Source organism: Ewingella sp. C233 (genome assembly GCF_055407225.1).
This window is the reverse complement of record NZ_JBUZRI010000001.1, coordinates 2591149-2693515: the sequence shown is the minus strand read 5'-3', so window position 1 is coordinate 2693515 and position 102367 is coordinate 2591149. Positions and strand designations below refer to the sequence as shown.

At 54.8% G+C, this 102367-nt stretch carries 96 protein-coding genes, 3 tRNA genes, 1 rRNA gene and 3 pseudogenes (1 of these 103 cut by a window edge); 70 read left to right on the top strand and 33 right to left on the bottom strand.

Annotated elements, in window-relative coordinates:
• The 20 genes from rrf to dkgB all read left to right on the top strand — a co-directional run.
• A 5S ribosomal RNA gene (gene rrf / locus ACZRKO_RS12225) occupies positions 1-92 on the top strand; the annotation flags it as partial.
• An 89-nt stretch (positions 93-181) separates the two neighbouring features.
• A tRNA-Asp gene (locus tag ACZRKO_RS12220) sits at positions 182-258 on the top strand.
• A 396-nt stretch (positions 259-654) separates the two neighbouring features.
• Positions 655-1383, top strand: a complete 729-nt coding sequence (locus ACZRKO_RS12215) for a beta-ketoacyl synthase chain length factor (protein WP_463737423.1) — start codon at positions 655-657, stop codon at positions 1381-1383.
• Positions 1384-1423: 40 nt separating this feature from the next.
• On the top strand, positions 1424-2176 hold the full coding sequence (locus ACZRKO_RS12210) for a lysophospholipid acyltransferase family protein (protein ID WP_463737550.1): 753 nt from the start codon (positions 1424-1426) through the stop codon (positions 2174-2176).
• Between the two features lie 3 nt (positions 2177-2179).
• Complete coding sequence (locus ACZRKO_RS12205; protein WP_463737422.1) at positions 2180-2437, top strand: phosphopantetheine-binding protein; 258 nt, start codon at positions 2180-2182, stop codon at positions 2435-2437.
• An 8-nt stretch (positions 2438-2445) separates the two neighbouring features.
• The gene (locus tag ACZRKO_RS12200; protein WP_463737421.1) at positions 2446-2700 is read left to right on the top strand and encodes an acyl carrier protein; all 255 of its coding nucleotides are present in this window, start codon (positions 2446-2448) and stop codon (positions 2698-2700) included.
• Positions 2663-3298, top strand: a complete 636-nt coding sequence (locus ACZRKO_RS12195; RefSeq protein WP_463737420.1) for a COG4648 family protein — start codon at positions 2663-2665, stop codon at positions 3296-3298. Before ACZRKO_RS12200 ends, ACZRKO_RS12195 begins: the two co-directional genes overlap by 38 nt.
• A complete protein-coding gene (locus tag ACZRKO_RS12190; RefSeq protein ID WP_463737419.1) occupies positions 3265-4650 on the top strand; it encodes an AMP-binding protein in 1386 nt (461 codons plus the stop codon). Before ACZRKO_RS12195 ends, ACZRKO_RS12190 begins: the two co-directional genes overlap by 34 nt.
• Positions 4647-4991, top strand: coding sequence for a 3-hydroxyacyl-ACP dehydratase FabZ family protein (locus tag ACZRKO_RS12185; RefSeq protein ID WP_463737418.1), 345 nt, complete (start codon positions 4647-4649; stop codon positions 4989-4991). Before ACZRKO_RS12190 ends, ACZRKO_RS12185 begins: the two co-directional genes overlap by 4 nt.
• Complete coding sequence (locus ACZRKO_RS12180) at positions 4982-6703, top strand: glycosyltransferase family 2 protein (RefSeq protein ID WP_463737417.1); 1722 nt, start codon at positions 4982-4984, stop codon at positions 6701-6703. Before ACZRKO_RS12185 ends, ACZRKO_RS12180 begins: the two co-directional genes overlap by 10 nt.
• A gap of 1 nt (position 6704) precedes the next feature.
• Positions 6705-7133 carry an acyl-CoA thioesterase gene (locus tag ACZRKO_RS12175; protein WP_463737416.1) on the top strand — a complete coding sequence of 143 codons (429 nt, stop codon included), beginning with the start codon at positions 6705-6707 and terminating at the stop codon, positions 7131-7133.
• Positions 7130-7735: an outer membrane lipoprotein carrier protein LolA gene (locus ACZRKO_RS12170; RefSeq protein WP_463737415.1), complete on the top strand. Its 606-nt coding sequence runs from the start codon at positions 7130-7132 to the stop codon at positions 7733-7735. The genes ACZRKO_RS12175 and ACZRKO_RS12170 overlap by 4 nt, the downstream gene beginning before the upstream one ends.
• Positions 7707-10031, top strand: coding sequence for an MMPL family transporter (locus ACZRKO_RS12165; protein ID WP_463737414.1), 2325 nt, complete (start codon positions 7707-7709; stop codon positions 10029-10031). Before ACZRKO_RS12170 ends, ACZRKO_RS12165 begins: the two co-directional genes overlap by 29 nt.
• Complete coding sequence (locus ACZRKO_RS12160) at positions 10028-10612, top strand: DUF3261 domain-containing protein (protein ID WP_463737413.1); 585 nt, start codon at positions 10028-10030, stop codon at positions 10610-10612. Before ACZRKO_RS12165 ends, ACZRKO_RS12160 begins: the two co-directional genes overlap by 4 nt.
• A gap of 1 nt (position 10613) precedes the next feature.
• Positions 10614-11786 carry a beta-ketoacyl-[acyl-carrier-protein] synthase family protein gene (locus ACZRKO_RS12155; protein WP_463737549.1) on the top strand — a complete coding sequence of 391 codons (1173 nt, stop codon included), beginning with the start codon at positions 10614-10616 and terminating at the stop codon, positions 11784-11786.
• Positions 11783-12280, top strand: a complete 498-nt coding sequence (locus ACZRKO_RS12150; protein ID WP_463737412.1) for a hotdog family protein — start codon at positions 11783-11785, stop codon at positions 12278-12280. The genes ACZRKO_RS12155 and ACZRKO_RS12150 overlap by 4 nt, the downstream gene beginning before the upstream one ends.
• Entirely contained in the window at positions 12277-13008 is a 732-nt protein-coding gene (locus ACZRKO_RS12145) for a 3-ketoacyl-ACP reductase FabG2 (RefSeq protein WP_463737411.1), read from the top strand. Before ACZRKO_RS12150 ends, ACZRKO_RS12145 begins: the two co-directional genes overlap by 4 nt.
• Positions 13005-14234, top strand: coding sequence for a beta-ketoacyl-ACP synthase (locus ACZRKO_RS12140; RefSeq protein WP_463737410.1), 1230 nt, complete (start codon positions 13005-13007; stop codon positions 14232-14234). The genes ACZRKO_RS12145 and ACZRKO_RS12140 overlap by 4 nt, the downstream gene beginning before the upstream one ends.
• Positions 14235-14236: 2 nt before the next feature.
• Positions 14237-14896 (top strand): 4'-phosphopantetheinyl transferase superfamily protein, encoded by a 660-nt coding sequence (locus ACZRKO_RS12135; RefSeq protein WP_463737409.1) that lies wholly within the window; start codon positions 14237-14239, stop codon positions 14894-14896.
• Between the two features lie 118 nt (positions 14897-15014).
• Positions 15015-15818 carry a 2,5-didehydrogluconate reductase DkgB gene (dkgB, locus tag ACZRKO_RS12130; RefSeq protein ID WP_463737408.1) on the top strand — a complete coding sequence of 268 codons (804 nt, stop codon included), beginning with the start codon at positions 15015-15017 and terminating at the stop codon, positions 15816-15818.
• A 60-nt stretch (positions 15819-15878) separates the two neighbouring features.
• Here the strand turns inward: dkgB and yafC are convergent, their stop codons facing one another.
• Positions 15879-16778, bottom strand: a complete 900-nt coding sequence (gene yafC / locus ACZRKO_RS12125) for a DNA-binding transcriptional regulator YafC (protein ID WP_463737407.1) — start codon at positions 16776-16778, stop codon at positions 15879-15881.
• A 106-nt stretch (positions 16779-16884) separates the two neighbouring features.
• Here yafC and ACZRKO_RS12120 point away from each other — a divergent pair, with 106 nt between their 5' ends.
• Both ACZRKO_RS12120 and ACZRKO_RS12115 read left to right on the top strand, forming a co-directional pair.
• Complete coding sequence (locus ACZRKO_RS12120) at positions 16885-18063, top strand: MFS transporter (RefSeq protein ID WP_463737406.1); 1179 nt, start codon at positions 16885-16887, stop codon at positions 18061-18063.
• A 267-nt stretch (positions 18064-18330) separates the two neighbouring features.
• Positions 18331-19146, top strand: a complete 816-nt coding sequence (locus ACZRKO_RS12115; protein ID WP_463737405.1) for an endonuclease/exonuclease/phosphatase family protein — start codon at positions 18331-18333, stop codon at positions 19144-19146.
• A gap of 68 nt (positions 19147-19214) precedes the next feature.
• On the opposite strand, the gene mltD is transcribed toward ACZRKO_RS12115, so the two are convergent.
• Entirely contained in the window at positions 19215-20597 is a 1383-nt protein-coding gene (mltD, locus tag ACZRKO_RS12110; protein WP_463737404.1) for a murein transglycosylase D, read from the bottom strand.
• A gap of 70 nt (positions 20598-20667) precedes the next feature.
• Positions 20668-21423 carry a hydroxyacylglutathione hydrolase gene (gloB, locus tag ACZRKO_RS12105; RefSeq protein ID WP_463737403.1) on the bottom strand — a complete coding sequence of 252 codons (756 nt, stop codon included), beginning with the start codon at positions 21421-21423 and terminating at the stop codon, positions 20668-20670.
• Positions 21424-21464: 41 nt separating this feature from the next.
• Here gloB and ACZRKO_RS12100 point away from each other — a divergent pair, with 41 nt between their 5' ends.
• Positions 21465-22193, top strand: a complete 729-nt coding sequence (locus ACZRKO_RS12100) for a class I SAM-dependent methyltransferase (RefSeq protein ID WP_463737402.1) — start codon at positions 21465-21467, stop codon at positions 22191-22193.
• A gap of 78 nt (positions 22194-22271) precedes the next feature.
• Here ACZRKO_RS12100 and rnhA read toward each other — a convergent pair whose 3' ends face one another.
• Entirely contained in the window at positions 22272-22754 is a 483-nt protein-coding gene (gene rnhA / locus ACZRKO_RS12095; protein ID WP_463737548.1) for a ribonuclease HI, read from the bottom strand.
• A 54-nt stretch (positions 22755-22808) separates the two neighbouring features.
• On the opposite strand from rnhA, the gene dnaQ reads away from it, so the two are divergent.
• Positions 22809-23558, top strand: a complete 750-nt coding sequence (gene dnaQ, locus ACZRKO_RS12090; RefSeq protein ID WP_463737401.1) for a DNA polymerase III subunit epsilon — start codon at positions 22809-22811, stop codon at positions 23556-23558.
• Between the two features lie 126 nt (positions 23559-23684).
• A tRNA-Asp gene (locus tag ACZRKO_RS12085) sits at positions 23685-23761 on the top strand.
• Positions 23762-23807: 46 nt separating this feature from the next.
• On the opposite strand, the gene ACZRKO_RS12080 is transcribed toward ACZRKO_RS12085, so the two are convergent.
• The 4 genes from ACZRKO_RS12080 to ACZRKO_RS12065 all read right to left on the bottom strand — a co-directional run bounded on the left by ACZRKO_RS12080 (position 23808) and on the right by ACZRKO_RS12065 (position 29613).
• Positions 23808-25106, bottom strand: a complete 1299-nt coding sequence (locus tag ACZRKO_RS12080; RefSeq protein ID WP_463737400.1) for a c-type cytochrome — start codon at positions 25104-25106, stop codon at positions 23808-23810.
• 2 nt (positions 25107-25108) lie between these two features.
• Positions 25109-27400: a xanthine dehydrogenase family protein molybdopterin-binding subunit gene (locus ACZRKO_RS12075; protein WP_463737399.1), complete on the bottom strand. Its 2292-nt coding sequence runs from the start codon at positions 27398-27400 to the stop codon at positions 25109-25111.
• Positions 27397-27870 (bottom strand): (2Fe-2S)-binding protein, encoded by a 474-nt coding sequence (locus ACZRKO_RS12070; protein ID WP_463737398.1) that lies wholly within the window; start codon positions 27868-27870, stop codon positions 27397-27399. Before ACZRKO_RS12070 ends, ACZRKO_RS12075 begins: the two co-directional genes overlap by 4 nt.
• Positions 27871-28104: 234 nt before the next feature.
• Entirely contained in the window at positions 28105-29613 is a 1509-nt protein-coding gene (locus ACZRKO_RS12065; protein WP_463737397.1) for an NCS1 family nucleobase:cation symporter-1, read from the bottom strand.
• A 189-nt stretch (positions 29614-29802) separates the two neighbouring features.
• Here ACZRKO_RS12065 and ACZRKO_RS12060 point away from each other — a divergent pair, with 189 nt between their 5' ends.
• Genes ACZRKO_RS12060 through puuE form a run of 3 tightly spaced genes read left to right on the top strand, consistent with a single transcriptional unit; the run spans position 29803 to position 32235 of the window.
• On the top strand, positions 29803-30537 hold the full coding sequence (locus tag ACZRKO_RS12060; RefSeq protein WP_463737396.1) for a GntR family transcriptional regulator: 735 nt from the start codon (positions 29803-29805) through the stop codon (positions 30535-30537).
• Positions 30537-31304: an allantoin racemase gene (gene hpxA, locus ACZRKO_RS12055; protein WP_463737395.1), complete on the top strand. Its 768-nt coding sequence runs from the start codon at positions 30537-30539 to the stop codon at positions 31302-31304. Before ACZRKO_RS12060 ends, hpxA begins: the two co-directional genes overlap by 1 nt.
• Entirely contained in the window at positions 31297-32235 is a 939-nt protein-coding gene (gene puuE / locus ACZRKO_RS12050) for an allantoinase PuuE (protein WP_463737394.1), read from the top strand. Before hpxA ends, puuE begins: the two co-directional genes overlap by 8 nt.
• 716 nt (positions 32236-32951) lie before the next feature.
• Here the strand turns inward: puuE and hpxZ are convergent.
• From hpxZ to ACZRKO_RS12030, 4 genes are read right to left on the bottom strand one after another with little or no spacing between them, the layout of a single operon-like run.
• A complete protein-coding gene (hpxZ, locus tag ACZRKO_RS12045; RefSeq protein ID WP_463737393.1) occupies positions 32952-33335 on the bottom strand; it encodes an oxalurate catabolism protein HpxZ in 384 nt (127 codons plus the stop codon).
• Positions 33336-33354: 19 nt separating this feature from the next.
• The gene (locus ACZRKO_RS12040) at positions 33355-34755 is read right to left on the bottom strand and encodes an AtzE family amidohydrolase (RefSeq protein WP_463737392.1); all 1401 of its coding nucleotides are present in this window, start codon (positions 34753-34755) and stop codon (positions 33355-33357) included.
• Positions 34752-34946: an oxalurate catabolism protein HpxX gene (gene hpxX / locus ACZRKO_RS12035; RefSeq protein WP_463737391.1), complete on the bottom strand. Its 195-nt coding sequence runs from the start codon at positions 34944-34946 to the stop codon at positions 34752-34754. The genes ACZRKO_RS12040 and hpxX overlap by 4 nt, the downstream gene beginning before the upstream one ends.
• Before the next feature lie 16 nt (positions 34947-34962).
• Positions 34963-36549 carry a gamma-glutamyltransferase family protein gene (locus tag ACZRKO_RS12030; protein ID WP_463737390.1) on the bottom strand — a complete coding sequence of 529 codons (1587 nt, stop codon included), beginning with the start codon at positions 36547-36549 and terminating at the stop codon, positions 34963-34965.
• A 193-nt stretch (positions 36550-36742) separates the two neighbouring features.
• Here ACZRKO_RS12030 and ACZRKO_RS12025 point away from each other — a divergent pair, with 193 nt between their 5' ends.
• The 10 genes from ACZRKO_RS12025 to pucL all read left to right on the top strand — a co-directional run bounded on the left by ACZRKO_RS12025 (position 36743) and on the right by pucL (position 44975).
• Positions 36743-37582 carry a MurR/RpiR family transcriptional regulator gene (locus ACZRKO_RS12025; RefSeq protein ID WP_463737389.1) on the top strand — a complete coding sequence of 280 codons (840 nt, stop codon included), beginning with the start codon at positions 36743-36745 and terminating at the stop codon, positions 37580-37582.
• 232 nt (positions 37583-37814) lie between these two features.
• Positions 37815-38600 (top strand): transporter substrate-binding domain-containing protein, encoded by a 786-nt coding sequence (locus tag ACZRKO_RS12020; RefSeq protein ID WP_463737547.1) that lies wholly within the window; start codon positions 37815-37817, stop codon positions 38598-38600.
• A 24-nt stretch (positions 38601-38624) separates the two neighbouring features.
• Positions 38625-39290, top strand: a complete 666-nt coding sequence (locus ACZRKO_RS12015) for an amino acid ABC transporter permease (protein WP_463737388.1) — start codon at positions 38625-38627, stop codon at positions 39288-39290.
• Between the two features lie 2 nt (positions 39291-39292).
• Positions 39293-39943 (top strand): amino acid ABC transporter permease, encoded by a 651-nt coding sequence (locus ACZRKO_RS12010; protein ID WP_463737546.1) that lies wholly within the window; start codon positions 39293-39295, stop codon positions 39941-39943.
• Positions 39943-40692, top strand: a complete 750-nt coding sequence (locus tag ACZRKO_RS12005; protein ID WP_463737387.1) for an amino acid ABC transporter ATP-binding protein — start codon at positions 39943-39945, stop codon at positions 40690-40692. The genes ACZRKO_RS12010 and ACZRKO_RS12005 overlap by 1 nt, the downstream gene beginning before the upstream one ends.
• 36 nt (positions 40693-40728) lie before the next feature.
• Positions 40729-41967 (top strand): pyridoxal-phosphate-dependent aminotransferase family protein, encoded by a 1239-nt coding sequence (locus ACZRKO_RS12000; protein WP_463737386.1) that lies wholly within the window; start codon positions 40729-40731, stop codon positions 41965-41967.
• Positions 41967-43214, top strand: coding sequence for an allantoate amidohydrolase (gene hpxK / locus ACZRKO_RS11995; protein ID WP_463737385.1), 1248 nt, complete (start codon positions 41967-41969; stop codon positions 43212-43214). The genes ACZRKO_RS12000 and hpxK overlap by 1 nt, the downstream gene beginning before the upstream one ends.
• The gene (gene uraD / locus ACZRKO_RS11990; protein ID WP_463737384.1) at positions 43211-43711 is read left to right on the top strand and encodes a 2-oxo-4-hydroxy-4-carboxy-5-ureidoimidazoline decarboxylase; all 501 of its coding nucleotides are present in this window, start codon (positions 43211-43213) and stop codon (positions 43709-43711) included. The genes hpxK and uraD overlap by 4 nt, the downstream gene beginning before the upstream one ends.
• Complete coding sequence (uraH, locus tag ACZRKO_RS11985) at positions 43704-44054, top strand: hydroxyisourate hydrolase (protein ID WP_463737383.1); 351 nt, start codon at positions 43704-43706, stop codon at positions 44052-44054. Before uraD ends, uraH begins: the two co-directional genes overlap by 8 nt.
• The gene (gene pucL / locus ACZRKO_RS11980) at positions 44055-44975 is read left to right on the top strand and encodes a factor-independent urate hydroxylase (RefSeq protein WP_463737382.1); all 921 of its coding nucleotides are present in this window, start codon (positions 44055-44057) and stop codon (positions 44973-44975) included.
• Between the two features lie 4 nt (positions 44976-44979).
• On the opposite strand, the gene ACZRKO_RS11975 is transcribed toward pucL, so the two are convergent.
• Positions 44980-46251, bottom strand: a complete 1272-nt coding sequence (locus ACZRKO_RS11975) for a glutamine amidotransferase-related protein (protein ID WP_463737381.1) — start codon at positions 46249-46251, stop codon at positions 44980-44982.
• 208 nt (positions 46252-46459) lie between these two features.
• Between ACZRKO_RS11975 and ACZRKO_RS11970 the strand changes: the two genes are divergently transcribed.
• Complete coding sequence (locus tag ACZRKO_RS11970) at positions 46460-46969, top strand: DUF1993 domain-containing protein (RefSeq protein WP_463737380.1); 510 nt, start codon at positions 46460-46462, stop codon at positions 46967-46969.
• 42 nt (positions 46970-47011) lie between these two features.
• On the opposite strand, the gene ACZRKO_RS11965 is transcribed toward ACZRKO_RS11970, so the two are convergent.
• Both ACZRKO_RS11965 and ACZRKO_RS11960 read right to left on the bottom strand, forming a co-directional pair.
• Complete coding sequence (locus ACZRKO_RS11965) at positions 47012-47785, bottom strand: amidohydrolase (protein ID WP_463737379.1); 774 nt, start codon at positions 47783-47785, stop codon at positions 47012-47014.
• On the bottom strand, positions 47773-48933 hold the full coding sequence (locus ACZRKO_RS11960; protein ID WP_463737378.1) for a pyridoxal phosphate-dependent aminotransferase: 1161 nt from the start codon (positions 48931-48933) through the stop codon (positions 47773-47775). Before ACZRKO_RS11960 ends, ACZRKO_RS11965 begins: the two co-directional genes overlap by 13 nt.
• Positions 48934-49676: 743 nt before the next feature.
• Between ACZRKO_RS11960 and ACZRKO_RS11955 the strand changes: the two genes are divergently transcribed.
• Genes ACZRKO_RS11955 through ACZRKO_RS11945 form a run of 3 tightly spaced genes read left to right on the top strand, consistent with a single transcriptional unit; the run spans position 49677 to position 51532 of the window.
• Positions 49677-50291, top strand: a complete 615-nt coding sequence (locus ACZRKO_RS11955; protein WP_463737377.1) for a methylthioribulose 1-phosphate dehydratase — start codon at positions 49677-49679, stop codon at positions 50289-50291.
• Positions 50288-50974 carry an acireductone synthase gene (gene mtnC, locus ACZRKO_RS11950; RefSeq protein WP_463737376.1) on the top strand — a complete coding sequence of 229 codons (687 nt, stop codon included), beginning with the start codon at positions 50288-50290 and terminating at the stop codon, positions 50972-50974. The genes ACZRKO_RS11955 and mtnC overlap by 4 nt, the downstream gene beginning before the upstream one ends.
• A gap of 12 nt (positions 50975-50986) precedes the next feature.
• Positions 50987-51532 carry a 1,2-dihydroxy-3-keto-5-methylthiopentene dioxygenase gene (locus ACZRKO_RS11945; RefSeq protein WP_463737375.1) on the top strand — a complete coding sequence of 182 codons (546 nt, stop codon included), beginning with the start codon at positions 50987-50989 and terminating at the stop codon, positions 51530-51532.
• Between the two features lie 674 nt (positions 51533-52206).
• Here ACZRKO_RS11945 and ACZRKO_RS11940 read toward each other — a convergent pair.
• From ACZRKO_RS11940 to mtnA, 4 genes are all read right to left on the bottom strand, one after another.
• Entirely contained in the window at positions 52207-52866 is a 660-nt protein-coding gene (locus ACZRKO_RS11940; protein WP_463737374.1) for a DUF799 domain-containing protein, read from the bottom strand.
• The gene (locus ACZRKO_RS11935) at positions 52863-53240 is read right to left on the bottom strand and encodes a DUF4810 domain-containing protein (RefSeq protein WP_463737373.1); all 378 of its coding nucleotides are present in this window, start codon (positions 53238-53240) and stop codon (positions 52863-52865) included. Before ACZRKO_RS11935 ends, ACZRKO_RS11940 begins: the two co-directional genes overlap by 4 nt.
• 15 nt (positions 53241-53255) lie before the next feature.
• On the bottom strand, positions 53256-53921 hold the full coding sequence (locus ACZRKO_RS11930) for a CsgG/HfaB family protein (protein ID WP_463737372.1): 666 nt from the start codon (positions 53919-53921) through the stop codon (positions 53256-53258).
• Between the two features lie 328 nt (positions 53922-54249).
• Positions 54250-55278 carry an S-methyl-5-thioribose-1-phosphate isomerase gene (gene mtnA, locus ACZRKO_RS11925; RefSeq protein WP_463737371.1) on the bottom strand — a complete coding sequence of 343 codons (1029 nt, stop codon included), beginning with the start codon at positions 55276-55278 and terminating at the stop codon, positions 54250-54252.
• A 113-nt stretch (positions 55279-55391) separates the two neighbouring features.
• Between mtnA and mtnK the strand changes: the two genes are divergently transcribed.
• Together mtnK and ACZRKO_RS11915 are read left to right on the top strand one after the other, a co-directional pair.
• Complete coding sequence (gene mtnK / locus ACZRKO_RS11920) at positions 55392-56591, top strand: S-methyl-5-thioribose kinase (protein WP_463737370.1); 1200 nt, start codon at positions 55392-55394, stop codon at positions 56589-56591.
• Between the two features lie 106 nt (positions 56592-56697).
• Complete coding sequence (locus tag ACZRKO_RS11915; RefSeq protein WP_463737369.1) at positions 56698-57186, top strand: YehS family protein; 489 nt, start codon at positions 56698-56700, stop codon at positions 57184-57186.
• 106 nt (positions 57187-57292) lie between these two features.
• Here the strand turns inward: ACZRKO_RS11915 and fadE are convergent, their stop codons facing one another.
• Complete coding sequence (fadE, locus tag ACZRKO_RS11910; RefSeq protein ID WP_463737368.1) at positions 57293-59749, bottom strand: acyl-CoA dehydrogenase FadE; 2457 nt, start codon at positions 59747-59749, stop codon at positions 57293-57295.
• Positions 59750-59997: 248 nt separating this feature from the next.
• Between fadE and lpcA the strand changes: the two genes are divergently transcribed.
• Together lpcA and ACZRKO_RS11900 are read left to right on the top strand one after the other, a co-directional pair.
• Positions 59998-60579, top strand: coding sequence for a D-sedoheptulose 7-phosphate isomerase (gene lpcA, locus ACZRKO_RS11905; RefSeq protein ID WP_463737367.1), 582 nt, complete (start codon positions 59998-60000; stop codon positions 60577-60579).
• Positions 60580-60604: 25 nt separating this feature from the next.
• The gene (locus ACZRKO_RS11900; protein WP_463737366.1) at positions 60605-61372 is read left to right on the top strand and encodes a class II glutamine amidotransferase; all 768 of its coding nucleotides are present in this window, start codon (positions 60605-60607) and stop codon (positions 61370-61372) included.
• On the opposite strand, the gene dpaA is transcribed toward ACZRKO_RS11900, so the two are convergent.
• Positions 61343-62068 (bottom strand): peptidoglycan meso-diaminopimelic acid protein amidase, encoded by a 726-nt coding sequence (dpaA, locus tag ACZRKO_RS11895; RefSeq protein ID WP_463737365.1) that lies wholly within the window; start codon positions 62066-62068, stop codon positions 61343-61345. The genes ACZRKO_RS11900 and dpaA overlap by 30 nt on opposite strands.
• A 280-nt stretch (positions 62069-62348) precedes the next feature.
• Positions 62349-63239: a glycerophosphodiester phosphodiesterase family protein gene (locus ACZRKO_RS11890; RefSeq protein WP_463737545.1), complete on the bottom strand. Its 891-nt coding sequence runs from the start codon at positions 63237-63239 to the stop codon at positions 62349-62351.
• Between the two features lie 246 nt (positions 63240-63485).
• Between ACZRKO_RS11890 and dinB the strand changes: the two genes are divergently transcribed.
• Entirely contained in the window at positions 63486-64544 is a 1059-nt protein-coding gene (gene dinB / locus ACZRKO_RS11885; protein WP_463737364.1) for a DNA polymerase IV, read from the top strand.
• A 181-nt stretch (positions 64545-64725) separates the two neighbouring features.
• Here dinB and pepD read toward each other — a convergent pair whose 3' ends face one another.
• Positions 64726-66186, bottom strand: coding sequence for a beta-Ala-His dipeptidase (gene pepD, locus ACZRKO_RS11880; RefSeq protein ID WP_463737363.1), 1461 nt, complete (start codon positions 66184-66186; stop codon positions 64726-64728).
• Between the two features lie 299 nt (positions 66187-66485).
• Here pepD and gpt point away from each other — a divergent pair, with 299 nt between their 5' ends.
• The 6 genes from gpt (at position 66486) to ACZRKO_RS11850 (ending at position 71597) form a co-directional block, all read left to right on the top strand.
• Positions 66486-66944: a xanthine phosphoribosyltransferase gene (gpt, locus tag ACZRKO_RS11875; protein WP_463737362.1), complete on the top strand. Its 459-nt coding sequence runs from the start codon at positions 66486-66488 to the stop codon at positions 66942-66944.
• 184 nt (positions 66945-67128) lie between these two features.
• Complete coding sequence (gene frsA, locus ACZRKO_RS11870) at positions 67129-68373, top strand: esterase FrsA (protein ID WP_463737361.1); 1245 nt, start codon at positions 67129-67131, stop codon at positions 68371-68373.
• 63 nt (positions 68374-68436) lie between these two features.
• A complete protein-coding gene (crl, locus tag ACZRKO_RS11865; protein ID WP_463737360.1) occupies positions 68437-68838 on the top strand; it encodes a sigma factor-binding protein Crl in 402 nt (133 codons plus the stop codon).
• A gap of 141 nt (positions 68839-68979) precedes the next feature.
• Entirely contained in the window at positions 68980-70083 is a 1104-nt protein-coding gene (gene proB, locus ACZRKO_RS11860) for a glutamate 5-kinase (protein WP_463737359.1), read from the top strand.
• A 21-nt stretch (positions 70084-70104) separates the two neighbouring features.
• Positions 70105-71358 (top strand): glutamate-5-semialdehyde dehydrogenase, encoded by a 1254-nt coding sequence (gene proA / locus ACZRKO_RS11855; RefSeq protein ID WP_463737358.1) that lies wholly within the window; start codon positions 70105-70107, stop codon positions 71356-71358.
• 163 nt (positions 71359-71521) lie between these two features.
• A tRNA-Thr gene (locus ACZRKO_RS11850) sits at positions 71522-71597 on the top strand.
• 14 nt (positions 71598-71611) lie between these two features.
• Here the strand turns inward: ACZRKO_RS11850 and ACZRKO_RS11845 are convergent.
• Positions 71612-72486: pseudogene (locus tag ACZRKO_RS11845) on the bottom strand (tyrosine-type recombinase/integrase); the annotation flags it as partial.
• Positions 72487-72550: 64 nt separating this feature from the next.
• Here ACZRKO_RS11845 and ACZRKO_RS11840 point away from each other — a divergent pair.
• Positions 72551-72796 (top strand): annotated as a pseudogene (locus ACZRKO_RS11840) (transposase); the annotation flags it as partial.
• A 12-nt stretch (positions 72797-72808) separates the two neighbouring features.
• On the opposite strand, the gene ACZRKO_RS11835 reads toward ACZRKO_RS11840, so the two are convergent.
• A complete protein-coding gene (locus tag ACZRKO_RS11835) occupies positions 72809-73960 on the bottom strand; it encodes an IS30 family transposase (RefSeq protein WP_463737357.1) in 1152 nt (383 codons plus the stop codon).
• Positions 73961-74024: 64 nt separating this feature from the next.
• Here ACZRKO_RS11835 and ACZRKO_RS11830 point away from each other — a divergent pair.
• The 3 genes and pseudogenes from ACZRKO_RS11830 to ACZRKO_RS11820 all read left to right on the top strand — a co-directional run.
• Positions 74025-74924: pseudogene (locus tag ACZRKO_RS11830) on the top strand (IS3 family transposase); the annotation flags it as partial.
• A 178-nt stretch (positions 74925-75102) separates the two neighbouring features.
• Entirely contained in the window at positions 75103-75426 is a 324-nt protein-coding gene (locus ACZRKO_RS11825) for a glycine-rich domain-containing protein (protein WP_463737356.1), read from the top strand.
• Positions 75427-75757: 331 nt separating this feature from the next.
• Positions 75758-76171: a tail fiber assembly protein gene (locus ACZRKO_RS11820; protein ID WP_463737355.1), complete on the top strand. Its 414-nt coding sequence runs from the start codon at positions 75758-75760 to the stop codon at positions 76169-76171.
• 72 nt (positions 76172-76243) lie between these two features.
• Here the strand turns inward: ACZRKO_RS11820 and ACZRKO_RS11815 are convergent, their stop codons facing one another.
• Together ACZRKO_RS11815 and ACZRKO_RS11810 are read right to left on the bottom strand one after the other, a co-directional pair.
• Positions 76244-77329, bottom strand: coding sequence for an acyltransferase family protein (locus ACZRKO_RS11815; RefSeq protein WP_463737354.1), 1086 nt, complete (start codon positions 77327-77329; stop codon positions 76244-76246).
• Between the two features lie 195 nt (positions 77330-77524).
• A complete protein-coding gene (locus ACZRKO_RS11810) occupies positions 77525-78601 on the bottom strand; it encodes an acyltransferase family protein (RefSeq protein WP_463737353.1) in 1077 nt (358 codons plus the stop codon).
• 433 nt (positions 78602-79034) lie between these two features.
• Between ACZRKO_RS11810 and ACZRKO_RS11805 the strand changes: the two genes are divergently transcribed.
• Entirely contained in the window at positions 79035-79301 is a 267-nt protein-coding gene (locus ACZRKO_RS11805; RefSeq protein ID WP_463737352.1) for a hypothetical protein, read from the top strand.
• Between the two features lie 577 nt (positions 79302-79878).
• Here the strand turns inward: ACZRKO_RS11805 and ACZRKO_RS11800 are convergent.
• The gene (locus ACZRKO_RS11800; RefSeq protein ID WP_463737351.1) at positions 79879-80217 is read right to left on the bottom strand and encodes an NIPSNAP family protein; all 339 of its coding nucleotides are present in this window, start codon (positions 80215-80217) and stop codon (positions 79879-79881) included.
• Between the two features lie 577 nt (positions 80218-80794).
• Here ACZRKO_RS11800 and ACZRKO_RS11795 point away from each other — a divergent pair.
• The 3 genes from ACZRKO_RS11795 to yncE all read left to right on the top strand — a co-directional run bounded on the left by ACZRKO_RS11795 (position 80795) and on the right by yncE (position 83937).
• Positions 80795-81826: a methyltransferase gene (locus tag ACZRKO_RS11795; protein WP_463737350.1), complete on the top strand. Its 1032-nt coding sequence runs from the start codon at positions 80795-80797 to the stop codon at positions 81824-81826.
• A 176-nt stretch (positions 81827-82002) separates the two neighbouring features.
• Positions 82003-82650: a metal-binding protein ZinT gene (gene zinT / locus ACZRKO_RS11790; RefSeq protein WP_463737349.1), complete on the top strand. Its 648-nt coding sequence runs from the start codon at positions 82003-82005 to the stop codon at positions 82648-82650.
• A gap of 216 nt (positions 82651-82866) precedes the next feature.
• Positions 82867-83937, top strand: a complete 1071-nt coding sequence (yncE, locus tag ACZRKO_RS11785) for a 7-bladed beta-propeller protein YncE (protein ID WP_463737348.1) — start codon at positions 82867-82869, stop codon at positions 83935-83937.
• Between the two features lie 65 nt (positions 83938-84002).
• On the opposite strand, the gene ACZRKO_RS11780 is transcribed toward yncE, so the two are convergent.
• The gene (locus ACZRKO_RS11780) at positions 84003-86288 is read right to left on the bottom strand and encodes a TonB-dependent siderophore receptor (RefSeq protein WP_463737347.1); all 2286 of its coding nucleotides are present in this window, start codon (positions 86286-86288) and stop codon (positions 84003-84005) included.
• Positions 86289-86574: 286 nt separating this feature from the next.
• Here ACZRKO_RS11780 and fes point away from each other — a divergent pair, with 286 nt between their 5' ends.
• From fes to ACZRKO_RS11765, 3 genes are read left to right on the top strand one after another with little or no spacing between them, the layout of a single operon-like run.
• Complete coding sequence (gene fes, locus ACZRKO_RS11775) at positions 86575-87915, top strand: enterochelin esterase (RefSeq protein WP_463737544.1); 1341 nt, start codon at positions 86575-86577, stop codon at positions 87913-87915.
• Positions 87902-88144 (top strand): MbtH family protein, encoded by a 243-nt coding sequence (locus ACZRKO_RS11770; RefSeq protein ID WP_463737346.1) that lies wholly within the window; start codon positions 87902-87904, stop codon positions 88142-88144. Before fes ends, ACZRKO_RS11770 begins: the two co-directional genes overlap by 14 nt.
• 40 nt (positions 88145-88184) lie before the next feature.
• Positions 88185-92090: an amino acid adenylation domain-containing protein gene (locus ACZRKO_RS11765; RefSeq protein WP_463737543.1), complete on the top strand. Its 3906-nt coding sequence runs from the start codon at positions 88185-88187 to the stop codon at positions 92088-92090.
• A gap of 3 nt (positions 92091-92093) precedes the next feature.
• Here the strand turns inward: ACZRKO_RS11765 and ACZRKO_RS11760 are convergent, their stop codons facing one another.
• From ACZRKO_RS11760 to fepD, 3 genes are read right to left on the bottom strand one after another with little or no spacing between them, the layout of a single operon-like run.
• The gene (locus tag ACZRKO_RS11760; RefSeq protein WP_463737345.1) at positions 92094-92912 is read right to left on the bottom strand and encodes an ATP-binding cassette domain-containing protein; all 819 of its coding nucleotides are present in this window, start codon (positions 92910-92912) and stop codon (positions 92094-92096) included.
• On the bottom strand, positions 92909-93895 hold the full coding sequence (fepG, locus tag ACZRKO_RS11755; protein WP_463737542.1) for an iron-enterobactin ABC transporter permease: 987 nt from the start codon (positions 93893-93895) through the stop codon (positions 92909-92911). Before fepG ends, ACZRKO_RS11760 begins: the two co-directional genes overlap by 4 nt.
• A gap of 44 nt (positions 93896-93939) precedes the next feature.
• Positions 93940-95010 (bottom strand): Fe(3+)-siderophore ABC transporter permease, encoded by a 1071-nt coding sequence (gene fepD / locus ACZRKO_RS11750; protein ID WP_463737344.1) that lies wholly within the window; start codon positions 95008-95010, stop codon positions 93940-93942.
• Between the two features lie 135 nt (positions 95011-95145).
• On the opposite strand from fepD, the gene entS reads away from it, so the two are divergent.
• A complete protein-coding gene (entS, locus tag ACZRKO_RS11745; RefSeq protein WP_463737343.1) occupies positions 95146-96414 on the top strand; it encodes an enterobactin transporter EntS in 1269 nt (422 codons plus the stop codon).
• Here the strand turns inward: entS and fepB are convergent, their stop codons facing one another.
• Positions 96415-97383 (bottom strand): Fe2+-enterobactin ABC transporter substrate-binding protein, encoded by a 969-nt coding sequence (fepB, locus tag ACZRKO_RS11740; protein WP_463737342.1) that lies wholly within the window; start codon positions 97381-97383, stop codon positions 96415-96417.
• Between the two features lie 198 nt (positions 97384-97581).
• Between fepB and ACZRKO_RS11735 the strand changes: the two genes are divergently transcribed.
• The 5 genes from ACZRKO_RS11735 to ACZRKO_RS11715 all read left to right on the top strand — a co-directional run.
• A complete protein-coding gene (locus ACZRKO_RS11735) occupies positions 97582-98811 on the top strand; it encodes an isochorismate synthase (RefSeq protein WP_463737341.1) in 1230 nt (409 codons plus the stop codon).
• 125 nt (positions 98812-98936) lie between these two features.
• On the top strand, positions 98937-100583 hold the full coding sequence (locus ACZRKO_RS11730) for a (2,3-dihydroxybenzoyl)adenylate synthase (protein WP_463737340.1): 1647 nt from the start codon (positions 98937-98939) through the stop codon (positions 100581-100583).
• Between the two features lie 3 nt (positions 100584-100586).
• The gene (locus ACZRKO_RS11725; protein WP_463737339.1) at positions 100587-101456 is read left to right on the top strand and encodes an isochorismatase family protein; all 870 of its coding nucleotides are present in this window, start codon (positions 100587-100589) and stop codon (positions 101454-101456) included.
• A complete protein-coding gene (gene dhbA, locus ACZRKO_RS11720; RefSeq protein ID WP_463737338.1) occupies positions 101456-102214 on the top strand; it encodes a 2,3-dihydro-2,3-dihydroxybenzoate dehydrogenase in 759 nt (252 codons plus the stop codon). Before ACZRKO_RS11725 ends, dhbA begins: the two co-directional genes overlap by 1 nt.
• A 17-nt stretch (positions 102215-102231) precedes the next feature.
• On the top strand, positions 102232-102367 hold the 5' end (the start) of the coding sequence (locus ACZRKO_RS11715; RefSeq protein WP_463737337.1) for a 4'-phosphopantetheinyl transferase family protein. 581 nt of this gene lie beyond the right edge of the window; the window shows 136 of its 717 coding nt (coding positions 1-136); the start codon lies at positions 102232-102234; its stop codon lies beyond the right edge, outside the window.

The following is a 102367-nucleotide window of genomic DNA, read 5'->3' as shown; positions in this document are numbered from 1 at the left end:
CCACCTGACCCCATGCCGAACTCAGAAGTGAAACGCCGTAGCGCCGATGGTAGTGTGGGGTCTCCCCATGCGAGAGTAGGGAACTGCCAGGCATCAAATTAGTTCCTTTTTCCCCTGACAAGGAAAGATAACAGGAACGAACTTATATCAGACGATTGCTGATGTAGGTGAAAGAACCGGTGGAGCGGTAGTTCAGTTGGTTAGAATACCTGCCTGTCACGCAGGGGGTCGCGGGTTCGAGCCCCGTCCGTTCCGCCACTAATTGCACAGACCCTGAATCGAAAGATTCAGGGTTTTTTGCATTTAATTTCCCAAGTATCGGCTTCCCATTGCATACGATTGCAACATTCCTCGTTAGATTCACTTCAAAATCCTGCTTTAAATCGAAAACAATCCATGTTTTCTGCGGCATCTTATTATTTAAAGATGTTTTACTGATATTTAAAATATACAGATCTCATTCTTTTTTTTCTAAAATATATAGATATGAATGCCTGAATTATATTTGTATGAAAAGAACTAAAAGAATAAAAATGTTTATATGCATATTGCAGATGTGCGGTCTTTCATTAATTAGGAATGTTACGGATGCAACTTACCTTGAAATAGAATAAAGTATTTTTCTTTGATGATTGGGTTCGAGATGCATCGCGTATGAAATACTCACTGGATATTCTGGATTGGCGGGCGATTGCGCCGGGTATTAATGATGCATCTCAGTGGGTTACATGGGCTGCAAAGAGCACCACTTTGCCTGTTTCAGATGAACTGGTGAAAAGTCAGCGGATCCCTATGATGACGGCTCGCAGAATGAGTCTTGCAAGCCGTCTGGCCGTTGAAATCAGTCTGGATATTATGGACCATCACTGCGTAGATATGGCTATATTTACCAGCCGCCATGGGGAGCTGGAAAGAACCTATAAGATTCTGCAAAGCCTTGCAGAAGAGGACGATATTTCCCCTACCGATTTCTCAATGTCAGTACATAATACTGCCGCTGGTTGGGTGACGATCGCAGGCAAGAAAATATTTCCGGTGACGTCACTGGCGGCGGGAGAGGATAGTTTTCAGCAGGGTTTACTGGACGCTGTTGCAGCACTCAACACCGGCGCTCAACATGTTTTATTTGTTGATTTTGACGGCACAATCCCCGCTGCTTATGCGCAAAACAGGCCGCCATTACCTGCCCCTTATGCTGTCGCTTTTTTACTCGCGAGAGGGAATCAGTTCACTTTCGAGCGCTTATCTGGCCCTGATATCCCCCTCCCTTCCACGTTGCCTCAAAGTTTGCAATTCCTCCACGAATGGCTCTGTGAAAAGAACTTATTCAGGGTCGATGCCGTGACACATCACTGGCAGTGGACTGCCCAACGTGACGAATAATCCTGTTCAGGCAAGTCTGGTAAACCGGCTGTGGCGCTGGATGGCTACAGGGCTTTTTTTCGCACTTTTCGGAATTGGTGGTCTGGCGCTTTCTCTGGTCTGGTTTACTCTCTTACGTCTGGTCGTTCATCGGGAGGTACGCCTCCAGCAATTGACGCACAGCAGCATCCGCTACAGCTTCAGGTTTTTTCTAAAGGCGCTGCGCCTGGCAGGTGTGATGGACTACCAGATTATTGGTGCAGAGAAGTTTACGCAGGATAAGGGATGCCTGGTTGTCGCCAACCATCCCAGTCTGCTCGATTATGTCTTTCTGGCCTCCTGCATGCCGCGCTGTGACTGTATTGTTAAGCAGGCTTTGCTGGACAACCCTTTTGTTCGCGGCGTCATCAAAGCGGCGGGGTATCTGGTCAATTCAGGCTCAGAGGCATTGATGCAAGCATGTGATAATCGACTGAAGGCAGGAGGAACACTGCTTATCTTTCCGGAGGGCACGCGTTCGGTTGTCGGGCAGCCTATCAGCCTGCAACGTGGTGCGGCTAATATTGCCGTTAGAGCAGGATGCGATGTGCGGATCGTGCAGATCTCCTGTCAGCCGCCAATGCTGACGAAACAGGGCAAATGGTATAAGATCCCTGATACGAAACCTCAGTTTATAATCAGGGTTCAGGGCAAGATTGCCGCCGGGCAATTTTCCGATCAAAACGATCTTTCTCCTGCACTGGCGGCGAGACGTCTTACACGTTATCTCCGGTCCGAACTGATGCGTGTCGACTTTGAAAATAACGAGAAATAAGCAATGGATTCATTAAGTCACGATATTAAAATTCTTATCATCGAAACCCTTAATCTTGAAGGGATGACGCCAGAGGAAATTCTCACGGATGCCCCTCTGTTTGGTGATGGTTTAGGACTGGATTCCATAGACGCCCTGGAATTAGGTTTGGCATTAAAAAAACAATATGGCGTGGTACTTTCTGCCGAAAGCCAAACAATGCGGCAGCATTTTTATTCAGTGGAAACCCTCGCTCACTTTATTTCAGAACAGCGCGGTTGAGAGGGCGTATGCAAAAACAAGAAATTTACCAACAAATCAGCGAGCTGTTGGTCAAGCTGTTCGAGATTGATGAAAGTGATATTAAGCCGGAAGCCAGACTGTATGACGATCTGGACTTAGACAGCATCGATGCGGTTGATCTGGTCGTGCATTTGCAGCGTGTAACCGGAACGAAAATTAAGCCGGAGATGTTCAAATCTGTTCGCACTGTTCAGGATATTGTTGATGCAATTGACGAATTGCTCAACGCCGAACCGCAATAACCTGCTGATGCGCGATCCCCGACGCCCTTCAATTTCACGTACTTCTCTTCTTATTCAGGCAGTGATGGCGCTGTTCATCATTGCCTATCCCTTCGCCGTTTGGCTTGGCGTAACTCACTTTGGCATCAGCGTCCTGGCTCCGATTCTCTTCGCGGTATTTTTGCTACGATTGATGATCCTGCGGAAGAAATCGGGTCATCTGTTGTGGGTGACAAAATACAGTGCGCTGATTGGCCTCCTGCTGGCCGCGACCAGCACATTACTGAATCAGACTCATTTACTGCTCTATTATCCGGTCGTTGTTAACCTGCTTTTACTTATAGTCTTTATGGCATCATTGCGCAGCGCAGTTCCTGTCGTTGAGCGGCTGGCGCGGCTTCGTCATGATGAATTGCCACCTGCCGCCATCATCTACACACGGCGGGTGACCCAAATATGGTGCGTTTTCTTCCTCTTAAACGGAGGTATCGCGTTGTACACCTGCTTTAAAGGCGACATGGCGCTGTGGGCTTTTTATAACGGGGGACTGAGTTACGTGTTAATCGGCACATTGATGGGAGGAGAATGGATAGTCAGAAAATGCATTCTGCGGGTATGAGCTTGCCGATGAAAAACTGGCTGGATGAATCGCGTGATCCACAGCAACCGATCGCCTGGCGGGAGGGCACGGTATGGAATCAGGCCACAATGCGCCATCACGTGCTTATACTCATTCGCCAGATTCGCTCTGCGCCTCATCAGCGCTGGGCGCTTTGTTTTGCGGATAACTACCATTTTGCCGTGGCGATGCTGGCAGTTCTTTATTGCGGGTGTATTCCTGTTTTACCGGGACACTCCCGTCAGCTGCAACTGGAAGAGCAACGACATGAATTCGACGCGCTCCTCACCGATCTGCCGTTAACGATCTCTTGCCCGCTATTCACTTGTGATTCAGCGCAGTTCAGCGCCGCCGACATGAAGGACGACAGCTTGCCTGAATGGCGGGACGATCTGTTTCTGATTTTGTTTACCTCGGGCAGCACCGGATCCCCTCAAAAGGTGATTAAGCCGGTACGTTGCCTTGAGGCCGAAAGCCAGCAGCTTGCCATGTGTTACGGCGAATCCCTTAAGGCGGCCTGGTTTGTTGCCAGCGTGCCCCCTCATCATATGTACGGGCTGACGTTTGGCCTGATGCTGCCGATGTCGCTCGGCAGACCGTTCTCTACAGCGAATCTTGAATACCATGAGCAACTGGTGGAACTGGCTCAGGAACACGCTTTAGCATTGGTCAGCAGTCCTGCTTTTCTCCAGCGTACGGACAGTCACCTCGCGGCAGTTACCTGTTCCCTGGTATTTTCGGCGGGCGGGACACTGCTGGCGGAAGATGCTAACCGAGTCGTCAGGCACTGCGGCGTCTGGCCGGTTGAAATTTATGGCACGACAGAAACCGGTATTATCGCCAGCCGTCAGCAGCAAAAACCTGACTCTCTCTGGACGTTGTTTGAAAAAGTGCAGCTGACCGGGCATCCCGACGATCAGTTTTCCGTATTATCAGACTGGCTCCCACAGCCAGACGGGGTAGTTTTGGGGGATACTCTTCATCTGCTGCCCGACGGCAAACGCTTTGAGCTGGCCGGTCGTAAAGACCGCATTGTGAAAATTGCCGAACAACGGATATCGCTCGGCGAAATAGAGATGCGGTTGCTGGCGATGAAACAGATAACGGACGTCAGCGTACTGACGCTGCAAATTAAAGGCCGGCTCTATATCGCTGCCGCCGTCGTGCTCAGCGAACCTGAACTGCAGGATGAACCGATGACACAACGCGCCCGTATTGCATTCCTACGCGCTGCGCTGCGTGACTGGCTACCTGCCGTGGCAATTCCCCGCTTCTGGCGCTTTGTTCCAGCTATTCCGCTCAATGCGCAGGGTAAGCGCACTTACGCCGAACTACAGGATTTGTTTGTATGAAGATGCCGCAAATAGTGAGCCAGAAAACCGTGGGTGAAAACGCAATCGAACTTACCCTGCGGCTGCCTCCGGAACTGTTCTGGTTCGACGGTCACTTTCCGCATTACCCGATTCTTCCCGGCGTGACGCAGGTTCACTGGGTGATGACCTTTGCCTCGACGCTTCTGGCACTCGACCAGGCTTTTAGCGGGATGGATGTCGTCAAATTCCAGCGTCCCTTATTACCGGGAGATGAACTCCAGCTGAATATTGAATGGCTAAAAGAAAAATCACGCCTGCAATTCCAGTACAGCATAGCGGGAACCCTCGCCAGCAGTGGAAAAATCACGCTATGCGACTAAACGCCGGTGAAAATTTTTCGCCCTGTCTGATCATCCCCTGTTATAACCACGGGGCCACAATGGCCGACGTGGTGTCGCGGCTACAACCCTTCGGGTTGCCCTGCATTGTCGTGGATGACGGCAGCGAAAGTGCCACAGCGCAGGAGCTTGAACGACTCGCCGCCGCGACACCTTGGCTGACTTTGCACCGGCTGACACACAATCAGGGCAAAGGCGCTGCGGTGATGGCGGCGCTGACTCTGGCATTCACACAGGGCTTTAGCCATGCGCTACAGGTCGATGCCGACGGTCAGCACCATCTGGCGGATGTCCCGCGGCTGCTGGCTGAGGCGCAACAGCATTCTGACTGCCTGATCTCCGGCCGCCCGGTGTATGACGACTCAGTACCCAAAGCGCGGCTCTATGGCCGGTATATCACTCACGTCTGGGTATGGATAGAAACCCTGTCGCTGTCACTTAAAGACAGCATGTGTGGATTCCGCGTCTATCCGTTAGCGCCGACCCTGCGCCTGATGTCTGAACGCCCACTGGGCGAGCGGATGGATTTCGACATTGAAATTATGGTCCGCCTCTACTGGCAGGGGACGCGCAGTCGTTTTATCCCGACCCGGGTTATCTACCCGACGGACGGTCTTTCGCACTTCGATACCCTGAAAGATAACCTGCGTATCTCACTCATGCATTCGCGCTTATTCTTTGGCATGTTGCCACGTATTCCACAGCTGTTGCGCCAACGCAGTGTATCGCCTGAGCCGCACTGGTCCGCCACGCAGGAGCGCAAAGGATTGTGGGGCATCCGCCTGATGCTGCGGGTTTATCAGTTGCTGGGGCAAAGGGCCTTCGCATTGCTGCTCTACCCAGTGATTGGCTACTTCTGGCTGACGGGAAACGCACAACGCCGCGCATCACAGCATTATCTGCAACGTCTGGAAGATTTCGCCCGCAAGCAAAATGTCAGCCTGCCTTACCCGCTCAATACGTTTCGCCACTTCATACGTTTTGGCGGTGCGATGCTGAACAAACTCGCCAGTTGGCAGGGAAAACTGCAAAACGTGAGTCTCATCGATGAAGCGTTGTGTGAAGCGCAAATCGCCAGCGGCCGTGGCACGCTGATACTGGCCTCGCATCTGGGCGACATCGAATCCTGCCGCGCCATCGCGGCGCTCGATCAGCGGGTGGTTGTCAACGCGCTGGTATTCACGCAGCACGCCGAACGCTTTAATCAGGTGATGAAAGAGGTCAATCCGCAGGCCAACGTCAATCTGATTCAGGTCAGTGACATGGGGCCGGAAACGGCCATGATGCTGAAAGAGAAACTGGATGCCGGTGAATGGGTGGCAATGGTTGGCGACCGCACTTCTGCCGGGCAGCATCAGCGCGGTGAGTCGCAGGGGCGCGTGAGTTACAGCTCTTTTCTCGGCCACCCGGCCCCTTTCCCTCAGGGGCCGTTTATCCTTGCCGCCGCACTCGGCGCACCGGTCTTCCTGATGTGGGGTATTGAATATGCCGGGCGGCTGAATATCCATTTCGAACCCTTTGCTGACCCGCTGTTATTGCCGCGGGCCACTCGCCACGAAGCGCTACAGCAGGCGGTTGACCGCTACGCCGGGCGTCTGGAATATTACTGCCTGCGGGCGCCACATGACTGGTTCAACTTCTTCGATTTTTGGCAATCTCCGTCTGATACCAGCAATAACCGGAAAACTGACTAACATGAATCTGCAAGACGATCCCCGTTTTCGAACCTGCGTCACGATCACCGTACCCTTTCACGACGTCGATGCCATGGGCGTGGTCTGGCACGGCAACTATTTCCGTTATCTCGAAGTAGCGCGGGAACAACTGCTCAAACAATTTGATTACGGCTACCGGCAGATGCAGGCGTCCGGCTACGTCTGGCCGATTGTCGATACCCGGCTGAAATACATCTCGTCGGTGACCTTCGAACAAAAAATCGATGTCCATGCCTGGGTTGAAGAGGTGGAAAACCGCCTGCGTATTGGTTATCGCATTGTGGATGCCGAAACGGATAAACGCACTACCACCGGCTATACCCTGCAGGTGGCGGTCGATATGCAAACCAAAGAGATGTGTTTTGCGTCGCCACACATTCTGCTGGATAAAATGGGAGTCAGCCTGTGATCCGCACCGTTATTTTTCTGCTGAGCCTGCTCAGCCTGAGCGCACAGGCGGTGACGTTGCCGGAGTTGCAGCAGCGTTTCAGCCAGCAACCCGTTTTGCGCGCGGATTTCAGCCAGCAGCGCACAATCAGTGGCATGAGTCTGCCGCTCAACTCCAGCGGTAATCTTCTGATTGCCCAAAAAAAAGGGCTGTGGTGGCAGCAGGAAAAACCGTTCCTCCTGACTTTACTGCTGACCGAAAACCGCATGGTGCAAACCCTGTCCGGGCAGCCGCCGCAGGTGGTGACGGCGGACAGCAACCCGCAGATGTTCCAGTTCAATGCATTGCTGACGGCGCTGTTTCAGGCTGACCAGCAGGCGCTGGAGCACAATTTCGCACTCAATTTCAGCGACAAAGGTCAGGGCGCATGGCAGTTGATCCTCACGCCGACAACCGCGCCGCTGAACCGGCTGTTTCGCACAATTACGCTCAACGGTCAGGATTATCTCAACCTGATTGATATCAAAGATATGCAGGGTGATGAAACGCATATCCGTTTCTTTAACCAGCGCATTGAGCCTGCGGCGCTGACTGATGCCGAGCTGGCCCATTTTGACCGCTGAACGTCATCGCCAGCTGGCTTTCGGCTGGTTGTTCATATGCCTGATGCTGGTCGCCGCACTGATCTGGCTGCTGCCGCGCAGCCAGATCAACAGCAGCGTACTGGCGTTGTTGCCAAAACAGCAGCTACAGGGTGTACCGGACGATTTATCGCGTGGCTTCAGCCAACGGCTTGACCGTCAGCTGATGTGGCTCGTCAGCCCGCCAGCCGGGAAGGGAAGTGAGGCTGCGCTCGACTGGCTGACGACGCTGCGCCAGTTACCGGCGCTGCGCCAGGTTGTAGGGCTAATGGACGCGCAGCATCAGCAACAGTGGGGCGAGTTCTTTTTTCAGCACCGTAATGCTTTGCTGGATGACGCCACACGTCAGCGGCTGCAAAACAGTGCGCAGGCGCAAAGTCAGTGGATCCTCGGCCAGATGTATTCGGCTTTTGCCGGTGTCAGCGGTAAAGAACTCGCCAGCGATCCGTTGCTGCTGGTGCGTGGATCGCAGCTGGCGCAGCAGCAAAACAGCGGGGGGATGACGCTCGACAATGGCTGGCTCACCGCGCGGGATAAGCAGGGGCGCGACTGGTATCTGATCCACGCCGAACTGAACGCGTCCTCGTACGATATCACCAGCAGCAAGCAGATTGTTGCCCGCCTGAACGGGCTTGAGCAGTCGTTCCGGCAGCGCTTTCCGGGGGCTGAAGTGTTGCAGCGCGGGACGCTGTTTTACAGCAACTACGCCAGTCAGCAGGCGGAACATGATATTTCCACCTTAGGTCTGACGTCGGTCGCCGGGGTTTTTTTACTGATTTTACTGGTTTTCCGCTCAGTATTACCGCTGCTGCTCAGTCTGCTGTCGATAACCCTCGGCGCATTGACCGGCACGGTATTCACGCTGGCGGCATTCGGTGAGATCCACATTATGACGCTGGTGCTCAGCACCAGCATTATTGGCATCTCGGCCGACTACACCCTCTATTATCTGACTGAACGCCGCGTGCATGGCGGGCAGAATACTCCGCTTGAGAGCCTGAAAAAGCTGTTCCCGGCGCTCTCTGTTGCCCTGCTGACTACCGTTGCGGCCTACCTGATGTTGCTGGTTGCACCATTCCCCGGTTTACAGCAACTGGCGGTATTTGCCGCCTCCGGCCTCAGCGCTGCCTGCTTCACCGTAATGTGCTGGTATCCGCTGTTAGCCAAAAATTTGCCGGTCGGTCCCGCGCCGGGGCTGGCGCTGATCCGGAGCTGGCTTAATGCGTGGCAGCACCGCAGGGCGTTACGCATGGGATTACCGCTGATCGTGGTCGTGCTGATTCTGGCCGGATTCAGCCAGCTGAAGATCAACGATGACATCGGCGATCTGCAGGCGTTGCCGAAAGATCTTCAGCAGCAGGAAAGGCAGATTGCCGCGTTAACCGGGCAGACCAACGATCAAAAGTGGCTGGTGGTGTACGGGAAGAACGCCGAACAAACCCTGCAACGGCTGGAAGCTCTCAGTCCGAAATTGCAACAGGCTAAAGTGCGCGGGGTGCTTGATGGCTACCGGCTGATCAGTCTGCCTTCACAAAAGCAACAGCAGGAGGATCTTAACCTGCTGCGCCAGCGCGCACCCGAGGTGTTAAGCCAGCTTGCACAGGCCGGAGTCACGCTCAAACCGGCAGATCTCAGCCCGCAGTGGGTGACGCCATCCGCGTGGCTGGAAAGCGTGGTCAGTCAGGGCTGGCGCTTGCTGTGGCTTTCGCTGCCAGACGGACGCACCGCCACGCTCATCGCCGTCAGTGGCGTGCATGACAGCGCGGCGATGAGCGAGCTTGCCGCCAAGGCTGAGGGCGTAGGTTGGATTGATCGCAAAACCGAATTCAGCCAGCTCTTCTCGCAGTACCGTGTGATGCTCTCCCTGCTGCTGATGCTGGCCGTGGCGCTGATTGCGGGCATTTATCTGTGGCGTTTTCGCCTGCCTCATGGCCTGATTTGTCTTGTGCCGACGCTGCTGTCGCTGGGCATGGGCATGGCTGCGCTCGGTTTCAGCGGACACAGCCTGAATCTGTTTTCGCTGCTGGCGCTGATTCTGGTACTGGGGATCGGCATTAACTACACGCTGTTTTTCACCAATCCGCGCGGCACGCCAACCACCTCGATGCTGGCGATATTGATGGCAGTGGTGACCACCCAGCTGACCTTCGGCATGTTGGTGTTCAGTTCAACGCAGGCCATCAGCAGTTTTGGCATTGTGCTCAGCGCCGGTATTTTTACTGCCTTCCTGCTGTCACCGTTAACGTTGCCCGTTTCAACATCAGGACCTGCATCATGACCCGCCACCTCTTTCCTTTGCTGTTTAGCCTGACCCTGCTCAGCGGTTGCGTGCCTCATCAGGCGCTGAAAGCAGATCACATCACGCCAGCTCAGGCATGGCTGCGGCCCGGCGTTCGGGTTAATTTGCCGGCGCCCACACTGGAAACGCCGGTTAATCAGCAACAGTTGCTTAGCGCCACGGTGGACGGCAAAACCCAGTCGCTGCTGGTGTTGTTGAGTGCGGACGGGCAGTCGCTGCAACTGGCGGGGCTTTCGCCGCTGGGGATCCGACTGTTCAAACTGGTCTACGATCAACAGGGCATCCACACTCAACAGGCGATACATACTGATAAACTGCCGCCAGCCAGTCAGGTGCTGGCGGATATCATGCTGAGCTATTGGCCGGTCAGCCGCTGGCAGCCGTTGTTACCACCGGGCTGGAAGCTTGAGGATAAAGGAATGCGACGCGTGCTGTCGGATCAGAACGGGCGGGAAGTCTCGAGCATCGACTACCTGCCACACGGCAATCAGCGCCAGCCGGTGTCCATTACCCAGCGGGCGTTTCGCTACCAGATAAGCATTCAGAATGTCGGAAACTAACATGATCTTTCTCTCCGCCGTCGGCATGGTCAATGCACTGGGCAATAATCCTGATGAAGTGGCGGCCAGCCTTGAAGCTGGCTACGCGCCGGGATTCCAACACCAGTCGGGCTGGCTGACCGACCAAACGCCGGTCTGGGTTGGGCAGGTGACGGGCGATTTACCTGCTGTTCCCGCGCATTTTCCTGAACATAACAGCCGCAATAATCAGCTGCTGCTGGCGGCGCTGGCGCAGATTGAGCCCGACGTCAACGCGGCGATTGCCCGTTATGGCCGCCAGCGTGTTGCGGTGATCATGGGCACCAGCACCTCAGGGATTAGCGAGGGCGAAGCGGCGGTGCGCCATTACCAAACGCATGGCGACATGCCTGAACACTATTATTATCAGCAGCAAGAATTAGGCGATCCCGCGCAGTTCCTGCAACGTTTTTTGGGGCTGAGTGGCCCGGCTTACACCTTGTCTACCGCCTGCTCATCCAGCGCGCGGGCGATGATCAGCGGTCAAAGGCTGATTGCCGCCGGTCTGGTGGATGCCGCGCTGGTGGGCGGTGCCGACAGCCTGTGCCGCATGGCGATCAATGGTTTTCACAGTATCGACTCCCTCTCTGCCGGGCGCTGTACACCGTTTGCCAAAGACCGCGACGGGATCAACATCGGCGAAGCCTCAGCGCTGCTGCTGCTGACGCGGGAACCCGCCGACGTCGCGCTGCTGGGCTTTGGTGAATCCTCCGACGCCTGGCACATGTCCGCGCCGCATCCGCAGGGTGAAGGCGCTGAGCGGGCGATGCGCATGGCGCTGCAACAGGCGGGGCTTGTGCCGTCTGACGTGGGTTATATTAATTTGCATGGCACGGCAACGCCGCTCAATGACAGCGTTGAGGCCAACGTTATCGACCGGATCTTCGCGGACGGCGTGCCGTGCAGTTCCACCAAATATCTGACCGGCCACACGCTGGGCGCTGCTGGGGCAACCGAAGCGGCGCTGAGCTGGCTGATACTGACACGTAACCTGAACATTCCGTTGCAGGACTTTTCACAGGCTGAGCGAGATGACAGCCTGCCGGAAATCGGGCTGGCACAGACGCCGCAACGGCTTCGAAAACCGGTTATTCTGTCTAACTCGTTTGCCTTTGGCGGCAATAACGCCAGTATTTTGTTAGGACGCCGTTCATGAATGACTCTCATATCCAGGCTTATGCGCCGCCTGCGGCTTATCTGCCGCATACCGCGCCGATGGTACTGCTCGATGAAGTGATGTCGATAGAACCGGAGTGTGCGCACTGCCGTGCCGTGGTCTCAGCTGATGGCGCATTGGCCCCGTTTCTTACTGCGCAGGGGGCGCTGCCTGCCTGGTTCACCCTCGAACTGATGGCACAGACCATTGGCGTGTGGAATGGCTGGCACAATGCGCAGCAGGGCGAGTCGCCGCAACTGGGAATGCTGCTCGGCAGCCGGGGCATGCGCTGCGCCCTGCCTGAGTTTGCGCCGGGTGAGGTACTCGACATGCATATCCAGCAGATCCTGCGTGACAGCAAAATTGCCAGTTTCGAATGTACGCTTTTCATTCATCGTCTCAACCGTGATGAACCGGTGGCTCATGCGCGGCTCAATACCTATCAGCCCGATGCGCAGGATATGATTAAACTTACTCAGGAGAGGCAGCCATGACCCGTTGTGTACTAGTCACCGGTGCCAGCAAAGGCATCGGCCGGGCGATTGCCTGCCAGCTGGCGAAGGACGGTTTTGAGGTGGTGGTTCACTACCACAATGACCGCTCTGGTGCCGAACAGACACTGGCGTCCATCACCGGAGCCGGCGGTTCGGGTCGTATTCTCGGTTTTGACGTCAGCCACCGTGCAGAATGCCGCGAAGCACTCGAAGCCGATATCAGCGCCTTCGGCGCGTATTACGGTGTGGTCAACAATGCGGGTATCACCCGCGATGGTGCGTTTCCGGCGCTGAGTGATGATGACTGGGACAGCGTCATCCATACCAATCTCGACAGCTTTTATAACGTCCTCAAACCCTGTGTTATGCCGATGATTGGTCTGCGGCAGGGCGGGCGTATCATCGCCCTTTCTTCGGTTTCGGGCGTTAATGGAAATCGCGGGCAGGTCAACTACAGTGCAGCGAAGGCCGGTATTATTGGAGCCTGCAAGGCGCTGTCACTGGAACTGGCGAAGCGCAAAATCACCGTGAACTGCATTGCGCCGGGGCTGATTGACACCGGTATGGCGGACATGGAACCCGCAGCTATTGATGCTGCCATGAACATGATCCCACTCAAACGCATGGGCAGCGCTGACGAAGTGGCGGGCCTGGCGAGTTATCTGATGTCGGACATCGCCGGTTACGTGACCCGGCAGGTGATGTCCATCAACGGAGGGATGGTATGACCTGCCGCGTAGTGGTGACCGGCATGAAGGGCATTACCGCTTTCGGCCAGCATTGGAATGAGATCTCACCGCGCCTGCAACAGGGTGAAAATGCCGTGCGCCATATGGACGAGTGGTTGCAGTATCAGGGGCTGAGTACGCATCTTGCCGCGCCAATCGATGACTTTGTCCTGCCAGCTCACTACACTCGCAAGCGTATCCGCGCCATGGGGCGGGTGTCGTTGCTGTCTACGCGCGCGACCGAACTGGCGCTGGAGCAGGCCGGGCTGCTGGATCATCCGGTACTCACGCACGGTGAAACCGGCATTGCATACGGTTCTTCCACCGGCAGCACTCAGCCGCTGAGCGAATTCGCCTCGATGCTCAACGAAAAGCACACCAATAACATCACCGGTACGACTTACGTGCAGATGATGCCGCACACCACCGCGGTGAATACCGGCCTGTTCTTCGGGCTGAAAGGGCGTGTGATCCCGACTTCCAGCGCCTGCACCTCGGGCAGCCAGGCGATTGGCTACGCCTATGAAACGATCAAGCACGGCTACCAGACGGTGATGGTCGCCGGTGGCGCCGAGGAGCTCTGCCCGTCAGAGGCGGCGGTGTTTGACACCTTATTCGCCACCAGCCAGCAGAACGAGGCACCGAAAAAGACCCCGCGCCCTTTTGATGTGCAGCGTGACGGTCTGGTGATCGGCGAAGGTGCCGGTACGCTGATCCTTGAGTCCCTCGAGCATGCACTGGCGCGCGGTGCGAAGATTTACGCGGAAATCATTGGCTTTGCCACTAATTGCGACGCTTCACACATCACCCAGCCGCAGAAGGAGACCATGCAGGTGTGCATGGAAAAATCGCTGAAGCAGGCGGGGCTGACGGCGGCGGAGATCGGATATATCAGCGCTCACGGCACGGCCACCGAGCGCGGTGACATTGCCGAAAGTCAGGCAACGGCGGCAGTGTTTGGTAATAAAACGCCGATCTCATCGATGAAAAGCTACTTTGGACATACGCTCGGCGCCTGCGGTGCGCTGGAGGCCTGGATGGCGCTGGAAATGATGAACGAAGAGCGCTTCTCGCCGACCATCAACCTGAGCGCACCAGACCCGGCCTGCGGGGATCTGGATTACATCATGGGTGAACCGCGCGCCATTCAGACCGAATTTATTCAGTCCAACAACTTCGCATTCGGCGGCATAAATACGTCGCTGATTTTCAAACGCTGGGCATAACGATGTGCCAGTTGCTGAGCGCGACCACCGGTGATGATCTCTCCCTCGGGCGCTTACCTGATGACGTTCTGGCCAGTTCCGGTCAGTTCGCCGCACTTCGCCGTCGCCAGTTTCTGACCGGCAGGGCACTGCTGGCAGAGGCCATGTTCACGCAATACGGTCATCGGATGTTGCCTGCGGTCACGCTCTCTCCGTCAGGCAAACCGGTATTTTCGAACGCCACGCTCCCGCACTTTTCCCTCAGCCACAGCGCCGGCCTCGTGGTGTTGGCACTGTGTGAGAAGGGCGAGATTGGTTGTGACGTGGAGGCTATTCGCCCGCGACCATCGTGGCCCGCGCTGGCACAGGCACTTTTCAGCACCGATGAAAACCAATGGTTAAGCGAACATCATGCGCCGCTGGAAGCCTTCTGGACATTGTGGAGCCTGCGCGAAGCCTGGCTGAAACAGCAGGGGCGCAGCGTCTGGGAGATGGCGTCCGTCGCTATCAGCCCGCAACAACAGCGTTACTGCGCAACGCCAGCTTTCCCGGTGTCGTTGTGGTCGGCCAGTTGGCAAGGACATGCCGTGGCGCTGGCGCTGCCTGAGAATATCTTGCCGCCAACGGGGATGATCCCCCACGAACACTGGATCTGCTATCGGGCGACCGCTCCCCACGATTAATGCTCCAGCATCAAAAGTCTTGTGACGTACCTGTCGTTTTTATCCATGAAATCCCCGTTCATACTCTCTGCATCAGATTGACCGGTTCGCCGGACTTACCTTTAATAAGAGAGAAAATATGAGCATCCCTGCATTCGGTCTTGGTACGTTTCGCCTGAAAGATGAAGTGGTAAAAGCATCGGTTTCTACGGCATTGGAACTGGGCTACCGCGCCATCGATACCGCACAGATTTATGGTAATGAAGCGGCAGTCGGCGAGGCGCTGGCGGAAAGTGGTGTCGCACGTGAGTCGCTGTATATCACCACCAAAATCTGGACCGAGAACCTCGGCGCAGACAAGCTGATCACCAGCCTGAAAGAGAGCCTGAGCAAACTGAAAACCGACTACGTTGACCTGACGTTGATCCACTGGCCGTCACCGGGCAACGCGGTCAGCGTGGCAGAAACCATGCACGCGCTGGTGGAAGCTAAAAACCTTGGCCTGACCCGTGAAATCGGTATCTCCAACTTTACGGTTGCGCTGATGCAGGAAGCCATTGACGCCGTGGGCGCAGAGGCGATTGCTACCAACCAGATTGAGCTGTCGCCGTTCCTGCAAAACCAGACCGTGGTGGATTTTGCCCGTAAAAATGGTATTGCTGTGACGTCATATATGACGCTGGCTTACGGCGATGCGCTGAAAAATGACACTATCATCGACATCGCCGCGCGTCATAACGCTACCCCGGCGCAGGTGGTTCTGGCGTGGGCGTTGCAGTTGGATTATGCGGTGATCCCGTCTTCTACCAAGCGTGAAAACCTGGCAAGCAACCTGCTGGCACAGCAGTTGAAACTGACTGCAACCGATATGGCCGACATTGCCGCGCTGGAGCGCAACGGCCGTCTGGTCAGCCCGGATGGTCTGGCCCCAGAGTGGGATTAACCCTTTCCGTCATCAGCATGAACTGACATCAGACCCACGCTCCGGCGTGGGTTTTTTCGTTTATGGCGGGGATACCGGATGCAGTTTCTCGCTGAGGAAATCGATAAAGCAGCGGATGCGTGTGCTGACCGTCTGGTCGCTGTAATACACGGCGTGCAGCGGCATGGCGATGCGCATGATATCCGGCACCAGCAGTTCAACTAAGTCTCCGCGTTGAACATCCGGCTGGGTCATGAAATCCGACAGGCAGGCGATACCGTTGCCCCGCAGGCAGAGCTGACGCAGCGTCTCACCGCTGCCGGAACTGATATACGGCGTGATGGTCAACTGCTGACCATCGGCGCACAACAGCGGCCATTTATTCAGCGCGAGGACTTCATTAAAGCCGATGCAGCGATGATTTTTCAGGTCGTCGGCATTTTTCGGCACACCCCATTTTTCGAGATAGGCCGGAGAGGCCAGCACGCTGCGATAGCTCAGCATCAATTTGCGCGCCCGCAGACTGGAATCCTCCAGTTCGCCGACGCGGATCGCCACGTCAACCTTCTGGTCAATCAGATTGATGTTACTTTCCGAAGAGAACAGGGCCAGCGTCATTTTGGGGAAGCGCTCAGTGAACTCAGCCACCAGCGGGGAGATCACGTGCAGAATGACCGGCGTGGCGGCGTCAACGCGCAGTAAACCCTGCGGAACGTCGCGGTTCTCCAGCAGCTCATCTTCGGCGGTGGCCATATCCTGCAAAATTTTCTGTACGCGTACAAAGTACCGTTCACCTTCGTGTGTCAGGCTGATTTGCCGCGTGGTACGGTTGAGCAGGGTGATGCCGAGTTTTTGCTCCAGACGTTTAACGGTGCGGCTGACTACCGAGTTGTCCTGCTCCAGCTGCTCAGCGGCCCGGCTGAAACTGCCGGTTTCCACGACGGTGACAAAAGTGATTAACTCTTCCGAACTGGCTTTCATTGTTGTTACTCCAGCAGAAATCATTTGATACTTTGGCTGTTTATGTCATTTAAGCACAAGCAGATAATAGCCGCCATCAAATCGATATTCATTGTGGAGTAAGGCTATGCCGCTTGCATTATTAGCACTGACCATCAGTGCCTTTGCGATAGGGACCACCGAGTTCGTGATCGTCGGGCTTATCCCAACCATCGCACAACAACTTGGGGTTTCTGTTCCGTCTGCCGGTTTACTGGTGTCTATTTATGCCGTGGGTGTGGCCGTTGGCGCTCCGGTTCTGACTGCGCTGACCGGCCGCGTGCCACGAAAAGCGTTGCTGATTGGCCTGATGGTGTTATTCACCCTCGGTAACCTGCTGGCGTGGCAGTCACCGAACTATGGCACGCTGGTTGCGGCAAGGTTACTGACGGGGCTGGCGCATGGTGTGTTCTTCTCGATAGGCTCGACGATTGCCACCAGTCTGGTGTCGAAAGAGAAAGCTGCATCCGCCATTGCCCTGATGTTTGGCGGGCTGACCGTTGCGCTGGTCACCGGCGTACCGCTCGGGACCTTCATCGGGCAGCACTTCGGCTGGCGGGAGACGTTCCTCGCGGTGTCGCTGATTGGTGTGATTGCGATTATTGCCAGCGTTATTCTGGTGCCCAGTACCATTAAAAACAGCCCGGCTGCGCGGATTGCCGATCAGGTTAAGGTGCTGATGAATCCGCGTCTGTTGTTGATCTTCGCCATCACCGCTCTTGGCTACGGTGGCGTGTTCACTACCTTCACCTTCCTGGCTCCGATGATGCAGGAACAGGCAGGATTTTCCGCCGGAATGGTGAGCTGGATTTTGCTGGCCTACGGGATTTCAGTGGCCATTGGCAATATCTGGGGCGGCAAACTGGCCGACAAGCACGGTGCAGTCAAAACGCTGACCATTATCTTTGCAGCGCTGGCCGCACTGCTGATGGTGTTCCAGTTTACTTCAGGCTTTAGCATTCCGGCACTGCTCACGCTGCTGCTGATGGGCGTCTTCGCCTTCGGAAACGTCCCCGGCCTGCAGGTTTATGTAGTACAGAAAGCGGAGGAGGTGACACCGAATGCCGTAGACGTCGCTTCCGGCCTGAACATTGCCGCCTTCAACGTCGGTATCGCACTGGGCTCGGTGATTGGCGGGCAGGTGGTGTCAACTATCGGTCTGGCACAGACGCCGTGGATTGGCGCGGTGATTGTTCTGGGTGCGCTGCTGCTGACCCGTCTCAGCGGCCATCTGGATAAAAAGTCTCAGGCTGCGGTTATCGCTTAATCCATACCTTCTTTGCTTCACATGGCTCACCCTGCGGTGGGCCATGTTCAATCTGCGTATTTCTCCTATCCGATAGCCACTTGCGCCCCTAAAATCATTTCCCGCTAACCTATGCTACTTTGATAATAGAGCACGACCGTCAGATGTGATCAGGTTGTATACGATTGTAAACAGATTTGGCCTGAGCACTGACGGGCGTATACTGAAACGTCCGCTGTCGGGGCTATCCGAACAGCATGATTTTTAATGAGTGAATAGGCGATAAGCGTGCCGAAAAGAACATATGCAATGCGGTATGTTGCAGGTCAACCGGTCGAGCAGATATTTCCAGGTGCATTGGCGCATTTAGGATCTGGATTACCTCCCGGCGCCGCGCTGCCCGATTCAAACACTCTGCGCGTGATGGTGTGGAACATTTTCAAACAGCAACGGGCCGACTGGCTTTCAGTGCTGCAAGGTTTCGGCAAAGATGCCCAACTGGTGCTGCTGCAGGAAGCACAAACCACGCCGGAGCTGATCCGCTTTGCTACGTCGCATTATCTGGCCGCTGATCAAGTTCCGGCCTATATGTTGCCTCAGCACCCCTCTGGCGTCATGACGCTTTCTGCCGCGCATCCGGTTTATTGCTGCCCGCTACGTGAGCGAGAGCCGTTGCTGCGTTTGGCAAAATCCGCGCTGGTGACGGTTTATCCGCTGCTGGACGGGCGCTTACTGATGGTGGTGAACATTCATGCGGTGAATTTTAGTATCGGTGTGGATGTCTACAGCAAGCAACTGGAGACCATCGGAGAGCAGATTGCACATCATAAAGGACCGGTGGTAATGGCGGGGGACTTCAATGCCTGGAGCCGTCAGCGTATCAATGCCTTGTTTGGCTTTGCTAATAACATTCGCTTGCATGAAGTCAGGTTCCCTTCGGATTTGCGCCGTCGCGCGTTTGGGCGGCCGCTGGACTTTGTTTTTTACCGCGATTTGAGCGTCACCCATGCTACGGTGATGGAAACTCAGGCGTCCGATCATAACCCGCTGCTGGTGGAATTTCTGGCGCAGAAGAGTGAGAGCCCTGTCCCTGTCGCTTTGTGAGGGACGGATTCAAGGCACAAAAAAGCACCCGGGAAGGGTGCTTTTTTATGGGGGATGCGCATCGTGCATCAGGTATCTGGCGTTAACTTGTTGCTGACAAACAGCGTCAGTTTATTGCCGGGTTGAAGATTATCGGCACCCGCGTTCCAGCGCATCACATCTTTGATGTTAACGCCGTGTCGCTTGGCAATACTCGCCAATGAATCCCCTTTACGTACCTGATACGTAACACTGCCACCATTACTGCTTACGGAACTAACGCTGTTGTCCGCCACTTGCAGGGTTTGCCCAACTTTTAACGCGCTTGCTGAGCGCAAATTGTTCCAACGCTGTAAATCACGGGTCTTCACATTCAGTCGGGCTGCTATTCCAGACAAGCTATCGCCACTGCGAACCTTGTAGGCTTTTGCACCCGATGGTGTGTTGCTGGCCAGTCGAGTTTCCTGAACCGCAGCGATATCGCCATCAGCCAGAGAATCTTTTAACTGCGCAGCATGCGCCGTCGGTAACACAATGTAGTGAGGGCCATTAGGCGCCGTTACATTCTGCTTGTAACCAGTATTGTACGACTTCAACTTAGTCAGTGACATGCCCGCCATCTCAGCCGCCTGAGTTAACTGCATCTGCTGCCCCACTTCAACACGCGCTAAGGCGCGGTCTTTGCTCGGCGTCGGTAAGCTGATCCCGTATTTTTTACTATTTTTTAAAATATCGCTCAGGGCCAACATCTTCGGCACGTAAATTGACGTTTCACGAGGAAGCGACAATGACCAAAAATCAGTCGGTTTACCTTTCGCTTTATTGGCTTTAACCGCTTGCATTACACGGCCTTCACCACTGTTATACGCGGCAATGGTCAGTAACCAGTCACCACCGAACATTTTGTTCAGGTTTTGCATCATATCAAGGGCTGCCGTTGTCGAAGCCACTACATCGCGACGACCGTCATACCACTGGTTCTGTTTCAAACCATAATTGCGACCCGTTTGGGGCACAATCTGCCACAGCCCCGCAGCGTTAGCTGATGAGGTGGCCTTTGGATCAAAAGCGCTCTCCACTATGGGTAGCAGTACCAGTTCCATCGGCATATTACGTTTCTTAATCTGCTCGGTGATCCAGTACATGTACGGCTCTGCCCGTAATGTTACATCGTGGAGATAGCTCTTATGTTTTAAGTATTTTACTTTTTGTTCACGGATCCGGGAATTTTCCGGAACCTTCATCTTCAGCTCGTCGCCAATGAAGTTCCACAGATTTTTTTGCGCAATGGAGTCGTCACTGTTCAACCATCGCGCCGAGACCACTCGGCCATCATCTGTGTACTCTCCTGCTTCACTTTGACTTGCCGAAGACAAACTCTGTGCATGCTGTTCGGGTATCTTCACGTCCTGCCTGGACGCCTGACAACCCACCAGCAACACGGAGGCGAATATTATCGCTTTTGCCTTCATGTGTGTGTCAACAGTTGCTTAAAAGACAGACGATAATACTTTGCTTAGTCCAAAAAGGCAACCTTGGGCATCAGAAGCTGTCTTTGAGTTGCCTTAGATGAGCAAAAACCTGCCAAGCTTGTTTTAACGGATTGTTAAGCTTTAATTTGTTTTGTAAATCAATATCATCGCATCGTAAAAAAAGGTTAATTTTACGCTCTAAACCGAGGGTTGTGGGCAGGGAAGGTTGTCCATTTTTCCGCATTTCCTGCACATTCCGTTCATGAGAATCAATATCATCATCATCCGGTAGTATGGACCGGGCAAACTTAAGATTTGAGAGAGTATACTCATGCGCCGCGCAGACCAAAGTATCATCAGGAAGCTGGGCTAGCTGTTGAAACGACTGGTACATTTGTTCGGCTGTGCCTTCGAACAGACGTCCGCATCCGGCGGAAAACATCGTGTCTCCGCAGAACAGATAAGGCGCGCTGTAGTATGAAATGTGACCTAATGTGTGTCCGGGCGTAGCAAAAATGCGCCACTTTACCCCCCCAATTTCGACCTCATCGCCATTTTTAAGAATTATCCGACCAATTTGGTCGGGAATCTCCGTGGGGCCGTACACTTTTACAGCAGGAAAGTGCGTCAAAATCTCGTTTACACCGTCCACATGGTCATGATGATGATGGGTGAGCAGGATGGCTGTGGGGGTTATATTGCGCATTTTTAAAGCGCTCAGCACCGGGGCTGCTTCACCGGGATCGACAATCAAACAGTTGCCGTTCTGGTCATCCAATAACCAAATGTAATTGTCCTGCAACGCGGGAATACTGATAAGATTCATAGGTAGCTCTCTTTGGCAAACGCTTGAAAGACGGAATAAATATGCAACCAGCCCGCACACGTAAAAAAATCACCGCACCGGTTTCATGGGAAGATATCCCCTGTGGTGAGTATTACCGTGCCGCGCTTGAGCAACATCTGCAAGCCTGGTGGGGCAAGTTATACGGTTTTCACCTGTTAAAGATTGGCAATTTGAGTGCAGAGCTTGATACCAGCAGCTGCCCGATTTCGCATCAGGTTAATATTGACGAAACGGGACCCAATCTCCATGTACAGGGCGATCCCTATAAGTTGCCTTTCGCCCATAAATCTGTGGATGCCTGCCTGCTTGCTCATACTTTAGCCTATGCCGAAGATCCGCACCGGATATTGCGAGAAGTGGATCGCGTGCTGATTGACGATGGCTGGTTGGTGATGAGCAGTTTCAACCCGCTAAGTTTGCTGGGTATGGGAAAAATGATGCCGTTTTTCCGCAAGCGTCAACCTTATTCCAGCCGAATGTTTACCCAGATGCGGTTGCTCGACTGGCTGGGATTGCTTAATTACGAAGTGATGTTCAAAACGCGTTTTCAGGTACTCCCATGGTGTCAAAAAGGCGGGGAAATGCTCAGTACGCACCTACCGGCGCTGGGATGTATGACGGTGATCGTCGCCCGCAAACGCACGCTGCCACTAACGCCAACTGCCAAAAAAGTACCGGCGCGGCGTCAGGCCATTCAGCAGGCCGTCGGCGCGAGCAGCAAGAGCTATCGTAAAGATTATAAGGAGTGATTTTTATGTGGGATGCTCCTTCTCCCCGCAAGAGGAGAAGGTTGTAAAACGAGGGGAGTAAAGCATTACAGACATGGCTTAACTTTCGGGCTTGTAACCCACATCGTCCAGCGTCGGATTGCCCGCCGCCTCTTTCGCCAACACGTCGCACCGCTCGTTTTCCGGGTGTCCGGCATGGCCTTTAACCCACATCCAGTTCAGCGTATGTCCCTGAATGGCGGCATCGAGGCGCTGCCATAAATCGACATTTTTCACCGGTTTTTTGTCCGCTGTTTTCCAGCCGCGTTTTTTCCAGTTGTGGATCCAACTGGTGATGCCTTGGCGGACATACTGGCTGTCGGTACTGAGCGTCACTTCGCACGGTGAACTCAGGGCTTCCAGCGCCACAATCGCCGCCATCATCTCCATGCGGTTATTGGTGGTTAGACGAAAGCCGAGGCTGAACTCTTTTTCGTGTTGCTTGTAGCGCAAAATTGCGCCAAAACCACCGGGGCCCGGGTTGCCAAGGCAGGAGCCGTCGGTGAAAATTTCTACCTGTTTGGTCATCTCTGGTAGACTCATCCGCAGAATGTAAAAGCCAAGTCTGACATAAACGAGCGCTGCGAGCACTGCAATATGATTTCTTCCCCTACCAGACAAATCGTTCTCGATACCGAAACCACCGGTATGAACAAACTCGGCGTCCATTACGAGGGACACCGCATTATCGAAATCGGTGCCGTCGAGGTGATCAACCGTCGCCTGACCGGGCGGAATTTCCACGTTTATCTCAAACCTGACCGTTTGGTGGATCCCGAAGCCTTCGGTGTTCACGGCATCAGTGACGAATTCCTGGCCGATAAACCGACCTTCGCCGACATTGCTGATGATTTTCTTGAGTATATTCGCGGCGGTGAACTGGTCATCCATAATGCGTCGTTCGACATCGGCTTTATGGACCACGAATTCGGTATGCTCGGGCGCGGCATCCCGAAAACCGACACCTTCTGCAAAGTCACCGACACCTTGCAAATGGCGCGCAAGCTGTTCCCCGGCAAGCGCAACAGCCTCGACGCATTAAGCGATCGTTACCTGATAGACAACAGCAAACGTACCCTGCACGGCGCGTTGCTTGACTCCGAGATCCTCTCCGAAGTCTATCTGATGATGACCGGCGGTCAGACCATCATGAAATTCTCCCATGAAGGCGACCAGAAAACCGGCGCAGACGGGCAGGGTACGCAGCGCGTCACCCGACCTGAGGCCGGGCTGAAAGTGATCCGCGCAAGCGATCAGGAAATCATCTGGCATGAAGAGAGGCTGGATCTGGTCGTGAAGAAAGGCGGGAGTTGCCTGTGGCGTCCTCAGCCGGCGGCAGAAGAGTAAGCGGTTGTCTTGAAAGTGGGCGGCTTGTGGAAAAACTGCGCAGTCGGCACGAAATGTCAGGAAAAGCATTGACGTAATAAGAGCCATTCCTTAATATCCGCTCCGTTCTTAACCAGAACACAGCGCGGAGCGGTAGTTCAGTTGGTTAGAATACCTGCCTGTCACGCAGGGGGTCGCGGGTTCGAGCCCCGTCCGTTCCGCCAACATTCAGAAGCCCTGAGTTAGCAATAACTCAGGGCTTCGTTGTTTTTACTTCCCTTCAGTTTCCTCTCTCAACTCCGTTACCCGCTTTTGCAGATCGCTCCACGGCGTTTTCCCGGCGTACTCTTCACGTAAATAATTCAGCAATACTGCAATTTGTGCATCGCTCAGGTTATATCTGAAGGCTGGCATAAAACCGAGATCGGCTTTGGCCGGGTTCTGAATACCGTCCAGAATCACCCTGATGGCGTTATCCGGCGTCGCGGCATACAGATTGGTGTTGAGCGCAAGGGAAGGGCGGACACCCACCATCTGCGCCCCTTTTTCCTGTGAATGGCAGGCCATGCAAGCGCCAGAGAACAGGCGTGCGCCTTCGCTGGCCAGCGGCTCGACTTTCGCTTCGGCCTGCTGATTCAGACTCTCTGCTTTATCTGCCGGCGCTTTCTGGCTTTGGAACGACGTCAGATAGGTCGCGATCGCATCGAGATCTTCCTGCGGCAGTTGCGACAGACCTTCATTAATCACTGGCGCCATCGGCCCGGCGGCGACGCCATGATTGGCGGAGTAGCCGCTTTGCATAAAGGTCACCAGATCTTCATGGCTCCAGTTTAGTGGAGAGTCAGAACCGGCGACCAGTGATGGCGCGCTCCAGCCTTCTGCTACGCCACCGGTCAGATGATTTCCCGCCCCTTTTTCCCCAAACATCAGGTTGCGGGGAGAATGACACGCGCTGCAGTGACCAAGCCCTTCGGTCAGATAGGCACCGCGTTGCCATTCGGCACTTTGCTGCGCGTCGGTATCCATCGGGCCGGGTTGCAGGAACAACCCGTTCCAGGTCACGATCCCCTGACGGATATTGAACGGGAAGTTCAGCTCGGTTTCCGGTGGCTGATATTTCACTGCGGGTTGTGACATCAGGTAGGCATATAGCGCCTCGAGATCGGTATCGCTGGTACGGGTAAACGCCGTATAAGGGAAGGCCGGATAAAGATAATGTCCTTCGCGATCCACCCCCAGACGCATGGCCCGCTTAAACGCGTCGAAAGACCATTTACCGATGCCGGTTTCCACATCCGGCGTAATATTGGTGGTGTAGATCGTCCCGAAGGGGATCTCCATCGCCAGCCCGCCGGTATTGCGCTTGCCGCCCGCCCGCGTATGACACACCGCGCAGTCGCCCAGATCGGCCAGCTTGCGGCCCTGCTCAATTTTCGCCGCGCTGAAAGTCTGTGTCCCCGGTGCCTTCAACGCAGGAATTTCCGGCTGCCAGCTGGCAATTGCCCCCGCGACGACAACGGCCACCACGGCCGCGCCACCCCATCCTGCCACTTTCTTTAACTTGGTCATCGTTATGATCCCTTAACCTGTTCTGACGTTCCCTGTGAGGCCGCACTCAGCGCTTTCAGTATTCGCTCTGGCGTGAACGGGACTTCGCGCATCCGCACGCCGAGCGCGTCAAACAGCGCATTGGCGACGGCAGCGGCGCTCGGTACTGAGGCGGATTCCCCTGCGCCCATCGGGGGTTCGTCCGGATAGTCCAGCAGTTGAATATCCACCTGTGGCAGTTCATCGAAACGCAGGATCGGGTAACCGCCCCAATCCAGTGACGTGGTACCCGCGTCATCAAAGGTGGCGAACTCTTTCAGCACGCGGCTGGTGGACTGAATAATATTGCCATGCACCTGATGACGAACCCCGGCGGGATTCACCATCCGGCCGCAGTCGTGGGCGACGAAAATCTTCTCTATCCTGATCTGACCCGTACGGCGGTTAACGCTGAGATCACACACCCAGGCGGCCCAGGCGGCACCAAAACCGGGAAATTTGCTGTGGAAATAGCGGGCATAAGCGAAACCACGTCCGGTGACGATCTCCTGATCTGCCGGAGCCGGTTTCCTGTGCGCGGGCCCCTCCTGCCAGTTGCACTGTTTTTTCAGCGCAGCGATAAGCTTGAGGGCGCGTTCGTCTTTCAGATATTGCAGGCGGTAAGCGATGGGATCCTGACCGGCGAGAAATGCCATTTCATCGATCCACGACTCATGTGCGAACACGTTCGGCAGGGCAGATACGCCGCGCATCCACGAGGCGCGCACCACCGGCGCGGTATCCTGTGCGATCACCCGCATGTGCGGGTATTCGTACTGAGGAATGGCGGTGCGATCTCCCATCTGCTGCACGTCGGCGACGTTGGCAACCTTACCGGTCAGCACCAGAGGCAACGTGACGGCATTGTTTGACGGGTAGCTGGTTCTCAGCTCATAGGCGGCCACCTGATTTTGCGAGTCCAGCCCACCGCGTACGCGGATCAACTGCCCGGTGCCCTTCGGCTCCCAGCCCGCTTCCTGTTCGCGCATGAGCTGCACGCGCACGGGTTTGCCGGTGGCCTGTGACAGCAGCACGGCGTCGGCGGTGACATCGTCGGCACAGTTACGGCCATAGCAGCCCGAGGCTTCCATCCGGTTGATGTGCACCAGCTCTGGTGCACGGCCGAGCAGTTTAGCCAGATCCTTGCGCAGGTCATGCGGGTTCTGGGTTCCGGACCACACCTCCGCTTTTTCGCTGTTCACATCCGCGACGGCGCAGGACGGTCCGATGGACGCGTGCAGATGATAAGGCCAGACATAGTCCACGTCGGCGCGGATATGCAGCGCGGCCAGTGCGGCGTCAGTGCCTGCATCATCGCGCAGCATTCGGTCCGTTTTTGGTATCGCGGCGAGGGTGTCGTGCAGTTTATCCAGAGACAGGTCAGGTAAACCGGCCCACTTCTTCCATTCAACTTTCAACTGACGCATGGCGGCAATCGCCTGCTCTTCGCGTTCGGTCACAATGCCGATGAAATCTTTGATCACCACGATTTTCACGATGCCCGGCAGATGCGTAATGGACGACGTATCGACCGAAATCAGGCTGTCGCCGAGCGGTGCGCTGCTGTCTGCCCCGGCGTAGGGCGGGCGAACTGCGCGCCCATGCAACATGCCGGGCAGGCGCATATCATGCACGTAAGTCAGCTGGCCGGTGACTTTGGCCGGGATATCCACGCGGGGTACCGGCTTGCCGACGTACTGGCTCTCCTGCACGCTTTTCAGCGGCGCGGATTTATCCAGTGGCAGATTGAGATCCTGCTCTTGCGCCAGCTGGGCATAACTCAGACGGCGTGCGGGGTGCGTCTCAACAAATACGAAACTCTGTTCGGCGCGCAAATGGTTGGCGGGAACATTCATGGCTTTGGCGGCCAGCGTGGTCAGCTTCTCACGCACCTGCGCGGCGGCCTGTCGCAGCGGCACGGCCGATACCTGTAAGGTGCTGCTGGCAATGGTCGGGCCCTGATCTGGTGTGCGGTTGGTATCGCCTAAAATCATGGTCACATCTTCAAAGCGCACGCCAATTTCATCAGCGACGATTTGCGCCAGTGATGTGCGCACGCCGGTACCTAAATCCACATGGCCGTTAAACGCGGTGACTTTGCCATCGGCCGACAGTGCAATAAAACTGTCCACGCGATCCAGCGGCAGGTCAGCCACGCGGGTTGTGGGTGATGTCGCGGCGGCCAGTGCGGATAACGGCGAAGCCAGCAGGCTGCTGACCATCACTACGCCACCCGACTGCAACAGACGGCGGCGGGTTAATTCCAGCGTCTTCATGCCTGTCCCCTTTCTGCCAGCAGTTCGCGAGCCTTGTTCGCGGCGCGTAAAATCTCCACATGCGTGCCGCAGCGGCACAGGTTGTAGGCCAGTTCGTTTTTAATCACTTCTTCGCTGGCGTGCGGATTGCGTTCAAACAGGGCGACCAGCGTCATGATCATGCCGTTGGCGCAATAACCGCACTGCGCGGCCTGCTCGTCGATAAATCCCTGTTGCACCGGATGCAGTTTTCCCTCATCCGCTAACCCTTCCAGCGTGGTGATGGATTTACCCTGAACGGCGGAGAGCGGAATGGAGCAGGAGCGGGCAGCGACGCCGTCGATAAGCACGGTGCAGGCACCGCATTCGCCTAATCCGCAGCCATATTTAGGGCCATTGAAGCCAAGATCGTTGCGCAGAATATAAAGCAGGGGGGTGTCGGCGGTGACATCGCTTAACGGGAGCATACGTCCGTTAACATTGATTTCCATTGAAATAAAACTCCATTTTCGGGCAGGCAATCCGAAAGCACGCCTGCCGCAGGTGATGCGTTATATAATCATGTTTAGTACGCTAATAATTAGCTTGCGTGACATGTGAATGTTATGTGAATTCGTTGGGGGAGTGATTAACAAAAGAAGGCAAACAGCAGGCGGAAATGAAAATGCAGGCAAGAATACAGAAAAATACCGCCGGAAATTTTCCGGCGGCGGGTTATCAGAAAATCACTCTTTACTCATTTCGGCTTTCATAAAGCCCACTGACGGGCTGGCGGCACGGTCATGACGGGCGATGAAACGGTAGCTGCCACCGGCCAGAAACGCGCCGATAAACCAGCTGAAATTTGCCACCTGATGCAGCCCCGGCGTGAAGCTGATGAACAGGCCAATCAGTACCGCAGGCACCAGCGCCATGATGGCTTTCGGGTTGAAGCCATTTTTATACCAGTAACGGCCGGACGGTGTGGCGTTGAACAGGGCATCAACGTCCATATGGCCGCGCTTAATCAGATAATAATCCGCCAGCAAAATTCCAAACAACGGCCCGATAAAGGCACCCAGTACATCCAGCGTGTAATGGATGATTTCCGGTGACTGGAACAGATTCCACGGCGTCAGCAATACGGAACCGACGGCGGCGATCATACCACCGGTGCGGAAACTGATTTTCTGTGGTGAGCAGTTGGAGAAGTCAAAGGCCGGTGATACGAAGTTCGCCACGATATTTATGCCGATGGTGGCGATAATCATGGTCAGCAGGCCGAGCGCCACCGCAACGCTGTTACCCACGCGGCTGACGGTTTCGATAGGGTCAGTGATCATCTGGCCGAACAGCGACTGGGTACCGGACACAATCACCACGGTCACAATGGAGAACAGCAGGAAGTTAAATGGCAGACCCCAGCGGTTACCGCGGCGGATCTCGCTCATGCTCTTACCGTAGCGGGAGAAATCGCCAAAGTTGAGCAGCGGGCCGGAGAAGTAAGAGACCACCAGCGCGGTGGCGGTAAGCATTTCCCAGCCCTGCTGGCCAACGGTCAGCGTCTTGCTCGACAGGGTGAAAGAGATATTGCTCAGCCCGGTTTTATACAAAATCCATCCCGCCAGCATCAGCATCACCACGTAGACGGCAGGTCCGGCGATATCAATAAAGCGCTTAATCGCGCTCATGCCGTGCCAGAACACCATCGCCTGCAACACCCACATAATGCCGAAACAGATCCAGCCCATCGCCGACAGCCCGAGCCAGTGCGGCACGGTCAGTGGTGTCAGTGACGGGAAGAACTTCAGCAACACCAGCATCAGTGCGCTGGCCGCCAGATAGGTCTGAATACCGTACCAGGCGAAAGCGATGAGCCCGCGGATCACTGCCGGAATATTGGCCCCGAACACGCCAAAGGCCTGACGGCAAATCACCGCATAAGGCACGCCCGCTTGCTGGCTTGGTTTTGCCACCAGATTAGCACACACCTGCACGATGCAGATCCCGCACAACAGACACAGCAGCACCTGCCAGCTCGATAAACCCAACGCGAAGAAGCTGGCGGCAACCACATAACCGCCCATGCTGTGCACATCCGACATCCAGAAAGAAAATATGTTGTACCAGCTCCAGTTTTGGTGACGGGTTGGGGCTAAATCGTCATTACACAGCCGCGGGCTGTAATGCGGTTTAATAATGCCCGCGCTCATTTCCGGCGAGGCACTGGCGGAAGAGATTTCCTGGTTTGGCATAAATCGTGCTCCTGTCATAAACACCGTGTCGAAAGAGGGAAGCCGCAAAGGCGGCGGTCCAAAAAATAAAGCCGTCACGAATGCAGTGCAGGATCCAGGCCATAATTGATTTTTTGTATACAATAATTGCTTTTCACGTATACGATTAATCATTCAAACGGCTCACCATTGAAAACCGGAGTGGCAGCAATGACCAGTTGGAACGGGCTGAATACGGCCTATTTTATCGAGGATAAGGACGACCATATCTACAACGCGCTGGTGAAATCGATCGTTGAGCATCAGCTTTTGCCGGGCAGTAAATTGCCGGAAGAGGCGCTGGCGCAGGCTTTTTCTGTCAGCCGTACTGGCATTCGCCGCGTATTGCAGCGCCTTGCGGCGGTGCAGCTGGTGACGCTGCTGCCCAAACGTGGTGCGCACGTCACCACGCCGGATGCTGATGAGTCCCGCGATGTGTTCTCCACGCGAAAAATTCTGGAGTGCGCCAACCTGCCGCAGGTGATCGCACACTGTCAGGATCCGCATCTGGCGGCGCTGAAAAAGCTGGTGGAAGAGGAGAAACGCGCGCATGAAGAGCGAAACGGCGCAGCGGCGATCCGTCTTTCTGCCGCCTTTCACGTGCAGTTACAGGCCGTCTCCGGCAACAAAGTGCTGACCGAAGCCGTATCGCAGCTCACCTTGCGCTCCTCGCTGGCGATTGCCGCCTGGGGCGCGCCGTGGCAACAGGGCTGTCGCTGCACCGACCACGATGACCTGATCGCTTTACTGAAAAAACGTGACGCTCAGGGGCTGGCTGACAGCATGGCGCACCATTTTGACCACATCCTTGCCAGCCTGCGCTTTGAACCCCTCCACGGCGAAACGCCGGACTTCATGCACCTGTTTGCCGGGCACGCGGCGCAAACCAATAAGGAGCCAGGCTGATGCCGACAACCTCGCGATCGCTTTGTATACAACTGATCAACCCGAATACCAGCCTGGCGATGACTGAAGTGATGGCGGCCACCGCCCGTCAGGTTGCTGCACCGGGTACCGACATTCTGGCGGTCTGTCCGGCAGAAGGTGCGCCGTCGATTGAGGGCCATTTTGATGAAGCTATTGCGGCTATCGGCGTTTTACAGCAGATAAAAGCCGGGCGCGAGGCGGGTGTTGACGGGCATATTATTGCCTGCTTCGGCGATCCGGGTCTGCTGGCCGCGCGTGAACTGGCGTGCGCGCCGGTGATTGGGATTGCTGAGGCCGCCATGCATATGGCGACCCTGCTGGCGACGCGTTTTTCCATCGTCACGACCTTACCCCGCACGCTGACCATCGCCCGGCACCTGCTTCATCAGTACGGTTTCGAACGTCACTGCGCCGCGCTGCACGCCATCGACCTGCCGGTATTGTCACTGGAAGACGGCAGCGGGCTGGCGCAGCAGAAAGTTCGCGAGCAGTGCATTGCCGCCAAAAAATCCGACGGCAGCGGGGCGATTGTCCTTGGTTGCGGTGGCATGGCGGATCTGGCACAGGAATTGACGCTGGAGCTGGGGATCCCGGTGATCGACGGCGTCAGTGCGGCGGTCAAAATGATCGAATCTCTGGCCGCGCTGCGCCTGACCACCAGTAAACATGGCGATCTTGATTTTCCGCTGCAAAAGCCGCTTTCGGGCCGTTTTAAGGATCTGAACATGAGGGATCAGTATGTCTGACATTGACTACCGCTTTACCGAAAACTACCCGCGTGATCTCATTGGTTACGCCGGACGCCCTCCGCACGCCAACTGGCCGGGCAATGCGCGTATCGCGGTGCAGTTTGTGCTCAATTATGAAGAAGGCGGCGAGAATAATGTCCTGCACGGTGACGCCGGATCCGAGCAGTTTTTGTCTGACATTATTGGCGCGGCGAGTTTCCCTGACCGCCATATGTCGATGGATTCCCTCTACGAATACGGTTCACGTGCCGGTTTCTGGCGCATTCATAATGAGTTCCAAAAGCGCGGTTTGCCGCTGACCATTTTCGGCGTTGCCATGGCATTAGCGCGCAACCCGGAAATCGTCAGTGCGATCAAAGCGGCCGACTACGACGTGGTCAGCCACGGCTGGCGCTGGATCCACTATCAGGACATGAGTAAAGCGCAGGAAACTGAGCACATGCAAAAAGCGGTCGCGATTCTCACTGACTTGTTCGGTAAAGCCCCGCTCGGTTGGTATACCGGCCGTGACAGCCCGAACACCCGCCAACTGGTGGCACAATCTGGCAGTTTTCAGTACGACAGCGACTACTACGGCGACGACCTGCCGTTCTGGACGCCGGTCAAACTCGACAGTGGCGAAATCAAACAGCATCTGGTGATCCCTTACACCTTAGAAACCAACGATATGCGTTTCGCTTCCCCGCAGGGCTTCAACACCGGTGAACAGTTTTATACCTATCTGAAAGACACGTTCGACGTGCTGTATGAAGAGGGCGAAACCCGCCCGAAGATGATGTCGATAGGTATGCACTGCCGGATATTGGGGCGTCCGGGACGTTTTCGTGCGTTACAAAGGTTTCTCGATTATGTCGAATCGCACGACAGGGTTTGGATCTGCAAGCGGCAGGAAATTGCGGATCATTGGGTTAAACATTTCGGTGTTTAATTTCGATTTCATTTTTCGATTTCATCTTTGAAATTCAAATTCAAGGCCGTGGGCGTCGGCCCACACCGACCAGGGGCGAGAGCCGCCTAACCTGCTTTTAAATTCAACGTCAAGATCTTGGGTTGCCACCCAAACCGGCCTTAAGAGGCGCCTATCGCCGCGCCTCTTAAGAATCTCCGGCTCTTTTAAAAACAGCAGCTGCGCTGGTCACAATGGCCGTGTTTCAGTCACCGCTGTTACAGCCGCAAACTCCGCCGCTCCGCGGTTATCTCATTTCGGGTTCGGACCAGCTCGAATAAAAACCTCTCACTGTTTCTCACCGCTCACTCGACGTCGTTTTGAACGCGGCCGAGGTTTTTTCAAATTCAAATTCAAATTCAAATTCAAATTCAAATTCAAAACCTGATCTATTTTTGTCTTTTAAAAAAGCCAAGGCCGCATTCAAAAATGGCGCTGAGCAAGAGGTTCGAGACCTTAGGCTCGAAACCCGTAGCGAAGGCACCGCCTAAGCGGCGACATTTTGCGGCTATCACTTTGGCATCTGAAACACGGCCATTGTGACCCGCGTAGCTGCGGTGTTGCAGCAGCAAAAAAACGCAGGATTCCAAAGGGTTTCGTTTAAAACCCTTTGGGCCCGTGTGGGCGGGGAGCCCACGACCTTGAATTTGAATCGGAATTTAAAAATTGGCCGGTTTGGGCGGCAGCCCAAGATGATGTCAAACCATCAGGCTGACGTGTGCCGCTACAATTTTCCAGCCACTCGGCATCTTCACCCAGGTCTGCTGCTGTCTCCCGACTTTGTCAGAATTCTCGCGCCGAAACTCAGTGCTGGCGACGGCCATGTCATCCCCAAACGTGGTGATTGTCGTGTTGATCAAATCGCGATCTAACCCCTGCGGGGGACGCGCGGCGCGAAACGCCCGGATGGCGTCGATGCCGTAAAGATTTTCCCCTGCGCCATAGCGTACAGTGCGCGGGTCATGCCAGAACAGTTCGTCGAGCACGTCGGTGTCATTGCTGATCAGCGCCTGTTCATAACGATAAAACGCCGCGTTCATTTCGGCCAGAATGGCCGGGCGGTCGATATTGTCAGTTTTCATTCTGCGTTCTCTGGTTAATTTATGCTGTAACCGGTGAGGCCAATACCTTCACCAAACCCTGCTGCTCGAGCGCCCAGGCGGCGCGCAGGCAGAGGTCTTCCCGCCACGGCGGGGCGATCAGCTGTAAGCCTATCGGTAAACCGCGGGCGGTCATCAGTGGCACCGACACCACCGGCAGGCCGAGGAAAGAGATCGGCTGCGTCAGCATACCCATGCTGGCGCGGGTGGGCAGGTCGGTGTCGTTAATTCTTATCGTTTCCTGACCAATCAGCGTGGCGCTACACGGCGTGGATGGCGCAATGAGAATGTCCCAATGCTCGAACAGCGGTAAAACCTGTTGCTGGAACTGGTGGCGGAAACGCTGGGCCTGAACATACCACGCGGCGGGGATCATCGCCCCGGCTAATAAGCGTTCCCGTGACAACGGTTCAAACTGCTGTGGAATGCTGCGTAACAGCGGTAAATACTGGTTTCCGCCCTCGGAGGCGGTGATCAGAAACGCCGCTGAGCGGGCCAGTTCGGCCTGTGGCATTTCAACTTCTTCCTGCGCGTCCAGCGCTTTTGCTACCTGTTGCACGGCGGCTTTGGCATCGCTGTCGCACCACGTCGAAAAATAGCCACCGAGCACCGCCGTGCGTAATCCCTGCTGACCGTGAGTCAGGCGGCTGAAGGTTTCGGTGGTGGGTTTATCGGCCTGAAAAGCGTCCTGCGGATCCGTGCCCTGCATGGCGTCGTAGACTTGCGAGAGATCGGCCGCGCAGCGCGCCATCGGGCCGATGTGATCCAGACTGGCGACGAACGGCTGGCTGCCGCTGCGCGAAATCCGCCCGAAGGTAGGTTTCAGACCCAGAATACCTGAGAGCGATGCGGGCACGCGGATCGAGCCGTTGGTGTCGCTGCCGAGCGCGAAATGCACCAGACCGGCGGCCACGGCAGCGGCGGAACCACCGGAAGACCCTCCGGCAATACGGCTGATATCGCGCGGGTTATGGGTCACGCCGTAATGGCTGTTTTCGGTGGTGAAACCGTAAGCGTAGGCGTCCATATTGAGCATGCCGGAGAGCATCGCCCCCTGACTGGTCAGGCGCGACACCGCCCAGGCATCGTGCTTCGCCACCGGATTGCTGCTGTTAAGGCTGGCGCCGGCCAGCGTCACTTCGCCAGTCACGTCGAGCAGGTTTTTGACCGCATAAGGCACGGCGGCGAGGGGCGGTAATGGAGCTCCGCTGGCGCGCAGCCGGTCGATTTTCGCCGCTTCGCACAGCATCCTGTCACGGGTGACACAGGTGAAGGCGTTCAGCGTCGGGTCGCTCTGTTCGATGTTATCCAGCGTCGCGCTGGCGATTTCGCTGGCCGACACATCGCCGCTTTGCAGTGCATGATGCAACTGGCTGATCGTCAAATCTTCGCAGGATTTCATGCTCTGTACACCCCGGCAACTTCCAGACGCGGATCCAGCGGCAGCGCCATCAGCGGCTCTGCCATTTGCGCGATGCGGCTAAACTGCACCAGCACTTCCTGGCGACGTGCGTCGTCGAGTTCCAGTGCCAGAACGGATTCCATCTGGCTGACATAGGCGGCCCAGTCGGTCACGGCGGATCTGTTTTTCATAGTATCTCCTTGCTGATTAAAAACCGGCGGCGCTGCCGTTGCTGCGCGGATCAAATGCGCCTTCGAACATCCCGTTGGTGTGACGCACGATGGCACCGGCGTGGCCGACGGCTTCGCTGAAATCAGGTAGCAACTCCACGTCATGCCCCCGCTGACGCAGCCCGGCCAGCGTGGCATGGCCGAAGCGTCCTTCCAGTTTCAGTGAATCCGAGCTTTCGCCCCAGGTGCGGCCGAGCAGCCAGCGCGGACCGCTGATGGCCTGCTGTAAGGGCTGGCCCTGCACCACGTGGCGGATAAACACCGCCGCCTGTGTTTGTGGCTGGCCGTCGCCGCCCATCGAGCCGTAAACCATGGTGCGTCCATCGTATAAACGGGCGGCGGCCGGATTGAGCGTGTGGAATGGTTGTTTGCCCGGCGCCAGTGCCAGCAGATGGTCGGCGTCGAGACTGAATGACGCGCCACGGTTCTGCCACAGGACGCCGCTGCCCGGCAGTACCACGCCGCTGCCAAATTCGTGATAGATGCTCTGAATGAAGGAGACCGCCAGTCCGCTGCTGTCCATTACGCCCATCCAGACGGTATCGCCGGGGCCTTTCCCCTTGCCCCAGTCGGCGGCACAGTGCGGATTAATTCGGGTGGCGAGGGCGTCGAGATAGTGCGGATCGAGCAGACTCTGGGCGTCCTGTGCCATCATTTTCGGATCGGTAATAAAGCGATCGCGCAGGCCGAAGGCCAGCTTAGTGGCTTCGACCACGCTGTGAATGGTGGCGCCTTCGTCCATAGTCTCCAGCGGCAGACGGTCGGTCAGGCCGAGGATCGCCAGCGACACCAGCCCCTGCGTCGGCGGCGTCAGGTTGAACACTTCCCCTTTGCTGTGTTTCAGGCGCAGCGGAATGCGGCGCTGCGGGCGGTAGGTCGCCAGATCGTCGAGCGTCAGCGGCATCCCCAGCTTATGCATATCGGCGGCCATACTGGCAGCCAGTTCGCCGCGGTAGAAGCTGTCCAGACCGTCGTCACACAGGATGGAAAGGGTAGAGGCCAGCTGCGGCTGAGTGAAACGCTGACCGGCGCGCGGTACCTCACCGTTCGGCAGAAAAACCTCGGCGAAGGAGCGGATATCTTGCAGTTCGTGCTGTTTGGCGCGGGTGGCAGATTCTTGTGACGCGGTGACCGGAATGCCGTCGGCGGCGTAGCGGATCGCATCACGCAGCAGGCGGGGCAGCGGTTTTTGCTCGCCGCCAAATTCGGCGGAGACCTTCAGCGCTTCCTGCCAGCCGCCCACGGTTCCGGCGACGGTCAGGGCGGCTCTTGGGCCACGGTGCGGGATGTGGCTTTCACCGGCGTAAAAATCGAGCGTGGCATGGGTTCCGGCGGCGCCGCTGGCGTCAATGGCGACCGGATTGCCCTGCGGTGGCACAATCAGCCAGAAGCCGTCGCCGCCCAGACCGTTCATATGCGGGTAGACCACCGCAATGGTCGCCGCCGCAGCCACCATCGCTTCAATAGCATTGCCGCCTTCGCGTAGTACGGCCAACGCGCTCTGACTGGCGAGATGATGAGGGGTGACCGCCATACCGAGCGGTGAACTGTTACTGTGGATCATGCCTGACACCTTTTTTGTGGGCCGACGCACGCAGGGAGTGCGTCTTTTTGGCTCTCTTCGTCATAAGAGCAAGCAAGAGGTGTTCCAGATTGGTGAGGAATAGCGATTTTCGTGAGTAATTTATCTTGTAATGATAAGTGCAGCGCATGGTATGTTGCGCTCAAACTGAAACATTGGTTACAGAGAGCGGAAGATGAAACAGATTGATGAACGCCTGCGCGACCACTATCCGGCGCTGACGCCGCAGGAGCAGCGGGTGGCGGATTTTATCTTTGCCAATATTGATGACCTGATGAGCTACAACAGTGCAGAGCTGGCGCGTCTGAGCCACGTGTCTAAGGCCACGGTCAGCCGGTTGTTTAAACGCCTGGGTTACCCGAGCTACCGGGATATGCGCGATGAAGTCCGCACCCTGCGACAGAGCGGAATGCCGCTGACCGACAGCCGTGATGCGGTGCAGGGCAACACGCTGTTGTCGCGCCACTATAAGCAGGAGATGGCGAACCTGACCCAGTGGATTAACCAGATTGATGAGCAGCAGTTCAGCGCCGTGATCGCCGCGCTGAGTCAGGCGCGACAGGTGCGTCTGCTCGGTTTTCGCAACAGCTATCCGGTGGCGCTGCACCTTCGCCAGCAGCTATTGCAGGTGCGTCCCGGCGTACTGATGATGCCGCAGCCGGGCCAGACGCTGGCGGAAGAACTGGTGGATCTGACGCCGCAGGACGTGGTGATTTTTGTGGCTTTCCGCCGCCGTCCGCGCGCCGCGCGGGCAATTCTTACGCAGTTGCAAACACTGAGCGTCCCGGTGCTGCTGATTTGCGAACCGCAGGCGCAGGCGCTGTTGCCACTGGCACGCTGGCATCTGGCCGCCGTGCTCGACAGCGTGTCGGCGTTTGACTCCTACTCCGCGGCCATGAGTCTGGCGAATTTGCTGAGCAACGCACTGTTGCATGAAATGCTGGTCTCCGGCCGCCAGCGCATTCATCAAATTACTGACCTCTACAGCGACCTGGACGAACTGGAACAGCGCTGAGCCGCGCTGTTTTGGTGCCTTCGCCCAGTTTCAGTGCGCATCTCGCCCTCTAAACGCACTTTCTCTGCTTCTCTCCGATGCAGAGGATCTTTCCCGCACCCTCTCTCACCACACTAAACCGTGACTTATCTCCCATTTCATTGATAGCACAGCGTTGGCACATTAGTTGCAGAATGCCTGTTAAAAGAATCTATCGTTTCACAAATTCAACCACCGGAGATAATCTATGAACATGAACAAGCGGCTTTTAGCATGGGCAGGTGCGGCAATGTTGGTTCTGCAGGCATCTGGCGCGATGGCCGATCAACTGCAAGATATCCAGAAGCGCGGTGTGTTACGCGTCGCCATTCCGCAGGATTTCCCGCCGTTTGGGTCGGTCGGTAAAGATCTACAGCCGGAAGGTTATGACATCGATATGGCGCATTATCTGGCCGACAAAATGAAACTTAAGTTGCAACTGGTGCCGGTCAGCAGCGCCAACCGCGTGCCTTATCTGCAAACCGACAAAGTGGATCTGGTGATCTCCAGCCTCGGTAAAAACGCCGAGCGTGAAAAAGTGATCGATTTCAGTAACGCCTACGCACCGTTCTTCCTGGGTGTATTTGGCGCGAAAGGCGACAAACTGGTGGATCTGAAAGAACTGTCCGGCAAAACCATCGGCGTGACCCGCGGCGCGGTGGAAGATCTGGCGCTGACCGATGTGGCGCCGAAAGACGCCAAAATTCAGCGCTATGAAGACAATAACACCACGCTGTCGGCCTATCTGTCCGGGCAAGTGGAGTACATCGCAACGGGCAACTTAGTGGTTGCGGCGATTGCCCGTATGAATCAGGCCAAAGCACCTGAATCTAAAGTGATGCTGAAAGATTCGCCGTGTTTTGTGGGCTTGCGTAAAGACGAACCGGCGCTGAAAGAGAAAGTGAATGCACTGATTGCCGAAGGCGTGAAAGACAAGACGCTGAACACGTTGTCCGAAAAATGGATGAAGGCGCCGCTGCCCGCTTCCATTGGCGCGTGATCCGCAGTTTGATGAGGAAATTTCATGACCTATCAGCTTAACTTTAGCGCGCTGTGGCCTTACATGCCGGAGCTGTTGGCCGGCTTATGGACCACTATTGAGCTGACGGTGATGGCAACGGTGGGCGGCGTCGCGATTGGGATCTGCGGTGCCGCCATCCGCTGCGGTAATAACAAAATGTTGCGCACGGTGTGGGGGATTTATGTCGAAGCCATCCGTAATACGCCCTTTGTCGTGCAGCTTTTTTTCATCGTATTTGGTCTGCCCGCCATCGGCCTGAAAATGACCGCCGGTGAGGCAGCCCTGCTGGCGATGCTGATTAACCTCGGCGCGTACAGCACCGAAATTATCCGCGCCGGCATTCAGGTGACGCCCAAAGGCCAATGGGAAGCGGGGCGCGTGCTGGGGCTGACCCGCCGCCAGACGTTTTTGCGCGTGGTGCTGCCGCCGTCGCTCAAACGTATTTACCCGGCGCTGGTCAGTCAGTGCATCATTGTGATGCTGGGTTCTTCGGTGGTGTCGCAGGTCTCTTATGAAGAGCTGACCTTCGCCGCGAACCTGATTCAATCGCGCACCTTCCTGAGCTTCGAGGTGTATCTGGTCACCACGCTGTTCTATCTGCTGCTGTCGGTGGCGATGCGCCAGCTGCTGCTGTTCGCCGGACGCCGTTTCTTTGGGAGCTACAGCTGATGATGACCTTTACCGACTGGGACATTGTGCGCAACCTGCTGCTGGCGGCGCGATGGACGATTTTACTTTCGCTGACTGCGTTTATCGGCGGCACGCTGGTGACCTTACCGCTGCTGCTGATGCGCCTGGGTAAAGGGCGCTGGCCGACGCGTTTTGTGCGTCTGTATTCAGAACTGTTTCAGGGAACGCCGCTGCTGATGCAGCTGTTTCTGGCCTTCTTCGGCCTCGGGCTGTTCGGCATCGACGTCAGCCCCTGGACCGCTGCCGCGCTGGCGCTCACTTTGTATACCAGCGCCTATCTGGTGGATATCTGGAGCGGCAGTATCGACGCGCTGCCGAAAGGCCAGTGGGAAGCCTGCCGCTGTCTGGGCCTCAGTTTTGGTCAGACGTTATGGCGGGTAATTGCCCCGCAGGCGCTGCGCATTGCCATTGCGCCGACCGTCGGCTTTTCCGTGCAGGTGATCAAAGGCACGGCGCTGGCGTCGATTATCGGTTTCGTCGAACTGACCAAAGCCGGAACGATGCTCAATAACGTCACCTTTGAGCCGTTTAAAGTGTTCGGGTTAGTGGCACTCGGCTACTTCCTGATGTGTTACCCGCTCTCGATGTATAGCCATTACCTCGAGAAAACCTTGCGTGGAGAGACAAAATAATGCCGTTGATCACGATTAATCAGGTTCAAAAATATTACGGTCAGAACCACGTACTGAAAGGGGTGGATCTGGATATCGACGGCGGGGAAGTGATCTCTATCATTGGCCGCAGTGGCTCGGGTAAAAGCACCCTGCTGCGCTGCATCAACGGACTGGAAGGGTATCAGGACGGCAGCATCAAGCTCGGCGGCATGACCATCACCCACCGCGATTCACAGGCGCGTGAAATCAGCCGCTCGGTGGGCATGGTGTTTCAGAATTTCAATCTCTTCCCGCACATGACGGCGTTGGAAAACGTCATGCTGGCACCGCGCCGCGTGCTGGGGAAATCTGCCGCCGAATGCCGTGAACTGGCGGCGCAGATGCTGACCAAAGTCGGTCTGGATGATCGTATGGATTATTACCCGGCCAATTTATCCGGCGGGCAGCAACAACGCGTAGCCATTGCTCGCGCACTGGCGATGAATCCGAAAGTGCTGCTGTGCGACGAGATCACCTCGGCGCTGGACCCTGAGCTGGTCGGTGAGGTGCTGAAAGTGCTTGAGCAACTGGCGAAAGAGGGCATGACGCTGGTGCTGGTCACCCACGAAATGAATTTCGCCCGCGAAGTGGGCGACCGCGTGGTGTTTATGCATCAGGGCACCGTGTGGGAACAGGGCGAAAGCCGGGCGCTGTTTGCTCATCCGCAAACCGCCGAACTCAAACAGTTTATCGCTTCAGTACGTGGGCTCGCAGATGCCTCAGTCTGACAATATTGATTTTTCACAAACATTAAAGGACTAACTATGTTGGATATAAAAACGCTTGGACAAATCAACCCGCCAACCCGACTGCTGATGGGGCCGGGGCCAATCAACGCCGACCCACGCGTGCTGCGGGCGATGAGCAGCCAGCTGATCGGCCAGTACGATCCGGTCATGACCGGCTATATGAATGAAGTGATGGCGCTGTACCGCGCACTGTACAAAACCGAGAATCAGTGGACCTTCCTGATCGACGGCACCTCGCGCGCGGGTATTGAAGCGGTGCTGCTGTCGGGCATTCGTCCCGGCGACAAAGTGCTGGTGCCGGTGTTTGGCCGTTTCGGTCATCTGCTGTGTGAAATCGCCCGCCGCTGCCGCGCTGAAGTCCACACCATTGAAGTGCCATGGGGCGAAGTGTTTGAGCCGCAGCAAATTGAAGACGCCATCAAATCCGTCAAACCGCGCTGGCTGCTGACCGTGCAGGGCGACACCTCAACGACGATGTTGCAGCCGCTGGAACAGCTGGGCGAGATGTGCCGCCGCCACGGCGTGCTTTTTTACTCTGACGCCACGGCCTCTTTCGCCGGTAACCCGATGGAAACCGATGCGTGGGGATTAGACGCCGTCTCTGCCGGTTTACAAAAATGCCTCGGCGGCCCATCAGGCAGTTCGCCGGTCACCCTCAGCCCACGCTTTGAAGAGCAGATCCGCCGCCGTAAATGTGTCGAAGAGGGGATCCGCACGGCCGAGCACGCCGACGGCGACGAAGAGATGATCTACTCCAACTATTTCGATCTCGGCATGATCATGGACTACTGGGGCCCGGAGCGTCTGAACCATCACACCGAAGCGACCAGCATGCTGTTTGCTGCCCGCGAATGCGCCCGCGTTATTCTCGAAGAAGGACTGGATAACAGTATTGCGCGCCACAAGCTGCACGGCGGCGCGCTGCTGGCCGGTATTCAGGGGATGGGGCTGGAGGTGTTCGGCGACCTCAATCACCGGATGAACAACGTGCTTGGTGTCGTGATCCCGCAGGGCGTTCACGGCGAACAGGTACGCCAGATGATGCTCAACGATTTCTCGATTGAAATCGGCACATCCTTTGGTCCGCTGGCGGGTAAAATCTGGCGCATCGGTACCATGGGGTATAACGCCCGCAAATATTGCGTCATGCAGACGCTGGTGGCGCTGGAAGCGGTATTGCACCGCCTCGGTTTTGCCTCGAAATACGGCGCAGGTTCTCAGGCTGCATGGGATCACTACACGGGAGGCCAGTAATGGTTGAGGCTTCCACGCTGACCGCTGCACAGCGGGTGATGGCCCGCTGCGACGCGCTGGCTGAAATCAGTGAAACACCGGGTCAGTTGACCCGGGTTTACCTTTCGCCGGAGCATCTGCAGGCCAACCGTCTGGTGGGCGAATGGATGACTTCAGCGGGTATGCACAGCTGGACTGACAGCGTCGGCAACGTGTGCGGGCGCTATGAAGGGCGCGATCCTTCCGCGCCTGCACTGCTGCTCGGCTCGCACCTCGACAGCGTGCGCAATGCGGGACGCTACGACGGCCCGCTCGGCGTGCTGACCGCTATTGAAGTGGTGGCGCATCTGCATCAGAACGGTATCCGCTTGCCGATGGCGGTCGAAGTGGTGGGTTTTGCCGACGAAGAAGGCACCCGCTTTGGTATCACGCTGCTCGGCAGCCGCGGGCTGACCGGCACATGGCCGGAGGGCTGGCTGCAACGCACCGACGCGCAGGGGATCTCCGTCGCCAGCGCCATGCAAAACATCGGGCTGGATCCGCGGAATATTTTGCAATCGCGACGGGCGATCAATGCCTTCTGCGCCTATCTGGAATGCCATATCGAACAGGGGCCCTGCCTGCAAAGCGCAGATTTACCGCTCGGCGTGGTGACGGCCATTAATGGCGCACGTCGACTGAACTGCCGTTTCACCGGTCAGGCCGGACACGCCGGAACCGTGCCGATGGGCCAGCGTCAGGACGCCCTGACCGCCGCCGCCGAATGGACGCTGGCGATTGAAAGCATCACGACCGCCAGAGGCACCGATTTAGTGGCAACCGTCGGCCATATTCAAGCGCTGCCCGGCGCGGTGAACGTCATTCCCGGTCTGGTGAATCTGTCCCTCGACGTGCGCGGGCCACAGGATGACCTGCTCAACACGTTGCTGGCCGAACTGCTGGAAAAAGGGCAGGAGATCGCCCGCCGCCGCGGGCTGACTTTCGACGCCGAGCAGTTTTATGGCATTAATGCCACCGCCTGCGATCCAGGTTTACAGCAGCGCCTGAATCACAGCGTAACGCAGTTACAAGGTACGCCGATGCTCTTACCGAGCGGTGCGGGACACGACGCCATCGCCATTGCTGAATGCTGGCCAGTGGGCATGCTGTTTGTGCGCTGTAAGGACGGCATCAGCCATCACCCGCTGGAGTCGGTCACGGCCGACGATGTGGCGGCCGCCACTCAGGCTTATATCAATACGGTGCTGAGCTTCGGGGAGGGGATATGACGTTGGCGGAGTTTAATACGTTATCCGAATTAGAAGCCTTTGGCCTGCTCCGCCCGCTGGTGAATATTCCCGCGTGGGCGGAGACGGTCTGCGCGGCGCGGCCCTTTGCTGCGCTTGAGCAGGCACTTCTTGTCGCTGAACATGCCGCGCAGGCGTGGCAGCCGCAAGATATTAATCAGGCGCTGGCGGCGCACCCGCGCATTGGCGAATGCGCTTCTGGTGCCAGTAAAGAGGCACAGCTTTCACGAGGCGAACAGGCGACGCTCAATATCTCTCAACAACAGATTATCGATGCACTGCAACAGGGCAATCATGCCTATGAACAGCGCTTCGGGCAGGTGTTTTTGATCCGTGCGAAAGGGCGCAGTGCGCAGGAAATCCTCGAAAACCTGCAACGGCGTTTGCTCAATTCGCCGCAGGATGAGCAGGCCGAAACCGCAGAGCAACTGCGCCAGATCACCTTATTGCGATTTAAGGAGTGCTTCATTCATGACTGATCCCGCGCGCACCAACGTCACCACCCATATTCTCGATACCTCGCTCGGAAAACCGGCAGTAGGCATCACCGTCTGGCTGGAGAAAATAACCGGCCATGATTCACTCTTCATCCATAAAAGTGTCACTGACGCCGATGGCCGCGTGGGGAAATTAACCCCAGAGGGCATTGAATCAGGGCATTACCGACTTTATGCCGACATTGGCGCGTATTTTGCTTCTTCTCAAACAGAGACGCTGTACCCCTTAGCCATTATCGACGTGACTATTTCCGCCGGACAGTCTCATTACCATTTGCCGTTATTAATAACGCCATTTTCCTGGTCAACGTATAGAGGAAGCTGAATGATGACTTCAGGCGATCTGCTTTATTCAGACAACATTGTGTTAGGTGCCAACCAATATGGCAAAGCGGAATGCCGTTTAGTCAAAGTGACCCGCGACAGCGAACGTCATGAGATTGAAGATTTAAGTATTACGTCACAGCTGCGCGGGGATTTTGCCGATGTGCATCTGTATGGCGATAACGCCAACTGCCTACCGACCGATACGCAAAAAAACACCGTCTATGCCTTCGCGCGCGACGGCGTCGGCTCACCGGAAGATTTTCTGCTGCGTCTGGGGCATCATTTCACCGCTAACGTTGACGCGGTATCGGGCGGGCACTGGGCCGCTGAGCAGTATCAGTGGCAGCGAATCAGCGTGAATAATCAACCGCACAATCACGCGTTTGTGCGCAGCGGGCAGGAGACGCGCACCGCCAACGTCACCGTCGATGGCGACAATATCTGGGTGATTTCCGGGCTGACCGGGCTGGTGGTGCTGAAATCTACCGGGTCCGAATTCCACGGTTTCCAGCGCGACAAATACACCACGCTGCCCGACGCGCACGACCGTATTCTGGCAACGTCAGTTACGGCGCACTGGCGCTATCTGAGTGAAAAGCAGGATTTCAACGGCATGTATGAAAAAGTGAAAAGCATCCTGCTGGCAACCTTCGCCAGCCTGCACTCACTGGCGCTGCAACAGACCATGTATGCCATGGGTAAAGCGGTGCTGGAAGCCTGCCCTGATATCGCTGAAATTAAATTCTCTATGCCGAACAAACACCATTTCAATGTCGATCTGGGCGCGTTCGGGCTGGATAATCCGAACGAAGTATTCTTCGCCGCCGACCGTCCTTATGGTTTGATCGAAGCAACGGTTCAGCGTGAAAGTACCCGCGCAACGCCGCTGGCCTGGACGTCCGTCACGGGTTTCTGTTAATCCCTCAGCCCATCGAAAAATAGGGGGGCTTCAGCCGCACGCTTTTAGTCAACGCGGCGTGGCTGACGTCGCGCTGACGGTTGCACTGGCGCACCTCTTGCAGGAATGCCATCAGCAGCGGGTTAGGGCGTTCGCGCCGCGACTGTAAATCAGGCTGCCCCTGCACACCGACATAGAACGGATGGTCTTGCAGTTCTATGGCTTCAGCGCCGGTACCTTTTTCATCACTGGCGCTGATACGCAGTCCGGCGCCATGCAGTGCGTCCAGCAACAGCGGGTTGAGGCTCCAGCGCTGGTTATAGCGCAGGGTAGCCTGATGGCCCAGCATCTGTTCAGCGCGACTGTCGGGCTGACAATATACAGGCTGATTCCCCAGACGCTGCTGCGGCGGATTGCCCAGCGGCAGGCTGGTTTGCAGCGCATTCAGCGCAGAGGGGCCGTGCATGACCACGCGTTCCTGCCCCAGTATCTGCTGGCCCAGCGCGGCCACCATCATATGCATTCCCTGATTAATTCCCAGCAGCGGCACGCGGTTTTCCATCGCCCAGGTGGCAACGGCGAGCTGTCCGGCCAGCGGGCTTTCCCCGGCACTGTTCAGCATGCCTGGCAACAGAATGCCATCCACGTCAAACAGCGTGCAGTCGAGCTGGCTGCCGATGAGGTTTGGGGTGATATAAACGACATCAATGCTCAATGCCAGTGCATCGGCGGCATCTCCCAGTGCAGCAAGCATCGCCGGATAGCTGTCGCGGTGCTCGGCAAAATCTCCCACTAACGCCACGCGCAGTTTCTTTCCTGCGCGCATCACCGGCTGTAAAACCGAGCCAAGTGCCCAGCGCCCGAAGGCGTCGCGCCCCCAGCCGTTGCTGCGAATTTTGCCGCTCACGGTGTCTTCGAGCTGAAATTTATCCTGCTGTTTCACCACCCGGAGTGACTCGACGGGGATACCCTTTTCTGCGGCGGCCCGGGCTAATTCCTCACTCATCGGCCGCGCAGACGGCACCACAATGTCTTCTCTTAATGCGCGTTTTATCAGGGTGTTAAGGTCAGATTCAGTGCCCGCATCGCGCCCTGTCAGGCGTTCGAGCCACACCAGCCCGCTGGTCAACTGATGCCCCTGTGCGGTGACGTGCTGGCGCGCATTGACGAAACGTTTTGCATCATGAGTAACAGGCAGGTGACATAGCGGTAACGCACGCAGTTCAGCAAGTATCGCGGCCATCGCGCCGTACAAAGCGGGTTCGGGCGTGGAGTGAGCAATAAAGGTGATGGTCATCAGTAAGCCTCTGTCAGATGTTTTTAGCGGAGGGATTGAATGCAAGAAGCGATCCAGAGTGAACGGTGAGTTTGTAAAACGGGTGGAATGTACCCGCGATCACAACCCGCTCAAACGCTTACGGCAACAACACAAAACGTCATGTCCTTATGCAGGTAAAGCGCTAAGCTCAGCGCAGATTGTTCTAATAACCCATTAAGGAAGCATCATGTCAGCATCACTTTACGGCAGCACAGCAGCGCAATTTGTTCGTGGTTTACATAATCTTTCAGCTTTGCTGGAGAAAGGCGCGGCCTGGGCTAAGGAGAGCGGAACATCGGAAGAGAGCGTGCTCAATACCCGTCTGGCGGAGGATATGTATCCGCTGCTGCGTCAGGTTCAAATCGTCAGTGATATGTCGAAAGGTGCTGTTGCGCGTCTGGCAGGTGTGACGCCGCCAGCAATGGAAGATACTGAAACCACGTTTGCTGAGTTGCAGGCGCGTATCGCAAAAACCATCGGCTTTATTGAAAGCGTTAAACCAGAACAGCTGGACGGCGATGATTCACGCCCTATCACCGTTAAAGGCCGCAATGCGGAGCATCATTTCACGGCTCACACCTACGTCATGAGCTTTGCCACACCGAACTTCTATTTCCATGTCACCACCGCCTATAACATCCTGCGTCATCTGGGCGTGAAGCTGGGCAAGTCTGATTTTATCGGCGAAATTAAATAATATTGCTTCTTCCCGGCCAGTCTCATGGCCGGGACACCTTTCTTATTCCTGATGCGAAAAACTGTCGGCATCTCGCCATGCAGGAAAAGCCTCGCGGTACTGCTGTAAGGCGTCCAGCGAGAGTTCCGCGTTCAGTACAACGGCTGCACCCGGTTCTGCGCGGGCCAGATCTTCGCCCTGCGGATTGATAATCACGCTGTCGCCGCTGTAATGATGGCCATAATCGTCATCCCCGACGCGGTTGCAACCGGCCACGTAAGCCTGGTTTTCAATGGCGCGGGCAGTCAGCAGCGCCGACCAGTGACGGCTGCGCGGCGCAGGCCAGTTGGCGACGTACAGCGCCAGATCGTAATCCTGCTGATTACGCGACCACACCGGAAAACGCAGGTCATAACAGACTTGCGGCAGAATGCGCCAGCCGCGCCACTCGACGATTTCACGCCGTTTCCCCGCCACATAATAGTTGTGCTCACCTGCCATGCGAAACAGGTGACGCTTATCGTAAAAATGCACGTTTCCCTGCGGTTCCACCAACAGGAAACGGTTCACTGCGCCGGTGTCTGTGGTCAGCGCGACGCTACCGCCGATCATAGTATTCAGCTCTTTCGCCCAGTTGTGCAGCCATTCAGTCACCCGGCTTTGTGGCAGAGCGCGGTCCGGTGCCTGCATGGCGAAGCCGGTGGTAAACATTTCCGGCAGAATAATCAGGTCGCGACCCGTCAGCGCAGGCAGCAGCGCGTCAAAGTGGGCGAGGTTGGCTTCGCCGTCCAGCCATACTAAAGGTTGCTGTAACAAGGAGAGTTTTAAAGTTGACACAGGCGCTCCGCAGCGGCGTCCAGCGTGGCTTCCTGTTTGGCAAAGCACAGCCGGATCAGTTTATGGGGGAAGGGTGCGGCACAAAATACTGACATCGGGATGGCCGCCACGCCGGCATGTTCGGTCAGCCAATGACAGAAGGCAACATCATCGAGATCGGAAACATCGCTGTAATCGACCAGTAGGAAATAGGTGCCTGCCCCCGGCAGCACTTTCAGGCGGCTGTTCGCCAGCCCCTGCGCCAGCCGGTCACGTTTAGCCTGATAAAACGCGGGAAGCGCCTGCCAGTGCTCAGGGTGCTCACGCAGCATGTCGGCCAGCGCCAGCTGAACCGGCGTGGTGATGGAAAACGTCAGGTACTGATGCACTTTGCGCAGCTCAGCACTGATAGCCGCCGGTGCCACGCAGTAACCCACGCGCCAGCCGGTCATGTGGAAGGTCTTGCCGAAGGAAGATACCGCAATGGCGCGCTGGCGCAGTTGCGGATGGCGCAGCACGCTGGCGTGGCCCTCTTTGGCAAAACAGATGTGTTCGTAGACTTCATCACTGAGCACAAAAATATTGCGGTCCGCGATGCGCTGCCACAACTGTTCAACGTCATTGTGGCTCCATGCGGTGGCGGACGGATTGTGCGGCGTATTGATGATCACCAGTTTGGTGCGGTCGCTCAGAGTGTCGGAGAAGGTCGCCCAGTCGACTCTAAACTCAGGCGGCTGGAGCTGAATACGCTTCATCACACCGCCTGCCAACTGCACCGCCGGTGCGTAGCAGTCATAGCTTGGGTCAAATGCCACCACTTCATCACCGGGCCCGACCAGCGCGGTAATAGCAATGTACAGCGCTTCGGTCGCCCCGGCGGTGATGGTAATGTCGCGGGTGGCATCCGGCGCGTAGCCGTAAATTTGTTCGGTTTTGGCCGCAATGGCTTCGCGCAGTGCGGCGGTGCCGGTCATCGGGGCGTACTGGTTTGCTCCCTGGCTCACATGATGGGCCAGACGCTGTTTCAGAAAGTCAGGACCGTCAAAATCAGGGAATCCCTGCGACAGATTGATGGCGTTGTGCTGCTGCGCCAAGGCACTCATCTGAGTGAAAATGGTGACGCCGGACGCGGGAAGTTTGCTCTGGGGAATTAACGCTGCTGTGCTCATGGCGGGGCCTGTCTTGCGGACGTATGTTGCTGACAATATAACATGACGCTATTAGGTGTTTTTAAATCAATGAAGAATAAAGATATTACCGAAATGATTTAATCCTTTGGAGATAAGGCCTTGACGTTTTCCTCATGTTTGGGTTACTCCCTCACCCTATTTCAAACCGTCATCTTTAGCCTCTACCCCAGAGCATGAAGCCGACCAAAGCCCAGAACCCCGTGCAGGCAAGAATGCAAATTAGCCACACTACTCTGGTGGGTATTTTGTTCATGCTATTTTCCCACATATTTGTATTTACCTTTGTTGCCCAGATAGGGGGATATTCCGTAACCAGCTCGGTCACTCACCGGCCCGTATCATTTTTGACGAATGCCTAGGATTAGACTGAACCTATTTGACTCAAAATGCGGTATATATTGCAATAAAATACACTCAAAAATGAAGTTCTATTGATATTTCACTTTTCAAGATTCAGACAATGGCGGAACTCACTCGCGAGGGTATAGTCTGCCTGACCTCTCTTCTAAATTAGACCCGCTATTATCTCAATTATGCTGTTTTTATTGCTATCAGAATGATCACTATAAATCGACCTTCATTTCAGCATAACACGATGTTAAGATTTGGCTGTCGAGACACTTAGACGGCCAAATGTCATTATCGTCTAATTAATAGCTACGCTTTATATAGGCTTCACTATTCCCTCTCTGCCGCACAGGGCAAGGCTTGCAAGGATCATCATGTCAGAAAACAGACAACTGGGCGCATTGACTGCAGCCTGTCACTGGATTGGTCAAAAGGGCTGGAGCCCGGCAACCGGCGGCAATATGTCGGTGCGCGAGGGTGAGGAGTATTGCCTGATCAGCGAATCCGGCAAAGATAAAGGCACGCTTACCGAACAGGATTTCCTGCTGGTGGAACTCGAAAGCGGCAAGGCGCCTGGCGGACGCAGACCTTCAGCAGAAACCGGGCTGCATACACTGTTGTACCGGTTATACCCGCAGATTGGCGCAGTGCTGCATACGCATTCCGTTAACTCCACCGTGCTTTCGCGCGTTGAACGCAGTGGCGCGCTGGTGCTGGAAGGCTATGAGATGCAAAAGTCACTCAGCGGCCAGACGACGCATCTCGATCAGGTGATTATTCCCATTTTTGATAACAGCCAGGACATTGATGCGCTGGCGCAGAAGATTGCCGCCAGTGTAGAAAAGACGCCGTTACAGTACGGTTTTCTGTTGCGGGGCCACGGCCTGACCTGCTGGGGTAAAGACGTCGCCGAAGCGCGCCGTCATCTTGAGGGGCTGGAGTTTTTATTCCAGTGTGAACTGCAACGCCGCCTGCTGGAGGCTAAATGATCCGCGCGATTATCACTGATATTGAAGGCACGACTACGGACATCCGTTTCGTGCATCAGGTGCTTTTTCCCTACGCCCGCGAGCGTCTGGCGGAGTTTCTCCGTACTCAGCATGAACAGCCGGACGTGGCGGTGGCACTGGATGCGCTTCGGGCTGAAATCGATCGGCCACAGGCCAGCGTGGAAGCGCTTATTGAGAAACTTTATGCCTATATGGACAGCGACGTGAAGTCCACGGCGCTTAAAGTATTGCAGGGAATTATCTGGCGCAGTGGCTATGAAAACGGTGATTTCCGCGGGCATCTCTACCCGGACGTTGCGCCGCAGTTAAAGGCATGGCATCAGCAAAATCTGCGACTTTGCGTTTATTCATCGGGTTCCGTGGACGCGCAAAAACTGCTGTTTGGTTATAGCGACGAGGGCGATTTGACGCCGCTGTTCAGTGATTATTTTGACACCCGCGTCGGTGCCAAGCGTGAAACGGAGTCTTACCAGAATATCGCCGAGCAGCTGATCCTCCCGCCGGAAGATCTGCTGTTTCTCTCGGATATTCGCCAGGAGCTGGACGCAGCCCGCTTAGCGGGATGGCACACCTGTCAGCTGATCCGCGATGACGCTGATGCGTTAAGCGATCACTCGCAGGTTAATCGTTTTGATCAGATAGCCTTAGAAACATTCTTATAAAGAGGTTTACGCATGAGTGCTTTGACTATTTTTAGCGACCAGGATCCTTCCGCGCCCATCTGGCACAGCCGTGACGGCGGGGAAATTGCAACGGAACTGAACAAGATCAGCGTGCGTTTCGAACGCTGGCAAGCTGACCGTGAGCTGGGTGAAAACCCGCAGCCTGCGGATGTGATCAGTGCTTATCAGCATGAAATCGACAAGCTGGTGGCCGAGAAGGGTTATCAGAGCTGGGATGTGATCAGTATGCGTCCGGACAATGAGCAGCGAGAAGTTCTGCGCACCAAGTTCCTGTCCGAGCACACGCACGGCGAAGATGAAGTGCGTTTCTTCGTCGACGGCGCGGGGCTGTTCTGTCTGCATCTGGACGGTAAAATCTTCCAGATTCTGTGCGAGAAAAACGACCTGATCTCCGTTCCCGCCAACACCCGTCACTGGTTCGACATGGGCGGTTCCCCGTCGTTTACGGCGATCCGTCTGTTCGATAATGTCGAAGGGTGGGTGGCACACTTTACGGGCGATAAAATCGCGGATGGGTATCCGAGATTGGGGGAGTAAGCCTTTTAGAAAGGCTTTTAAATCTTTTTAAATTTAAATTTAAATTCAACTTCAAGGTCGTGGGCGTCGGCCCACACCGAAGACCTTGGGCTGCCGCCCAAACCGGCCTTAAGAGGCGCCTATCGCCGCGCCTCTTAAGAATCTCCGGCTCTTTTAAAAACAGCAGCTTCGCTGGTCACAGTGGCCATGTTTCAGATACCTCTGTTATAGCCGCAAAATGCCGCCGCTTAGGCGGTCCCTTCGCTGCGGGTTTCGAGCCTCAGGTCTCGAACCACTTGCTCAGCGCCATTTTTGAATGCGGCCCGCACTTTTTGAAAAGACAAAAGCAGACCAGGTTTTGTCTTTTATCTTTTGATTTATATAGCCCCTAAGGCGCAGTCAAAAATGGCACCGGATGAGAGGTTCGAGACCTATGGCTCGAAGCCGAAATACGGGGACGGCGAAGCCGTGACATTTTGCGCCGTGAACGGAAGTACCTGAAACACGTGCCTGCCAGCCGCGAAGCTGTCGGCGCCTCATGAAAAAGCGTGGAGTCCAGAGGCCCGCGCGACTGCGGGTCTCTGGTCGGTGTGGGCCGATGCCCACGACCCTGACCTTGAATTAAAAAAGCGGATTTCGGACCGTAATCCGAAACCCGCCAGCCAGTTTGAATGGCAGCTCAAAACCATCAGGTCTTAGCGCCCAGCATCCTTGCCATAACTCGGCGAACGCGGCCCATACAACATGCCGTTAGGCGTGCCCGCGGAGAGCAGACGGCTGCTGGTCAGTATGGCGACGTCATGGCTCTTATCGGTCAGCGTATTGGAGACATGAGCGACGGCGGCCGTGACCAGAATCCCGATCAGGCTGTTGTTATTGTTATCGCCTTCATTGCTGGAGGCCATCGCGGTACCGGTCCACAGGACTTTACCATTGCGCAGATCAACCAGTTTGGCGCTGGCTGTCACGCGTGCTTCGCTGGTGATGACCTTATAGCTGTTGCCGTAATCCGTGATATCGATATACAGCGCGGCGTCAGCACCAAAGATTTCACGTAATTTTACGACGCTCACTGAGCGGATATCTTCCGGTGAAGTCATGCCATTTTGCTTGAAGGTTTCATCAACCACAGCAACCGGGAAGACGTAATAGCCATCTTCGGCCAGCGGCATGGTCACCACGGAGGCCACGCTGTGGCTGGCATTCACATCCGGCGAATGGTTGACCGGCGGCAGCACCAGAATGGATTTTGGTTTGCTTTCTTTAAACGCGGTGTAATCGTAGGAAACCGGTTTGGCACAGCCAGTTAATGCCAGCGTAATTAACGCCGCGCTCATCAGGAATAAACGTTTCATTTGGTGCTCCCTTTATTTTTTTTCAGCAGGAAGTCCATATACGCTGCTGATTCTGGAAATAACGTTTTCTCAGTATTGAATTCCTGGAAAGCCTGATCGGTATGGCCGGTATTGGCATAGAGCAATCCCAGCTGTGCATGCAGACCAGGAGGGACCAGTTTGTTAGTGGCGCGGGATTTCTCAATCGACTCTTTCAGCGAGGCAATTTGTTCTTCCTGGCTCACTTTATCGCTCTGATAATATTGATAAACCGTTGTCTGGTATTTATCCCAGTTATAAATCGGTTTTGGCTGCGTCGAGCAACCGGCCAATAATAACAACAGCACTGCCAGACCGCTTTTTTGCCACACACTTTTGTGTTCGATGAATTTCATTATTATTTCCGTATATTAATTAGCTGGACGCCATGCGCCGCTTTCGATTCCATTCACAAGATTATTGACCGCTTCGCGGATCGCGAGGTCGAGTACTTTTCCATTTAACGTGGAGTCATAACTCGCCGTGCCGCCGAAACCAATAATTTCACGATTTGTCAGGCTGTATTCCCCCGCACCCTGCGAGGAATAAACCACTTCTGATGTCTGTACGTTGATGACGTTCAGGTTAACTTTCGCGTAGGCAATCTGCTGTTTGCCACGGCCCAGAATTCCCCAGAGCTGGTTGTCGCCGACTTCTTTGCGACCGAATTCAGTGACGTCACCGGTGATCACGTAGTTCGCGCCTTTCAGCGTCTGCGCTTTGCCTTTGATGCCGGCTTCTTCTTTGATCTCGTCCATATTGGTGCGATCAAGTACGTTGAAGCGTCCGGTTTGTTGTAGGTCAGTCACCAGCAGCGTTTTGGACTGATTTCCCAGACGATCGACGCCGTCAGAGAAAATGCCGCTCATATAGCTCGAACGGTTATCAAATTTACCCACGGCAATCGGACTGCGCGGGCCGTTATATTGCGTGTTGTAAGAGGCCACTTTTGCCACTTCTAACGAACGCGAAGATTCCGTTGCGCAGCCGCTCAGCGTCGCAGCGGCAACCAATGCAATACATAGTGCCTTCATCATGAATCTACCCTTTATCCCAACTGATTAGTTATATTTACAGATACCGTTCTTTCACGTTGCCAATATTCTGGCCTAAAGAACGCTCAGCCATTATCGGCTGATGAATGAATAACATTAGCGTTACTTAAAGATATCAATCCCTGTGAGGTAACAACCACGCTCATAAAAAGGACAAAGGATAGTAGCAGAAAATGCTATTTTGACATCTTAAATTTGTGTTTTTGAGGGGGGGAAGGGGAGGGAATGATGAATACATCATATTCACTTATGAATGTTAACATTGTGTTCATAATTACAGTTGAGGGGGTAACCCCCTCAACCCATGGTGCTATTTTAATGCCGACTGAAACAGACCCTGCTGAACTTGAGCCGGGCTGATAACACCGGTATCCAGCACCCATCCGCTAATTAACGCCGCAGGTGTAACATCAAATGCCGGGTTATACACGCGGGCATCGAGCGGTGCCCATTGCACGGAACCAAAGCTGCCGGAGACACCGGTGACTTCGCGCGGGTCACGCTGTTCGATAGGAATGGCGGCCCCGTTCGGGCAGTGCGGGTCGTGGGTGGTGTGCGGCGCGGCAACGTAAAAAGGGACTCCGTGGAATTTCGCCAACACTGCCAGACTGTAGGTGCCAATTTTATTGGCGACGTCACCATTGGCAGCGATACGGTCAGCTCCGACCCAGATAGCATCCACTTTTCCCTGCGCCATCAGGCTGGCAGCCATCGAGTCACAAATCAGCTGATAGGGAATGCCCAGTTCGCCGAGTTCCCACGCGGTTAAGCGTCCGCCCTGCAACAACGGACGCGTTTCATCGACCCACACCTGTTCAACGTTACCCTGCTGATGGGCGAGGGAGATCACTCCCAGCGCCGTACCTACGCCCGCGGTGGCCAGACCGCCGGTATTGCAGTGGGTCAGCAGGCGGCTGCCGGGCTTGACAAGTTCTGCGCCGTGACCGGCAATGCTGTCGCACAGCGCGCGGTCTTCATCGACCAGCCGCAGTGCTTCGGCTACCAGAGCTGGGACGAAATCGGCGTGTGCCAGTGCGGCTTTCATGCGATCCAGATTATTCATCAAATTGACGGCCGTCGGGCGGGACTCCCGCAGGGCTTCCAGTGCCTGATGCAGCCCGGAGTGCGGCATTCCGCCTTCGGCCAGCAGCGCCAGCAGCAGGCTGGCCGAAAGGCCAATCAGCGGCGCACCGCGTACGCGCAGGGTACGGATATGATCAACCAGCGCAGCGACGTCCGGGCAGGGGCGCCAGTCTGATTGCTGAGGGAGTGCCTGCTGGTCGAGGATCCACAGCTGGTTTTCGCGGATCCGTAAACTGGTGGTTGTGATATTTTTCATTGTTAGTTAAACCTTTGTTACCCAGTTGCATCTGTTTGCTTATTCTGCCAACATGCCTTACGGATGTATAGACGTCTGGACGTTTTATTTAGCATTGAATTTGAGAGGCCGCGATGTCCCGCTATTACACTTTTACTGCTGCAGATGCCGTTGAATATGCCCGTCAGTTTGGCGGCGTAAGCGACCCGCAATCCCTGATTTCCGCTGACGAAATTGGCGACGGCAACTTGAATCTGGTGTTTAAAATCCGTGATACGGCAGGCGTGAGCCGGGTTATCGTCAAGCAGGCGCTGCCGTATGTGCGCTGTGTGGGCGAGTCGTGGCCACTGACGCTGGACCGCGCGCGTATTGAAGCCGAAACGCTGGTGGCACACGGTAAGTTTGCCCCGCAGCATACGGTAAAAGTGTTGCATCACGACGCTGAGCTGGCGGTGATGGTGCAGGAAGATCTCTCCGATCACGCCATCTGGCGCAGTGAGCTGGTTCAGGGAACACACTACCCGCAGGCGGCCAGCCAGCTGGGTGAATATCTGGCGCAGACGCTGTTCCATACCTCCGACTTTTATCAGAATGCCCAGTTTAAGAAAGCGGAAGTGGCGCGCTTTACCAATCCTGAACTCTGCCAGATCACCGAAGATCTGTTTTTCACCGATCCTTATGTTGATCATGAGCGCAATAATTTTGATCCTGTTCTGCAGCCGCAAGTGGATGCCCTGCGTGCGGACAAACCGCTGCGTCTGGCGGTGGCATCGCTCAAACACCGTTTTCTCAGTAAAGCAGAAGCCTTGCTGCACGGCGATATTCACAGCGGCTCAATATTCGTTGCCGACGGCAAGCTGAAAGCCATTGATGCGGAATTCGGCTATTACGGCCCGCTGGGGTTTGATCCGGGATCGGCGATGGGTAATCTCTTACTCAATTATTGTGGTTTGCCGGGGCTGCTGGCGGTACGCGAAGCCGCAGACGGGCGTGAACAGCGTCTGAAGGATCTGCGTGCGCTGTGGCTAAGTTTTTCCGAACGTTTCCTGCAACTCGCCAGCGATAAAACGCAGGACCCGTCACTGGCTGAAGAGGGCTACGCGGCGCAGTTTCTGCAAGAGGTGTGGCATGACGCGGTGGGCTACTGCGGCGCGGAGCTGATCCGCCGCACCATTGGGTTGGCGCATGTGGCCGACCTCGACAGCATTAAAGATGAAGCGATGCGCGCTGATTGCCAGCGCCATGCGTTACGTCTCGGGCAGAAGCTGATTTTGACAGCACCGCGGATTGACGATATTGAGTCACTGATTGCCCGTATCCGTCAGTTCAGCTAAAACCGTCTGTTTCCTGTATAATGCGCGGCTTCGAGGTGCGAATATTATTTAGGGTGTAAGCCCGGCGGCATTTACCTCGGTTTACTCCATACAGGAACACAGAATTATGATGCATAACGATGTCTTGCGCAGTGTGCGCCACATGCTGAATTTAAGCGAAGGCAGACTGATTGAGATCCTTAAAACGACCGGCACGCCCGTCAGCCCGGACGTGATGTCACGCTATCTGAAGAAAGATGATGAAGAAGGCTATATGGAAGTGCCGGACGAAGTGATGGCGAACTTCCTCAATGGTTTGATCACTTTCAAGCGTGGCAAAGATGACCGTTTCCCGGTGCCGGAAGTCGAAAAGCGCGTGACCAATAACATCATGCTAAAAAAACTGCGCGTGGCGTTTGAGCTGAAAACTGAAGATATGCTGAGCGTGCTGGCAGCGGCGGACTTCAAAATGTCCGAAGGCGAACTGAGCGCGTTCTTCCGCAAGGAAGGCCATAAGAATTACCGTCCTTGTGGCGATCAGGTTCTGCGTTATTTCCTTAAGGGCCTGACCGCCCGTGTGCGCCCGCAAACGCAGACGCCGACCAAAAAAGGCTAAGTGCGCTGAGCGCTAAGTCGTCTGGGCTGGAACATATTGCCCAAAGAAAAAGCCCGAGTGTTTATCGCACTCGGGCTTTTTTGCTTAGTGAATAACAGAGCAGAAATCAGGCCGCTTCAGTGTGGCGCGGTTTGGTCTCTTTTTTCACTTCCGGTTGTGGCTTTTTTGCTGCCAGTTCATCCGCTTCAAACTCATCGACGTTAATCGAACGCAGGCGGCTCTCTTCTGCGCGGCTCAGGATACGGGCTTCGTCCGGGGTCAGGTGACCAGCATCGAGGCCTTTCTGCGCCAGAATATCCAGGCGGGTGAAGGAGAGTTTTTTGCCCATCGCATCACTCAGACGTTTATGTACCGGTTCGGCGGCGATGATGTCCGCGAGTGCCGCTTCCAGCTGCCCGATCGGGTTATGTTCACTGGCTTCGAAGAACTGACCACGGCCAATGCGGCTGCGGGTGGCGGACGGCACTTGCAGAATGCGCGCCAACTGATGGTCCAGCTGGTCCGACGGTGCCGAATGTGAACGGCCCAGTGGGAAAATAACCAGACGCATTACCCCGGCGACAAAACCGTTCGGGAAGTTGCGCAGCAGATCGTCGATGGCAATTTCTGCCTGATTCAGACAGTCCTGCACGCCCCAGTGCACCAGCGGTAAATCTTCTTCGTGGTGGCCCTCCTCCTCGTAGCGTTTCAGGGTGGCCGTCGCCAGATACATCTGGCTCAGAATATCCCCCAGACGCGCTGAGATACGCTCGCGACGTTTCAGGCTGCCGCCCAGTACGCCCATCGAAATATCTGACAGTAACGCAAGGTTAGCGCTCAGACGGTTGATGTGCTGATAGTAGCGCGCCGTGGCGTCTTTGGCTGGCGTAGTACTGGTGCGGCCATGGGTCAGGCCGAGCCAGAAGCTGCGCACTTTATTGCTGCCGACGTGGCCGATATGGCCAAACAGCGCGCGGTCGAAGTCCTGGAGATTATTGCTTTCGGCGGCGGCCATTTCACGCAGTACGTAAGGGTGACAGCGGATAGCGCCTTGGCCGAAGATGATCATGCTGCGGGTCAGGATGTTGGCCCCTTCCACAGTAATGGCAATGGGGGCGCCCTGATAAGCGCGGGCCACAAAATTGCTTTTACCGAGCATAATGCCTTTGCCCCCGGTGATATCCATGGCGTCCATGACGGAGCGCTGACCGCGATGGGTACAGTGGTATTTAACAATGGCAGACAACACGGCCGGTTTTTCACCGAGCATAATGCCGTTAGTGATAAGTGTGGCGGCGGCGTCCATGACGTAGGCGTTACCGGCGATACGCGCCAGCGGCTCTTCGATCCCTTCCATTTTACCAATCGGCAGTTTGAACTGACGGCGGATATAGGCATAAGCGCCGGTCGCCAGCGCCAGCGATTTGAGGTTACCGGTGGCATTGGACGGCAGGGTGATACCACGGCCAACCGACAGACATTCAACCAGCATACGCCAGCCCTGACCAGCCATTTTCGGGCCGCCGATAATGTAGTCGATAGGCACGAAAATGTCGTTGCCGCGCGTCGGACCGTTCTGGAACGGCACGTTCAGCGGGAAGTGGCGATGGCCGATTTCCACGCCCTGCGTATCGGTTGGGATCAGCGCACAGGTAATACCGAGTTCAACGGTTTCACCGAGCAGGTGATCCGGATCTTTCAGTTTAAACGCCAGGCCGAGCACGGTGGCGATAGGCGCCAGTGTAATGTAGCGTTTGTTCCACGTCAGGCGCATGCCCAGCACCTCTTTACCTTCCCACTGGCCTTTACACACGATACCAAAGTCAGGGATCGCACCAGCGTCGGAACCCGCTTCCGGGCTGGTCAGTGCGAAGCAAGGAATTTCCAGTCCCTGCGCCAGTCGCGGCAGGTAGTGATCTTTTTGCGCGTCAGTTCCATAATGTTGCAGCAGTTCGCCGGGGCCGAGGGAATTAGGTACGCCGACGGTGATCGCCAGAATGCCTGAGATACCGGCCAGTTTCTGTAATATGCGGGCCTGAGCATAAGCGGAGAACTCCAGACCGCCGTACTCCTTTTTGATGATCATCGCGAAGAAGCGATGCTCTTTCAGGTACGCCCACAGTTCCGGCGGCAGGTCGGCCAGTTCGTGGGTGATTTCGAAATCATTAGCCATGCGGCAGGCTTCTTCCACCGGGCCATCTATAAAGGCCTGCTCTTCGTCGGTCAGGCGCTGTTGCGGGTAATCCTGCAACTTTTTCCAGTCCGGCGTACCGCTGAACAGATCGCCTTCCCACCAGGTAGTCCCGGCTTCGATGGCCTCTTTTTCCGTGCGTGACATTTCTGGCATCACTTTACGGAAAGCACGCAGGGCCGGTGCGGAGAACAGCGCACGGCGCAGCGCAGGAATGTTGAACGGCAGCAAAATGATCACCAGCGGCACCAGCAGCCAGAGTGTCCATAAATGAATCGCACCCATAGCGGCGGTGAAGGCCACGACAATCAGGCTGCTGAGCGGCAAGTTGACGCGGTGATAGAACAACACACCGATGATAACCAGTAAGGCGACAATGCTAAGAATCATCATGATAAAGCTCCTGAGTTGTAGGAGGTCTGACCTGTTAGGTGGATGTATTGGTTTTAGTTCAGGTCCATTTCTTTATCAATGTATTTACATCTTAATTACAACTTGGCTCACAAACCGACAGCACGAAGGGTTAAAAACAGAAACTATCAGATTCATTACCGCTTCATGGCTTCTCGCTGTTTCGGCGATCCGTTACACTGCGAGGCGGAACATCTTATTGCTGCAAACGGACATAAAAAGAGGCTGCCATGTACCAGGATATTATCCGTAGTGAACTGAACGAAGCTGCTGACACGCTGAACAAATTCATCAACGACCCGGCAAACATTGAATCAATTCAACGCGCTGCCGTACTGCTGGCGGATTCCTTCAAAGCGGGTGGGAAAGTGATTTCCTGCGGCAACGGCGGGTCACACTGCGATGCCATGCACTTTGCTGAAGAACTGACCGGCCGTTACCGTGAAAATCGCCCTGGCTACCCGGCAATCGCTATTTCTGACGTCAGCCATATCTCCTGCGTGGGTAACGATTTTGGTTTCGACCATATTTTCTCACGCTACGTGGAAGCCGTCGGCCAGAATGGCGACGTACTGTTTGGTATCTCAACTTCTGGTAATTCTGCCAATGTCATCAAAGCCATTGAAGCGGCGCGTGCCAAAGGTATGAAAGTTATTACCCTGACTGGCAAAAACGGCGGGAAGATGGATGGCTCTGCTGACGTGGAGGTTCGCGTACCGCATTTCGGCTTCGCCGACCGCGTGCAGGAAATTCACATTAAAGTGATTCATATTCTGATTCTGTTAATCGAAAAAGAGATGGCCAAAGCCTAATGCTTTGGGTTTAAGGAGGCTGGTGATGTGCGAATTGCTCGGGATGAGCGCCAACGTTCCTACTGATATCTGTTTCAGTTTCAGCGGGTTGGTGCAGCGTGGGGGCGGGACTGGCCCGCATAAAGATGGCTGGGGTATTACTTTCTACGAAGGTAATGGTTGCCGCACCTTTAAGGATCCGCATCCGAGTTTTAATTCGCCCATCGCCCGTCTGGTCCAGGAATACCCCATCAAATCCTGCGCGGTGATCTCACATATCCGTCAGGCTAACCGCGGCGAAGTGTCGCTGGAAAATACCCACCCGTTTACCCGCGAGCTGTGGGGCCGCAACTGGACTTACGCCCATAACGGCCAGCTGCGCGGTTACCGCCAGCTTGATACCGGTACGCTGCGTCCGATCGGACAGACTGACAGCGAATTTGCTTTCTGCTGGCTGCTGCATAAATTGACCGAACGCTATCCGCGCACACCGGGAAACTGGCCTGCGGTGTTTCGCTATATTGCGTCACTGGCTGATGAGTTACGGCAGAAGGGCGTGTTTAACATGCTATTGTCGGACGGACGGTTTGTGATGGCCTATTGCTCGACCAATCTCTACTGGATCACACGGCGGGCACCGTTTGGCAAGGCAACGTTGTTGGATCAGGATGTGGAAATTGATTTTCAGCAGCAGACGACACCTAATGATGTCGTCACTGTGATCGCTACCCAACCGCTGACGGGTAACGAAACCTGGAACAAGATTGCTCCAGGTGAGTTCGCTTTATTTCACTGTGGTGAACGCCAGTTGTGATGCCAGCGGGTTCACTTTCACCGGTTGCGTCAGCACGTATTTACCGGCGCTGACGACTACGTTCGGCGGCGTATGGTTTTTCTGGAAATAGTCGTAGCCGGGTTTCAGCTCGTTCCAGAAACTGATGTAGGAAGAGTTTCTGTGCGCGGCCATGTTGGCGTCGGTCATGCGGAACGGGTAAATACTGATCTGCACATTACGCTGACCAAACTGGAAGGCGGCCTGCACGTAGGTGAAAATCTCATCCATATACTGATCGGTCATCGCGTAACAGCCGATGGATTTACAGTTGCCGTGGATCATCAGATATTTCCCGGAATACCCCTGTGCGACGTCGTAATCATTCGGAAAACCGATGTTGATCGCGCGATAGAATTTGCTATCAGGTTTTAAGTGATGCATATCTACGCTGTAGAAACCTTCCGGACTTTTGAAATCCCCTTCACGGCGTTTATTACCCAAACCACCAGAAAAATCACAAATACCGTAAGTGCCAATCAGGCGATATTCGCCCTGAAGTTCGGCATAAAGTTCAAGCTTACGTTCCTGCTTGAAGATTTGAATATAGACGGGGGAGCCTAAGAGCTTTTGCTTAAGTGCCTGATCTACCGGGACAGGCTCACTGGCGGCCGCTGTTCCGAGGGTAAATAGAGGTAAACTGAGGAGCATCGCAAGTAACAGCGCGATTCTGATCATTCTTCTTCCTGCTTAACAAGCTACCCATCGTATTACACGTGGGTATAGGTCTGATTATTTTGTCTACAGATGCAAAGATCTTTAAGACCGCCACTGATATACAATCGGCATATAACATGCATGATTCGCTGCCATATTAATACTGATGGTTTTTTTAGCAATGGGGCTGAGAATAATTTCACTTATAAAGTAATAAAAAATGATTCAGGTTGTTTTTTATACAGACAAAGTGTCGCAATACGTGCGATTTCCCGGCGTTGCCGCCGGGCAAAAGTAAGGGTTAGCGTGGGATCGTTTTGAAGTCGGCCGGAGAGTTGACGATAACGCCGTTAGCGCCCAGTTTTTTGGCCTGTAGGTAATCTTTTTGGTTATTTATACCAATTAAAATAATGTGTGCGTCGCCCTGTGAACGAAAACAATCCATCGCTTCTTTGTCCCATTCGAGCGTGGCTTTTGAGCGCGCTTCGCCGAGCGTAAACTTCTCCACCACTTCCACATCTCGCTGCATTTCCAGCGCATACCAGCGGATTTTCTTCTCCGGTTTTATCTGGCACTCATGGGCCATCGTAATGTTGGCGAGTGCGGTACGGGTGACATCCCGGCTTTCAAAACGCGGCAGGTCGGCGGGCAGGGCGTCGAGATATTTGGCATCGGTCGAGTAGATGCGGGTTCTTGCCAGACTGTGTGTCTCTTGAAGTCCTTTTTCCAGCGCCGCTGCCATGGCATCCGGGGCGGCGTCCGGGGTTTTAATATCAATATAGAACGTGGTTTTAGGAAACGCATTCAGCACGTTTTCCAGCGTCGGAATGCCGATGTTTTTACCACGAAATGGGTGCGAATCGCCGGAGCCAAATGCCCAGCCTGCATCCATTTTGGCGAGTTCTGCCGCCGTATATTGCGAGATTGGTCCCTGTTGATTGGTCAGGGTTTTCAGATCAGACGGCCGGTAGAGCACCGGTACTCCATCTTTTGACAGCTGAACGGTGATCCAGATGGCATCTGCATTATTTTCCAGCGCCAGCTTAATGGCGGGAAGAGTATTTTCCGGTGCGTCAGCGGTACCCCCCCGGTGGGCGATAATCTGCGGGCCATGGGCAGCCGGCGAGGCGAAAGCGGCCGTAGACAAAAAGCAGCCGGAAAGTAATGCACCAAGCAGGAGTCGTGATGGCATTTTCATTGTGGCGGGTTCCATTTTGCGAAAGAGGGCTTTCTGGAAATATACGGGCTGATTGTTGTATTAATATTAAATTCATCACAAAAACTGTTTATAAATAAGTAATTAATCTTAATTTTCCATTATTCATTTTCTAAGTGAATGCTTGGTGTTTTTAACCAGACTCAGGCTGATGAATGAAAAATCGCTGACTTGAATTACCTCTTTTTGACTGTATACTTATACAGTCATTGGGGGAGGGTTATGCGCAAAATTATTCACGTCGATATGGATTGCTTTTTTGCGGCCGTAGAAATGCGCGACGATCCTTCCCTGCGCAATATCCCCATCGCCATTGGCGGCAGCCGCGACCGCCGGGGGGTCATCAGTACGGCGAATTATCCGGCGCGTAAATTCGGTGTCCACAGCGCGATGCCCACCGGCATGGCCCTGAAACTCTGCCCGCACCTGAAAGTGATCCCCGGCAGGATGGAAGCCTATAAAGAAGCCTCTAACCATATTCGTGAAATCTTCTCCCGCTATACTCACCTGATCGAGCCATTGTCGCTGGACGAAGCCTATCTTGACGTGTCCGACACCACGCTTTGCAGCGGTTCGGCGACGCTGATAGCAGCAGAAATTCGTCAGGCAATTTCCGACGAGATCAATCTCACGGCATCTGCGGGTATCGCACCCATTAAGTTTCTGGCGAAGATCGCCTCAGAACTCAACAAACCCAACGGTCAGTATGTGATAACCCCCGATCAGGTGCCGGCGTTCCTGTTGGATCTGCCACTGAGTAAAATCCCCGGCGTGGGGAAAGTCACTGCCCAGCGTTTACAGGAGCGCGGTCTGGTGACCTGTGGCGATGTACAACGTTATGACCTGGCGCAACTGCTGAAAAATTTCGGTAAGTTTGGCCGTGTATTGTGGGAGCGCTGTCAGGGGATTGATGAGCGGGACGTCTCGCCCGAGCGGCTGCGTAAGTCCGTCGGTGTCGAACGCACGCTGGCAGAAGATATTCACAGCTGGGAAGAGTGTGTGGCGCTGATTGAACGTCTGTTTCCGGAGCTGGAAAGGCGTCTGAGTAAAGTCAGTCCGGAGCTGCGTATTGCGCGCCAGGGGGTAAAGCTTAAGTTTCATGATTTCCAGCAGACCACGCAAGAACACATCTGGCCCGTACTCAATAAAGACGATTTACTGAAAGTGGCGCGGGAAGCCTGGGAACAAAGAAGGGGGGGGCGCGGCGTCAGGCTGGTGGGGTTACATGTGACGCTTCAAGATCCGCAAATAGAACGGCAGTTGTTATTGCCGTGGGAGTGATCCCCGTCATCCTTCAAACTGTCTCTGCGTGGGTTGCCTGCGCAAACCCCGGTCACATATTTATATATGCTTCCAGAGATTATGAGCCTCATTCCTGGGGCTCCAACGCAAGCAGCGTTCAAAACCTGCTTAGAGCAGGTTTTGTGATACAGCTCGAATGATTCAGGGGATCGATCGAGTCTTAGCTGCGTACAGGAATCGCTTTCAGCAGCGCCGTCAGCAGTTGCCAGTACAGGCCAACGCTTTCGATATGTACCTGCTCATCCGGCGAGTGTGGCCCGGTGATGGTCGGCCCGATGGAAACCATGTCCATATCCGGATACGGCTTTTTAAACAGACCGCACTCCAGACCCGCGTGGATCACCATGATGTTCGGGGTTTTGTCGAACAGTCGCTGGTAAGTTTCACGCACCAGCGTCATGACCGGTGAGCTTGGTTCAGGTTTCCAGCCAGGGTAGCTGCCTTTTGCCAGTGTTTTCGCGCCCGCCAGTTTGCCCAGTGAATCCAGCATACTCACCACGTACTCTTTACCGCTATCGATAAGTGAGCGGATCAGGCAGTTGATCGCCACTTCGCCGTCGGTCATGGTCACGACGCCCACGTTGAGGGAAGTTTCGACCACGCCTTTCACGTCATCGCTCATGCGGATAACGCCGTTTGGCGTTGCGTTCAGCAGCGCCAGGAAACGGCTCTGGCTGTCAGCGTTCAGCGCTTTTGCGTCGCTGTTTGCCGCTTCAACCACCAGGGCGATTTTCTTCTCAACGGCAGACAATTCAAACTGAATCGTTGCCAGAAACTCCTGTGCCGCCGCTTTCAGGGCGTCAGCGTTGTCTGCTGCAATAGCCAGCGTCGCGATAGCTTCACGTGGAATGGCGTTGCGCAGGGTACCGCCGGTGAAGTCCAGCAGGCGCAGGCCGAGGGGATCAGCATGCTCAGTCAGGAAGCGGGCCAGCAGTTTGCTGGCGTTGCCCAGACCCAGATGAATTTCAGCGCCGGAGTGACCGCCTTTCAGTCCTTTCAGCGTCAGCTTCAGGGTGGTGTGGCCAGCAGGCACGGCTTCGCGGGTCAGCGTCAGGGTGGAGGTAAAGTCGATCCCGCCCGCACAACCCATGTAGATTTCGCCTTCGGTTTCTGAATCGGTATTGATCAGGATCTCAGACTGTAACCAGTTCGGTTGCAGGCCGAATGCACCCGCCATGCCGGTTTCTTCGGTCATGGTCAGCAGCACTTCCAGCGGGCCGTGCTCAACGGAATCATCCGCCAGGACTGCCAGCGCAGAGGCCAGACCGATGCCATTGTCAGCACCGAGCGTAGTACCGCGGGCTTTTACCCAACCGTTTTCGATAAACGGCTGAATCGGATCTTTAGTGAAATCATGAACGGTGTCGTTGTTCTTTTGCGGCACCATGTCGAGGTGAGCCTGCAACGCCACGGCTTTACGGTTTTCCATACCTTGGGTGGCAGGTTTGCGCAGCAGGATGTTACCGACTTCGTCACGCTCAGCGTGGATACCCTTTTCCTGCGCCCATTCAACAATGTGTTTCGCCAGGGCTTCTTCATGGTAAGAAGGGTGCGGAATGGAACAGACTTTGGCAAAAATATCCCACAGCGGCTGTGGCGAAAGTTGAGACAGTTCAGACACTATAAGTCTCCTGTAACAGTCGGCTCAGTCAGGTGCTATGTGCAGGTGAACTGATTGAGAAACTGTAGGTTTAAGGTTAAGTAATCCCCGCCAGACGTTGTAGCGAGTGGCCTGACAGAATATCACTTAATCTTAACCTGTGCGCGTGCGCGTGCGCGGGGAGAAAATCCGGTTTTTTTGGGCGCGGGATTCCAGATAATCGCTGGTTTTTGTTAGCCGGACTCACTATAATCCGGCGCAACCTTTTTTCCCCCGAATACATTTTTAGAAGCCGTCAATTCACTGGCTGGGACACCTATATGAGCGAAAAATACGTTGTAACCTGGGACATGCTGCAAATCCACGCCCGCACCATGGCAAAGCGCCTGCTGCCGGCAGAACAGTGGACTGGCATTATCGCTGTCAGCCGTGGTGGCCTGGTTCCTGCGGCTCTGCTGGCGCGTGAACTGTGTATCCGTCACGTTGATACCGTCTGCATCTCGAGTTACGACCATGACAATCAGCGCGATATGCATGTGCTGAAACGCGCAGAAGGTGACGGTGAAGGCTTCATCGTGATTGATGATCTGGTGGATACCGGCGGTACCGCGAAAGCCATTCGTGAGATGTACCCGAAAGCCCATTTCATCACCATTTTCGCCAAACCTGCCGGCGCACCGCTGGTTGACGATTATGTGATCGACATCCCACAGGACACCTGGATTGAACAGCCGTGGGATATGGGCGTGGTGTTTGTGCCCCCATTAGTAGGAAAGTAGTTTCTTCGCAATTCTTCAAAAACGCCCGGTTAATTGCCGGGCGTTTTGTTTAGGTTTTACCAGCCTTTGATTTTAACAACAGTCCCATCCTGCTTGACCTCTCCCTTGTCTTCCCGCAACGTACTCCCTATATAAAGAGGGCAGAATTGCGTTCTCACAGTTTGCAAACGGAGGATATTGCACCATGGCACCCGTCAACCTTACGGAAAAACTGTTCAAACCAACCTTTAAGTACCCTGAAACCTCGACGCTGGTTCACCGCGTTCAACACCATCACAGTCCGCTGCACTCTGCGCTGGAGGGCGACTCTGCACCTTGCTGGTACCGCACCATCAACCGCCTGATGTGGCTGTGGCGCGGCGTGGATCCGATCGAGGTAGAAGAAGTGCTGTCACGCATCGCAGTTTCGACCTCCAAACACAGCGATGAACGCCTGCTCGATACCGTGATTGGTTACCGCAGCGGCAACTGGATTTATGAGTGGACACAGCAGGCGATGGCCTGGCAACAAAAAGCGCAGGAGATGGAAGATGTCGCGCTTGCCAGTCAGTACTGGCTCAACGCCGCCAACCTGTACAGCATCGCCAGTTACCCGCACCTGAAAGGCGACACGCTGGCGGAGCAGGCCGAAGTGCTGGCCAACAAAGCTTTTGAACAGTCGGCGCTGCATTCGCCGTATCAGCTGAAAGAGATCGACTTTGCCATCGAGGGCGGGGCGCCGATCACCGGGTTTCTGCACTTGCCGAACGAAGGCAAAGCCCCGTTCCCGACGGTCATGGTGTGCGGTGGTCTGGACACCTTACAGTGCGATCATCAGCGTCTGTTCCGTGAATATCTGGCACCACGTGGCGTCGCTATGCTGACTATCGACATGCCGTCGATCGGGTTTTCCGCCAAGTGGAAACTCACCCAGGACACCAGTTTCCTGCATCAGCAGGTGCTGGCTCAGTTGAGTAACGTCGCTTGGGTAGATGCCACCAAAGTCAGTCTGGTCGGTTTCCGCTTTGGCGCTAACGTGGCAGTGCGCCTGGCCTATCTCGAACCCCGCCGCGTGCGTGCGGTGGCAACGCTCGGTGCGCTGGTGCATACGCTGCTCTGCGACACCAAATGTCAGGAAAAAGTACCAGATATGTACATGGACGTGCTCGCCAGCCGTCTCGGCATGTCGAGCGCATCGGACAGCTTACTGAAGACTGAGCTTAATCGATATTCTCTGAAAACGCAGGGTTTGCTCGGTCGTCGCACCTCTACGCCAATTTTGGCCGGTTACTGGGAGAACGATCCGTTCAGTCCTAAGGAAGAATCAAGGCTAATTGCGGACTCCTCGGCCGACGGCAAGCTGCTAAGCATCAAAGCCGAACCGCTTTTCAGCAGCTTTGACCGTGCTTTACATGAGACTTGTGACTGGCTTACGGCGAGAATGCGATAACTTAACAGTTGCTAATTCTTAACGTTTTGCTACAAATGATGACCTACTTATGGAGGTTGTACTATGACGTTACCAAGTGGTCATCCTAAAAGCCGGCTAATGAAACGTTTCGGTACTCTGGGGCCTTATATCCGTGAAGGAAAATGCGAGAACGATCGCTTTTTTTTCGACTGTCTGGCGGTCTGTGTGAACGTAAAGCCTGCACCCGAGAAGCGTGAGTTCTGGGGCTGGTGGATTGAACTGCAAGCTGAAGCTGAACGTTTTACTTATGTTTATCACTTTGGATTGTTTGATAAAGACGGGATCTGGAAGGTGCAAAACATTAAGGATGCTGAAGTTCGCGAGAAGCTGGAGACCACGCTGCGCGGTTTCCACAAGAACCTCAACGCCATGATTGTTGATATGTCATTAAAGCTCGAACCTGCTGAAGATTTTGGCGACAAACCTTTGAAGCTGTCAGCCTGACATTCATGCTTCACCCCGCATAAGCTCTGCTTAGTCGCGTTATGCCTCCGGGCATAACGCTTCTCTCCTTTTCCAAAGACAACAGCCCACCTCTTCATTTAAACTCTCATTAAGATTTCTATTTCAAACGGCAGAATGAATATGAGTGGCAGCCAGACCTTGGTGGTAAAACTGGGCACCAGCGTGCTCACCGGCGGTTCCCGCCGTCTTAACCGGGCTCACATTGTTGAGCTGGTTCGCCAGTGCGCGCAGCAACATGCGGCAGGGCACAGAATTGTTATCGTGACATCGGGCGCGATTGCCGCCGGGCGCGAACATCTGGGCTACCCCGAACTCCCCGCCACCATTGCCTCCAAACAGCTGCTGGCCGCCGTCGGACAAAGCCGTCTGATTCAATTGTGGGAACAGCTGTTTTCCATATATGGCATCAACATCGGCCAGATGTTGCTGACCCGTGCCGATCTGGAAGACCGCGAACGTTTCCTCAATGCGCGCGACACCATGAATGCGTTGCTCGATAACCACATCGTTCCAGTGATCAACGAGAACGACGCCGTGGCGACCGCCGAAATTAAAGTCGGTGATAACGACAACCTGTCAGCGCTGGCGGCGATTCTCGCCGGGGCCGATAAACTGCTGCTGCTGACCGACCAACCGGGCCTGTTCACCGCTGACCCGCGGACAAATCCGCAGGCCGAGTTAATCCGTGAAGTCACCGCTATCGACGACGCCCTGCGTGGCATTGCCGGTGACAGCGTATCCGGTCTTGGTACCGGCGGCATGGCCACCAAACTACAGGCCGCTGACGTTGCCTGTCGCGCCGGTGTTGATACCATCATCGCTGCAGGCAGCCTGCCAGGCGTAATTAGCGATGTGATCAACGGCGTCTCCGTTGGCACCCGTTTCCATGCCATGCAAACGCCGCTGGAAAACCGCAAACGCTGGATCTTCGGCGCTCCACCGGCGGGTGAGATCACCATCGATGACGGCGCCGTGGCCGCGATGCTAGAACGCGGTAGTTCACTGCTGCCGAAAGGCATCCGCGACGTCAAAGGCGATTTCTCACGCGGGGAAGTGATCCGCATCCGCAGCCTGGCCGGGCGTGACCTGGCCCACGGCGTCAGCCGCTATAACAGCGACGCCATGCGCATGATTGCCGGTCACCACTCCCAGCAGATCAGCGATATTCTCGGTTACGAGTACGGCCCGGTTGCCGTGCACCGTGACGACATGATTGTCAGTTAAGCATTTTTGAAGGAAATACCCATGTTGAATGAAATGGGCAAGGCCGCCAGACAGGCCGCCTACCAGCTTTCCACCCTCAGCACCGCCGAGAAAAACCGTGCGCTGCTGGTGATTGCCAATATGCTTGAGGCCAACAGCCAGAGCATCATCAGTGCTAACGAAATGGACATGTCTGCTGCCCGCGAAAGCGGCATGACCGAAGCCTTGCTGGACCGCCTGCTGTTGACGCCTGCGCGCCTTTCCGCGATTGCCAGCGATGTGCGCGACGTCTGCCGCCTGAGCGACCCTGTCGGGCAGGTGATTGATGGTTCAAACCAGGACAGCGGGCTGCGGCTCGAACGCCGCCGGGTGCCACTCGGCGTGGTCGGCGTAATTTATGAAGCGCGCCCTAATGTCACCATCGACGTCGCCAGCCTGTGCCTGAAAACCGGCAACGCGGCTATCTTGCGCGGCGGCAAAGAGACGCACCATACCAATCAGGCGACGGTGAAAGTCATTCAGCAGGCACTGGAGCAGTGCGGATTACCGAAAGCGGCGGTGCAGGCCATCGACAGCCCGGACCGCGCGCTGGTGGCCGAGATGCTGCGTCTGGATAAATACATCGACATGCTGATCCCACGCGGTGGCGCGGCGCTGCACAAACTGTGCCGTGAGCAATCGACCATTCCGGTGATCACCGGCGGCATTGGCGTGTGTCATACCTTTGTTGATGAAAGTGTCGATTTTGCTAAAGCGCTGACCGTGATTGAAAACGCTAAAATTCAGCGCCCAAGTGCCTGTAACAGCCTCGAAACTCTGCTGGTGCATCAGGCTATTGCGGCCCGTTTCCTGCCAGAGTTGAGTGCCAAAATGCATGCGGCCGGTGTGACATTGCACGCCAGTGAATCGGCGATGCCGCATCTGCAAAATGGCCCGGCGACAGTCATCGCGGTGACGGAAGAGGATTATCAGGACGAATGGTTGTCGTTGGATTTGAACGTGACGGTGGTGGCTGACATCGACGCCGCCATCGCGCATATCCGCGCTTATGGCACCGAGCACTCCGACGCGATACTCACCCGCTCCATCAGCCAGGCCGACCGCTTTGTGAATGAAGTGGACTCCTCGGCGGTGTACGTCAATGCCAGTACCCGCTTCACCGACGGCGGCCAGTTTGGTCTGGGCGCAGAAGTGGCGGTCAGCACCCAAAAACTCCACGCCCGCGGCCCAATGGGACTCGAAGCCCTGACGACCTATAAGTGGATTGGCTATGGTGACGATTTAGTCCGTCCGTAAAAGGAACAGAAGGGCACCGGTGGATTTGCAGAGGATGAAACCGGTGCAAAAAATCCTAAAATCAACAGGTTGATGAGAAAAGCAGCAATCGCACTTTCCCGCTATTGACTCACGACTCAGATTTCAATAAATTACGCCACGTAGTCTCCGCAGCACCTCAAAAGCCGACTTAGCTCAGTAGGTAGAGCAACTGACTTGTAATCAGTAGGTCACCAGTTCGATTCCGGTAGTCGGCACCATGTAAAACAATCACTTACGCTATCTTAACCACCTTATCGATTCCATGCTGTGCCGTATTTGTGCCATCGACCACAATCATTGAGTCAATTTGCATGCGTGTTCAGATAGGTGATTGGGAGAGAGATGTGCGTATCGGCGCACCATTTCAATACACTCCCAGCCCCCCATTTCTTGCAATGCTGAAAGTGGAACGCCACTCTGTATCAACCAGCTCGCCCAAGTGTGTCTCAAGTCGTGAAATCTGAAATCTTCTATCCCCGCCAACTTCAATCCCTTCTGCCATTGCCTATTATCATCAACCCTCATTTTCCGAATTTCCGGCGTCATCGATCCATCAGCACGATTCTTCGCTTTGGTGTGTACAAACACCCACCGAGAGTGAAGGCCGATCTGTTTTCTCAGAACAGAGCAAGCCGTATCGTTAAGAGCAACACCTATAGCTTTACCTCCCTTTGCGTTCTCCGGGTTAATCCATGCCACCTTGCGCTGCATGTCAATTTGTGACCATTCCAGATTAATGATGTTGGAACGGCGCAATCCAGTAGAAAGCGCAAAGATAACCACCGGCCTGATAATTTCCGGCATCACGCGGATCATCCTTTCCGCCTCTTCTCTGGTCAGCCAACGAATGCGCCGATTCGGAGTGGAGCGTGATTTCAGATTCGGCGCCTTCTCTAACCATCCCCATTCCTTTTCTGCAATTCTCAGCAGGCTGCGGATGAATGCCAGGTAAAGATTCTTGGTTGCCTGACTAACCTCAGCCTTGCCGTTAGACTTCCTATTCTTGAGCCCGGCGACGGCTGAAGTGATTTCTTTTGGCCGAATGCTCGATATATTTCGGCCTGAGAAGTGCTCTAAAAAGAACTCAATTTTAGTCTTATCTGAATTGAATAGACCCGGGTTTCGTAGACACTTTTTTGCCTCATAATGGAGGCCTAATGAAGGAGTGTTTATGTCAGTCAAAACGTTCACTGAAGAATTCAAAATTGAAGCCGTAAAACAGATCACTGAGCAGGGGTACCCTGTATCTGAGGTCTCCTCTCGACTTGGTGTATCCACTAATAGTCTTTACGCCTGGGTTAAGCGCTACCAGAAGCCCGAGCCGCAGCGTAAGCAGGACGATGCACTTCAGCATGAAGTAAAGCGCCTCAGGCAAGAACTTAAGCGAGTAACTGAAGAGCGGGATATCTTAAAAAAGGCCGCTGTAGATTCAACTTGTCAACGCAACACCCTTTTCAAAAACCTGTTTTGGCGTCTTAAATTTCAATGTTTTCCTCGGCCTGTTGTTTAATTGCTCTGCGACATGGTCTAGGTCTTCTTGTGAATGTTGAGCCAGACAGGTCTTTTTAGGGAAGTATTGCCGAATAAGGCCATTAGTGTTCTCGTTGGTACCTCGTTGCCATGGGCTTTGTGGGTCACAGAAATAAACTAGCGTGCCTGTTTCAGCCGTAAAATCAGCGTGTTTGGCAAGCTCCATACCGCGGTCCCAGGTCAATGATTGCCCAAGCTTGAAGGGCATTTCTTTAAATTTCTCTATCAAAGCTTGATTCACTGAAGTGGCGTCTTTTCCCTTCAATTTCAGCAGGATGGTATAGCGCGATTTCCTATCAACGAGAGTAGCAATATGCGTATTTTTTGTTCCTGAGACTAAATCCCCTTCCCAGTGGCCAACAGAACGACGATTGTCGATATGCTTCGAACGCTCATGGATAGAAATACCATTGACGATGTTAATCGTCCCGCGCTCACCCTTGCGAGAGTGGCGTTTTCCATGACGTAGACTGTGAGAACGGCGCAGGTGCTTTACCAGCAGATGATGTAAGGCGTTCCTGGTGCGAAAATACAGGGTTTTATAAATCGTCTCTGCTGATATTTGCATCGATTTTCGGCGATACACTGTATTTTTAAGCCATCCGGATATTTGTTCAGGAGACCATTTGAGTTCCAGTTTTTCCAAAACAAAATCCCTTAATTCCAGATTCTTCTCCAGCAAGCAGGGCTTCGGCCTATTGGCCATTCGGTTCGCCCGGTTATTCGCATCCACCGCTTTGTAATAGCGTCTGCCACGGTTACGTTGAATCTCTCTTGAGATCGTAGAAGGCGAGCGATTTAGAGAATGCGCAATAGCTCTGATACTTTTTTTGGCAGAGAGTCCGACGCGTATTTCTTCCCGTTCAGATAACGTCAAATGTGATGAAGCGCGTTTGCGCACGTTGGGCTTCATGCCACCGGAGTCTCTTAAAATAGTGAAAATGGTGCCAGGCTTAGAATCCAGGGTTTTAGCAATGTCACTGAAGCCGATACCGTTCTTCCATGAGTCGAAAACAAACTCTTTTTCTACTGCCGTAAATGTACGCTTCATTCAATAATCCTCCGCTACCCCATGTTTTAGCATGGATGTTGCATTGATCAATTGAATCTACAGCCGCGTACTTTGCAAGAACGTCAGGCTGAAGTATGCCTTCATTAAAAAAATGTCGTCCTTTTATGCTGTACGCCGGTTATGCCTGGTTCTTGGCCTCCATCACAGCGGTTATTACCAGTGGCTAAAGCGGCCTAAATCTTTGCGTACCCGGCAAGATGAACGGCAAACAGGCTTGATTAAACAACTGTGGCTTGAAAGCGGTACGGTTTACGGCTATCGAAAAATCTGGTTCGATATGAAAGATCTGGGTGAATGCGTCGGACGTAACAGGATCGCGCGCCTGATGAGGCTCGCTGAACTAGCATCTCAGACTGGATACCGAAAACGACGCTATTACGGTGGAGGAAAGCCTTCTTTTGCCAGTCCAAATTACCTTGAACGCCAGTTCGTTGTCCCAACCCCAAATACGCATTGGGTGAGTGACATGACTTATATAAGGACGCATGAGGGTTGGCTGTATCTGGCTGTTGTTCTTGATCTCTTCTCACGCAGGGTTATCGGCTGGATCATGGGCGGACGAATGACCGCTGAGTTAGTAATGGATGCATTATTGATGGCGGTATGGCGACGTAAACCAACGGCAGAAGTATTAATCCATTCAGATCAGGGCTCTCAATATACGAGCGAAAGATGTCAGCATTTTATGACAGCTCACAATTTAAAAAGCAGCATGAGTCGTCGGGGTAATTGCCATGACAACGCAGTGGCAGAAAGCTTTTTCCAGTTGCTAAAACGGGAACGCATAAAGAAACGGATCTATAAAAATAGGGAAGAAGCGAAGGCGGATATCTTCGATTATGTCGAGATGTTTTATAATGCTAAACGCCGCCACAGTGCCTGTGAGGATCAACCCCCTGCAGTTTATGAAAGTGCCTGGTTCATGAGGCACGGAACAGTCTAGGAAACTAGGGTCTATTCACTATTCAAAAACAGCTAACACCGGCGCTTCAACTTTTGCCCCAAATGGTAATACAGCATATCCACTATATTCACATGCCAACCAGGCACTTCAGGGCGGTGAAATAATCGCTAACGGGCTTATCGAAGTCGAATGGAACAGTACGTTAACTGCGTGGGTTATGTGCGGGAATTCCGGTGGTGCCACTCCTGTTGCCACTGCATCGCAATCTAATCAAGCAGTAAATCTTGCGCAATTACTTTCAAGACCCGCAAACTTTCAGAGATTCACAACTAGTGGGTCATTTACGGTGCCACCAGGAATAACAACCCTCATTGTGTCAGGGTGTGGTGCAGGTGCTGGCGGCTCTCAGACTTCAGTAAGCACAACCGTGTCTGGGTCAGGTGGCGGTGGCGGATTTGTTATTAGACAACCTCTGGCGGCAACCCCGGGTCAAGTATTCGCTGTCACTATTGGTACTGGCGGTGCGGCCGGGGCGGTGTAGGAGGCGCTGGGGGCTCTGTTGGGCAATCACTAACCAACTCTGCTTCTGGCGGATCGCCCGGCGCCATTTCAGGAACAATCACTGGAGGATGGGGTGGTGATAGTCAAAGCGTAGAGGGTGGGGGCGCTTATGGTGGGCAAGGTGGTGCATCTCCGTTTGGTGCAGCTGGGGGCATGGTACGTGGTAACTCAACGCCTATTGCTGGGAAGCCTGGCCTTGGTTTTGGCGCAGGAGGAGGAGGTGCGGGTGGCGGCAATACAAATGCTGCGCACACGGGCGCAAAGGGCGGAGATGGCGCGCCGGGCTTGTTAATTATTGAATGGTGAGCAATATGAACAACTATGCACTTGTACAGAACAACATCGTAATTAATATTGTAGTTTGGGACGGGGTGGATGATATTGATTTCGGAGATGGGGTTATTGCCGTCGAGTATGAAAACCAAAGGTTAGTATCAATCGGATATTCCTATGGGAATGGCACTTTCATTCCACCACCGCCAACTGATGATGATGTTAGCTTTATAAAAGAACAGGTAATCAAAAATAACATATCCATTAAAAATAATCTAATAGCCACGGCCACAAGCGTTATTACTGTTTGGCAAACGAAACTACTTGTTGGACGGAAGATTGATGCATCGGATAGTCAATTATTAAGTAGTTGGCTGAATTTTATTGATACTATTAATAATATAGATGCCAATACTGAAAGCGTTATTAATTGGCCTGTAATTCCATCTTGATAAATTGACGTGCGGGATTGTAAATTGTTCCGCACATTAATTAATGAATTTAAAACACCTCATGTTTTATACCTAAGATATTCTCTTGTTTTTTGAAAATTTAACCTCAATTAAGTAATGAATGACTGTGGAAATAATAATGGATGATAACAGACTAATTAGGACCGATTGGATCGGGCCAACCCGATGGGCGATAAGTATTTTCATCAAACAGTAACCCCCAACCCCATGTATCACATAAAGTGGATAACTTATATTTGCCATAAATGAAAGAAACTTGTTCTTCTTGTTAAGAATGTCAAATTTCATACACAATATAAACACTAAAAAAGATATGATGTAATTGCTGGTTGTCCATTTTAGGGTGCTTAAAATACCAGATGCTATAGATATGTGGAACATAGCAATAAGTAAAAATGATATTATAGATGCATGAATTGTTTTTATCTTATTCTCATGCAATAAATGCAACGTCACACCAATGAACATGATATTGAAATAGGATAGATAAATGGGTGCTGACTTTAAATATTGAGGTACAGAACCTATAATATTATCATTACCAATGATAATTGCAGTAATGGTGGATATTATAGGGATTGAAATTAAAAGAAAACTATCTTCCCTGAATAATAATATTGTTATTGCGCATGCGATGTAAAACTTAACCTCTATTTCAAGTGTCCATATAATCCCATCAATATTCCTAGATTGAAATACATCTCTTATTCCAGGTATTAAGTGAATAAGTATTTCATTCAATGTGATGTCAAATGGGATTGCGAATAAAGTTGATGTTATGTATATCATTGCAAGTGTTATGGTAAATCCAACGATGTACACAGGGAGTATCCTATTCACCCTGCCAAGTAGAAATCGGTGTAAATTGTGCTTTTTTAGAGAGAAAGGTATAACAAAGCCACTAATAATAAAGAAAAGACCAACGCCAATAGATCCAAATTCAAAGGAATGCCCAAAATCAAAAAATGTAAATATTTTTGGTGTCGGGACCTGTTTTTCATTTAACGTCGTAGAGAAGGTTAATTGAGCTGCTTCTATTCGCATACTCCAGAAGTGAACAATATAATGTGCAAAGACCACCAACATAGCTGCAAGTCCGCGCAGATTATTAGCAAACTCAATTCGTTTTTGTATCATAAATGCACCTAACTTCTTGCTATTTAATATGATAAAATCATTATCATAATCATACAAATGGATTTGCAAAGTGCAAAGTGCAAAGTGCAAAATAAATATCCATATGTACTAATCGGTTTTTAGTGATTATTTGGACATGTTTTAATAAAGAAATAACAGACGAGCGGATCAAGAAGCCACTCGTCTATGTTGCCATTATGCCAATCTTTTTTTTTGTTCTCCTCTAAAGTAATTATTAAGAGGTTTTTCGTAAAGTTTGTACATAATAATTGAAACGAAAACGCCAAACACAACAGTTGGGAGTATGAGGAACATCACTGATTTCATACTATCTAGGTTAACGTAAGGAGAGAAGAATCTTACGGATATGTTTATAATTATTTGGTGAATCATGTACAGACTAAATGAAGCTTCGCCAAGCAATACTAAAGGCTTGATTGAAATGGCTTTTGATATCGCACCCGAGCCAAGCGCAAAAATAAACACCATGGCAGACATGGGGATTAAATAATAAATGTCAAACCTCCATGTCATCGGTATATATTTAACGCCAACAAATGCAAATGCCACAAGAGACAGTAGTGATAATACTTCTAAAACAGTCCCTTTAATATACCCAATGTTGATCTTCCCTGGAGAGTATATTTTGAATAGCAACATACCAACTATGAAGTCTATAACCCTGAATGCTGGGTTTATGTAGAACATCCACCCTACATATTTCGAGGAGTGATCTATTCCTATTAAATGGAATACTATTGCTGCTAGAAGTGCTGAGCCAACTACCATTAGCTGAATGGTATTCAGTGTTACCAAAAATATAAATGACACATAAAAGAACATTTCAGTTGAAACGCTCCAGGATACGCCATTGAATCCGAAGTAGTAGTTCTGATCGGCAACGGCGCTCTGAACGAGGAGAGCATTGGCAAGTAGTGACTTGAAATCCAATGATATGAAGGATTGCCAGTTAAGATACACCACGCAAGCTATCAATAGAGTCAGCAAATGCGTAGGGTATAGTCTAGAAACCCTGTTCCTAAGAAAATCCTTAACCTTGTAAGAACCTCTTTTTTTGTGCTGATCGTAACTGTAGCTAATGATGAAACCAGAAAGCACATAGAAGAAAGTAACCCCTATAAATCCTTCATAGAAAATGCTGTAAATCAACCTTCCTAATGCGCTGTTGGTGTGCTCAAAAAAGTGAAAGTGATGAAGGAATACGCCCATGGCAGCAAAAAAACGCAGGGATGTCAGTGCATTGAGTCTCATTTTTTACCTTGCCCATTAAATAATCTATTTTTAATTTCAAGAAACTTATTTCTAATCTCTTGCTTATGGGTGCTTATATAATTATTCATATCCCACACCGCAAAAACAGAAACAAGCAAGGCAAGAATGAACGAGTAGTTCATGCCTATGGCGATGTCTCCAGCAAGAACTGAGCGTATCGAGACAATCGCCGCGATTATCAAAAGAATCCGCATCATAAATGAAATTCACCTAAAAAAATCATACGTAACTTTACAGCCAATCAACAAGAATTCCCATTGATCTGACGAAGTGAAGTAGCAGAATGAACAAAAAATATACAATTAATATCAACTGGAAATGACTTTAGGGACAAAAAAAGTTCATAACACAAAACCTTCTTGATTATACTGTGTGCATAACCAGTTATTATGGGGTGGCATATGGCTGGCGTATGGGTAGCGATGGGCAGGATTTCGATGTGATTTACCATGGACACGTGCGAACGCACATCAGGCCGGGGAAGTACGTGTTCATTCAGAGAGCGATTGAGCACGGTGGCGGCTATTGGTTCGGTCAGGTCTATGATGACTTTTTCAAGTTCGCGCTGGAGTGGCCGGTTTCACTGAGGGAGGGGATAAAGTATCTGATGGCTATAGCTGATAACGAAAAACAGATAGATGTCTTTGATGACAGCCTGGATGATTTTACGTTAAGGTGAGAAAGTGGAAAGGGTGGGATTCAGTTCTTGGAATGCAGATCTGGAAATTGATTTATGACGTGTGACGTACTTGTGAGGTAGCTACAATGACACCGTAGAGTCATGGGTGTGTCACTGTTTGCCATGGTCGTCAGTGTGAGTGAATTAATGGCTATAATTATCAATATGTTATGTTGTTTTTAAGTCTATAAAACGTTCTTGTAATCAGTAGGTCACCAGTTCGATTCCGGTAGTCGGCACCATTTCAATAAACGTCATCACTCACACTCCTGCATTATTCCACTTTCTGATACTTACGTTTACCCATTAAAATTTATACACCCTCATTTTAGCTCTTCAAATCTTCTGGAATCTGTCTCGCGACATCAACACGCTCACCCTCAGTCTCTAATATTTCCAATACAATCGGCACCTGCATTGCGCGCGTTATCGCTTTGACTCATGGATTGAAGTTGTGGTTTCTATACCACCCGCAATATCTCAGTGGTAGCCCTGGCGGGGCAGCCTTCTGGCTGACTGGGGTCCTCAAAGGCCGGTACTGCGAACTCCTTCTGGGTTGCCACCAAAGAATTACAGTCTAGTTAATATCTCTCAGCCCATCGATACCTTTCTGAGGAAGGCTAATTATCGTTTTTAGGCTGTTCTCAATTCGGTTAACAATGTCTTGCCGTGGACCCATTCGCCAGTCGTTGCTTGAGTAAAATGCATCCAGCACCGACGACATGCTTTCCTCACTATCAAAAGTGCGTATGAGATAGTAACTATCCTGATCATGCAGCGAGTTTCCATAAGAAACGATGTCTATACCGTGTTGGTGATGAAGGGGAGCGCTGATTTCCGCCATGATGTTATGGAACTCTGCGCCAGTGCCTTTACTCAACGTGTATTGTAAGATCTCTACGATTTTATTTTCCATCAACACTGAGTCTCCTGTATTTATATATTAAGATCCCTGCTGTCCGAGTATGACATAACAAAATAACGAGATTGCAATAGGATTGTTATATGAGCCCTCTGCATAATCTGCATTTTTTCGCGAAAATATTTGCTTTTTCAATCCTCATTCAACCATCTTTATCTGACTTATCCCTTATTTTTAGATGTAAAATATGGTTAATGTAAAATTATCAGTACAAAAAATAACTGAAAAGCCATTTCAAAGCAGGGAGTGTTTGTTTTTCATGAACATGGCTTGAAAAAACTGTGTTGGTCATTATTTGAAAGGTTTGCGGATTAATAGTATTTTTATTTTTAAACTATTTTTAATTTCAATTATATCAATGAGATGTAATAAAAAAGACTGGCGTCTTAATGATGAGTTGGAAAGAAATGATGACGATGAATTAAGTGATTTGCCACTTTAGGATATTTGATATTAGGCGTATCCCTGACCATTATTCTCTGGACAAAAATTCGGAAACTCAGTTCGGATTTTTTGTATGACCATTACGGCTATCTATCTACTTGAATATTCTGCGAGAGGTATTATTAGCATGGAAAGTAATAAGTCTTTAATTTCAGAAAATGAAAAAGGTGCACTCTATTTAATTGATCAGGCAATGGGATATACCTATCAGGCGGCGCTGCGTGCGGCGGCGGTGTTAGGGGTTGCCGACCATCTTATAAAAGGGCCGAAAACGATCCAGGAGCTTGCGAAGGATCTTGGCGTGGACTGGAAACAGCTCAACCGCGTGATGCGGCTGCTGGCAACGCGCAATATTTTCCTCGAACTCGACGACGGACGTTTTAGCCTTAACCCGCCATCCGAACATCTCTGCACCTCCAACCGCTATTCTCTGCGTTCGGCGGTGCTGATGCTGACCGATGAAACCTTCTGGCGTCCGCTGGGGAATCTGGCAGAAAGCGTTCGTGGTCACTCTGCCTTCAAGCAACTGTTCGATATGTCTTTCTTCGAATATTGGTCACAGCGGGCATCGCACGATCAGGGCTACGACTTCCATTCCGGCATGTCTTCGATGTCTGAAGTGGAAAATATGTTCCTGGTCAGAAGTTATGACTTCCCGAAAAACGCGACGGTAGTGGATGTGGCCGGGGGGATGGGTGGCTTGCTGTTGCAGGTTCTGCGCGCTAACCCTACGCTGCACGGCATATTATTCGATCAACCGCACGTATTAAACCGCAACCGTCTGGCGGAGCTGGGTGATGATTCCCGCTGGAAATTACAGGGCGGAAGCTTCTTTGAAGCGTGCCCGGAAGGCGATATTTACCTGCTTAAATACATCACCCATGACTGGTCAGACGAAAACTCTGCCAAAATATTGAGCAACTGCCGTAAGGCGATGCGTCCTGGCGGTAAAATACTTATTATGGATCCGGTTATCCCGGAAGGCAGCGTGCGTCACTCCGGCAAGGAAATGGATCTTCTGCTGATGGCGAGCTTCGACGGCGGGCGCGAACGCACGGAGACCGAGCTGAAGGGATTGGTGGATAACGCCGGTCTGAAAATTAACCGCATCATCGACAGCGGCTTCTTTGTCTCCATTATTGAAACTGTGGTGAAATAACGCCGCTCCTGTCCTCAGTCACTGTTAATACCCTAAAAACACTGTGCAGTTGCAGTGTTTTTTATGTTTTTACCTCCCTCCTTTATAGCCTGTATCTTCGCTTTTTTACGTTGATCGTTAAATTGTTATGTTATAACATATCCATTCAATAACACATAATGGCTCAGGATGGACCAATGAAAAAGAATGTTTTTGCTTTAGCACTGACTTTGGGAATTTTATCGACCAGCGCGGCGTCATTTGCGCATAACCACGCTCACGGCGTTCCATTATCTGCGGCAGAGCGTCAGGCCGGTGAGGGCGTGTTTGAGGATTCGGCCGTTCAAGACCGGCCGCTAGCCAACTGGAATGGCATCTGGCAGTCTATCAATCCTTATCTGATCAGTGGCGATCTGGACCCTGTTTTAGAGAAAAAAGCCAAACAGAAGGGCGGTAAAACGGTGGAGGAATACCGGGCTTATTACAAAAAGGGGTATGCGACCGATATCGAGATGATTGGCATTGAAGATGATGTGATTGAATTTCATGTCGGTCAAAAAGTTGAGGCCTGCAAATATACCTACTCCGGATTCAAAATTCTGAATTACGCGTCTGGTAAGAAAGGGGTGCGTTATTTATTTGAGTGTCAGGATGCCCGTTCAAACGCGCCGAAGTTTGTGCAGTTTAGTGACCATATTATAAGCCCACGCAAGTCAGAGCATTATCATATTTATATGGGGAATGTCTCTCAGGATGCACTGTTAAAAGAGATGGATAACTGGCCAACATTTTACCCTTATATGTTGACCAAGGCACAAGTGGTTGATGAGATGCTTCACCATTAAAGTCAGTGATTGTGCTAAGGCCCGGCTTTCACGTAAAGCCGGGCCGAACCGCAGATAACGTCCTCAACGTCCTCAATTCTGTCATTCTTCATGGCCTTCTCCCTTCCATTGAATTAGAATGATAATTATTACCATTATCGTTTGTGATTCCCCTGGTTGCGGGTGATGTGAAATAGCCTGCGGCTACTGTTTTATTACCCTTGTCTGAGAGGATCTATGACACCCTTTACTGCCCCTTTAATCAAAAAGCGTATCCTGCCGCTGGCGTTGTTAATTTCTCTTGTCACTTCAGGCTCAGCCTGGGCCGAGAGCAGCTTTAGCATTGAGCGCAAACCAGTCAGCAAAGGCGCTTACGAACTGGTTTATGACTCCCCGCAGGCGCTCTATCTGGCGACGTCTGGCAGCCGCAAACTCGACAAAGGCGGTGCGCTGTACCGTTTGGATCCGTCCACGCTGAACGTGACGCAGACCATTAAAAATGCGCTGAAACCCTTCGGTCTGGCGATGAACAAAAAAACCGGCACACTGTTCCTCGGCAATACGGTGAACAGCGCCATTACCGCGGTTGACGCAAAAAGTGGCAAAGAGAAGGGATCACTGGTGCTGGACAAGCGCCCGCGCACCGAAACCGAACGTCCGCTGGCCCCTCGTGAACTGGTGGTCGATGAGAGCAGCAACACTGTCTATATGGGCGGGCTGGGTGACCAAAGCGTCGTATGGGTGATTGATGGCGCAACGTTGCAGTTGCGCAAAACTATCGACGGCCTGGGCAAATATGCCACCGGACTGGCGCTCGACAGCGCCGCGTCGCGTCTGTATGTCACCAACGCGGACAACGAATTTATCACCATCGATACCAAGACTGATGGGGTGCTCTCCCGTGTGAAACTGGACGCCGATGCTGATCACTTTTACCTGAACATCGCGCTGGACCCGGCCACGCACCGCGCCTTTGTGACGGATTCCAAATCACCGCAGTTACTGGTGGTGGATACCGCCAATAGCAAAGTGCTGCAAAAAGTTGACCTGCCGGTCTCACTGGCCGTGCTGTTTAACCCAACCCGTCACGAAATTTACGTTACCCATCGTGAGGCGGGAAAAGTCAGTGTGATTGACGCCAAAACCTACAAAGTTCTGCACACCATCGACACGCCGGTTCACCCGAACAGTCTGGCATTGTCGGACGACGGCCAGTCGCTGTTTGTCAGCGTGAAGCAGGCGTCGTCGAAGAAGCAGGAAGCGTCAGATCCGGACGACGTTGTGCGCATCACCTTTACTGATAAGTAAATAAACGCCATAAAAAAGCCGCTGCGAAGTTATCCGCAGCGGCTTTTTGTTTATCTCAACGACGCTTAGAAGTGCGTATTCAGGCTCATATAATAGGTGCGGCCCGGTTCGTTGTAGGTCGCGGCACCGGCGCCGTACATGTAGGCATTGGTGACGGTGTTACCCACGGTCTGGGCATTACCTTCGCGGAACTGGCGTTTATCGAACAGATTGTCGATACCCGTGGTGACGCTGACGTACTTATTCACCGTATAGGTACCGCTCAGGCCGAACACCGCGTAAGGGCTGACTTCCTGTTTTTCGCTGCCGGTGATAGGTTCACCTTTATAGTTGTATTTCTTCGGCTTCTGACGGCCATACCAGGTCATGGTGGTTTGCAGCGAGAGGTCTTCCGTGGTCTGCCAGCTCAGGGTGGAGTTGATAGTAAACTTCGGAATAATCGACAGATAATCGCCGGTCTCTTTGTTCTTGCTCTCAATCATGTAGGTGCCGTTGTTATTCCACGCGATGGTGTCGGTCACTGGCACATTCAGCGTGCCTTCCAGCCCCTGAACGACGGCTTTCGGCACATTCTCCCATTTATAAACATCGGACTTGCCGTTGACTGAGGTCCCGCTTGGCAGATAACCGGCTTCAATTTTGTCGCGGTAATCGTTACGGAAGTAGGTCAGGCCTGCCAGATACCCGCTACGATGGAACTCCAGCCCGATCTCTTTATTGATGCTGGTCTCGGCTTTCAGATCATCGTTACCTAACAGATAACAGCCTCCGGCGCTGGCGGCGCAGCCCTGACCTTTACTGTAGAGCACGTAGTTCGGGTTGGTCTGGTACAGACTTGGTGCTTTGTAGGCGCGGGCGATGCCCATTTTCAGCGTGAAGTCGTCACCCAGTTCCTGTGACAGGTTCAGGGCCGGGCTCCAGTTATCGCCGACGACCGAATGATGATCAAAACGCAGGCCAGGCGTCAGCGTGGTGCTGTCGGTCAGCTCCATATTGTTTTCGGTGAAGAGAGAGAAAATCTCCGCCGAGGAGTAAGGGCTGCGGTTGGAAGGATCAATGCCGGCGATATTCCCGCCCATCATGCTCTGAGTATTGGAAGACGGATCCTTCATTTTTTGCTGATTCCACTCGGTGCCGAAAGTGGCAGTTTGCGGCACCAGCAACTCGAAAGGCACACTCATTTCACTGTGCAACAGCACGTCATTGAGGGTGGTGGTGTTGAAGCCGGTGTCCGCGAAAATCCCTTCGGTACCGCCCGCCAGCCCTTCGTTCATGCGCGAGTTTTTGGTTTTCTCGTACTGCACATAGTGGGTGGTACTGATGCCGTTGTCCCATGCACCGCGATAATTCAGTGAGTAGGCCTGACGGTAAATACGGTTGGTCTCGTCGCCATACATGCTTTTCACCAAATCGCTGGTGTTGGTGTTTTGTGTGTCACCGGCATACAGGTTGCCCTGACGTCCGCCGGAGGCTTCAAACTCCAGCGACTGCATCGGCGCAAAATCCCAGCGCAGCAGGCCATCGATATTTTTATCAATCACCCCTTCACGGCCCGCAGGCAGGGTATCGGCGTAAGCGCCGGTGCGTAAAGACTGATGCCCCTGGTTGATGTCCTGCGCGTCAGCCTGCGTTTTGCTGTAGCCGCCAAACAAGCGGAAGCTGAACTGGTCGCCGAGCGGGCCGGAGAGGCTGAAGTCGGTGCGTTTGGTCGAGCCTTCCGAATTATGCTCCGGCGCGTTCATGTAGGTATTCCATGAACCGTGCAGCTCTTTAGTGTCGCGCTTGGTGATGATATTGACCACACCACCCGCCGCGCCGTTGCCGTAACGGGCTGCCGCCGGGCCACGGATCACTTCGATCCGTTCGATCATTTCCGGTGGTACCCAGGCGGTATCGCCACGGGTATCACGCTCGCCACGCCAGCCCTGACGCACCGAGTTACGGCTGCTGACCGGCAGGCCATCAATCAGGATCAGGGTGTTTTCCGGGCCCATACCGCGGATATCAATCTGGCGGTTGTTGCCGCGCTGGCCGCTGGTCGAGTTGCCGGTGAGGTTGACGCCGGGCATGGTGCGGATCAGTTCATTAATATCGCGGGCCGGAGGGCGTTTTTTGATCTCTTCAGCGGTAATGGTCGACACGCCAGGTGCTTGCAGGTTCTGCTGCGCGGCAGTGACCATAATGGTATCGCCGTCGGCATCTTGGGTTTCGCTGCTGTCGGGTTGTTCTGACGTGGACTCAGCCGTTACAGGGCGGGCCGTCGCGGCGCTGAGTGGTGTTGAGAATGTGGTGGCCCCGAGGCCCAATCCAAGAAGCGTCGCTAAAGAGTAGCGGGACAATTTGCTGTTCATTTTCATTCCTGATCCGGTTTCCCTCCCTCAACCACTGGATTGCGCAGGCGGCACTAAGAGCAATAAAACGCCAGCAGCGGGATGGCCGGTTGTCATGTTGTATGTGTGTGGTCAAAAGGTGCCCAACCCTATGGGCAGACACACACTATTGCAAATGAAAACAATTATCAATACCATTCTCTTTATCGTCTGTCGCATTTTAAAAAATAACCTGATCATGTAACTCGTTATAAATAATGAGGTTATTGATATGTTAAATAAATCAACCACAGAGTGAGTAGGGATGTTGAAAATGGAACCAGAGTCAGAAAGTGGCACGCTTCTGTCAAGCCAGCACGCAGGCAGCAATGGCTGGTGGCTGGACATCGCACGACGGGGAACGCCATGGATTGAACCCTCAGGGCAGGGCAACTGGAAGGTCACTTTCTTCTGGCGTGACCCGCAAGGCAGCGAATTCACCTCCGTGTGTCAGTGTGTGTGGATCAACATTACCGGCAAAACTGACCACCATCAGCCCAGGCCTCCGCAGAGTCTGCAACGTCTTAGCGGCACCGACGTCTGGTTCTGGCAAACTGAGATGGAAGCAGGCTGGCGCGGCAGTTACAGCTTTATGCCCGCCACAGAAAACCGGCCATTCGCGCCGCCCTCATACGACCCTCACGCCAACATGATGGCGCTGCGCCACTGGTGGCGTGACCGCTTTGTCACGGCGACGCACGACATCCTCAATGCGCACCGCAGCTGGTCCGGCGGGCGCGGGCACCGCGTCAGCGGGCTGCATATGCCGGACGCACCGCCGCAAGCCGCCTGGAAGGATTTCGACAACTTCGCCACCGGCTGTGGCCGTTGTATGCCTGCGCCGCCCACCTTCCTGCAAAAACACCAGTGGCACAGCCCGCGCCTGGGTAACAGCCGCACGGTGTGGGTCTGTACCACCGGCGAAGATGATCCGGCTTCGCGTCCTCTGGCTATTTTGCTCGACGGCCAGTTCTGGTCGCAGCAGATGACGGTCTGGGAGCCGCTGCATCAGTTGACCGAACAGGGACAACTGCCCGAGGCGGTTTATCTGCTGATTGACGTGATCGACACCGAACACCGCAGCCGTGAGCTGACCTGCAATGCCGACTTCTGGCTGGCGGTGCAGGAAGAACTCCTGCCGCAGCTGCGCAGCTGGGCGCCTTTCCGGGATTCGCCTGACACCACTGTCGTTGCCGGGCAAAGCTTTGGCGGTCTTTCCTCCCTCTACGCCTGTCTGCACTGGCCGCAAACTTTTGGCTGCGCGCTCAGCCAGTCAGGATCATTCTGGTGGCCGCAGCGCGGGCCGTCTGAGGAGGACTCCGGCTGGCTGTTGCGCCAGATAGCGCAGGGTGTCGGGCAGGCGTCGCCGCTGAAAATCTATATGGAAGCAGGCGTGCATGAGCATTTGATCCACCGGGTGAATGGCGAACTGAGGGAGCTATTACAGGCGTCGCCGCATCGGGTGCATTACCGCGCCGTGGCCGGCGGACACGACGCGCTATGCTGGCGCGGCGGGTTGATGAACGGACTGGAGATGCTGTGGTCGCCGCACTTTGTTGCCAACACGCAGGTCGGTGAAACCGAAGGAGCTCTCGATGGAAAGCCTTAACCCGTTTGATGATGAAAACGCCGTCTGCTGCGTACTGATTAACGACGAACAGCAGTACAGCCTGTGGCCGGAAAACCTCACCGTTCCCGCCGGATGGCGCGTGATGTTCGGCCCGACAGCCCGCAGCGGCTGTAACCACTGGCTGGACGAAAACTGGCGCGATATGCGCCCGCACTCCCTGCGCCAGTACGATGCAGCCTCACCCGAACAGGAGCCAACCGGTGTCTGAAACTTCTCTTTTACCCGCTACTTCGCAGACCGCTTTGGCTATGCCGCTGGTAGCCGCGCAGCCTGGCATCTGGATGGCAGACCAGCTCTCGCCGCACGGCAATGCTTACACCGTTGCCCACTATATTGAGATCAACGGACCGCTCGATGCGCATTACATGACGCAGGCCATTATTCAGGGGCTGAGCGAAGCCGACACCGTTTCTATGCGCTTTGAGGAGCGTGACGGCATCGCACTGCAAACGCCGTGCGCGTTAGCATCAGACTTTCAGCCAGAGTGTGTGGATCTGCGTCAGTCGGCCGACCCGGAACAGGCCGCGCTGACCTTAATGCGCCAGGATCTGGCGGCGGAGCTGCGTATTCTCAGCAGTCACACCCTGCACCGTCACGCGCTGATCCGCGTCAGTGACGCGCGCTGGTTCTGGTATCAGCGTTATCACCATATTCAGGTCGATGGCTTCAGCTTCACGGCGATTGCCCGCCGGATCGCCACACTTTATACCGCGCTGTGTCAGCAGAAAACGCCAGAACCCTCGCCGTTTGTGCCGTTTCGCGACGTGGTGGAAGAGGTCGGAAATTACCAGCAGGGCGCGGCGTTCGCCCGTGACGCCAAATTCTGGCGTGAAAAGGCTGCCACGTTGCCTGCTCCGGCGACGATTTGCCCGCAGCCGTTGGCCGGGCAGGTGCCGTCCGTGCGCCTTCACCGGCTCTCATGCGCCTGCGACGCAGCTCAGGTTGAGTCTCTGACCGCCACGCCGCAGGAACACGCGCTGACGGTCAGCGATATCGCCATCGCGCTGGTGGCATTATGGGTTTCACGCCTGAGCGGTCAGACCGATTTCTGCGGCGGTTTTATCTTCATGCGCCGAATGGGATCCGCCGCCCTGTGTGCCACGGGCCCGGTGATCAACGTGCTGCCCGTTGAGATGAACATCGACCCGGCCGCCACGCTGGCTCAGCTGGCCGTGCGTTTGCGTAACGAGCTGAAAAAAGTCCGCCGCCATCAGCGTTATGACGCCGAGCAGATCACCCGTGATCTGGGCATAGCGGGCGACGCCCGGCCCCTCTACGGCACGGTATTCAACTTTAAAATGTTCGACTACCAGATTGATTTTAACGGCGTGGCGGGCATCACCCATGACCTCGCCTCCGGTCCGGTGCGGGATCTTGAGATCGCCTTGCACATCGGTGAAGACGGTGCGCTGACCGTCGATCTTCAGGCCAACGCCGAACGCTATGATCGCGATGAACTGGAGGCGCATCTCCAGCGCCTGCCGTTGCTGTTGGGTCAGTTTGCCGCCAACGCCCGGCTGCCGGTCGGTGATGCGGATCTTCTGAGCGAAGCGGAGGATGAATTACTCGCGCGGGTCAACAGCACCGCCCATCCTGTGGTGAAAAGCACGCTCAGCCAGCAACTGGCACAGCAGGCCGAACGCACGCCGCACGCGCCTGCGCTGGCCGACGGAGAGCATCAGTTCAGCTACGCGCAAACCCGTCAGCAGGTCGCGGCACTGGCTCAGCAGCTGATTCAGCAAGGGGTAAAACGTGGCGATATCGTGGCCGTGGCACTGCCGCGCTCGGTGTTTCTGTCACTGGCGCTGATGGCGATTGTCGAGGTGGGCGCCGCCTATCTGCCGCTCGATACCGGCTACCCTGATGAGCGCCTGCGCATGATGCTGGAAGACGCCAGCCCGCGCCTGATTGTGACGCACCCCGACCAGCTTGCGCGTTTTGCCGGGCAGGGCCGCGTGCTGCTGGTGGATAAACCGTTCAGTGCAGTTTCGGCCCCAGAGATCCCGGTGAATGCCCCCACGCCTGAACACGCCGCGTACCTGATCTTCACCTCCGGTTCCACCGGCCGCCCTAAAGGCGTGGTGGTCGGACATCAGGCCATCGTCAACCGGTTGCTGTGGATGCAGGATCACTATCCGATAGGCAGCCATGACGTGGTGTTGCAGAAAACGCCGTGCAGCTTTGACGTCTCGGTCTGGGAGTTTTTCTGGCCGCTGATGGTGGGTGCCCGCTTAGTGATGGCACCGCCCGAAGCGCACCGTGATCCGCAACTTTTGCTGAACCTGATTGAACAACATCAGGTGACCACGCTGCACTTTGTACCCTCGATGCTGGCGGCGTTTGTCAGCGCGCTGGACACCCCGCAGGCCATCGCGCAGTGTGCTTCGCTCAAACAGGTATTTTGCAGCGGGGAAGCGCTACCCGCCGAACTTTGCCGCCTGTGGCAGCGTAAAACCGGCGTGCTACTGCACAATCTTTATGGCCCGACGGAAGCGGCGGTGGACGTCAGTTGGCACCCCGCCTGGGGCGACGCACTGGCAGCGGTGAAGGGGGCGAATGTGCCTATTGGCCTGCCGGTCTGGAACACGGGCCTGCGTATTCTCGACGCACGCTTACAGCCGGTACCGCCTGGTGTGGCGGGGGATCTTTACCTGACCGGCGACCAGCTAGCGCAAGGTTATCTGGGCCGCCCGGATCTCACCGCCAGCCGCTTTGTTGCGGATCCGTTCGGGCAGGGCGGGCGCATGTACCGTACCGGTGACGTAGCACGCTGGTTGCCTGACGGCGCGGTGGAATATCTGGGACGCAGTGACGATCAGCTGAAAATTCGTGGTCAGCGCATCGAACTGAGCGACATTGACCATGCGCTGCTCTCCTTACCCGGCGTACAGCAGGCGGTGACGAATGCCATGACGTTGGGCGCAGTCAGCAGTGACGCCACCGGCGGCGACGCACGCCAGCTGGTGGGGTATCTGGTTGCCCAGCCGGGTGTGGCGCTTGACGTCGACAGCCTGCGGGCCGCACTGGCGGAACGCCTGCCTGCGCATATGGTGCCGGTCGTGCTGATGACGCTCGAGGTGCTGCCGCTCAGCGCCAACGGTAAGCTCGACAGAAAAGCCTTGCCGCAGCCGCAAAGCGGAATGCCAATACAGGGGCGTGAGCCGCTGCCAGGGCTGGAGAACACTATCGCTGCGCTGTTTGGGCGCTTATTGCAGCGTGAACCGGTGTTTGCCGACGACGATTTCTTCGCGCTCGGCGGCCATTCGCTGCTGGCGATGCGTCTGGCGGCAGAGCTGCGTCGCGAGCTCGGTAAACCGGTGTCGGTCGGACAGGTGATGGTGGCCTCACGCGTCGAACAACTGGCGCAACTGCTGGCCGAAGAACGCACGCAGGAGGAGGCGGATCGCAGCGGTTTTGATGCTGTGCTGCCACTGCGCACCGGCAGCGGGCCGACCTTGTTCTGCCTGCATCCCGCTTCGGGTTTTGCGTGGCAGTTCAGCGTGTTGCCGCGTTATATCGACGAACATTGGTCGCTGGTTGGTATTCAGTCGCCGCACCCTGATGGCCCGCTGGCGCTCAGTCAGAATATGGAACAGGTGTGCGATGCCCATTTGCAAACCGTGCTCTCGGTGCAGCCGCACGGGCCTTACCATTTCATCGGTTATTCGCTCGGCGGCACGCTGGCGCAGGGCATTGCTGCCCGTTTACAGGCCAGAGGGGAAGAGGTGGCATTTCTCGGGCTGCTGGACACTTATCCGCCGGAGACCCAGAGCTGGGACGTGATGCTGGATGACAACGTGTTGCAGGAGATCCAGCGCGAACGCCAGCAGTTCCGCGCCGCCTCTGAACAGACGCTTGAGGGGGGACCGAGCGAAGCTCGCCAGACCATGTTCGACCATATTGAAGCCAACTATGCGGACTCGGTGCGGCTGCTGTCGGCGACGAAAACTGCGCGTTTCCACGGGCAGGCGACGCTGTTTGTCGCCCGTCAGACGTTACAGGAAGGAATGGATGTGCAGCAGACCTGGGCAGAATATGTCGATGCCTTGCAGGTTCACGAGCTGGACTGCGCGCATGTAGACATCGTCTCTCCGGCGTCATTCAACGTGCTGGGGCCGCTGCTGAACCGTGTATTGCGAACCTTAGCCGTTTAGCGCTCAGGCCGCTGGCGAAGGCTCTCTTCCCAGCGGCACCACCAGCGGCGTATGCGAAACCGGATCGTCAATGATCATACAGCGCAGCCCAAACACCTCTTCAATCAGCGCCGTAGTGACAATCTCGGCCGGTGGGCCTTCGGCGACAATCTTGCCGTCGCGCATGGCGATCAGGTGCGTGGCGTAGCGGCAGGCGTGGTTGAGATCATGCAGAACTACGACCAGCGTGCGGCCCAGATTGCGGTTCAGATCCTGCATTAATTCCAGTAAATCAATCTGATGGGTGATGTCGAGCCAGGTGGTTGGCTCATCGAGCAGCAGCAGTGGCGTTTGCTGCGCCAGTACCATGGCGATCCACACCCGCTGGCGCTGCCCGCCTGAAAGGGTATCTACGGCACGGTCCGCCAGTTCGCTGATGCCGGTCGCCTGCATGGCCTCGCTTACCGCCAGCCGGTCAGCCTCACTCCAGCGGCTGAACAGGCGCTGATGCGGGTAACGTCCGCGGCCGACTAAATCCTCGACCAGAATATCACCGGGCGCGACGGAGCTTTGCGGCAGCAGCCCGAGCTCACGCGCCACCTCTTTGGTGGCATAGTCGCTGATCTGCCGCCCGTTGAGCAGTACGCTGCCGGACTGTGGCGAAATCAGGCGGCTGAGCGTGCGCAACAACGTGGATTTTCCACAGGCGTTCGGGCCGATGATCACCGTTAATTCGCCGTGCGCAATAGCAAGGTTCAGCCCCTCAATGACCACTTTCTTGTCATAGCTCAGGGTCAGGTTTTCACCCCGAAGCGGGGCGGTATGGCGGGTGGTTGTCATCATTTTCTGCGTGACTCTCGAATTAATAATCCAATCAGGTAAATGCCGCCGAGGCTCACGGTCAGCACTCCTACCGGCAACTGATAGGGGAGGAACAGGCGTTGCGTAGCGACGTCGGCCGCCAGCAGCAGCAGTGAACCGGTCAGGCCTGCGATAAGCAGCGGCTGGGACTGATTAGGACATAACCGGCGGGCAATCTGCGGCGCAACCAGCGCGATAAAGGAGATTGGGCCGGCCACGGCGGTGGCGGCCGCCGTCAGCGCGACACCCGCCAGCATGAGCAGCAGCCTCGAACGTTCGACCGGCACGCCCAGCGCGCGGGCCATATCATCGCCCATCTCCAGCAAATGCATCCGCCGCGAGAGCAGCAGCGTAAGCCCCCACGCCAGAATAATCAGGCCGACGACGGGCAGGTTTTTGGCCCAGGTGATGCCATTCAGCGAACCCGCACTCCATAATCCGGCAGTCAGTGCCGACTCAAGCGAGGCAGAAATCACCAGCCAGGTATTGCCCGCCACCAGCAGCGCGCGCACGGCGATACCGACAATGATCAGGCGGAAGGTGTCGACGCCGTTGCGCCATGCCAGCAGATAGACCACCACGGCGGTGAGTAATCCGCCCGCCATTGCGCCAAAAGTAATACCGAGGATCGTGCTGTTAAACAGCACGATCGCCACCAATACGCCGCTGTAGGCACCGGTATTGAAGCCAATCACGTCAGGGCTGCCAAGCGGATTGCGCATCAGCGACTGAAAAATCGCCCCGCTGGCGGCCAGCGCCGCGCCCAAAATCAGCGCCATCGCCACGCGCGGCAGCCGCCACTGGGTGACGATGACTGTCAGATTATGCGGGCCTTCGCCGCGCAGGGCGTTGAGCACCTGCCATGGTGTGAGCGACAGCGTGCCACTGCCGAGGCCATAGACGGTCAGCACCGCGCACAGCAGGATAAGAATAAATATTGTGAGTATCTGGCGTGAAAAAGGCATGAATTTACGCGAACAAGGGGGCATAGAGGCGATTGTCGTCATCATCAACACCGCTTCATCAGGGCGCGGTTACGCACCAGAATAATCAGCACCGGCGCGCCGATAAACGCCGTCACGATGGAAACGCGCAGCTCACCCGGCACCAGGAGCCGCCCGGCGATGTCCGCCGTCAGCAGCAAAATGGGCGTCAGCACCAGTGTCCAGGGCAGCATCCAGCGTGGATCTGAACCGGCCAGATGGCGGGCGATGTGCGGCATAATCAGCCCGACAAAGGCAATCGGTCCCACCGCTGCGGTGGCGCTGCCGCACAGCAGGGTCACGGCTAGCAGACCGCAAAGCTGTGTGGGGACAATACGGGTACCGAGCGCGGTGGCCAGATCGCTTCCCATACTCAGAGTGTTCAGGGCGCGGGTCATCAGCAGTGCGAGAACCGCGCCGCTGATAATGGGTAAAGTCACGACGCGGATCACCTCCATACTGCGGATATCCAATGAACCAGCCTGCCAGAAACGCAGCTGATCAAACACCAGCGGATTGAGCAAAGCGAGGCCGGACGAGAAGCCCTCCAGCACGGCGCCAAGCGCCACACCGGCCAGCGTCAGGCGGATCGGACTGACTTTTCCGCCACCTATCGCGCCGATCAACGCCACCATCAGCGTTGCGACCAGTGAACCGGCGAAGGCGAACCACAGATACTGGCTGATATCGGTCGCACCAAAAAAGGTGATGCCCAGCACCACGGCAAAACCGGCACCGGCGTTAACGCCAAGAATACCGGGGTCAGCCAGCGGATTGCGGGTGAGGATCTGCATCAGCGCACCGGCCAGACCGAGCGCCACGCCCGCCAGCAGCCCGGCCAGCGTGCGCGGTAAACGTGCATCGCGCACGATCACGCAGTCGGGCAAGGGGCACTGACCTTGCAGGGCGGCCGTCACGGTGTTGAGCGGGATCGGCTTTGCACCCACGCTGAGACTCAGAAAAATAACCAGCGCCAGCACGGCAACGGCCAGCAACATAAATAGCGCGCGGCGCAGCCATGCCTGCGAAGGAACGCGTAGCGGCGGCTTTTCCCTCGGGAAAAACGTGGGGGATGGTTCCGTAAGAGGCCGTGACATAAGGGATAAATACACCAAAGTTAATCTTAATGATATTTATTATCATTATCTATTGCGTTTAGCTATGGTAGCATGAGTTATCTTGCTATAGCACTACTTTGACTGTGCCTTTTACCCACATGTGACACCTTGATAATGAATAAGCCTTCGATTTTGCTCGATTTTTCCCTGCTGAAAACCCACGCCACGTTCCGTGCGGTTTTCTGCGCCCGCTTTATTTCTATTTTGGCACTCGGTTTGCTGGGCATTGCCGTGCCGGTGCAGATTCAGTCCATGACCGGCTCAACCCTGCTGGTAGGGCTGTCGGTCACGCTGGCTGGCAGCGGCATGTTTATCGGCCTGCTGATGGGCGGCGTCATGGCGGACCGCTACGAGCGCCGCCGCCTGATCCTGTTTGCACGCAGCACCTGCGGCCTCGGGTTTATCGGCTTGTGCATCAACGCTGCGTTACCTGCCCCCTCGCTGACGCTGATCTATCTGCTGGCGGTATGGGACGGTTTCTTCGGCGCGGTCGGAGTGACGGCACTGCTGGCGGCGACGCCCGCGATTGTCGGACGTGAAAATCTGGTGCAGGCCGGGGCCATCAGCATGCTGACCGTGCGGTTCGGGTCGATTCTCTCACCGGCTATCGGCGGGCTGGTGATTGCCAGCGGCGGGGTGGTGTGGAACTACGGTCTGGCGGCCGTCGGCACGGGTCTGACGCTCATTCCGCTGCTGAAGCTGCCGCAGCTCGCGCCGCCGGTGCAAAAGCGTGAGCATCCGCTGCGGGCGCTGATTTCCGGTTTCGCTTTCCTGCTGCAAAACCGGGTGATTGGCATGGTGGCGCTGTTGGGCGCGCTGCTGACCATGGCGAGTGCGGTGCGCGTGCTTTACCCGGCGCTGTCGGGGATCTGGCAGGTCAGCGCTTCGGAACTGGGGCTGATGTACGCCGCCGTGCCGCTCGGCGCCGCTGTCGGTGCGCTGACCAGCGGACGGGTGGCAAACGTGGCGCGCCCCGGTTGGCTGCTGCTGATGACCGCTATCGGTGCGTTTGTCGCCATTGGCCTGTTCAGCCTGATGCCGTGGTTTGGCCTCGGGTTAGCTTTCCTGGTGGTCTTCGGCTATCTCAGCGCCATCAATGCGTTGCTGCAATATGCGCTGATTCAAAACCTGACGCCGGATGATTTTCTCGGCAGGATTAACGGCCTGTGGACGGCGCAGAACGTGACGGGAGATGCCATCGGCGCGCTGCTGCTCGGTGCGATGGGCTCGGTGATGTTACCGGCCATGACTTCGGCGAGTTTCGGCTTCACGGCGGCGGTGCTTGGCGTGGTGCTGGCGTTTATGATGCGGGCGTTACGCCATACCATAACGGGCGGGCAACAGGCTCAGCCTGCGCCCACCCGTGCGGTCAGTGAGAAATGATCAGCGAGCAGTAAATAGCGTTTCCAGCCGCGTCAGCAGATTGCTGGCGCTGTAGTAATCCAGGCGGAAGGTGTCATTGCCGAGAGAATAAACCTGCTTGTTTTGTACCGCCGGAAGATGGGTCAGAAATCGGTTGTCCATCAGCCGCTGGCTGTCGCTGTCATCGCCAGAAAACAGCAGCAGGCTTTTGCCGTTCAGCCCTTCAGCCATATTTTCACCGGCTAATTGCACGATGTCTTTACGTACGCCCTGGCTCTGGCTGCCGTGCACACTGTCTGGCGCGGTGGCCAGCGTGAAGCCCAACTCGTGCAGTAATTGTCCCTGTGGTGAAGCGGCCGTCCACAGATTGGCTGCCTTGCCGTCCGGACGGTAGACCAGCGCCGAGACCGGCTGTGCAGGGAGCTTCAGCTCACTTTTTAGCTTTTTAACCCGCTCATCAAACTGCCGCACGGTGGCATTCGCCTGCGCTTCATGGCCAGTGGCGACGCCCAGCTGCAACGCCAGTTCCTGCCAGCTTTTATCGTCATAGTTGACGACTAAAACCGGCGCGATGGCAGAAAGCGGGTCATACAGTTTCAGCGCGGAATCCCCGCCGGTGGCCGAGATAATAATAAGATCCGGTGCTTCCCCGGCGATGGCTTCGGCATTAGGTTCACCGATGTACAACCGCTGCACTTTGCGCTCGGTGGCAAGCTTGCCCCACTGGCGGAAAAAGCCCTGCGCGTCGGCAATCCGGCTATTGGGGCTGGTGGCTCCGCTGGCGATCACTGGCGCATCAATCGCCAGCAAGGTCCCGGTGAGGGTGACGCTGGTGGAGACAATCCGCGCGGGCGCATGGGCCAGCGTAATGCTGCCGTGAGCACTTGGGATCTCGCGTGGCCAGCCCGTTTCTGCGGCCAGACTGGCGTTGCAGAGCAGAACGGAAATCCCGCCCGCAAGGGCCAGACGGTGGATCAGGGTATTGTTCACTTTCGACATCCTCAAGTATAGCGTGCTGAAAATTCTCACTTTATCAGTGAGTTTGAACTTTCCGTTGTGGTGAAAAAAGCACATGGCTTCAGTTTACGATTATTGACACACGTAAAATCGTCGAGTAGTTTACCGCCATTAGATGCAAATGATAATCGTTATTATATTCATTATCATTTTATTAATAGGAGTCGACTGATGGATGCTGTAGTGATGGACGGGAAAGGCAACGGGGCAGGGCAGACGGATCAACAGCGCAGAGCCGGTGCTGAAAGCGTGGCGGAGATATCGCCTACCGAGGGTTTTTTCCTCACTTCCCCTTTTCGCAGCTTAGCGACGCAGGGCTGTTTCACTACACTTACCTTGCCTGCCGCCGGGGGGGAAACACCCGACAGCCCGTTCCAGCAGGCGGTACAGCAGGCGTTCACTCAGGCGCGACACGCCGGTATTGCTCATCCGATCCTCTGCGGTGCCATTCCTTTCGATACGCAGCAACCCTCTGCGCTTTTTGTACCTAGAGAAGTGCAGTGGTTTGACCGGCAGACGTTTCTCGATAATACGCCGGTGACGCAAGGGGCGCTGCCAGAAGTGACCCGCAAAGCCGAACATCCCGCGCAGCCTGAATTTATGCAGATGGTTTCTTCTGCGGTAGAAGCGACTTCCCGCGGGGCGCTACGCAAAGTGGTGCTGTCGCGCCTGCTGGAGATCGAAACCCGCCAGCCGGTCGATCGTGCCGCGCTGATGGCGCGCATGATTGAGCAGAACCCTGGCGGTTATCACTTCCATGTTCCGCTGGAAAAAGGCGCGCTGCTGGGTGCCAGCCCGGAACTTTTGCTGCGAAAACTCGGCAACCATTTTCACTCCAATCCGCTGGCCGGTTCGGCCAGGCGCAACAGCGATCCGGTGCAGGATGACGCCGCCAAAAGTGCGCTACGGGTGTCTGCCAAAGACGTTTACGAACATCACATCGTCACCGACGGTATGCGCGAAGTGCTTGCCCCGCGCTGCGCCCATCTGCATATCCCGTCGCAACCTGAACTGCTCAGCACGCCGACCCTCTGGCATCTTGCTTCGCCTATTGACGGCGACGTGGCGGACAGTGCCGAAAACGCGCTTTCGCTGGCCTGTCTGTTGCATCCGACGCCAGCACTGTGCGGCACGCCAACGGTCGCTGCGCGTGAGCTGATCTCCCAACTTGAACCTTTCGACCGCGGCCTGTTTGGCGGCATCGTCGGCTGGTGCGATGCCGAGGGTAATGGCGAATGGGTGGTGACAATCCGCTGCGGCACGGTGAATGCCAATCAGGTTCAGTTATTTGCCGGTGCGGGTATCGTGCCCGATTCCACGCCAGAAGCGGAATGGGCAGAAACCGGCACCAAACTCAGTACGATGATGCGCGCCTTCGGCCTGCATACCCTTTGTTCTTGAAGCCGCAGGCTGCGTTAGCTGCGCTCGTTCACCCGAATCACTGACTCATGTCAGCTCATCGGGATTCTCTCGCTTGCCGCCTTGCTGCGACTCCAATTACTTTGGGTATGGACATTGATATCACCATGACTATTGCATTTACCCGCTGGCCGGACGATTTGGCGCAGCGCTACCGCGAACGCGGTTACTGGCTGGATCTGCCGCTGACCGATATTTTACAACGTCAGGCGCACAGCGATGCCGTTGCCATCACCGATGCGATTTCCGCGCTCACTTACCGCCAGCTGGCTGTGCAGTCAGACAGGCTAGCCGCCGCGCTGCGACGTCGCGGGCTGAAGTCCGGCGATACCGCGCTGGTGCAACTGGGTAACGTGACCGAATTTTACGTGGTGTTTTTCGCACTGCTGAAAATCGGCGTGGTGCCGGTGAATGCGCTGTTCAGCCATCAGCGCAGCGAACTGAACGCTTATGCGGCGCAAATCCAGCCCGTGTTACTGATTGCCGATGCCCATCACGCGCTGTTTGCTGACAACACATTTGTGGATGCTTTTGTTAAAGATCATCCTTCGCTGCGGGTGATGGCGTTGCGTAATGCGCCAGAGGTGGAACATTCGCTGGCAGCCTGGCGCGAAGAGGACGCGGGAGATTTCACCGCCGCGCCGACCCCGGCGGACGAAGTGGCCTTCTTTCAGCTCTCCGGCGGCAGCACCGGTACGCCAAAACTTATCCCCCGCACGCATAACGATTACTACTACAGCATCCGTCGCAGCGTCGAGATCTGCCGGTTTGACCCGCAGACCCGTTACCTGTGCGCCTTGCCCGTTGCCCACAACTACCCGATGAGTTCCCCCGGTGCGCTCGGCGTGTTCTTCGGTGCCGGCCAGGTGATTCTGGCGACGGATCCCAGTGCGCAGGTCTGTTTCCCGCTGATTGAGCAACACGCCATTACGGTCACGGCGCTTGTACCTCCGGCGGTGACGCTGTGGTTGCAAGCCATGAACGAATGGGAAGGGTATCCGTCCCTCGCCAGTTTGCAACTGTTGCAGGTTGGCGGCGCGAAATTGGGCGAGACGCTGGCCGCGCGTATTCCGGCGGAGATTGGCTGTCAGTTACAGCAGGTATTTGGCATGGCCGAAGGGCTGGTGAACTACACGCTGCTGGACGATGACGACCGGCATATCCTCACGACGCAGGGCACGCCGATGTCCCCGGACGATGAACTCTGGGTCGCCGACGAGCAGGGAAATCCATTACCCGTGGGCGAAACCGGCCGCCTGATGACGCGCGGCCCCTATACCTTCCGCGGCTACTACCTCAGCCCGGAACACAATGCCAGCGCCTTCGATGAGCAGGGTTTTTACTGCTCAGGCGACCTGATTTCACTGACCGAAGACGGTTATGTGCAAGTGCAGGGGCGGCTGAAAGACCAGATTAACCGCGGTGGTGAAAAGATCGCAGCGGAAGAGATTGAGAACCTGCTGCTGCGCCACGACAGCGTGATTAACGCCGCGCTGGTGTCGATGCCCGACAGCCTGATGGGCGAGAAAAGCTGCGCCTTTGTGGTGACGCACAGTGCCGTCAAGCCCGTTCAACTGCGCCGTCATTTGCGCGAGCTTGGCGTGGCAGAATTCAAACTGCCCGACCGCTTTGTGCGGGTGGATCTGCTGCCGCTGACGCCGGTCGGTAAGGTCGATAAAAAGCTTTTACGCGAGCAGTTGGTTTTAAAAGAACAGCTCATTGCACAAGAACAGCCTGAGCCTCAGGGAGAATAATTCATGGCCATTCCAAAACTCGAATCCTACACGCTGCCTGCGGCGAGTGAACTGCCCGCCAATAAAGTCAGCTGGAAGGTTGAGCCACAGCGTGCGGCGTTGCTGATCCACGATATGCAAAAATACTTCCTGAATTTCTGGGGCGAAGACAGCCCGCTGATTCAGCAGGTGGTGGAGAATATCGCGGCGCTGCGCCGTTACTGTAAATCGGCAGGCATTCCTGTGTTTTATACCGCGCAGCCGAATAACCAGAGTGACGAAGATCGCGCGCTGCTTAACGACATGTGGGGACCGGGCCTGAATAAACATCCTGACCAGCAGGCGGTGGTGGATGCACTGGCGCCGGACGGTGACGATCAGGTGCTGGTGAAGTGGCGCTACAGCGCATTTCACCGCTCACCGTTACAGGATATTTTGCAGGAGAGCGGCCGCGACCAGTTAATCATCTGCGGGGTGTACGCGCACATTGGCTGCCTGACCACCGCCATCGACGCGTTTATGCGCAATATTCAGCCCTTTATGGTGGCCGACGGACTGGCTGATTTCTCCCGCGAAGAACATCTGATGGCGCTGCGCTATACCGCCGGGCGCTGTGGACGGGTGGTGACGACCGCGGAACTCCTGCCGCAGAGCAACGGCCAGCAAATGGAAAGTAAAGCGGCGCTGCGGGCGCTGATCCTGCCGCTGCTGGACGAAGACTGCGAGGATATGGCCGACGATGAGAACCTCATCGACTACGGTCTGGACTCGGTGCGCATCATGGCGCTGGCAACCCGCTGGCGGAAAATCCGCGACGATATCGATTTTGTCGCGCTGGCAAAAACGCCGACGATTGATGGCTGGTGGACACTGCTGTCCGGAGAAAAAGCCTGATGAGCACAATATGGGATTTCAGCGGTAAACAGGTATGGGTCACCGGTGCGGGGCAGGGAATTGGTCTGCACACCGCACTGGCGTTTCAGAAAGCGGGGGCGACGGTGACCGGTTTCGATACAACCTTCAGCGGCGATGATTACCCGTTTCCCACTGAAGTGATGGATATCACCGACAGTCAGGTGGTGACCGCAGTTTGCCAACGTCTGCTGACCAAACAACCAGTACTGGATGTGCTGGTCAATGGCGCCGGCATTTTGCGCATGGGCGCCACGGATGAGATAAGCGACGATGACTGGCAGCGCTGTCTGGCCGTGAATGCGGGCGGGGCGTTTAACCTGTTCCGCCATACGTTGCCGGTATTCCGCCGCCAGAAGCGCGGTGCGATAGTCAGCATCGCCTCGAATGCTGCCCATGTGCCGCGTGTCGGTATGTCGGCCTATTGCGCATCGAAAGCGGCGCTGCGCAGTTTGTGTCTGACCGTCGGGTTAGAGATGGCTCCGTTCGGTGTGCGCTGTAATCTGGTGTCGCCGGGTTCCACCAACACGCCGATGCAGCAGGCCATGTGGCAAACGCCGGATGCCGAACAGCGCACCATCGCAGGATTCCCTGAGCAGTTTAAGCTCGGCATTCCGCTCGGCAAAATTGCGCTGCCGCAGGAAGTGGCTGACGCGGTGCTGTTTCTGGCGTCCGACAGCGCCACGCACATCACGATGCAGGATATTGTGATGGATGGCGGCGCAACGCTGGGAGCTTAAGTAAGAGAGAGGCCGGGGTGGCACATCACTTTATCTCCGCCGTTGAGTGGCTGAATCTGCCGCAGGCGGCGCATTTCCCAGGGAAGATTGCGCGCTGCCACTTTGCGGTGGATGCCTACCATGATGGGCTGTTTGCTGAACTTGGCATCGTTT

Bases quoted from the DNA above. Each gene is read 5' to 3' on its own strand.
- uraH (WP_463737383.1), top strand. From the start codon at position 43,704: ATGACTGATCCCGCGCGCACCAACGTCACCACCCATATTCTCGATACC.
- ACZRKO_RS12190 (WP_463737419.1), top strand. From the start codon at position 3,265: ATGGATAGTCAGAAAATGCATTCTGCGGGTATGAGCTTGCCGATGAAA.
- ACZRKO_RS12165 (WP_463737414.1), top strand. From the start codon at position 7,707: ATGCCGAGCTGGCCCATTTTGACCGCTGAACGTCATCGCCAGCTGGCT.
- ACZRKO_RS12015 (WP_463737388.1), top strand. From the start codon at position 38,625: ATGACCTATCAGCTTAACTTTAGCGCGCTGTGGCCTTACATGCCGGAG.
- dhbA (WP_463737338.1), top strand. From the start codon at position 101,456: ATGAGCACAATATGGGATTTCAGCGGTAAACAGGTATGGGTCACCGGT.
- entS (WP_463737343.1), top strand. From the start codon at position 95,146: ATGAATAAGCCTTCGATTTTGCTCGATTTTTCCCTGCTGAAAACCCAC.
- ACZRKO_RS11820 (WP_463737355.1), top strand. From the start codon at position 75,758: ATGAACAACTATGCACTTGTACAGAACAACATCGTAATTAATATTGTA.
- ACZRKO_RS12030 (WP_463737390.1), bottom strand. From the start codon at position 36,549: ATGATCCACAGTAACAGTTCACCGCTCGGTATGGCGGTCACCCCTCAT.
- dpaA (WP_463737365.1), bottom strand. From the start codon at position 62,068: ATGATCAGAATCGCGCTGTTACTTGCGATGCTCCTCAGTTTACCTCTA.
- ACZRKO_RS12060 (WP_463737396.1), top strand. From the start codon at position 29,803: ATGACCAGTTGGAACGGGCTGAATACGGCCTATTTTATCGAGGATAAG.
- ACZRKO_RS12175 (WP_463737416.1), top strand. From the start codon at position 6,705: ATGAATCTGCAAGACGATCCCCGTTTTCGAACCTGCGTCACGATCACC.
- fadE (WP_463737368.1), bottom strand. From the start codon at position 59,749: ATGATGATTCTTAGCATTGTCGCCTTACTGGTTATCATCGGTGTGTTG.
- ACZRKO_RS11795 (WP_463737350.1), top strand. From the start codon at position 80,795: ATGGAAAGTAATAAGTCTTTAATTTCAGAAAATGAAAAAGGTGCACTC.
- dnaQ (WP_463737401.1), top strand. From the start codon at position 22,809: ATGATTTCTTCCCCTACCAGACAAATCGTTCTCGATACCGAAACCACC.
- yncE (WP_463737348.1), top strand. From the start codon at position 82,867: ATGACACCCTTTACTGCCCCTTTAATCAAAAAGCGTATCCTGCCGCTG.
- ACZRKO_RS12120 (WP_463737406.1), top strand. From the start codon at position 16,885: ATGCCGCTTGCATTATTAGCACTGACCATCAGTGCCTTTGCGATAGGG.
- crl (WP_463737360.1), top strand. From the start codon at position 68,437: ATGACGTTACCAAGTGGTCATCCTAAAAGCCGGCTAATGAAACGTTTC.
- ACZRKO_RS12080 (WP_463737400.1), bottom strand. From the start codon at position 25,106: ATGACCAAGTTAAAGAAAGTGGCAGGATGGGGTGGCGCGGCCGTGGTG.
- ACZRKO_RS11815 (WP_463737354.1), bottom strand. From the start codon at position 77,329: ATGATACAAAAACGAATTGAGTTTGCTAATAATCTGCGCGGACTTGCA.
- ACZRKO_RS11800 (WP_463737351.1), bottom strand. From the start codon at position 80,217: ATGGAAAATAAAATCGTAGAGATCTTACAATACACGTTGAGTAAAGGC.
- ACZRKO_RS11825 (WP_463737356.1), top strand. From the start codon at position 75,103: ATGTGCGGGAATTCCGGTGGTGCCACTCCTGTTGCCACTGCATCGCAA.
- ACZRKO_RS11960 (WP_463737378.1), bottom strand. From the start codon at position 48,933: ATGAGCACAGCAGCGTTAATTCCCCAGAGCAAACTTCCCGCGTCCGGC.
- ACZRKO_RS12200 (WP_463737421.1), top strand. From the start codon at position 2,446: ATGCAAAAACAAGAAATTTACCAACAAATCAGCGAGCTGTTGGTCAAG.
- ACZRKO_RS11765 (WP_463737543.1), top strand. From the start codon at position 88,185: ATGCCGCTGGTAGCCGCGCAGCCTGGCATCTGGATGGCAGACCAGCTC.
- ACZRKO_RS11915 (WP_463737369.1), top strand. From the start codon at position 56,698: ATGATGCATAACGATGTCTTGCGCAGTGTGCGCCACATGCTGAATTTA.
- ACZRKO_RS11805 (WP_463737352.1), top strand. From the start codon at position 79,035: ATGGGTAGCGATGGGCAGGATTTCGATGTGATTTACCATGGACACGTG.
- ACZRKO_RS11780 (WP_463737347.1), bottom strand. From the start codon at position 86,288: ATGAACAGCAAATTGTCCCGCTACTCTTTAGCGACGCTTCTTGGATTG.
- proA (WP_463737358.1), top strand. From the start codon at position 70,105: ATGTTGAATGAAATGGGCAAGGCCGCCAGACAGGCCGCCTACCAGCTT.
- ACZRKO_RS12135 (WP_463737409.1), top strand. From the start codon at position 14,237: ATGTGCCAGTTGCTGAGCGCGACCACCGGTGATGATCTCTCCCTCGGG.
- ACZRKO_RS11810 (WP_463737353.1), bottom strand. From the start codon at position 78,601: ATGAGACTCAATGCACTGACATCCCTGCGTTTTTTTGCTGCCATGGGC.
- zinT (WP_463737349.1), top strand. From the start codon at position 82,003: ATGAAAAAGAATGTTTTTGCTTTAGCACTGACTTTGGGAATTTTATCG.
- mtnC (WP_463737376.1), top strand. From the start codon at position 50,288: ATGATCCGCGCGATTATCACTGATATTGAAGGCACGACTACGGACATC.
- ACZRKO_RS12040 (WP_463737392.1), bottom strand. From the start codon at position 34,755: ATGAAATCCTGCGAAGATTTGACGATCAGCCAGTTGCATCATGCACTG.
- ACZRKO_RS12155 (WP_463737549.1), top strand. From the start codon at position 10,614: ATGATCTTTCTCTCCGCCGTCGGCATGGTCAATGCACTGGGCAATAAT.
- dinB (WP_463737364.1), top strand. From the start codon at position 63,486: ATGCGCAAAATTATTCACGTCGATATGGATTGCTTTTTTGCGGCCGTA.
- mtnK (WP_463737370.1), top strand. From the start codon at position 55,392: ATGTCCCGCTATTACACTTTTACTGCTGCAGATGCCGTTGAATATGCC.
- ACZRKO_RS11835 (WP_463737357.1), bottom strand. From the start codon at position 73,960: ATGAAGCGTACATTTACGGCAGTAGAAAAAGAGTTTGTTTTCGACTCA.
- yafC (WP_463737407.1), bottom strand. From the start codon at position 16,778: ATGAAAGCCAGTTCGGAAGAGTTAATCACTTTTGTCACCGTCGTGGAA.
- ACZRKO_RS11725 (WP_463737339.1), top strand. From the start codon at position 100,587: ATGGCCATTCCAAAACTCGAATCCTACACGCTGCCTGCGGCGAGTGAA.
- ACZRKO_RS11900 (WP_463737366.1), top strand. From the start codon at position 60,605: ATGTGCGAATTGCTCGGGATGAGCGCCAACGTTCCTACTGATATCTGT.
- ACZRKO_RS12185 (WP_463737418.1), top strand. From the start codon at position 4,647: ATGAAGATGCCGCAAATAGTGAGCCAGAAAACCGTGGGTGAAAACGCA.
- proB (WP_463737359.1), top strand. From the start codon at position 68,980: ATGAGTGGCAGCCAGACCTTGGTGGTAAAACTGGGCACCAGCGTGCTC.
- ACZRKO_RS12210 (WP_463737550.1), top strand. From the start codon at position 1,424: ATGGCTACAGGGCTTTTTTTCGCACTTTTCGGAATTGGTGGTCTGGCG.
- ACZRKO_RS12075 (WP_463737399.1), bottom strand. From the start codon at position 27,400: ATGAAGACGCTGGAATTAACCCGCCGCCGTCTGTTGCAGTCGGGTGGC.
- ACZRKO_RS11940 (WP_463737374.1), bottom strand. From the start codon at position 52,866: ATGAAACGTTTATTCCTGATGAGCGCGGCGTTAATTACGCTGGCATTA.
- ACZRKO_RS12205 (WP_463737422.1), top strand. From the start codon at position 2,180: ATGGATTCATTAAGTCACGATATTAAAATTCTTATCATCGAAACCCTT.
- rnhA (WP_463737548.1), bottom strand. From the start codon at position 22,754: ATGAGTCTACCAGAGATGACCAAACAGGTAGAAATTTTCACCGACGGC.
- ACZRKO_RS11955 (WP_463737377.1), top strand. From the start codon at position 49,677: ATGTCAGAAAACAGACAACTGGGCGCATTGACTGCAGCCTGTCACTGG.
- hpxX (WP_463737391.1), bottom strand. From the start codon at position 34,946: ATGAAAAACAGATCCGCCGTGACCGACTGGGCCGCCTATGTCAGCCAG.
- mltD (WP_463737404.1), bottom strand. From the start codon at position 20,597: ATGAAGGCAAAAGCGATAATATTCGCCTCCGTGTTGCTGGTGGGTTGT.
- gpt (WP_463737362.1), top strand. From the start codon at position 66,486: ATGAGCGAAAAATACGTTGTAACCTGGGACATGCTGCAAATCCACGCC.
- ACZRKO_RS11890 (WP_463737545.1), bottom strand. From the start codon at position 63,239: ATGCCATCACGACTCCTGCTTGGTGCATTACTTTCCGGCTGCTTTTTG.
- gloB (WP_463737403.1), bottom strand. From the start codon at position 21,423: ATGAATCTTATCAGTATTCCCGCGTTGCAGGACAATTACATTTGGTTA.
- ACZRKO_RS12005 (WP_463737387.1), top strand. From the start codon at position 39,943: ATGCCGTTGATCACGATTAATCAGGTTCAAAAATATTACGGTCAGAAC.
- ACZRKO_RS12065 (WP_463737397.1), bottom strand. From the start codon at position 29,613: ATGCCAAACCAGGAAATCTCTTCCGCCAGTGCCTCGCCGGAAATGAGC.
- ACZRKO_RS11735 (WP_463737341.1), top strand. From the start codon at position 97,582: ATGGATGCTGTAGTGATGGACGGGAAAGGCAACGGGGCAGGGCAGACG.
- ACZRKO_RS12000 (WP_463737386.1), top strand. From the start codon at position 40,729: ATGTTGGATATAAAAACGCTTGGACAAATCAACCCGCCAACCCGACTG.
- ACZRKO_RS12145 (WP_463737411.1), top strand. From the start codon at position 12,277: ATGACCCGTTGTGTACTAGTCACCGGTGCCAGCAAAGGCATCGGCCGG.
- ACZRKO_RS12140 (WP_463737410.1), top strand. From the start codon at position 13,005: ATGACCTGCCGCGTAGTGGTGACCGGCATGAAGGGCATTACCGCTTTC.
- ACZRKO_RS12010 (WP_463737546.1), top strand. From the start codon at position 39,293: ATGACCTTTACCGACTGGGACATTGTGCGCAACCTGCTGCTGGCGGCG.
- ACZRKO_RS11760 (WP_463737345.1), bottom strand. From the start codon at position 92,912: ATGATGACAACCACCCGCCATACCGCCCCGCTTCGGGGTGAAAACCTG.
- ACZRKO_RS12020 (WP_463737547.1), top strand. From the start codon at position 37,815: ATGAACAAGCGGCTTTTAGCATGGGCAGGTGCGGCAATGTTGGTTCTG.
- ACZRKO_RS11770 (WP_463737346.1), top strand. From the start codon at position 87,902: ATGGAAAGCCTTAACCCGTTTGATGATGAAAACGCCGTCTGCTGCGTA.
- mtnA (WP_463737371.1), bottom strand. From the start codon at position 55,278: ATGAAAAATATCACAACCACCAGTTTACGGATCCGCGAAAACCAGCTG.
- ACZRKO_RS12100 (WP_463737402.1), top strand. From the start codon at position 21,465: ATGCAACCAGCCCGCACACGTAAAAAAATCACCGCACCGGTTTCATGG.
- ACZRKO_RS11975 (WP_463737381.1), bottom strand. From the start codon at position 46,251: ATGACCATCACCTTTATTGCTCACTCCACGCCCGAACCCGCTTTGTAC.
- ACZRKO_RS11930 (WP_463737372.1), bottom strand. From the start codon at position 53,921: ATGATGAAGGCACTATGTATTGCATTGGTTGCCGCTGCGACGCTGAGC.
- ACZRKO_RS12215 (WP_463737423.1), top strand. From the start codon at position 655: ATGAAATACTCACTGGATATTCTGGATTGGCGGGCGATTGCGCCGGGT.
- ACZRKO_RS12160 (WP_463737413.1), top strand. From the start codon at position 10,028: ATGACCCGCCACCTCTTTCCTTTGCTGTTTAGCCTGACCCTGCTCAGC.
- lpcA (WP_463737367.1), top strand. From the start codon at position 59,998: ATGTACCAGGATATTATCCGTAGTGAACTGAACGAAGCTGCTGACACG.
- ACZRKO_RS11945 (WP_463737375.1), top strand. From the start codon at position 50,987: ATGAGTGCTTTGACTATTTTTAGCGACCAGGATCCTTCCGCGCCCATC.
- ACZRKO_RS11970 (WP_463737380.1), top strand. From the start codon at position 46,460: ATGTCAGCATCACTTTACGGCAGCACAGCAGCGCAATTTGTTCGTGGT.
- dkgB (WP_463737408.1), top strand. From the start codon at position 15,015: ATGAGCATCCCTGCATTCGGTCTTGGTACGTTTCGCCTGAAAGATGAA.
- fepD (WP_463737344.1), bottom strand. From the start codon at position 95,010: ATGTCACGGCCTCTTACGGAACCATCCCCCACGTTTTTCCCGAGGGAA.
- hpxZ (WP_463737393.1), bottom strand. From the start codon at position 33,335: ATGAAAACTGACAATATCGACCGCCCGGCCATTCTGGCCGAAATGAAC.
- uraD (WP_463737384.1), top strand. From the start codon at position 43,211: ATGACGTTGGCGGAGTTTAATACGTTATCCGAATTAGAAGCCTTTGGC.
- ACZRKO_RS11935 (WP_463737373.1), bottom strand. From the start codon at position 53,240: ATGAAATTCATCGAACACAAAAGTGTGTGGCAAAAAAGCGGTCTGGCA.
- hpxA (WP_463737395.1), top strand. From the start codon at position 30,537: ATGCCGACAACCTCGCGATCGCTTTGTATACAACTGATCAACCCGAAT.
- puuE (WP_463737394.1), top strand. From the start codon at position 31,297: ATGTCTGACATTGACTACCGCTTTACCGAAAACTACCCGCGTGATCTC.
- ACZRKO_RS12195 (WP_463737420.1), top strand. From the start codon at position 2,663: ATGCAATTGACGAATTGCTCAACGCCGAACCGCAATAACCTGCTGATG.
- ACZRKO_RS12070 (WP_463737398.1), bottom strand. From the start codon at position 27,870: ATGGAAATCAATGTTAACGGACGTATGCTCCCGTTAAGCGATGTCACC.
- ACZRKO_RS12180 (WP_463737417.1), top strand. From the start codon at position 4,982: ATGCGACTAAACGCCGGTGAAAATTTTTCGCCCTGTCTGATCATCCCC.
- ACZRKO_RS12150 (WP_463737412.1), top strand. From the start codon at position 11,783: ATGAATGACTCTCATATCCAGGCTTATGCGCCGCCTGCGGCTTATCTG.
- hpxK (WP_463737385.1), top strand. From the start codon at position 41,967: ATGGTTGAGGCTTCCACGCTGACCGCTGCACAGCGGGTGATGGCCCGC.
- ACZRKO_RS12025 (WP_463737389.1), top strand. From the start codon at position 36,743: ATGAAACAGATTGATGAACGCCTGCGCGACCACTATCCGGCGCTGACG.
- ACZRKO_RS11730 (WP_463737340.1), top strand. From the start codon at position 98,937: ATGACTATTGCATTTACCCGCTGGCCGGACGATTTGGCGCAGCGCTAC.
- fepG (WP_463737542.1), bottom strand. From the start codon at position 93,895: ATGCCTTTTTCACGCCAGATACTCACAATATTTATTCTTATCCTGCTG.
- pucL (WP_463737382.1), top strand. From the start codon at position 44,055: ATGATGACTTCAGGCGATCTGCTTTATTCAGACAACATTGTGTTAGGT.
- frsA (WP_463737361.1), top strand. From the start codon at position 67,129: ATGGCACCCGTCAACCTTACGGAAAAACTGTTCAAACCAACCTTTAAG.